Raw genomic sequence first — 113,685 nt, forward strand, 5'->3', positions numbered from 1 at the left:
GCCCCGAGTGCGGGCTTCGAGACTCCTCGAAGCCCGCGCTTTCAAGTGCGCGCCCTCATCCACCCGGCGGTGAGCGTGAAACCGCCCGTCGAGGCGGCGAGGAAGGTGAGGACGAACACCAGGGCATCGGCTGCCGGGACAGGTCGTCGGGGATCGCGAGGACGACGACGCCCGCGAGCAGGAAACCGCCCACGGTGACGACGCCGGCGGCGCCTACGGTCGCATACCCCTGCGGAGGACGACGACCAGCCGCTCGATGACGTCCGGTCGCGCGGCGCCGAGGTCGATCAGGACGACACCGGTGTCCTTGACCAGGCGCCAGTCGATCCCGAGGGACGGGAGTTTGACGTCGGCGGCGTGCAGGACGGCCTGGAGGTCGTCGAGGACGTCGGCCGCGTGGCGACGGTCCTCGGCCGTGATCCTGTCGATCATGCTGCTCATCGGGCATCTCGCTCTTCGGTGCTCGTGATCCAACGCGGTTCGGTCTCCCACTCGATGCCGCCGCCGAGGGGTCGGAGGAACGCGCTCCCGTGCTGCCACCCCATGAAGGCGGCCCAGCGGCCGGAGCGGACGTCGAAGACCCGCTCGCCGACGGCGGAGGGACGGTAGGGCGCGGACGGCGGCGCCACCCGGCGAGCGGGCGGCGCCGCCGGGGCGACGAATCCGCTGATTCGCGCTTCGGGGACGGAATCCCCGCACTGGGGGCACCGGCAGGGCGGGAAGTTCCGCCGGAGGATGAGGCTTTCACCGGTCTGACTATTAGTCATATCCACGGAATAACTCCTTTCTTGTTGCCGATTCGCCCCCCATGGTTGCTAATGGTGCCCGGGAGAAGAAGGGGTTCACTTTGACAGCCGGAATTGTGGAATGGCGTGATCACCTTGACGCAGCAGCAGATTGAGCGGACTCCCACCCCCAACGAGGCCATCGGCGAGCAGCTGCGCCGATTCCGCAAGGCGAGGGGCCTCACCCAGATCGAACTCGGGAAGCTGATCAACTACAGCGACTCGCTCATCTCCCTGATCGAGACGGGAGCGCGCCCCGCCCCGCTCAAGCTCCTCCGACGGGCCGACAAGGTGCTCGATACCTGCGGAGCGCTTGAACTCCTGTACTGGAGCACGAAGAGCAGCACACTGATCGGCGGGTTCGTCGCCTACATCGAGCACGAGACCAAGGCCACGGCCTTCAAGATCTACGAGCTGAACGTGATTCCCGGACTGCTCCAGACCCGGGGCTACGCCTCCGCGCTCATCAATGCCTCGGTCCGACGCGGTGACATCCCCGAGGAAAAGGCGATCGAACGCCTGAATGTTCGCATGGCGCGGCAAGCAGTGCTGTACAAAGATCCCGCTCCCTCGATCCACGTCGTGATGGAGGAGAGCTGTCTGAGGCCCGTTGGCGGCCCGTTCGTCATGGCCGAACAGCTCCGTCGACTTGAGAGTATCGCCAGTCTTCCGCACGTGATGATGCAGATCGCGCCGTCCAGCCTCGGCGAATGCCTGCCCGTCAGTCGGCCGTTCACGCTCCTGACCTCCCTGGACGGGGCCTGGATGGCCTACCTCGAAACCCTCCAACGGGGCTATGTCGAGCGAGATGACAAGGACAAGATCCGTTCCCTGGCGAGGGCTTACGATGGGCTCCAGGCCCATGCCCTCTCAAGTACGGACTCTCTGGCCCTCATCCGCACGCGTCTCAAGGAGTTCCAAGCCATGTTCCCCATCGCGACGGTCAAGCCCGCATCCTGGATGAAGTCCTCGTACAGCGACGGCGGCGGTCAGTGCATCGAGGTTTCACCGGGCCTGCCGGGGATCCTCCCCGTCCGCGACAGCAAGGACCCCGATGGCCCGCAGCTCGCCTTCGGCACGGCCGCCTGGCAGTCCTTCATCGCCGGTATCAAGTCCGGCGAGTTCGGCTCCGTCTGACGTCCGTCATCTCGTAGGGGAACGCCGTGCGGCCAGTTGCTGATCCTGCTCCGCTGGAGTTCGCGTTACTCGGCGCGCTGCGGGTGCGGCGCGCCGGTACGGCCGTCGAGCTCGGGGCGCCACGGCAGCGGGCCGTGCTGGTCTCCCTCCTCCTCCGGCCGAACACGGTCGTGACGACCGATCAACTGACGGACGGCTTATGGGGCGACGAGCCGCCCGGCTCGCCCGTCGTCGCCCTCCGCTCGTACGTTTCACAGTTGCGCAAGCTGCTGGATCCGACCGTCCTGGTGTCCCAGTCCGGCGGCTACCGGCTCGTGATCGAACCGGGCCGCATCGACCTGTGGCGGGTCAGGCAACTCCACGAACTGGCGGGGAAGAACCCCCGGCAGGCCCGGGAACACCTCGCCGAAGCCCTCGCCCTCTGGCGCGGCGAACCACTCGCCGACCTGCCCGGCCCCCTGATGGACCGCGAGCGGCAGCGGCTCTCTGAGCTGCGCCTCGCGCTCCAGGAGGAACTCCTCTCCCTCTCCGACTCCGCCGACCGGCTAACGGAGTTGGAGGCCATGGCCGCCGAACACCCCTTTCGTGAACGCCTCCAGGCCCTGCTCATCCGCACCCTGCACCGCAGCGGCCGCACGGCCGAAGCGCGGACCGTGTACGACGCGCTGCACTCCCGGCTGGTCGAGCAGCTCGGGATCGAACCCGGGCCCGAGATCACCGCCCTCCGTCACGAGCTAGATCTCCGTCACGAGCCGGATCCCGACCAACTACCCGAAGATCCGGCGCACTTCACCGGTCGGCAGGAGCACGTCGCCGACATCGCCCGTGCCCTCACCGACCACAACACCCCAGGCCTGCGGCTGGTCACCGTCACCGGCATGGCCGGCGTCGGCAAGACCGCCCTCGCGGTGCGCGCCGCGCACGCCCTGCGGCCCGACTTCCCCGACGGCCGCCTCCACGCCGACCTCCGGGGCGCCGACCTCGTCCCCGCCAGCGCCTCCGACCTCCTCGCGGACTTCCTGATGACCCTGGGCGTCCGCCCGTCCGCCGTGCCCAAGGACCTCGCGGGCAGGTCCGCGCTCTTCCGGACCGCCAGCACCGGCAAGCGGCTGCTCATCCTCCTCGACAACGCCCGGGACGACGCCCAGATCCAGCCCCTGCTGCCCGGCTCCTCCGACTGCGCGGTGATCGTCACCAGCCGCACCGCGCTGCCCAGCATCCCGTCCCTCCGGCGGATCGCGCTGGACGTGCTCAGCGGGCAGGAGGCGCTCGACCTGCTGGACTCCGTCATCGGCCCGGCCCGCCGATCCGCCCAACGCGCCCAGGCCGAACTGCTGGTCGAGGCCTGCGGCCGGCTCCCGCTGGCCGTACGGATCGCCGCGGCCCGGCTCGCGGCCTCCCCCGACCAGCCGATCGCCGAGCTCGTCCGGCTGCTGGCCGACGACCGCGAGGGCATCGCCGCGATCGAGCAGGTCTTCCAGCTCAGCTACCGGCTCCTCCCGCCGTCACTGGCAACGGCGTTCCGGGTCCTCTCCTGGGTGGAGCCGGACCTCGGCCTGGCCTCGGCCTCGGCCGTCCTGGGCCTACCGGAGCACCAGGCGGAGCGCCTCGCCGAAGCGCTGGTGGACCAGGCGCTGCTGGAGTCGACGGGCGCCGGACGCTACCGCTTCCACGACCTGGTACGGGCCTTCGCCCGCCGAACGTCCCTGCGTCTCGACGCAACCGAACGCACGGCCGCGCACCGGAGCCTGCTGGCCCTGCTCCTGACCCGCGCCCGGACGGCCTTCGCCCTCGCCGTCCCCGGCGACCCGGTCGCCGACGTCTTCGGTGAAGGTGAGCCGGTGACCCGCCCGGGCTTCGCCGACCTGGCGGACGCCCGCCGCTGGGCCCGGGCCGAGACCCCCGGCGCCGTGGCGCTCACCGCCGCCACCGCCACCCTCACCCCGGACGCCGCCACCCTGCGCTCCGCCGTCGACCTGCTGATCGCCCTGAGCCCGCTCGGCCTCGGCGCCTTCGCCGGCCGGGCGGAGGAGGCGGCCCGCCTCCTCATCACGGCTGCGGTCACCTGCGGCGACCGCGCCGCCGAGGGCCGCGCCCGGTTCCTGCTGGGAACCGTCCTGCTGGCCCGGGCCCGGCTGGACGAGGCCGCCGACCAGGCCCGGCAGGCTGCCCGCGCCTGCCAGGAGGCGGACGACCCGGCCGTGCACCGTCAGGCCCTCAACGACCTCGGCCTGATCGCCCAGGCCCAGGCCCGACACCAGGAGGCGATCACCGCCTTCGACCAGGCCGCGGCCCTCGCCCGCCGACTCGGACACCGTTCGGGCGAGCTGGCGAGCACCGCGAACGCGGCGCTGTCCCGGATCCGCAGCGGCCACGCCGAAGAGGCCGCGGAGACTTGTCGGCGGCTGCTGGCCGGCCCCGGCACCACCGACGCCGCGATGACGGCCTATGTGCACTACGTCCTCGGCCTCGCCCATCAGGAGCTGGGCCAACTCGACGCCGCCGCCGCACAGTTGCGCCGCTGCGTCGACCGTGCCCGCCCCGCCGGGGACCTGGACCGGGAGTCGGCGGCCCGTAGTCGGCTGGCCGACGTGCTGCGGCTGCTCGGGCGGGTCGAGGAGGCCGTCGACGAGGCGGACCACGCCCTGCGGCTGGCAACGCGAGGTGGGCGACAGCGCGAACGCGTCCTCGCCCACCTGGTGTTGGCCCATGCGATGGCCGCCCGCGGCGACCAGTCCGGCGCCCGCGATCACGCGGCGCAGGCACACCTGCTGCTCAGCGGCCTGGGCGCCCCGGAATCCGCCGACGCCCGGTCGCTGCTGTCGGCGCTGGCCACCGCCGACGGGCCGGCCGCTTCGGACGGGCCGGTCACCGCCGACGGGCCGGTGACTTCGGACGGGCCGGTCACCTCGGGCGGATGACCAGCCCCGTCCCGTTCCACGCCACCTTGTTCGCCAGGCACTGGACGTCCGCCGACCCCCCGCAGGCCGACGAGCCGTCCCGTGCCTCGTCCCGTACCGGATTCCCCGCCGTCACGGCGAAGAGGCCGGCCGCCGCCGCGAGGGCGGCCACGCCGCCGACCACCGTACGGGTCGCCACTGTCGGAAACACTTCTCACGCTCCTTGCTCACGTGCCAACAAAGTGTCCGCACGCTCGCAGCAGCCGGTAGACAGCCGATCAACGCCCCCGCCCCGCCTGCGGACCGGCGAACCCGGCCACGGCTCAGTGGCCCTCCTCGACCGGGAACGGCCCGGTGGCCCAGTGCAGTCGGGCCGGGCCGCCGCTCGGCCGGTCGTGGTGGAGGTGGCGGCGGCCCTCGCCGAGCGGGCCGAGGTCGAGCGGGGCGAGGGTGCCGACGGCCAGTGCGGTGGCCTCCCGGCCGGTCAGCGGCACGATCGTCAGGTAGGAGGCGTCGTCGCCGCCCGACCAGTCGGTGAACTCGGTGCGGATCCAGCCGAAGCGCTGGGCACAGGCCAGGCAGCGGCGGACGGAGACGGCGAAGTGCGGGTCGGCCACCACCGCCGCCTCGTACGCGAAGCCCTCGCGCTGGCGCGCCCACACCGCCTGCGCGTCCTCGCCGTAGCATTCGGCGCAGCCGAACGCCCAGGACGCCCCCGACGCCGTCACGCGGCCTCCAGCAGTACGGCGGGCAGTTCGCCGTCCAGCACGGCCGCGCGCGGCAGGGCCAGTCCGAAGCGGCGGCCGAGCAGTTCCAGGCAGCTGCGGTGGACGTCCCGGCCGCTGCGCTCCGGGTCGGGCAGTCCCGCGGCGGCCAGGTCGGCGGTCACCGCGGCGGCCGTCGCCGGGTCGCCGTCGACGCCGTCGTGGCCCCAGCTGGCGTCGAGGTGGAGGTTGAAGGAGCAGAGCGGCTGACCGTCCCGCGAGGAGTCGAACTGCGGCGGCACCGGCTTGCCGTTCTCCTCCTCGTACTCGACGTGGTACACCTCGGCGCCACCGCGGGAGACGGATGCCGGGAGGGACAGCTCGCCCTGCCAGTAGCCGTACGCGACGGCGAATGCGAGGTCGCCGGACTGTCCGTACCGCAGCGCGACGTCTTCGGTGCCGCTCATCAGGTCGAGTTCGTGCTCCTCGATCAGGTCCTCGGCGGTGGACGGCCCGAGCGGCCGCGCGGTGCGCCGGGGAAAGGTTTCGGCGGCGATCCGGGCCACGAGTTCCGCGGGCTCCAGACCACGGGCCAGGACCACGCTGTAGCCGCCGAAGGCGATCGACTCCGGCTCCGCGAGCCAGCTGAGGGTGTCCGTCATGCCGATCATCCTGCCGCATGGGGAACCGCCCGTCGCGGCCCGGTCCAGACCAGTTCGCGTCAGGGCCCGTCCTCAGCCCCTTCTCTTCGGGCCCCGTTCGATATACGGTACACAACGCTTGTTACGTACCAGGCAGGTCGACGCGACGAGGCGTCGCACCCAGGCCCCCGACTGGAGAGTCCGCCGTGACCGAGTCCGCCCAGCCCATCGAGCCCGCCCAGCCCACCGAGCCCATCAAGTACCGCAAGAACGGCCTGACACGCGGGGTGACCGAGGAACTCGCCGAGAGCATGAAGCACGGCTGGGCCGACACCGAGCGCCACGGCCTGGAGCCGATCGCACAGGCCGCCCACACCGAGCGCCGCCGGGCCGCGCTGTCCGCCGCCTTCCCGGGCGAGCTGCTGGTGGTGCCGTCCGGCAACCCCAAGGTGCGGGCCAATGACACCGACTACCCGTTCCGCCCGTCCTCCGACTACGTCTACCTGACCGGTGACCAGTCCCAGGACGCCGTCCTGGTGCTGGAGCCCGCCGGGGACACCGGCCACCACGCGGCGCTCTACCTGCGCAACCGCTCCGACATCGAGAGCGGCGAGTTCTGGCTGGACGGCCACGGCGAGCTGTGGGACGGCCGCCGCAACAGCCTGACCGAGAGTGAGAAGCTGTTCGGCCTGCCCTGCCGGGACGTCCGCACCGTGCGCACCGACCTGGCCGCGGCCACCGCTCCGGTGCGGGTGCTGCGCGGGCACGACGCCGGGGTGGAAGCCGCCCTCGACGGCCGGGCGGGCGCCGGACAGAACACCGGTCGGGACGCCGAGTTCGAGGTCTTCCTGTCCGGACTGCGCCTGGTCAAGGACGAGTTCGAGATCGCCGAGCTGCGCCTCGCCTGCCAGGCGACCGCCCGCGGCTTCGAGGACGTGGTGCGCGTGCTCGGCACGGACGCCCCGACGCCCGAGCGGCTGATCGAGGGCACCTTCTTCGTCCGGGCCCGGCTGGAGGGCAACGACGTCGGCTACAGCACCATCGCCGCCGCCGGGCCGCACGCCACCACCCTGCACTGGGTGCGCAACAACGGCCAGGCCCGCCCCGGCGACCTGCTGCTGCTCGACGCCGGCGTGGAGACCAACGAGCTGTACACCGCGGACGTGACCCGCACCCTGCCGGTCTCCGGCCGCTTCACCGACGTCCAGCGGAAGGTCTACGACGCCGTCCACGCCGCCCAGGAGGCCGGCATCGCGACCGTCCGGCCCGGCGCGGACTTCCGCGACTTCCACCACGCCGCCCAGCGCGAACTCGCCGAACACCTCACCGCCTGGGGCCTGTTCGGCGACCTCACCGCCGACAAGGTGTACGAGCTGGGCCTGCACCGCCGCTTCACCCTGGCCGGGACGGGCCACATGCTCGGCATCGACGTCCACGACTGCGCCCACTCGCGCACCGAGGAGCACGTCGACGGGACGCTGCTGCCGGGCATGGTGCTCACCGTCGAGCCGGGGCTGTACTTCCAGCAGAACGACCTGACGGTGCCGGAGGAGTACCGGGGCATCGGGGTGCGGATCGAGGACGACATCCTGGTCACCGAGGACGGCAACGAGAACCTCTCCGCCGACCTCCCGCGCGGCTCCGCGGAGGTCGAGGCCTGGCTGGCCCGCCTGCGCGGCTGAGCGCGGCCCGTGCGGCACCCGGTGACCCCCGGGTGCCGCACCCCCGAGCGACGTGGCCATCCGCCCCACGGCGCCACCACGTCCGCCGCCGGGCAGCGGGGTGACCTCGGTGGGCTTGACGGCGAGGTAGTCGAACAGCCGCTCCTCGTCCGGATCGAGCCAGAGGAACATCGCCGGATCAGCACCTCGTCCCCCGGCTCGAGCGCGGGCGTTGAACGGCCCGCTCAGCCCCAGTTGCCGACCAGCGGCTGGTCCCCGGGGTTGCCGAAGACGCTGCCGTAGACGGTCAGCGTGCCCTCCCTGGCGGAGCCGTAGAAGGCCCGGTCGGCCCGCCGGTAGACGCCGACGGTGTCGATGCCGGTGCCGTCCCAGTCGCCCTTGATCGGGATGTCACCCGGGTTGCCGTAGCGGAAGGTGTGGTCCGCCTGGCCGCCCGGGGTGTTGGTGTCGCGCAGGTAGAAGGTCTGGGTCGCCGGGTCGTACGCCCCGATGGTGGTGCGCCCGCTGCCGCTCCAGTCGCCGACCAGCGGGGTCCAGCCCGGGTTGCCGTACGTCAGCGCGTAGGTGGGGTTGGCGTTGTCGTCGCTGAGGTAGAACGTCTGGTCGCCCGGCCGGTAGACGCCGATGGTGGTACGGCCGTGGCCGCTCCAGTCGCCGACCACCGGGATGTCGCCCGGAACGCCGAACACGTACGAGGTGGTGGTGCCGTCGGCGCCCGGCAGGACGAAGGTCGCCGTGGCCGGGTGGTAGACGCCGACGGTGTCGGTGCCGGGGCCGTTCCAGTGGCCGGCCAGCGGGACGTCGTCGGGGCCGGTGAACAGCGGCGAGCTGCCGGAGGTGCCGATCACCACGTCGTTGTGGCTGTTCTCGGTGACGCTGTGATCGCCGGGCCGGTAGACGCCGACCCCGGCCCGGGCGGGCTGCGGAGTGGCGTTGACGACCGCCGTGCCGATGGCCTGCTGGCGCTGGGTGGTGAGCGGCATGGTGCTCCCCTGCTGGGCGTTGAGCCAGCGGAAGTTCTGTAGGTAGACGACCCTCGGGTGCTGCGCGGCGATGGCGCGGTAGTCGGTGTTGTTGCCGGCGATGACCGCGTCGGTGGCCGACTCGCAGCCGTTGACCCCCGGGATGATCGACTCCGGGAACAGCACCAGGTGCTGGTCGGGCGAGGCCAGCGCGCCCTGGAGGGTGGCCAGGTTCTGTTCGACAACGGCGCGGCCCGGGCAGTAGTTGTCGAAGCCGACCAGGTCGACGCCGCTCGGTACGGGCGCGGTCAGGCGGTAGGCGTCCGTGGTGTAGGCGAGCATCTTGCCGGGGAAGGCGCCGTGCACCTGGTTGACCTGGGTCTGCACCTGGCCGGCGTCGAAGCCCTGGTAGTACGGCTCGTCGAGGGTGTAGATCGCGGAGAGCTTGTCCAGGTTCCCGCCGATCCGGGTGACCAGCCCGGCCAGCGCCGCCGGGGCGTCCGGGTTGGGCTTGTTCTTGCCCGGCCGGGTCGGGTCCGGCACCGCGACCTGCTTGCTGACGTCGATGACGCAGGAGGCGGGGCGGCAGTAGTCCAGGAACCCGGCGTAGCGCGGGTCGGTGAGGTCCTGGAGGACGAAGTTGTTCATGTTCGTCCAGGCCGCCACATCGGCGCTGTGGTCGACGCTGTTGTTGGTCGGGTCCGGGTCCATGATGTCGAAATAGCCGTAGTAGTCGAGCCCGCCGAGCATGCTGACCCGCAGGTCGTCGGCCGTGGTGACGGTGCCGGGGGTGGCGCGCTGGGCGCCGAGGTGCACGTAGCCGTCGCGCGGCAGGGCGGCGGGCGTCGCACCGGTGAAGACCGTACTGCCGTTGACCGTCACGGTGGCCTGCCGGGCGGTGCCGCCCGTGAGGGTGAGCGAGACGTCGTAGCTGCCGCCCCCGGGCGCGACGGCGGCGGTGAGCAACGGCAGCGGCTGCCCGGCCTGGTAGAGCTTCAGCGAGCCGTCGGCCTGGACCTTGAGGCCGAGCGCGACGTCCTCGGCGTCCACCGCGCCGGTCGCGCCGGAGGCGTTGCTGACCAGCAGGGTGGCCGCGTCCGTACCGGCGGTGCGGCCGACGGCCGGGGTGAGCCGGGCGTGCACCGTGTACGAGCCGGACAGGTCGGCGGTGGCGGGCTTGGTCAGCCGCACGGCTGCGGTGCCCTGCGGGAAGGACAGCACGTTCGGCGCGGCCGGGCTGTTGACCTGCACCGAGCCCTCCGGGGGCGTCGCCGCCAGGCCCCTGCTGCCGGACACCGCCGAGTAGTCGGCCGACACCAGCGTGGGCTGGCGGGCGCTCAGGTCGTCATTCAGACCGTTGTCGGTACCCGCCGGGGCACCGTCGAAGGTGTCGACGAAGGGCTTGGCACCCGCCGTCGCGGCGGCGTCGATCCGGCTCACGTTGACGCCCGTGCCGTTGCCGTCACCGAAGGTCGTCTGCTCGCCCGGAGCGGAGAGGTAGGCCCCGAGGTAGAGGAACGCGCTGCTCGGCCAACGGTTGACCGACGCCGGGCCCTTCACGGTGAAGGCCGTGCCGTTGACGGTCAGGGTGACGGCCTTGTCGGCGCCGGTCGACACCTTCAGCGCGACCGCGTACCGGTCGGCCGGCGCCACCGACCCCTGCCAGAACGGGGTTTCGCCGCCCCCGCCGTGGAAGAGGGACAACTTCCCGCCCGAGGTGACGGTCAGCCCCAGGTCGACATCCCCGTTGGTCACGTACCCGGTCGCGCGGTGGCTGCGGCTGAGCACCACCGAGGCCCAGTCGTTGCCGGTGCTCTCCCCCACCGCCGGGTCGACCACGGTGGAGACGGTGTACGTGCCGTCGGTGTCGGCGATCACGGGCGCGCCGAGCATGACGGCCGAGACGCCCTGGGTGAACACCAGCCGGTTGGGCTGGTCGGCCGTGCTGACCTGCGCGGCCGCGGAGTCCGGGGGTGCCTGGGTGTCCCAACGGCCGGACGTCCTGGTCCAGGACACCGTCCGGGCGCTGCCCTGCTGGCGGGCGTCCAGGCCGACGTTGAGGCCGTGCAGCGGAACGGTGTTCAGCGACGGACTCTGCCGGAAGGAGTCCGCGAACGGGCCGGCGGCGGTCAGGTTCACGGGCGTCGGGGCGGACGGGGCCGACGGCGACGGCGCGTCGGCCGCCGCGGCCGGCCCGGCGACGAGGCCGGCCGGAACGGCGGTGAGGGCGATCAGGGCGGCGGACAGCAGTCCGCGGCCCAGGCGGTGGGCGAGCATCACGGGATCAGCTCCGGATCGGAACGCAGGGACGGCACGGTTGTCTCCCCTTCAGGGCGTGGGCGGGCCTTCGGGGCGTGGGCGGGCCTTCGGGGCGTGGACGGGCCGGTCAGCACCGGAGCGTGACGGTGTATCCGTCGAGCCCGATCCCCGACGCGGCCAGCGCGTCGGCCACGAGCTGTCGCGCCCTCGCCCGCGCGGTCTCGGTCGTGGCGGCACGGAGGTAGCAGACGATCCCGATCGCCGTGGAGTCGGCCCGCACCCGGAGGTGTTCCAGGGCGGTCTCGGGTCTCGCGTGGGCCCACAGGATGTCCTCCAGGGCGTGGGCCACGTCCTCCGTGGGTGGGCGCGGTCCCGTCGGCACCAGGGTGAGATGGACGGGGACCACCGGATCAGTCCCAGCCGATGCCGTCCGGGGTCTGCGGGCCGACGGCGACGGACAGCAGGAACGCCCCGGTTCCGGACAGGGTGACGGCGGTGAACGCGAGGGTGATCAGTCGGACGGCCTTGGACATGGCTTCCCCCCGGAAGACGGATGACGGATGACAGGTGCCGGGTGGCGGCTGACAGGTGCCGGGTGGCGGTCGGAGCCGGCTGCTCCGCACCGGCCGGGGCTCGGTGCCCGCGCCGCCCTCCCGGTGATCACCATCCTGCTGACCGGCGGCCGGGGGTGGAAGTTCCGGCCGCCGTCCCGAGCGGTCAGGCGGGCAGCGGCTTGACCCAGCGGCTCCACTGGGGTTGCGGGTGGTAGCCGGCCGCCTGCCAGGTGCGGTGGCCGAGGGCGTTGTCGTCCAGCACCATCGCGTCGACCCGCCGGCCGCCGAGGGCGGCGAAGCGCTCCTCGGCGGCGGCCAGCAGGGCGGCGCCGATGCCGCGGCGGCGGTGCTCGGGGTCGACGGCGAGGCGGTAGAGGTGACACCGCCAGCCGTCCCAGCCGGCGATCACGGTGCCGAGCGGGGTGCCCGGGTCCTCGGCCGCGGCGGCCACGAGGAGGCAGTCCCGGTCCCGGGCGAGCAGTGCGGCGACGCCTGCCGCGTCGTCGGTGATGCTGGTGCCCTTGGCGGCCCGGGCCCAGAGGGCGAGCAGGGCGGGGATCTCCTCCGGTACGGCGGTGCGCACCACGATCTGTTCGGTCATGTCGGCCTGTCTATCGGGTTGTCCGGCGGCGCCGCCGGGAATTCCGCGCTGCGGACGGTCAGCCGAGCCGCCACACCGTGGTGGTCTTGACCGAGGTGTCCTCCAGGTCCGCCACCACCGGCACCTGGTACGCGGCCACCGCGGTGAACCGCTCCCGGGGCAGGTAGGCACGGCCCGGGTCGCCGACGATCACGGTGGCGCCGCGGGCGGCGGCTCGTTCCAGGAAGGGCAGGAAGCGGGCGGCCATGGCGCGTTCGTAGAAGACGTCGCCGGCCAGCACCACCTCGGCGGGCGCGCCGTCGCCGTCCACCAGGTCGACCAGTGCACCGGCCACCCGTACGCCGTTGGCCTCGGCGTTGAGTCCGATCGCGGCGACGGCGTAGGCGTCGATCTCGGCGGCCCGGACGTCCTTCGCACCGCGCAGCGCGGCCGCCACCCCGACCAGTCCGGATCCGGCCGCGATGTCCAGCACCGCCCGCCCGTCGACCAGTTCGGGGTGGTCCAGCACGTAGCGGGCGACCGCGACCCCGCCGGCCCAAGCGAACGCCCAGAACGGCGGCGGCAGTCCGGCCAGTCCGCGGTCGCGCTCGGTCGTCTCCCACAGGGCGATGGCGTCCTGCGCCATCCGGAGGCGGATCTCGGGCACGAAGGGCACGGGCGTCAGTTCGGTCTCCCGCAGGATGAACGCCTGATCGGTGCCTGGTCGATGAACTCGCAGCTCACTCGGCATGCCCGCAGCATAGGGCAGGCGTCAGGACCACCGGGCGCCGCTCACGCCCGGCCGCCCGCCGGGTGCCGCTCACGCCCGGCCGGCCGCCCGCTGGGTGCGCCGGGCCAGCGAGTCGATCACGACGGCGGCCAGCAGCACCGCGCCGGTGATCATGAACTGGATGGCGTTGCTCAGACCCTGGATGTTCATCCCGGACTGGATCGAGCCGATCACCAGCGCACCCAGCAGCGCCGACCAGGTCTTGCCGCGCCCGCCGAACAGGCTGGTGCCGCCGATGACGGCCGCCGCGATGGCGTTCATCAGCAGGTTGCCGCCGCCGGAGGTCTGGCTCGCGGACTGGATCTGGGCGGCCAGGAAGAGACCGCCGATCCCGGCCATGGTGGAGCAGATGGCGAAGACGCTGATCCGGATCCAGGAGATGTTGATGCCGGCCCGGCGGGCGCCCTCGATGTTGCCGCCGAGCGCGAACACCTGCCGCCCGTAGGAGGTGCGGCGCAGCACGAAGTCCAGCACCACGATGAAGATCAGGAAGATCAGCAGGGCCAGCGGCAGCCCCTTGTACTGGTTGAGCGTGTAGGCGGCGAGGAAGGCGATGACCGCCAGCAGCACGGTGCGCAGTGCGATGTCGGCGACCGGCCGGGACGGCACGCCCGCGACCTGCCGTCGGCGGGCGTCGACCAGCGAGGCGAGCAGGAACAGCGCCACTCCGACGAACGCCGCGCCGTACGCGGCGATCTGCTGGCCGTAGATGGTGCTGTAGAGCCGGGAGACGATGTCCGTGCCGGAGAGGTTGACGGTGCCGCTGGCGCCGAGCACCTGGAGCATCAGGCCGTTCCAGCCGAGGTTGCCGGCCAGGGTGACGACGAAGGCCGGGACGCCGACCTTGGCGAAGAAGATGCCCTGGATGGCGCCGACGATCGTGCCGCCGACGATCGCGGAGATCAGGGCGACCCACTGGTTGACGCCGTTGCTGACGTTCAGGACGGCGTAGATCGCCGCGCACAGGCCGCTGACCGAGCCGACCGAGAGGTCGATCTCGCCGAGCAGCAGCACGAAGACCACGCCGATCGCGATCATGCCGGTGCCGACGATCTGCTGGGACAGGTTGGAGAGGTTCTGGGCGGACAGGAAGCTGCTGTTGAGGCTGCCGAACACCGCCCAGATCACGATCAGGGCCAGCACGACGGGCAGCGAGCCCAGTTCGCCGCTGCTCAACCGGCGGCGGAACTCGCCCAGGTAGCCCTTGATGCCCTCCTGGCGGACGATCAGCCGGGGGTCGACCGCGGGGGTGGCCTCCGGGGCGACCGGGACGGGCGCGTTGACGCCGCCGGTGGGCATGCTCTCCTCGGGCAGCGGGGTGCGGTGGCGTTCGGGTTCGCCGCCGGGGAAGTCCCCGGGATTGTGGTCGCTCACTGGGAACCCTCCTGGCCGCGGGCCCTGCGGCGGGTCACGGCGTTGTCCGTGGCGCCGGTGATGGCCGAGATGATCTCTTCCTGGTTGGTGTAGCGCTTGTCGAAGACGCCGTTGTTGCGGCCGAGGCGCAGCACCGCGACGGTGTCCGCGACGGCCATCACGTCCGCCATGTTGTGGCTGATCAGGATCACGCCGTGGTCCTGATCGCGCAGCCGCTCGACCAGGTCGAGGACCTGGGCGGTCTGCTCGACGCCGAGGGCGGCGGTCGGTTCGTCCAGCATCACGACCTTGGGCGAGCCGATCAGCGCGCGGGCGATCGCGACGACCTGGCGCTGGCCGCCGGAGAGCGAGGCGACCGGGATCCGCACGCTGGGGATGCGGATGGAGAGGGTGTCCAGCAACGTCCGGGAACGCTTCTCCATGGCGACCTCGTCGAGGATGCCGAAGCGCCGGATCTCGCGGCCGAGGAAGAGGTTGCCGACCACGTCGAGGTTGTCACACAGCGCGAGGTCCTGGTAGACCGTGGCGATGCCCAACTGCTGGGCGTCCTGCGGCCGGTGGATGCTCACCGGCCGGCCCTGCCACTCGATGGCGCCGTCGTCGGGCTGGTGCACCCCGGCGATCGACTTGACCAGGGTGGACTTGCCGGCGCCGTTGTCGCCGACCAGGGCCAGCACCTCGCCGGTGTGCACCTCCAGTTCGATGTCGGTGAGCGCCTGGACGGCGCCGAACCGTTTGGAGACCCCGCGCAGGGCCAGTACGGTCTCACCTGGCACAGTGACCAACTCCCTTGCCCCGCCTCCGGCGTGGAAGCGGGGCCGTTCGACTTCGGGGGGGGTGCCGCGGGCTACTGGAGGCCGGCGGCCTTGCAGGCGTCGGCGTAGTCCGGCGTGCAGATCTGGGCGACGGTGTAGAGGCCGTCCTGGACCACGGTGGTCTTGATGTTGTTCTTGTCGACGACGACCGGGGTGATCAGGTTGGCCGGCATCTTGTTGCCGCTGCCGTTGGTGACCGTGGTCGGCGCCAGGGTGGAGTCCAGGGACTTGCCCGCGGCCAGCGCGACGGCCATCTGCCCGGCGATGTCGGTCTCCGGCTTGAACGGCTTGTAGATCGTCATGGTCTGGGTGCCGGCCACGATCCGCTGGATGCCGTCGAGCTGGGCGTCCTGGCCGGTGAGCGGGACGCTCAGGCCGGCCGCCTTGAGGGCGGTCGCGACGCCCGCGGCCATGCCGTCGTTGGCCGAGTAGGCGCCGACCACATTGGCCCCGCCGATCGCGGTGATAGCGGCGGCGGCCTCCTGGTTGGCGGTGTTCGGGTCCCACTGGGGGGTGTCGTACTCCTTGCCGATCTTCAGCTTGCCGTCGATCGCGCTGTGCGCACCGGCCTTGAAGTCGGCCGCGTTGGGGTCGGTGGGCGAGCCGTTGATCATGAAGATCTCGCCCGAGCCCGACTTGCCTCCGACCGCCGCCACCAGGGCCTGGCCCTGGAGTTCGCCGACCTTGTGGTTGTCGAAGGACACGTACGCGTCGGCCGGGCCCTGGGCGAGCCGGTCGTAGGCGAGCACCTTGACGCCCGCGTCGTGAGCCTTCTGGACGGAGGACTGGATCGACTTGGCGTCCACCGCGTCCAGGATCAGCACCTTGTCGCCCTTGGTGAGGGCGGTGTCCACCTGGGTCTGCTGGAGGGTCGCGTCCTGGTTGGCGTTGTAGTAGTCGATCTGCGCCTCGGGCGCCAGCTGCTTGATCTTCTGCTCGATCAGCGGGCGGTCGAACTGCTCGTAGCGGGTGGTCTTGCTCTCGGGCAGCAGCAGGCCGATCCGCACCGCCCCCACCGCCACTGTGCCGCTCGCCCCGGCGCCCCCGGCGGCGGAGCCCGACGAACCGCCGCCCGACGAGGACTGCTTGGCGCTGCCGCAGGACGCGGCGCCCAGGCCGAGGGAGACCACTGCGGTCACCGCGAGGATGCGACGAAGCCCGATGCTCATGAAGATGCCTCTCCGGTCGACTCCACCCCCTCGTCCTCCGAGTCTGGGAAGCATCGGCCGCCACCACGATCCCTGCTGCGCCGAACGGGTCCCGGGGCCGCTCGGGCCTCGGCCGCTCGGACATCGGCCGCTCGGCCGTCAGCCGTTCGGGCATCGGCCGCCGCGGGGCCGCTCAGGCGTCCGTCGCCGGGTCGGCCGCAAGGGGGACCGCGGCGGTGAGCCGGGCGCCGGCCGCGGTGGGGGTGACGGTGAGGGTGCCGTGGTGGTGGCGGGCGATGTCGCGGGCGATCGACAGGCCCAGGCCGGTGCCGCCGTGGTCGCGGGAGCGGGCGTCGTCCAGCCGGGTGAAGCGTTCGAAGACGCGCTCCCGGTCGGCGGGCGGGATGCCGGGGCCGTCGTCCTCGACGTCCAGCAGGGCCAGGCCGCTCGCCGGGTCGGTGGACAGCCGGACGTGCACGGTGCCGGCCGCGTGCCGCTCGGCGTTGTCCAGCAGGTTGGTGAGCAACCGGCCGAGCCAGAGCGGGATGCCCTCGACGGTGACATCCGGGGCGAGGTCGGTGGTGCGGCGGTGCGGGCCGCACGGGCGGGTCAGCACGGTGGTGGCGACCAGGCCGGTGAGGTCGATCCGCTGACGAGGGCGCTCGTCGGCGCCGCCGGCGTCGAGGCGGGCGAGCAGCAGCAGGTCGGTGGCGAGGTTCTGCAGCCGGTCGGTGTCGGCCAGGGCGCCGTGCACCAGTTCGGCGCGGACGGCCTGGTCGGGGTGGGTGTCGGCGACCTCCAGCTGGGTGCGCAGCACCGCGAGCGGGCTGCGCAGTTCGTGCGAGGCGTCGGCGATGAACTGCCGCTGCCGGCGGCCGGAGGCCTCCAGCCGGTCGAGCATCGCGTTCATGGTGGCGGCGAGCCGGGCGATCTCGTCGGCGGTGCCGGGTTCGGGGACGCGCCGGTGCAGGTCCTGGCCGGTGATGGCGTCGACCTCGGCGCGGATCGCCTCCACCGGCCGCAGCGCCTGCCCGGTGACCTTCCAGGTGACCACCACGCCGGTGAGCAGCAGCAGCGGGCAGGCGACGGCCAGCCCGGCCTGGGTGATGTCCATCGCCTCGTCGGCGGCGCGCAGCGAGGCGCCCGCGTAGACGGTGACCGGCCCGCCGGGGGTGTCGGCGACGACGACGGTGAGCCGCTGGCGGTGGTGGTCGTAGAGCGGGTCGACCTGGTCGGTGGTGAGCGAGCCGGTGCGCGGTTCGGTGGCGAGGGCGGCGCGGCCGACCAGGTTGGGGCTGGCCGCCAGCACGGTGCCCCGGGCGTCGACGACCTGGAGGAAGTCGGTGCCGTGCCCGGTGTGCAGGACGGCCGGCAGCCGCCCCTGGAGGGCGAGTTGGGCGACCGAGTCGGCCTGCTGGCGGGTGGCGGAGGCGGCCGAGGCGACCAGGTCGGCGTGGACCGCGGCGAGCAGTCCGGCCCCGGCCAGGATGAGCGCGGCGGCCAGCACGGTTCCGGCCGCCGCGGTGGCCCGGGCGCGCACCGTACGGGGCACGAACCGGCGCGCCCAGTGCGGGAGTCGGCGCATCTCAGCCGCCGTCCGGGTCGAGCCGGTAGCCGGCGCCGCGCATGGTCTGCAGGGCGGAGCGGCCGAAGGGGGCGTCGATCTTGCGGCGCAGGGCGTGGACGTGCACCTCGACGATGCTCGGGTCGGCGTCGTGGCCGGCGTCCCAGACGTGGTCGAGGATCTCGCGCTTGGAGACGACCGTCCCGGCGCGGGCGGCCAGGTGCTCCAGGATCGCGAACTCGCGGGCGGTCAGGTGGGTGGGGGTGCCGGCCCGGGTGCAGGTACGGGCGTTGGCGTCCAGCACGAGGTCGCCGAGGGTGTGCAGCCGGGGGCGCTGCTGGTCGACCCGCCGGTGCAGGGCGCGCAGCCGGGCGAGCAGGACGACGAAGGAGAACGGCTTGGAGAGGTAGTCGTCGGCGCCGGTGTCCAGGGCCTCGGCCTCGTCCCACTCGCCGTCCTTGGCGGTGAGCATCAGGATGCCGGCCCGGCAGCCGCCCGCGCGCAGCCGGGCGCAGACCCGGTAGCCGTTGAGGCCGGGCAGCATGATGTCGAGGACGATCACGTCGTAGGGGTGGCGCTCGGCGAGGGCGAGTCCCTCGGGGCCGTTGTGGGCGGCGTCGACGGTGTGGCCGTCGGCCTCCAGTCCGCGCCGCAGCGCGGTGGCCATCCGCTGTTCGTCCTCCACGACGAGTATGTGCATCCGCTCAGGGTGCCAGGTGATCGTGAGCGATCTTGTGCGGGCTCGGATCGCCGGTCGGACTTAAGCGGGGGTTCAGGTACGGTCCGCCATGATCGCCGGGCGCGGAGCGCAGCGCAGCCCCCAGGCAAGGAGTACGCCCGATGACCGATCCCCTGTCTCCCGGCACCCCGCCGACCGGCGAGGAGCCGGAACTCCCCGAGGTGCCGCCGCTGACGGCCCGGCGCCGTCGCGCGGCCCGGCTTCGGGCCTGGGCGGACGGGCGGGAGCGCCGGCTGGCGGCCGGGGTGGTGACGGTGGCGCTGCTCGGTGCGGGCGGGCTGGCGGTCGCCGCGGCGGCCCATGAGGGGCACGGGGAGGGCGGGCGCGGGCACCGCGAGGCGGCGGCCCGGTCCGAGGACGGCCACGGGTACGGGCACGCGGACGGGTCCCGGCGCGCGGACGGGCCGGGGCGCGGGCAGGGGCGCGGGCACGACCGTCAGCACGGGCAGGGGCCGGGCCAGGGGCACGGTGTGCCCCCGGCCGCGCTGCCCTCGCTGGGCGCATCCGCCGCCCTGGAGAAGGCCCAGGCCGCCGTCCCCGGCGGCCGCGCCGAGTCGCTGCGCCGGGTCACCGAGCAGGGCGGTGGCGCCGCCTGGGCCGTGACGGTCGTCGGCCGGGACGGCGTGCGCCACCTGGTGACGGTGGACGGCACCAGCGGCGAGCTGACGTCCAACACCACCGACCCGGCCCGCGCGTCAGCCGGCGCCTCGGCCGGCTCCGACACCTCCGACGGCTCCGAGGGCTGACATGGCGCACGCGACGACGACCCGCCCCGCCCCCGGCCGCACCGCCCGCCCCGGCGCCAGCAAGGTCCCGTCCGTGGACGGCTGGTTCTGGCTGGTGAAGGTGCTGACCACCGGCATGGGCGAGACCCTCTCCGACTTCCTCGCCAAGACCTTCGACCCGGTCCTGGCGGTGGCCGCCGCCGGGCTGCTGCTCATCGTGACCCTCCTGGTCCAGCTGCGGACCCGCCGCTGCGTGACCGGGCCGTACTGGGCCGTGGTGGTCATGGTCAGCGTGTTCGGCACGATGGTCGCCGACGTGGCGCACGTCGCCCTGGGCGTCCCGTACGCGCTGTCGGCGGGCTCGCTGGCGGTGGCGCTGGCCGCGCTGTTCCTGCTCTGGCACCGGGTGGAGGGCTCGCTGGCGATCGACCGGGTGACCGGGCTGCGCCGGGAGCTGTTCTACTGGGCGGCCGTGCTGCTGACCTTCGCGCTGGGCACGGCGCTGGGCGACCTGACGGCGGCCACCCTGCACCTGGGCTACCTGGTGGCCGGGCTGGGCTTCGCGGTGCTGATCTCGATCCCGGCGGTTGCCTCGCGGGCCCGCTGGGTGGGCCCGGTGGCCGGGTTCTGGTGGGCGTACGTGCTGACCCGCCCGCTGGGCGCCTCGTTCGCGGACTGGCTGGGCGTCGGCGCCGACCGCGGCGGCATCGGACTGGGCACCGGCCCGGTCAGCCTGGCGCTCGCGGTGCTGATGGGGGTGGCACTGGCGCTGTCCGCGCGGGCGCACCGCCGGACGGCTGGACTCACCACCCACTGAGCGTCTACATTTCTGTAGACGTCGGAGGCGCACGGCATCACCCCCCGGACAGCCGTGCGCCTCCGCCGTCCCTCGACGCGGTTGCCTCAGCGCGGCCGAGGGCCCGACGCGGTCGCCTCAGCGCGGCCGCTCGTCCACCACCCGCTTGATCTTTCCGACCGAGCGCTCCAGCGTGTACGGGTCCACCACCTCGACCGCGACCGTCACGCCCACCCCGTCCTTCACCGCCCGGACGATCTCCGTCCGGGCCGCCTCACGCAGTTCGGCGGACGCCTCCGGGCGGGCCTCCACCCGGACGGCCAGCCGGTCCAGCCGCCCCTCCCGGGTCAGCCGCAGCTGGAAGTGCGGGGCGACGCCCGGGGTGCGCAGCAGGATCTCCTCGATCTGGGTCGGGAAGAGGTTCACCCCGCGCAGGATGATCATGTCGTCGCTGCGCCCGGTCACCTTCTCCATCCGCCGGAAGCCCGGCCGCGCGGTGCCCGGCAGCAGCCGGCTGAGGTCGCGGGTGCGGTAGCGGATGACCGGCAGCGCCTCCTTGGTGAGCGAGGTGAAGACCAGTTCGCCGCCCTCCCCCTCGGGCAGCACCTCATCCGTGAACGGGTCCACCACCTCCGGGTAGAAGTGGTCCTCCCAGATGTGCAGCCCGTCCTTGGTCTCCACGCACTCCTGGGCGATGCCGGGGCCGACCACCTCGGAGAGGCCGTAGATGTCGACGGCGTGCAGGTCGAGCCGCTCCTCGATCTCGCGCCGCATCTCCTCCGTCCAGGGCTCCGCACCGAAGATGCCGATCCGCAGCGAGCTGGCGCGCGGATCCAGGCCCTGCCTCTCGAACTCGTCCAGCAGGGTCAGCAGGTAGGACGGGGTGACCATGATGATCTCGGGACGGAAGTCCTGGATCAGCTGCACCTGGCGGGCGGTCATCCCGCCGGATGCCGGGATGACGGTGCAGCCGGCCCGCTCGGCGCCGTAGTGGGCGCCCAGGCCGCCGGTGAACAGCCCGTAGCCGTAGGCGATGTGCACCTTGTGGCCGGGCCGGCCGCCGGCCGCGCGGATCGAGCGGGCGACCACGTCGGCCCACATGGACAGGTCGTTCTCGGTGTAGCCGACCACGGTCGGACGCCCGGTGGTGCCGCTGGAGGCGTGGATCCGGCGGACCCGCTCCATCGGGACGGCGAACATGCCGAAGGGGTAGCCCTCGCGCAGGTCGGCCTTGGTGGTGAAGGGGAAGCGGGCGAGGTCCGCCAGGGTGCGGCAGTCCTCCGGGTGCACCCCGGCGGCGTCGAACTTGCGACGGTAGAGCTCGACGTGGTCGTAGGCGTGCCGCAGGGTGGCCCGCAGCCGGTCGAGCTGGTGGGCCCGCAGTTCGTCGACGCCCATCCGCTCGCCGGCGTCCAGCAGGGCGGGTGGAATCGGCTCGCCCAGGCGTCGGTCCGGGTCGGGTGCGCTGCCGGTCATCGTCGCTCCTCCGCAGGTCGGCCGGGGCTCGTGGCCCAACCGATCGTTCGGTCAGGGCAAGCCCAGGCCAAGTAATCCAGCACCCGAACCACCTGTCAAGGGATCGCGCAGCGGTTCCGGAATGTGCAGTTCCGGCGTGTTCGTGCCGGGATCGGGCCCACCGCTTGGCTGGCCGATATGAAAATCATTACGGAATTATTACCCGTCGGCCCCGCTCACCGGCCCGGACCCATGGTTCAGTGGTGCGGCTTCTCCCCCGCACCCCGGAGTGATCACCTTGGCCCCGACCCCTGCGCTGGTCAGCGCGCTGCGCGAGTTCGGCGACCGGCCCGCCGTCGTCGCCGACGGACGCGCGATCAGCGGCATCGGCCTGCTGCTCGGCGTCTCCCCGCCGGGCGGCCTGCCCCGGGCCCTCGCCGAGCGCGTCGCCGAACACGCCGCCCTGCCGCCCTCCACCGCCCGCGCCGCCGAGGAACGGCTCCGGCACTGGGCCGGCGTCCTCGGCCCGCCGCCCATCCGGCACACCGTGCTGCACCCCGCCACCGACCTCGCCGTCGAACTCGCCCTCGCCACCCTGCTGGCCGGCGGCACCGTGCACTGCGCCGACCCCGACCAGCAGCCCGACGAGCAGCTCACCGCCCTCGCCGCCAACGGCACCACCCACCTCAGCCTGCCCTCCGCCCTGCTCTGGCGGCTCAGCCGGCAACCGGGCCTCGCCGACCACGACCTCGGCGCCCTCCGACTCGTCCTGCACGTCGGCCCCGAACCCCGGCAGGACGACGTCTACGCCGCCGTCGACGCCCTCGGCGCCGTCCTCGCCCACCTGCGCGCCCCCGACAGCCGGTCCGAAGCCGCCGACCGCCGGCTGCGCGCCGACACCGAGGCCGCCACCGCCGCCGCCTGGAAGCACAGCATCGGCATCACCGCCGCGCAGCTCACCGAGTTCGGCGCCCACCTCGACCGGGCCGTCCTCACCGCGCTGCTGCACACCCTCCAGCAGGCCGGAGTGCTCACCGACCCCGGACACGGCCGCTCCGAGGCCGAACTCCTCGCCACCGCCCTGGTCACCCCCGCCCAGCGCCCCCGGGTCGGCCACTGGCTCGACGCCCTCGCCCGGCACGGCCTGATCACCCGCCGGGACGGCGGCGCCCAGGGCCCGATCTACCACGGCGCCCCCGAACTCAGCTCCGCCGAGGTCCGGGAGGCGTGGCGGCCCGCCGTCGACAGCTGGACCGACGGCCTCGGCACCGCCGCCGTCCTCGACCGGGTCCGGCGCGGCGCCCTACGGCTGCCCAAGCTGCTCACCGGCGAAGAGGACCCCCGCCCGGCCGCCGCCCCGGTCCGCTGGTCCGCCGCCCGCGGCTACCTCGGCACCGCCCTCGGCACCCTCGTCCGCGCCACCGTCGAGACCCACCCGGGGCCGCAACCGCCGCGGATCCTCGAACTCGACCGCGACGGCACCGAGACGGCCGTCGCCCGCGCCCTCGCCGCCCGCCCCCGGCAGAACGCCGAACACCACCTCGCCCCCGACGGCGGACGCTACGACATCGTCGTCGCCACCGCCGTCGGCCGGCCCGAGGAGGAGGTCCCGGCGCTGGTCGACCAGCTCGCCCCCGGCGGCCGGCTGCTGCTGCTCGCCCCCGTCGCCGAACAGCTCGACCTGCTGATCACCGGCGCCCACCGGGGCTTCGCCGGCCACCCGGCCACGCAGTGGCGGGCCGCCCTCACCACCGCGGGTTGCCCGACGGTGCTCACCCTTCCTGCGGACGGGCACCCGATGGGGCTGCTCGGGCAGGGGCTGTTCGTCGCGCGGGTGGACTGACAGCGGGTGGACTGACGGCGCGTGGGCTGACGGCGCGTGGGCTGACGCGGGTGGCCTGACCACGGGTGGCCCGACGGCACCGGCGCTACGATCGGGCGCATGGCCGCTCCCGCTCCCGTGCGCTCGATCCGCTCCCGGGCCTCGCTCGGTTCCATCGCCTCCCTCGGCTCCATCGGCTCGCTGCTGTCCGTCGGCTCGGTCGGCTCCGTCCTCTCGATCGGCTCGGTCGGCAGCGTGCTGTCCATCGGTTCGGCCGGCTCGGTGGTCAGCGCGTTCTCGGCGTGCTCCTGGCTGAGCGTCGGCTCGCTGCTGTCGGTGCGCTCCCGCTGGGCCGTACGGGGGCTGCGCCCGGTGTGCGGGCCATCCGTGCCCGAGGGGTGAAGCCCCGGGTCACGTACCGCCACCCGATCCGTACCATTTCGATACCGAAGCCCGGATGAGCTGCGGGAATCCTCGCCGCCCGGCACGGTCCCCGGGTAGGCTCCCCACTGCTTCCCCCGGCCCTGGTGCAGGCGGCCCAGCGTCGCCCGTACCGCACGTCGGGGGCAGACCCCCGCGGGCCATTCGGTGGGCTCCGCGCACTCGACACCGCGCGCCAGGGCAGTCGCGCGAACGGCGAAGGGCATCGCATTGGCGGATCGGCTCACCGGAGGAGACTCCTCGCTGCTGCGGCGGATCAACGCCGCGGTCACGCTTCGGGCGCTGCGGACCGGCCACTCGGTGACCCTCACCCAACTCGTCGGCGAGACCGGGCTCTCCCGGCCGACCGTCGAGGGCGTGATCGAGGGCCTGGTCGAGACCGGCCTCGTCGCCGAGGTCGAGCAGCCCCGGGAGGACGGCCAGCCGGGCACCGGCCGCCGCGGCCGCCCGGCCCGCTGGTTCCGCTTCCGCGCCGAGGCCGGGCACATCCTCGGCATCGAGATCGGCGTCCACGACATCCGGGTCATCCTCGCCGACCTCACCGGTGAGGTGGTGGGCAGTCACTTCAAGCCGGTCGACGAGACCCTGGAGGCCGAGGACCGGCTCACCGCCGTCCGCACCGCCGTCGCCGAGGTCCTGCGCAAGGCGGGCATCTCCCGGGACAACCTGTGGGCCGTCGGCATCGGCACCCCCGGCATCGTCGACCGCGAGGGCACCATCCGGCTCGGCACCGCGATGCCCGGCTGGACCGGCCTCGACCTCGGCGCCCGGCTGCGCCGCTCCTTCCGCTGCCCCGTCCTGATCGAGAACGACGCCAACCTGGCCGCCATCGCCGAACACTGGCAGGGCGCGGCGGTCGGCGCCGACGACGTGGTCTTCGTGATGGCCGGCCTCAGCCCCGGTGCCGGCTCCCTGATCAACGGCAGACTGCACCGCGGCTACGGCGGCGCCGCCGGCGAGATCGGCGCCCTGCACCTGCTCGGCCAGGAGGTCACCCCCGAGCGGCTGCTCTCCACCACCGGCAAGCCGCTCAACCCGCTGGACGAGGCCGCCGTCGCCCGGGTCCTGCGGTTGGCCCGGGAGGGCGACGAGGTCGCCAAGGTCGCCATGGACCGCTTCCTCACCCGGCTCGTCCAGGGCGTCGCCGCCCTGGTCCTGGCCATCGACCCCCAGCTGGTGGTCATCGGCGGCTGGGCGGCCGGCCTGGACGGCGTGCTGGAACCGCTGCGCGAACGCCTCGCCCAGTTCACCCTCCGCGCCCCCGAGGTGGCACTGGCCGCCCTCGGCTCCGAGGTCGTCTCGATGGGGGCCCTGCGGGTCGCCCTGGACCACGTCGAGGACCAGCTCTTCGCGGTCGACCCGCCCCGGGTGTGAGGCGTACCGCCCGGCCGTCGACGACAGTGGCCCGGACGCTGGTCGGGCGTCCGGGCCACTGCCCGAGGGTGGGTGCGAAACGGTTCAGGAGGCGGTGCGGACCTCGGTGGTGGCGCCGACCGGGGTGACCTCGACCAGGCCGGTCTCGCCGAAGGTCAGCTTGCAGGTGTCCGCGCGGTAGGTGGAGACGGCGAGCGCCACCAGACGGCCGCCGGCGGCGTACTGGGTGGTCATGACCAACACCGGGGTGCCCGGGGGGCGCTCCAGCAGCACGGCCTCGTCGGCCTCGGCGACGCCCAGCTCGACGGCCCGGGACTCACCGTCGACCTCCAGGCGCTCCAGCTGGCGCAGCACCGAACGGGCGCGGTCGCCCTCGGCACGGAAGCCGGGCAGGTGCGGCAGGGCGGAGGCCGGGACGTGCAGCGACTCGCTGGCCATCGCGCGGCCCTCGACCAGCCGGACCCGGCGGACGGTGTGCACGGTGGCGCCCTCGGCGATGCCGAGGCCCTTCGCCAGCTGCGCGGACGCGGGGGCGGTGGTGCAGTCGACCGTGCGCCAGGACTGGCTGCGGCCGGCGCCGGGCCAGCCCTCCTCCTGCCGGTTCACGGGGACGCCGACCCGCGGGGCGGCGATCAGGGTGCCGATTCCCCGGCGACGGACCAGTCGGCCCTCCAGCTCCAGCTGGTCCAGGGCCTGCCGCAGCGTCGCCCGGGCCACCCCGAAGCGGGCGGACAGCTCGCGCTCGTTGGGCAGGACCTGGCCGGTGGAGAACTCCGTGTCGATGGCCCGCAGCAGCACCGTGCGCAGGTGCCAGTACTTCGGTTCCGGCACCGCCGAAAGCTGTCCTGTCGTCCCCACCGTGTCCTCCACCTGGTCTTGTCCGCCCTACGACAAGGAGGGCGGATCCCGGGCCCGCTGCCCGCTGTTGCGGCAGGTGGGAGAGCCGGCCTTTATCCGTCCTTCTTTATTAAAGGTCCTTGCAGTAAGCGACCCTAGGTGTTCCGTCCGGAGATGGTCAAGACCAATGACAGGGCTCGGTGCGACCGCCGCGAACATTCATGCCACGTTCACGACAGCCCTTCGGGACGGCCCTCGGCCGCGCGTCACGCTGCGGCGCGGGCTCGGCCAATGGGTAGGCTGCCCGGGTGATCGTGGTGACGAGTGTGAATGTGAACGGAATCCGGGCCGCCGCCAAGAAGGGCTTCGTGGAGTGGCTGGCCGGCACCGAGGCGGACGTGATCTGCCTCCAGGAGGTGCGCTCCGAACCCGGGCAGCTGCCCGTCGAACTGCGCGACCTGGACGGCTGGCACGCGCTCTGGGCCCCGTCGGTCGCCAAGGGCCGGGCCGGCGTCGCCATCCTGTCCCGCCGGGAGCCGCAGCGCAGCACGATCGGATTCGGCTCCGAGGAATTCGACAATTCGGGCAGGTACCTGGAAATCGACCTGCCGGGCCTCACCGTCGCCAGCCTCTACCTGCCCTCCGGCGAAGTCGGCACCGAGCGCCAGGACGAGAAGGAACGCTTCATGGCGGAATTCCTCGTCCACCTCACCGCCCTGCGCGCCCGCGCCGCCGCCGACGGCCGCGAGGTCGTGGTCTGCGGCGACTGGAACATCGCCCACCGCCCCGAGGACCTCAAGAACTGGAAGGCCAACCAGAAGTCCGCCGGCTTCCTCCCCGAGGAACGCGCCTGGCTCTCCCGCGTCTACGACGAGGCCGGCTACGTCGACGTCGTCCGCGCCCTCCACCCCGACCGCACCGGCCCCTACTCCTGGTGGTCCTACCGCGGCCGCGCCTTCGACAACGACTCCGGCTGGAGGATCGACCTCATCGTGTCCACCAAGAACCTCGCCGATAGGGCCATCGAGGCCTACGTCGAGCGGGCGGCCACCCACGCCGAACGCTGGTCCGACCACGCACCCGTCACCGCAGTGTTCGACCTGAACAACTGACGTGCAGGAACCGCTAGTTCAACAGAACTACGAGACCCGGCCCCGGACGGCCACCGGGTTCGAAGAACCGCAACCCGGCACTCCGCCACGACGTCGGCAAGACCGTTAAACGCGAATCCACGCTCCAGGCCCACCTCGCCGCGCGAGGTTGAAGATCAAGCTGAGGCCCGCGGCACGGGCCGGCCCGGACCTCCTCACCACTCGACCAGCGCGAATCCCGCCGACATGCCGCCGCCGAAGCCGGCCAGGAGGATCAGGTCGCCGGGGGCGAAGGCGCCGGCGCGGGCGGCCGCGTCCAGGGTGATCGGGATGGAGGCGGCTCCCGTGTTGGCGTAGTGCGTCAGGGTGCGGTGCATGGTCGCGCGAGGCAGTGCCAGGTCGGCGAAGACGCTGTCCAGCATGGTGCCGTTGGCCTGGTGCGGTACGAAGTGGTCGATGTCGTCGGGCGCGACACCGCATTCGTGCAGGAATCCCTTGACCAGCTGCGGCAGGTGGTCACCGACGAAGCTCCGCACGCCCCGCCCGTCCATCGCGAAGTACTGGAGCCCTGCGTCGAGGACCGTATGGTCCACCGGCATGCGGCTGCCGCCGGCGGGCACCTCGATGAGCCCCGACAGTTCGCCGAACGAGTGCAGTGAGAGGTGCCGGACACGTGGCCCGTGGTCGACCGGCGCCCCCAGGACCACGGCTCCGGCGCCGTCCCCGAACAGGATCACGGTCCTGCGGTCGGCCCGGTTCAGGATGCGGGAGTACAGGTCCGCACCGATGACCAGCGCCTGGCCGCCGGTGCGGGCGAGTACGCCCTCGGCCGCGGAGAGCGCGAACACCGTGCCGGAGCAGACCGCGTTGACGTCGAACGCGGCCGCGCCGCTCGCGCCGAGCCGCTGCTGGACGTAGGCGGCGGTGGGCGGTTGCGGCCGGTCGGGTGTGGACGTGGCGACCACGATCACGGACAGCTCCTCGGCGGAGATGCCGGCCGACCGCAACGCGGCACGCCCCGCGGCGGTGGCCAGGTCCGAGGTGGCCTGGCCGTCGGCAGCCCATCGCCGTTCCCTGATGCCGGTCCTGTCGGTGATCCACGCGTCGTCGACCCCCGCCGCCGCCGCGGCCTCGTCATTGGACACGATTCGCTCCGGCACATAGGCACCCGTACCGAGAATCCTGACGTCGGTCATACGGCTGCCCTCCCCTCAAATGGATGGAGAACGGTGTGTGTAGAACTGGCCTGCGCCCGTGGCGGGCGCGTGCGGGAGCAGCCGCGGAGGCTGCCCCCGCACGCATGGGACCGCAGGTGTTCGGGATCGCAGGTGTTCTAGCGCGCCTGGTAGATGCGCTTGTGACCGCTGACGCCGGCCAGCCGGAAGGGCCCGGTGGTCTGCTGCGGGGTGGGGTGGTCTCCTCCGTCGGCCGGGAAGGACCACTCGTGCAGCTCGCGGTAGCGGGCGTGGTCGACCGGCTTGCGCCTGGCTATCGCCGCCAGGTTCGCTGCGGTCCGCAGGTGTTCGCGGTAGCCGGGGACGGCCTTGCCCGCGAAGAACTCGGCGACGCTGCCGGAACCGTAGCTGAGGAAGCCGACGGGCCGGTCGGTCAGGTCGTCCGCCTGGTCGAGCAGCGCGGCGAGAGCGAGGTACACCGAGGCGGTGTAGCTGTTGCCGATGGAGGTGTTGTAGGCCACGGTCTGCCCGATGGCGTGCTCGATGTCGGCCTGGTCGGCGCTGTGGCCCGCGTGGTTGAGCAGGTGGCGGTGTGCCTTGTAGGCCATCTTCGTGAACGGCTGGTGGTAGCAGAACGCGGCGAACTCGTCGAGTGTGCGCCCGCCCTGCTCGCCGTAGTCCTTCCAGCTGCCTGCGACCGCCTGCAGGTACGCTTCGACGGATTCCTGCCCGTCGACGAGGGCGGTGGTGCGGTAGTTCGGCCGCCAGAAGTCCATCACGTCGGCGGTGAACAGGCCCGAGGCGTTCTCGATGCAGACCAGGGCGGGGTCGGCGCTGACCAGCATCGCCACCGCGGCGGCACCCTGGGTCGCCTCGCCGGGGCTGTCCAGTTCGTACTTGGAGACGTCGCTCGCGATCACCAGGACCTGCTGGTCGGGGTCGCGTCGTACGAGCCCGATGGCGAATTGCAGGGCGGCCGTGGCTCCGTAGCAGGCCTGCTTCAGTTCGACGACGCGGCAGGCCGATTGCAGGCCGAGCAGTGAATGCACGTAGATGCCGGCGGACTTCGCCTGGTCGATCGAGGATTCCGTCGCGAAGACCACCGTCCGGATCCGTTCGGAACCGTGCCGGGCGATGATCGGGGCCGCGGCGGCGGCCCCCAGGGTCACGATGTCCTCGTCCGCGGCGCACACGCTCATCGACCGCTGGCCGATGCCTATGTGGTACTTGCCGATCTCCGTGCCGTTGTACTCGGCGAGTGCCGCGTGCGACAGGACGTACTCGGTCGTCGCGAAGGACAGATCGTGGATTCCGAAGGAAGCGGCGTTGGACATGTTCAGGCACCGACCTTTGCTGTCTTGTTGTCGCGCTCCAGTTCGACGTGCGCACGCATGAGTTCACCCGGGTTGGTCTGCGCCGCGAGCAGCGAGAGCTCGCCGCAGAGGACCGTCGCCGCCGCGATGACGGCGAGCCGGCGCGCGTTCTCGCCGGTGGCGCGGTCCACGCGGCAGCCGAGGCGGGTCAGGTTCGTCTCCACGAACTCCAGGCCCTTGCCGTTGCCCACGGTGCCGACGATCAGGTTGGGCAGATTGCAGGAGAAGTAGAGGTCGCCGTCGCGGTCCTCGGCCAGGGTGACGCCCTGGGAGCCCTCGACGATGTTGGCCGCGTCCTGGCCGGTGGCCAGGTAGAAGCCGAGCAGCATGTTGGCGTAGTGGGCGTTGGCCGAGCGGATGCCGCCGGCCAGCAGGGTCCCGAGCAGGTTCTTGCGGATGTTCAGCTGGACGATCCTGGCGGCAGTGGTGTGCAGGACGCCTTCCACCACGTCGCGCGGGACGAGCAGTTCCGTGACCACGTTCTTCCCGCGGCCGAGGATGCCGTTGATCGCGGTCGCCTTCTTGTCCGTGCAGTAGTTCCCGGAGATCGATCCGTAGGAGATTCCCGGAATGGTCCGCAGCAGGTGCGTCAGCAGATTGTCGGAGGCGAGCGTGGCCATGTTGTGGCCGGAGGCGTCGCCGGTGCTGAACTCGAACCGGATGAACAGCAGGTTGCCCGCGATCTCGTGCCGGACGGTGAGCAGCTCGGCGAACCGGCTACAGCTGCGGACCACGGCGCGCAGTTCCTCGATCTGCGCCTCGATGGCGCGGGCGGCCGTGTACGCGGTCTGGGCGTCGGTCGCCTCGACGAGCACCGAGCGGGTCATGCGCTCGTCGACGAGGGTGGCGACGATGCCCTGCTCGGTGAGCATGGACACCTTCGCGCCGCGGCCCACGGAGGGCCACAGCGGTGTCTCGTAGGTGGCGAGGGGAACGTGGGTCTCGGTGTTGGCGACGTTCCCGGAGACTCGAAGGGGTCCGACCCACTTCATGGGGACCCTGGCAATGGCGTGTGTGTCGGTCACTGTGCTTTTCCCGTCGTGTCGTGAAGGGTGTCGGCCGATCGGGAACGCCGGGCGAGTCGCCCCGTGTCGATGCCCCGGTCGGCGCAGAAGGAACGGAGGGTGCCGTGGATGATCAGGTCGTTGCTCGCGAGGTCGGCGGGAGTGCGCGCGCCGAGCATGGTCTGGAGGGCCGCGAGCTGGTCCAGCCAGTTCGTGAGCTGCTCGATCAGCGCCTCGGGACCGCCGTCGAGCAGGGTGCGCAGGAACACTCCGGAGGCCCCGACGCCGGAGGCGCCCAGGGCCAGGGCGCGGGCGACGTCGAGGGGATGGCGGACGCCGCCGGAGGCGAGCACGGGAAGACCGGCGCTCTGAGCGTCCAGGAGACAGGCGGCGGTGGACTGGCCCCAGTCGTGGAGGAACGCGTAGTCGCCGAGCGGTCGCCGGCCGTTCTCGATCCGGGCGAAGTCGGTGCCGCCCCGGCCGCCGACGTCCGCCGCGCGGACCCCCAGTTGTCGCAGCAGCAGGACGGTTTCCCGGCTCAGGCCGTTGCCGACCTCCTTGACGATCACGGGTACGTCAACGGCCGCCGCGATCTTCTCGATCTGCGGGACCCAGGACCCGAAGGACCGGTCGCCTTCCGGCATGGCCGTTTCCTGCGCCGTGTTGACGTGGATCTGCAGGGCGTCGGCCTCCAGCAGATCGAGGGCACGCCGGGTGTCGTCGACCGATGCCGTCGCGTTGACATTTGCCATGACGAAACCGTGGGGGTTCTCCTGACGCAGGACGCGGAAGGTGTCGGCGCACGTCGGGTCCTTCAAGTAGGCGTGCACCGAGCCCGACGCGATGGGGACCCCGGTCTCGCGGGCCGCTATCGCCAGACCCCGGTTGATGACGCCGGTCTTGGCGGTCCCGCCGGTCATCGCGTTGATGTAGAGCGGCACCTGCCAGGAGATCCCGGCGAAGGCCGTGTCCAGGGACACCTGCGGCCGGTCGATGCCGGCCAGGGCGTGGTGGACGAAGGACACCTCGTCGAACTGGTTGATCCCGCTTCGGGTGTCCTGCTGCTCGATGGCGAGCCGGACGTGGTCGTCCTTGCGCTGAGCGCTCATTTCTCGCTCCCTTCCGGGGCGGGCCGGACGGGCAGGGGCAGCACCCCGGCCGCGGCCCACCGCTGCCGTACATGTGAGATGTCGTGCATGGCCTCGGCATCGAGCAGCGCGATGCCGCAGTCGCCGCCGCCCGCGCCCGACGGCTTGGCGGCACCGCCGACGGTTTCGGCGACCGTGCACAGGGCCGTCAGCTCGGGCGTGAAGATGCCGAGCCCGACTTCGTCGTCGAGGCGGGCCAACTCCCGCCGGGCACGGCGGATCTGGTACAGCAGGCTTTGGTCGTCGCCGGCCTCGAGAGCGGTGATCGAGGCGCGTACGAAGTCGGTGGAGGTTTCCACGAACGCGCGGTGCGACGCGGTGCCGCGCCAGATCCGGCGGTGCAGACCGGACACGAGCGAGGCGGTGGAGGCCGGGTTGCCGGTCCAGCCGACTTCGAGGGCGAGGCCGCGCGGGGCCGGAAGCCTCCGGACCGAGTGGCCCGGCCAGGGCGTGCGCAACGCCTCCTCGACGCCGTGCCGGCGGGTGAGGTCGAGCACGAAGGCCCGGTCGGGTGCCTGGTACGCGATCCAGCCGCCCCAGGTACTGGCGGCGAGGTCACCGCCGGAGCCCACGGGGTCGATCCCGACCGAGGAGATCACGGCCAGGCGGTACCGGGCGTCGGGTGAGAGGTCCAGTCCGCACAGGGACGTGATGGCGTCGATCGTGGCCACGGTCACCGCGCCGCTCGACCCCAGGCCGTACTTGCGGCCGTTGTCATGCAGCCGGCTGCCGATCGAGAGGTCCAGCCCGGGCATGGGCAGGCCGCGTTCGGCCAGCAGTCGTCCCACGGTCTCGACCGCTGCCGCCACGTGCGTCAGTGCGCCCCGCGCGCCGTGTCCGTCGGCTTCCCCGTTCTCCGTTCCGGGAGCGTGGAGCCGGCCGTCGAGCCATCGCCAGTTCACCGCCCGGGGGACGAGATCGGAGGAGATCACGATGTCGGCCGTTTCGGAGAGGGTCACCGTGGCGGTGATCTCCCGGTCCACGGCCACCACGATGGCCGGGGTACCGGGCTCCACCACCGCGTACTCGCCCGTGACGAACAGCTTGCCGGGCGCACTGCGGACGACCGTTCGCCCGGAGGTCATCGTCCGCCCGCGTCCACCAGGCGGGCGCCCTGTCCGGGCCCGGCGATGTGCACGGTGCCGCCCGCGGCAGCGTCGCGCACGGCCTCGGCGACCCGGTCGGCGTCCGTACGACGGCAGAACACCTTGACGTTCGGTCCGGCGTCCATGGTCGCGTAGGCCGGTACGCCGTCGCGCCGCAGCCCCAGCACGCTGTCGAGGACGGTGAGCGAGGCGGGCGCGAGGTAGCGCACCGCAGGGCGCGCGCCCAGCATGGTCGCGTGCATGCCGAGAGAGTTGCGCTCAGCGATCTCACCCACCGCGTCGAGGTCGCCGCGCAGGAGCGCCGCCCTCATCTCGGTCAAGTCGTCCCGGCTCGACGCGGCCCAGGGCTCGAACAGGGGCGAGGTCTCGACGGTGCGGCGCATCGCCGCGCGGCTGGGCACCTCCTTGGGGCCGGCGTTGACCACCGCGATGACCAGTGCGGGGTCGAGGTCGCCCGTGCGTACCGGCTCGGCGTAGGAGCTGAGGTCCGCCTCCGCGGACGGCGCCGTGGGGTTGCCGGCGTTCCAGACGGCGAAGCCGCCGAAGATCGACCGCGAGGCCGAGCCGGAACCGCGGCGGGCCAGGCGGGAAAGACCGGTGCCGTCGAGGTCCAGTCCGTACGCGGCGGCGGCGGCGACGGCGAGCGCGGCGAAGCCGCTGGCGGAGGACGCCAGGCCCGCCCCGGTGGGTACGGTGTTGCGGGTGTCGACGACGGCCCGGTGCGTGAGCCCGGCCCGCCGGCGCACCAGGTCGAGGAACCCGGCGATGCGCCGCCGCTCCTCGCCCGCCGCGGGTACGCCGTTGAAGGTCACTTCGTCGTCCGAAGCCTCGGCGTCGAGGTGGACCCGGGTGGTCGTGGGGAAGATGTCAAGAGTCATCGACAGACTGCTGGTCCACGGCAGGAAGAGGCGCTCGTCGCGCTTCCCCCAGTACTTGACCAGCGCGATGTTCGGGTGCGCGACGGCGGTGGCCCCGTTCGCGCCCTGCCGGTCCTGCGGGCGGCGCACGGTGTTCTGTTGCTCAGACATGCGTGACGAGCCTCCTCAGTGGGACGATCCACGTCTGCACGGCCCCCGCTTCGTGCAGCCGCCGGGTGACCTCTCTCGCCTGCTCGGGCTGGGTCAGAGCGAGGACGCAGCCGCCCAGTCCACCCCCGGTGATCTTGGCGCCGAGGCTTCCCGCGGCGAGCGCGGCACTCACCATCCCCTCGATCCGGTCAGTGCTCAGCCCGGCCTCGCGGAGCATTCCGTGGTACTCCGTCAGCAGGAGGCCGAGCTCCTCCGGCCGGCCGGCGGCGAGGGTGGTCACGGCTTCGCTGGTCAGTTCCGACGCCCGGCGGACGAACCGCTCCTGTGCTCCGGCGTGGAGTCGGAACCTCTCCCGCAGCTTGTCGACCGCTTCCTTGGTGCTGCCGACGGTGCCGCTGTCCGCGATGACGAAGAGCGCGTCGCAGCCCACCAGCAGCGTGCGGGCCTCGCCCGCGTGGAACAGCAACGGCGCGCTCGCGCCGACGGTGATGGCGTCGACGCCGCTGGCCTTGCCGTGCACCACGTTCTCGGCGGTCTGCACCAGGTCGAACACCATCCGCTGCGAGACCTCACGGCCGCAGAGGTCGGCAAGGGCGAGGACGACGGCACGGGCGCAGGCCGCGCTGGAGCCGAGCCCCCTGCCGAGCGGGATCGAACCGTCGATGATCACATCGAGCTGCCGGCCGTCGTCGATGCCCGTGGATGCCCTGAAGTCGGTGGTCAGCCGACGCAGCCCCTCGGATGTCTGCGTTCCGACCTCCTTCCAGGCGGATCCGGTCATCGTGAAGGACACACCTGCCGGTTCTTCACCGCGGGTGGAGAACCCGGCGCTGGCGGTGATCGACAGCTGCGGAACGGGCAGGGCGAGCGCCGGGGCTCCGTAGACGACCGCGTGCTCCCCCAGCAAAACGGCCTTGGCATGGGCGTGGCCGGTGCCGATCGAGCGAGCACGGCGGCTGTCCGCTGTCCGTGCCGCCGAGGCCGGTGGAGTCGACGTGCTCAGCTCCCCTTGTCGAAATTCCATTGAGATCGCGTCATCCAGATTTCTAGGAAGGAATGAAGTAAGCCCGTTCGACCGCGCGCCGCGTCATGCCCGGGCCACCCCCGGACCACCGTGGCCGGCGGTCGCGGCCGCCGGCGCGAGCGATGTCATCGCGCAGGGCGGGCCAGGGCGTCGAGCCGCACCCGACGGTGCGTGCTCGCGGAACCGCGTCCCTGGCGGGTGCCGGGCCGGTTCTCCCCCGGTCGCCCCCGGCAGCGGGTTCCGGACGGGGTGGGCTCGCGAGGCGAGCGACGCGTCTGGCGGCGCCGGGATGGTGGCGACCCGCGCCGACGTGGTGCTCAGGTGGTCCGGAGCGTCGTGGTGGTGACGAAGATTTCGAGGGTCTTCCTGACCTCGTCCGGGAACGGGGACTCGTCCAGGACCCGCCGGGCACGCCGCACACGATCGGTGATCATCTGCTCCACCTTGTCGGCGGCGCCCGTGGTCCGCAGGATCCCGCGGACCGTCTCGGCACCTGCCTCGTCCAGGTCCGGGTCGCCGACCAGGGACCTCAGCACCCGCGCCTGCTCGGTGCCGGCGGCGTGGAGGGCGTGCGCCATCAGAGCGGTCGCCTTGCCCTCCCGCAGGTCGTCCAGGACCGACTTGCCGGTCTTGGACGGGTCGCCGAAGACGCCGAGGAGGTCGTCGCGCAATTGGAAGGCCTCGCCGATCGGAAGGGCGTAGGCGGTGAAGACGTCCAGCAGGGCCTGGTCCGCTCCGGCAAGGACCGCGCCGATGTGCAGCGGCCGCTCCACGGTGTACTTCGCCGTCTTGTAGCGGATCACGGCCAGCGACCGTTCGACGTCCTCGTTGGGCTTCCCGGTGGCCAGCAGGTCCAGGTACTGACCGATCATCACCTCGGTGCGCATGGCGTCCAGCAGCGGTCGGACGGCGACCAATCGCTCGTGGTCGATGCCGCTGGAGTGCAGCAGCTCGTCCGACCACACCATGACCAGGTCGCCGAGCAGGATCGCGCTATTGGTGCCGAACCGCTCGGCGGTCGTGGCGTCCGCACCCGTCTCCAGCGTCCGGTGGAGGGTCGGACGGCCACGCCGGGTGTCGGAGGCGTCCATCACGTCGTCGTGGATGAGGGTGAAGGCGTGGAAGAGTTCGAGCGAGGCCGCCGCGCCGATGACGGGCCCCACGTCGCCGTACCCGCCCGCCGCGTGCCAGCCCACCATGCACAAGAGCGGCCGGATGCGCTTGCCGCCGGCGGTCAGGAAGACACGCAGGTGCTCGATGAGCGAGACCAGGTGGGGTTGCCTGTCGCAGTTGGCGTCGAGGAAGGCGTTCAATCGCTCGTCGATCAGACCGCGCAGATGAACCGAGTCCAGGGCGTCGGCTCCCAGCTCGCGAAGGCTGGTGGTGGAGTTCATGTCGTTACTCCTGTTCGTCAAGACCACGTGGCCGCGTCCGCGAGGACGTGGCATGGGCGGGAAAGCGCCGAGAGGCATCACTTTCCGGCCGGGCGAAGGGGGGTCCCGGCGGTCGCCGGGCCGCACCGCAGGTGCGGGTCGCCGAGGGAGGGGCGAGCGGTGGGCGTTCGGGCCGCGCCGGATGGCATGCCCTCCGTACATGCGGGTTCACATGGTGGATGGCATGCCGGGCAGGGGTGGGCACGGTGCGGCGCCCGCCGGGCCCCTGTCGGTGGAACGGAACGGGTTCAGCTCGCGGCGGACTGCGGCTCGCGTGCCGGCTGCCGACGGGTCGGCACCACCGTGAGCTGGTCGGGACGCAGGCTCATCCGCACGAGGGCGCGCGTGGGGCGGGTGCCCGGGGCGCGGTCCAGCTTCCAGTACTGGGCCACGGTGGCCACGATGACCTGGGCCTCGGTGAGGGCGAACGCGTCACCGATGCACTTGCGGTTCCCGGCGCCGAAGGGCAGGTAGGCGCCCTTGCGCGGAGTGGTCGACATGGTGAGCCACCGGTCCGGCTCGAAGCCGTCGGGGGCGTCGAAGTAGCGGGCGTCCCGGTTCAGCAGGAAGGGGCTGTACGACAGCTCGGTGCCGGCCGGCACGGGCAGCCCGCCGAGCGTGGTGTCGACAGCGGCACGACGGCTGAGCAGCCAGGCCGGCGGGTAGAGGCGCAGACCCTCGGCGACGACGTTGCGGGTGTACGGCAGCTTCTTCAAGTCCTCGGCCGTCACCGGGCGGCCGGCCAGCACCTCGTCGAGCTCCGTGTGCAACGTGGCGGCGACCTGCGGGTTCTCGTGCAGCAGGTGGAAGATCCACGACATCAGGACGGCGGTGGTCTCCGCGCCTCCGAGGAGCAGGGTGATGGACTGGTCGTGCAGCTCCTGGTCGGTGAAGCGGTGCCCCTCCTCGTCGACCTCCGTCATCATCGTGCGCAACAGACCGCCGCCGTCGCCCGAGCGGCGGTAGCGGTCGATGGTCTCGTTCACCACCTGGTGCAGCTGCGCCTCCGCCCGCTTGTAGCGCTGGTTGCCGGGAGTGGGCAGGAAGGACAGCGCCGGCAGCGGGTTGAGCATGCGGAAGAACATGCCGTCGATCACGGTGTTCAGGGCCGTCGGGAGACCGTGGTGACCGCCCCGGCGTACCTCGCCCTCACCGGGCTCGGAGAAGAGGCAGCTCAGTGCCACGTCGGCGCTGAGGTTGCCCATCTGCATCAGGAGGTCGACGTTCTTGCCTTCCGGCCATTCATGAGCCGACGCGGCTGCCTGCTTCTGCATGATGCCGACGTACTCGGCGATGCGCGCAGGGTGGAAGGACGGCTGGATCAGGCGTCGCTGCTTGCGATGGACGAGGCCGTCGACCGTGACCAGCCCGTCTCCGAGGACCGTGCGCACGCGGTCCATCACGGGACCGCCCTTGACGAAGTCCTTGACCTTGTCGGTCAGCATCTCGTGGACCAGATCAGGGTGGCACGCGATGTACATGGGGGTCGGCCCCACCATGATCTTCACGAGATCGCCCTGTTCGGGCAGTGATCGGAGGAAGGTGAGCGGGTCGCTGCGCAGCTGATTCGCGTGCCCGAGCACGGGCAGGGCATTCGGTGCGCTGCCCTTCGTGTAGCTGCGGGTTTCCTGGCCTGTCACGGAACAAACCTCCATGCGGTTAGTGGCGAACTTGTGGACCTGTCGGACTTTGCGTCGCCGCTGTCACTTCTCCAACTGGTCCCACCACCAGGCGATCTGTGGAATCGGCAGGGGCGCAGGGTTGGCGTCAGCCGGCTCGTCGGCCCAGACCAGGCCGTAGCCACCGAAGTCCTGTTCTTCGCCGGTCTCCGGGTCGACGGGCGCGCAGTAACGGGTGGTGAAGTCCGCCCAGATGATGTGCCCGCGAATCCAGTAGCCGATCTCGTGGACGTATCGCCGCAGTTCCGGGCGGGCGGTCGCGGAGACCTGGTCACGCAGATTCAGATAAAGGGACATGATTCGGTCGCGCAGCGCGCGGACCTCGGCGACCGCTTCCGCGGGCGTGCATTGCCGGTCGCGCACCATGATGCTGATGGCGTTCTGGTCGAACAAGCCCTGGAGATTCTCCCGGTGAACGGAGATCAGGTCGTTGTCGAGACCGACGATGACGGATACGGCTTCGGAGGCGGCGCGCACCCGGGGATCGAGGCGTTCGGCCGCGGTCAGTTCGTAGCCGCCGCCGATCGGAGTGAGTGCGGTCAGCCAGGGGCCGGCCACATCGTTGCCACGCATGATCAGGTAGTCGCCCAGTTCGGGGAGTTCACCGAGGCTCTGGTTCGCACATTTCCACAGCACGCCGTCGAAGTAGCTGCAGAAACCCTGGCGCAGGTGCTCGAGCTGGCCCGGGGTCGACACGGTGGAGATGTGGTTCCAGAAGTCCTGGAAGGAGGAGAGGTACGCGTCTCCGGGCGGCACGACGGACTTGGGCGAGGCGAGGATGTGCTTGAGACGGCTGACGTGGACCGTCAGCGGTGCGGGCTGGTCCAGCCCCGGGATCACGTCGAGGTCGTCGTCCCAGGCCCCGCCCCAGTACATGACATAGGTGATGATCTCGGCGCACCGGTCGAGGACGTACGGCATGCAGTGTGCGGTGTACGAACCCGCATTCATGCGCGGCAGCCAGTCACCCTCCTTGCGGAACCCTTGCCGGAACATCCAGGCGACGGCGCCGGCATCTATTTCCTCCGGCTTGTCGTACACGGCGTCGGGCAAAGGGCAGAAAAAAGGTGGAACGCCAAGTGTGCGGCGCACGGTTGTCATGCCAAAAATCCCTTCGGGCAGGACTGAGCGGCAGGAATGTCACAGTAATTCTGGAGTGGCCCTCGGAATCAACCCGGAGCATTGGACGGCCTTGGGCGGGAGACCTTCATGGTCTTCTCCTTCTTTCGGACCGAACATGTTGAGGGAAAGCGGCGCAGGGCCACCGCTCAGGCGAGGATGTTCATCTGCGAGGACATCAGCCGGTACTGGCCGGAGGCGTAGTCGCAGGAGATGTAGGCCGTCCAGTAGTCGCCGCTGACCGCCGGCACGCTGGTCGGGTACGAGGGCCGTGGTTGTAGGCCATTGCCAGGTCTCGTAGCTGTCGATGCCGACGGCGTTCGGGTCCCGCTTGTAGAGGCCGATCCAGTCGTACTTGCCGACGTTGTTCGGCGGGGTCCAGTTGATCTGGATGCAGCCGCCGTTCTTCTCGGCCCAGGTCGTGGGCGAGTCGGCGTCCAGGATCGAGCTTTGCGCGCTCTGGACACCGGCGGGAACCGCCGCCGAGGCGGTGGCCGTGCCCGCGAGGGGCAGCGCGACGGCCGTCACCAGGGCCGCGACGGCCGCGGCGCGGACGCGGAGGGGAATACGGGACATGCGAGTCCTCCTGGGTCGTCCGCCAGCGGCCCCGTCCGGAAGCCACCGAGTCCGTGACCGGACCTGATATACGGTCGGGGATACTGGTAGACAAACGACCAACGACCTCGTCGGCACACAGTCAAAGCCCTGGTCAACACGGCCGCGGCACCCCGGGCAGCACCTGAGCCCGGCATCCCGGCAGACAATCGATGGACAACGGGCCGGCAACAAGGCGCGGCCGTCAGCGACGGCGGCGGGGAGCCCGCTCGGTGACCCGCTCCCCCAGCACGGCCCGACGGACGCGGCGGGGCGGAATCGGTGTGAATCCGCGGCACGAAGAGCCCGCCAGGCGAGCACGAAGGGGCAGGGCCGCTCATGCTGGTGGGCATGTCTCATCACCTCAGCGGTCCCAACATCCGCTCCCCCCGGACGACGCCCGCCTCGGCATGACGGACCTGTTCGCCTTCACCGTGCCCGGCGACCGGACCGTGCCGATCCTGAACGTCGACCCGACCGCCCCCGCAGCCCTGGGAGGACTGCGGGTGCCGTACTCGGCTTCCGCCATCAGTCGCTCAAGGGCGGCCCGACCAAGCAGCCCCCGGGGCGGCGTCCGGCCCCCGAGGGGCGCGGCACGGCCCCGGGGGCTGCTTGCGATTCAAGGATGGAGGGACTTCGTCGAGCAGGTGTCACATGGCGACGGCCTTCACCGCGTCGGGGGACTTCTCCCGAGCACCGGGACGGTACAGCGCGAAGGTCACGACGAGCCCGACGGCTGCGAGGCCGGCCGCCCACCAGTACGCGGTGGAGTAGCCGTGCAACGCCGCCCCGGCGATCACCTCGGGCGTGGCCTGCCGGCTGCTGAGATAGCTGCCCGCGGCGGTCGCCGCGAGCGTGTTGAGAACAGCGATCCCCAACGAACCACCGATCTGCTGCGAGGTGTTGACCGCCGCGGAGGCCACCCCGGCATCATCCTCGTGAACCCGGTAGGTGGCCAGGTCGATCGCCGGCGCGTAGACCAGGCCGAGACCGAGGCCCAGGACGAGCAGCGGCGGCAGAATGCCTCCCGTGTAGGTGCTGTCCAGATCCAGGCGGGTGAACCAGACCATGCCCACGCCCAGTAGCGCCATCCCGAGGGGAATCACGATCTTCGGCCCCACCCGGGGCATCAGGACCCCCACGGCCAGGGCGGAGGCAACGACCAGTGCGGCGGGGATGGGCAGGAAGGCGAGCCCCGCCTCGACCGGGGTGTACTTGAGCGTCTGCTGCATGTAGTAGGCGAGGAACAACGCGACCGCGTACATGCCTCCGGTGGCGACCAGAATGGCGATCTGGGAGGCGCCTCGATCCCTGTCGAGGAGGATGCGCAGGGGCAGCAGCGGCCCGGCCGTCGTCGACTGCCAGTACGCGAAGAGGGCGATCAGGGCGAGGCCTCCGACCAGCAGACCCCAGCTGGCGGGAGAACTCCACCCGCGCGACTCGGCGTTGGAGAACCCGTAGACCAGGCCGAAGAGCCCCAGGGTGACGAGTACCGCACCGGGGACGTCGAGCTTGGGGCGCTGCTCCGCCCGCGACTGACGCTCGATCAGCAGCAGACCGCCCAGGAGCGCCACCGCCGCGAACGCCAGGTTGATGTAGAGGGTCCAACGCCAGTTGAGGTACTCGGTCAGCAGGCCGCCGAGCAGGTTGCCGAGCGCGCCGCCGGCGCCCGCGATGGCACCGAAGATCGCGAAGGCCCGGCCCCGCTCCTTGACGTCGGTGAAGATGGTCGTCAGCAGGGAGAGGGCCGCCGGGGCCAGCAGGGCACCCGAGATGCCCTGGATCGCCCTGGCCAGCACCAGGAGTTCGAAGCTGCCGGCGGCTCCGCCGAGCGCCGAGGCGGCGGCGAACCCGATGACACCCGCGAGAAAGGCCTGCTTGCGGCCGAAGAGATCGGCGACACGCCCGCCGATCAGCAGCAGGCTGCCGAAGGTGAGTGCGTAGGCGGTGACGACCCACTGCCTGTCGTTGTCGGAGAAGCCCAGGTCGGCCTGGGCGGACGGCAGCGCGATGTTCACGATGGTGGCGTCCAGCATGATCATCAACTGGGCCAGGCCGATCACGGCCAGCGCCCACCAGCGCAGCGAGGACCGCGGGGACGGGGGTCCTGATTCGGGCGGGATGCCGGTGAACTCAGTGGTGGATGCCGACATGGCGGTGCCACTCCGTTCGAAATGGATTGACTAACTGGATGGTTAATATTCTGAGGCAAGGCTGCCCGAGATCTGACGGTCCGTCAACACGGCGTCGGCCGAAGAGCGATGGCCGGATGCGGCGGAGGTCCGCGAGGGTCACTCCGCGAGTCGGATCCGGATGCCCACCGCGCGGTACCCGGACCCCTTCAGTCGGCTGCCCAGCAAGCCGACCCGCGCGACGAGGCCGTACTTGCGCTTCATCAGGTCGAGGTAGTGGACGGTGTCCCGGTCGGCGGGCAACTCGGCGACACCGGGCACGGATTGCCCCTTCGGGACTCCCCGCCAGTTGCAGGGAGCGACGGTCACCCGGCCGCTGTTGCGGATCCGTTTGACCTTGCCGGCGTCGGCCGCGCTCCACACGGCCAGGCAGTCCCCGTCCCCCATCACCCACACCGGAGTGGGCACGGCCCGCCCGTCCCGGCGGAACGTCGTGAGAAGTACGTACCTGGATGCCGCCAGTCGTTCAACCGAACTGCCCGGCAAGGATGCTGAGGCGGATGGTGAGGTGGTCACCGCGATAGCATAACTGGTTAGTTAATTAACTGTCGCCGCGAACCGACGTGGCGCCCGTCCCCGAGACGAGGAGTGCTGCGTGCTGAACTTCGCCTTGGCCGTGCTCGCCGGATTCGCCCTGGGCACCCCGGCCGTACCCTTCGGCCTCTCCTCCCTCCCCCCGCCCGTCGCGCTCGTCGCCGTACTCCTCGGCGCGGCCGGATGCCTGCTGTCCGCCGTCTTCGCGGCCGGGTGGCTGCGTACCCGCTGGCTGCTCCGGCGCTCGAAGCGGCGGCCCGTCACCGCCGGGCCGCCGCCCGAGAACCGCCGCAACCGCCGGAACCGCCTTGACGGCCCCACCGGCCGACGGGCCCGGCGCCTGGTGAACCGGTACGGCGTGATCGGCTTCGGCATCATCGGGCCTGCGCTCTTCGGAACGTGGGGATCGGCCACGCTTGGCACGGCGCTGGGCCTGCCCCGGTGGCGGCTGATCGGCTGGCTGATGGCCGGAATCACCCTGTGGTGCACCGTCATGCTGCTCGCCTCCGAGGCAGTGAGCCTTTTCAGCGTTGATGCTCAAGGGTGAGGACGGCCTTTGCTGCTGCCGTGAGCCAGTTCGGACTGCAGCGAGCATGGTGGAAGATCCTCCAGCGCTTGAGCGTTGCAACGCCGCGTTCGACGGGGTAGCGAAGCCGCGCGTGAGCCCTGTTCACCGATCTCTGGCCGGCGGTGAGCTCGCCGCGAGGTGGGCGCCTGGTCGCCATGGCGAAGGTTCCGCCCGCGCCGGTGTACGCCATGTCGGCCAAGGCCGGGATGCGGAGTCGGATGCAGGTCTTCACGATGAGGTGGGTGCGCGCGGCGGTCAGGTCGTGGGTGCGGCCGGGCAGGGCGCGGGAGACCCACACCAGCTTGCCTTCCGGATCGGTGACGACCTGGAGGTTCACGCCGTGGCGGCGGTGCTTGCCGGAGTAGTCGGCGCGGCCGTCCCCGACGCGGTCGCACTCCGCGAGGGTGCCGTCGACCAGCACGTACTCCGGGTCGGCGTCGCGCAGGGCCCGGGTCAGACCGGGTGCCTTCCGGGCGAGCAGGTCGGTGACCTGGCGGACGTACGCGTGGGCGGTGCCGACGCTGATCCGGAAGCCGGCGGCGATCTGGGCGAGGGTGTCGTGCTTGCGCAGGTACACGAGCGCGACCAGCGCCCGCTGGGAGGGCCGGAGCTTGCACCGTCGGTCACCCTCCCGGGTGACGATCAGCATGGTCACCCACTCAACGAGGGCATGCGGCAGGTCCAGTGCGGCAGGATAGGTGACCAACGAGGCTCCCTGGCTGGTTGCTTGAGACGTGAGACATCTCGCTCAACCGTCCGGGGGCCTCGTTCGTTGTGGCCTCACGCTTACCGCTCGACCGTCACCCGATCGGTGCCCGCCCTGAAAAGGCTCAGTGATCGACGCATTCGGACTGCGGTGACGACACACGCTGCACACCGGTCCCTGATCGCGAGGAGCACGTCGCCGCGGCCCCCGGCCTGCCTCGTCGTGGGTCCGCGCATCGCGCCGACCGTCGGCCCGGTCATCGCCGGGCGGTGGCAACTCACCGTTCCGGCGGAGCACTTCTCCCCCTCACCGGTTCACCCGGAGCAAGACCACCGACGGACTCCCGAACGAATCGCCTCATGTCTCAAACGATTCCACCGTGGTTCCAGCGGCGAACGCGCTCACCTGGCGAGGGCACCGGGTCCTACGCCCCGGCAAGATCCAGTAGGCGCTGTTAGCATGACCCCCATGTCCCGAGCCGAGGCCACGAAGGCGCGCATTCTTCACGCAGCGACCCAGGAGTTCGCGGCGTACGGGATCGCGGGAGCCCGCGTCGACCGGATCGCCAAGGTCGCCTCGGCGAACAAGAATCTCATCTACGTCTACTTCTGCAACAAGGACGGGCTCTTCGACGCCGTCTTCGACGCACACCTCGGGCGCGGCCTCGACATGGTGCCCTTCACACCTGACGACCTGCCGGGCTACGCCGGGCGGCTGTTCGACTTCTACCAGAAGCACCCCGAGGTGCTCCGCCTGGCGACCTGGCACCGACTGGAACGCGGCACTGCCGTGGAACGGGACCCTGCCGTCGCCAAGCAGACCCACGACGACAAGATCGCCTCCTTGGAAGCGGCTCGGAAGGGCGGAGTGGGCACACCGGGCTTCGCCCCGGCCACACTTCTCACCCTCGTCCTGGCCATCGCCTCGGCCTGGAGCCCGACGAATGCCGCGAGCATGCCGGCGACGACTGTCCTGACGTCGGACCCGGAGGACTGCCGGAACGCGATCATGGAGGCCGTGCGGCGCCTCCTGTGAGGGTCGCCGTGCGGACGGCGAGGGCGAAGCCGCCCTCGGCGACTCCTCCGTCGTTCACGGCTTCGCCGAGGCTGCCTGAGCGGGGCCCGGCGTCAGGCCTTCGTGTCCGGGTGCGAACGGTACCGGTCGGCCGCCGTCGGAGTCCTCGACGGCGGCCGGTGCGGGATCCCGCGGGTGGTTGGGGCGGGGAGTCAGCCGGCCCGGTTCAGGGCGGTGGTGGCCGTCGTGCGGTGGTCGAGGTGGCTGGTGACGTCGACGACGCCGTCCACGCCACGGCACAGGCGCTCGACCACCGCCGCCTGGCCGCCGTCGCCGAGCGCGCCGGTGAGGGTCACGCGGCCGTCCTGCACCCGGACGGTCACGGTGTCCGGGTCGATGCCCAGGACGCGGCGCAGGACCTCGGCCCGGATCTCCTCGCGGATCGCTGCGTCGTGGCGTAGGAACACGCGGAGCAGGTCGCTGCGGCTGACGATGCCCACCAGGCGGCCTGCCTCGTCGACGACGGGCAGGCGCTTGACGCGCTCGCTCTGCATCAGGCGGGCCGCTTCGACGACCGTCCACTCCGGGCGCGCGCACACGGCCGGGGCGGTCATGAGGCCCACGGCGGTGCTCGCCCGGCTGCGGGCGCGCTCGCGGGGCGGCAGGTCCGGGGTGAGCAGCAGCCCGGCGGGGTCCTCCTGGGCCGCTTCGTTGAGCAGCAGGTCGGCTTCGGAGACCAGGCCGAGCGGCCGGTCCTCGTGGTCCAGGACGGGCACGGCGGTGATGTCGTGCTCGGCGAGCAGCCGGACGATCTCCTTGAAACCGGTGTCGGGCCGTACGTGCACGACGGCCGGGGTCATCAGTTCTCCCACGATCCGGTGTCGCATGGTCGGTTCGCTCCTTTCCGATCGGCGGCACGGCCGCGCGTCGGGTGCTGGGTGTACGGGTCAGTCGTTCCGGTGGCGGACCACGACGACGGGGCAGGACGCGTGCTGGACGCAGTGCTGGCCGACCGAGCCGAGCAGGGCTCCGGCGAAGCCTCCGTGGCCCCGGCTGCCGACGACCAGGAGGGCGGCGCCGCGGGCCGCGTCCAGCAGGCACGCCGCGGCGCCGCCCTCCTGCACCCGGGTCCTGATCTCGACCGGGGCGTCGGAGGCGGTCGCCTCCGTGACGCTGTCGTCGAGGATCTTCCGCGCGATGCCCGGGAGATCCTCGTAGGCCTCGATCGGCACCGTCCAGCCGGTGGCCACCGGGTGCTGCCACGCGATCAGGGCCTCCACCACGGCACCCTGTATGCGGGCCTGGCCGACGGCCCATCGGAGTGCGTCGACTGATGCCGGCGATCCGTCGACACCGACCACGATCCGCTGCTCCGGTCCGGTCTGCTCGCCCATGTGTCCTCTCCTTCGTGTTCTCGTTGGTCTCAACCATCGGCACTGCTGGCGGAGTTGCGAAGGACCGAACGGGTCCCGGAGGCCGGGACCTTCAGCCCGGCCCTGGCCCGGCACAGGGAACGTGAGTTCTCTGCCGAGCGCGATGCCGTGCGGTGCGGTCGTGGGCCTGCCGGTCCCGCCCGGACCGTGTGAGCGGCCGAGGCCGGGATCCACGCCATGCCCCTCAGCGCCCCTTGCACGGGGGGACGACGATCAGCGGGCACTCCGCGTGCTCGACGAGGGCATGGCTCACCGACCCGAGGATCAGGCCCCGGAAGCCGCCGAGGCCACGCGAGCCGACGACGAGACACAGGGCCCGAGCAGGAAGACGGGCGCGGGCACGGCGGGGGTCGGTCCGCGACTGTTCCATGGGTCTCCTCCTCGGGCCCTGCGGTCGGTGTCCGCCCGGTCAACCGTTCCTTCGCGCACGCTGTTCGGCAGGATCCACGTCGCCCCGCGGCAGGGCCCGAAGGTCCCGGTCCGCCGGTCCCGCGAACCCGGGATGCCACCGGGACCGTCGTTCCGCCACCGGTGACCAACGGCCCAACGACCCGCCGGCCGGCCCGGGAGCAAGCTGTCGTCCGCACCCCCGATCGATGGACTCGATCGCCCGGCACCAACCGCCGGGATCGCTGCTCATCCAGCCCGATGGCAGTTCAGTGCACGACAGTCGAGGAGACCTCCGATGCCCAAGGCCCACCTGGTCGGAGGCGGCATCGCCGCCCTGTCCGCAGCAACGTTCCTCATCCGGGACGCGGGTTTCGCCGGCCGCGACATCCACCTCTACGAGGGCCAGGACGAGGTCGGCGGCAGCCTGGACGCGGGCGGTACGCCCGAGACGGGGTACACGATGCGCGGCGGCCGGATGTTCGAGGCCCAGTTCCGCTGCACGTACGACCTGCTATCCGGCATTCCGTCGCTGGACGACCCGTCGAAGTCGGCCACCCAGGACATCCTCGACTCGCACGACGAGTCCCCCTGGGACGACACCGCCCGGCTGGTGCGGGCGGGCGGCGAGATCTGCGACGGACACGCCATGGGCTTCTCCGAACGTCACCGGCTCGAACTGGTCAAGTGCCTGGCCACGCCCGAGCGGATGCTGGACGGCAAGCGCATCACGGACTGCTTCGACGCGGGGTTCTTCACCACCGACTTCTGGTACATGTGGTGCACCACCTTCGCGTTCGAACCCTGGCACAGCGCCATCGAGTTCCGGCGCTACCTCAAGCGCTTCGTCCACCTCTTCCCGGAGTTCCAGACGATGTCCGGGATCTACCGGACCCGCTACAACCAGTACGACTCGATCGTCCGCCCGCTCACCGCCTGGCTCCTGGAGCAGGGAGTCCACCTCCACACCGGCCGCCGGGTCGCAGACCTGGCCTTCCGGCGCGGACCGGGAACGAGTGTCGAGCGCATCCACTTCACCGGCGCGCACGCCGACATCCCGGTCGCCGGGGACGACCTCGTGTTCGTCACCAACGGATCGATGACCGCCGACTCCGTCCTCGGCTCCCACACCGCCCCGCCGGCGAGCCCGAACACCTCCCTCAGCCCCGACTCCTTCCTGCTGTGGCACCGGATCGCCCGTGGCCGCGACGACTTCGGCAACCCCGCTGTCTTCGACCACCACCCGGACGAATCCACCTGGGAGTCCTTCACCGTCACCGCCAAGGACCCCGCCTTCCTCGACTGGATGGAGAAGTTCACCGGCCGCCCGACGGGCCGCGGCGGCCTGCTCACCCTCACCGACTCCCCGTGGCTGCTCACCGTCGTCGTCAACCGCCAGCCGGTCTACCAGCAGCAGCCCGAGGACGTATCCGTGTGGTGGGGCTACGGCCTCTTCCCCGACAGGCCCGGCACCTTCGTCAAGAAGCCGATGCGGGAGTGCAGTGGCGCGGAGATCCTCCAGGAGGTCCTCCAGCACCTGGCCGTGGCCCCCGACACCGCCGAGAAGATCGCCGAGGCCTCGACCGCCATCCCCTGTCTGATGCCCTACATCACCAGCCAGTTCCTCGCGCGCAGCCACGGCGACCGGCCGCGGGTGGTCCCGAAGGGATCCACCAACCTCGCCTTCATCGGCCAGTACGCCGAGGTCCCCGACGACGTCGTCTTCACCGTCGAGTACTCCGTACGCACCGCCTGGGCCGCCGTGGCCGAACTCCTCGGCCTCAAGCGGCAGCCTCCGGCCGTCCACAAGGGCCACCACGACCCGCACGTCATGGCCCAGGCCCTGCACACCATGCACCGCAAGTAGCCCTCGACAAGACGTTCGGCCTCGGCTACGCCACCGGAGAGGCCGGCTCCTGGCTCAACGGCGGCTCCCCGACGAAGGGCTTCCTCAGCCACGTCTCGGCCGGTCCGCTCCAGTCCACCTTCCACGCCTGGGCCGGGCAGGCCTGGGCCGACTGGCTGTTCATGCTCGGCCTGCTCGGCATCGGCGTCGCGTTCGTCGGCGGCGTCGGGATGCGCGCCGCCGCCGGTGGCGGCACCCTGCTCCTGGCCCTGATGTGGGCCGCCGAGTGGCCACCCGCCCGCCATCTCGCCAACGGCACCGCCAGCGGCTCCAGCAACCCCGTCGTCGACTACCACGTCGTCTACGCGCTGCTGCTCCTCGCGCTGGCCGCCGTCGGCGCCGGCGACATCTGGGGGCTGGGACGCCGCTGGGCTGCCCTCCCGATCGTCCGCAAGCACGCCTGGCTCCGCTGAGACCCCACCGCCGTCCCGGAAGCACGCACGCCGAGGCCCCGCTGCCGGAGCCGGCGGCACCGACCCCTCCACGGGGGAAGGTGCCGTCGGCTCTCGGTTTTCCGGTTCAGCGCGCCCCTGATCCCCGACACCACACCGGCAGACATCGCTGCCGGCTGGGGCAGCCAGACCAAGGCCGGCACCCCCTGTCGGGCCGCGGCGCCCACCCGCCACGGCACTTCGACTCCAAACACGCGAGAGCGAGGCTTCCCGTCAGGGAGCCTCGCTCTCGTGCGATGCGTCCGCGTCCGGCCAGGGCCGTCAGACGGTGTGCAGGCCGTGGGCCTCGAACACGGCACGCGCCTTCGCCGTCTGACCGCCGGTGGGCACTGGGGTGTCCGCCAGCGTGCACTCCAGGCCCAGCGCACGCCACTTCGCCATGCCGAGCTTGTGGAACGGGAGGACATCGACCCTGGTGACGTTGCCCAGCGAGGCGGCGAAGGCGGCGACCCCCTCGACGTTCTCGACGGGGTCCGTCAGGCCGGGGACCAGGACGAAGCGGACCCAGACCTCCTTGCCGAGATCCGCCAGGCGGCGGGCGAAGTCCACGGTGGGGGCCAGCTCCCGCCCGGTCAGGTGCCGGTAGAGCGCGCGGTCCCACGACTTGACGTCGAGCAGGACGAGGTCGGTGTCGGCGAGCAGCGCGTCGGTGGCGCGGGTGCCCAGGAAGCCGGAGGTGTCCAGCGCGGTGTGCAGCCCGAGGTCGTGCTTGAAGCGGTGCAGCAACTCGCCGGTGAAAACGGGCTGAAGCAGCGGCTCGCCACCGCTGACGGTGGCGCCGCCGCCGGAGGCGCGGATGAACTCGACGCACTTGGCCGCCTCGCTGACGATCTCGCCCGCGCGGATGCGTCGCCCGTCCCGCAGGTGCCAGGTGTCGGGGTTGTGGCAGTACAGGCAGCGCAGCGGGCACCCGGCCAGGAAGGCGACGAAGCGGGTGCCGGGGCCGTCGACGCCGGTGGACAGGTCCCAGGAGTGGAACATTCCGCCGGCCGGGCGCCTGGTGGCGACGGCGGCCGGTGTCGCGGCTGGCGCGGATCGACTCGGCAGGTGGACGGGCAGGATGGGATCGGGCATGGGAATCTCCCGGTGAAGCGCGGTGCCGGCGCCCTTGGTCGGGGAGGCGCCGGCACCGCGAGCGGGGGGTGAGGGCTACAAGGCGTCGTGGAAGGTGCGGCCGATCACGTCGAGTTGCTGCTCGCGGGTGAGGCGGACGAAGTTGACCGCGTAGCCGCTGACCCGGATGGTGAGCTGCGGGTACTTCTCGGGGCGGTCCATGGCGTCCAGCAGGGTGTCCCGGTCGAGGACGTTGACGTTCATGTGGAAGCCGCGGCAGGTGGTGTAGCCGTCCAGGACGCCGACCAGGTTGCGCACCCGTTCCTCGGGGGTGCGGCCGAGCGCGTCCGGGGTGACGGTGTTGGTGAGCGAGATGCCGTCCTCGGCGTGGTCGTACGGCAGTTTCGCGACGGACAGCGCGCTCGCGACGTAGCCGTGGGCGTCGCGCCCGTTCATCGGGTTGGCGCCAGGGGAGAACGGCTCGCCGGCCCGCCGTCCGTCCGGGGTGTTGCCGGTCTTCTTGCCGTAGACGACGTTGGAGGTGATGGTCAGGACGGACTGGGTGTGCTCGGCGCCCCGATAGGTGGGGTGCTTGCGCACCTTCGCCATGAAGTCCTCGACCAGCCGGACCGCGATCTCGTCCGCCCGGTCGTCGTTGTTGCCGTACGCCGGGTAGTCGCCGTCGACCAGGTAGTCGGTGACCAGGCCGGTCTCGTCCCGCACCGGCCTGACCTCGGCGTACCTGATCGCGGACAGCGAGTCGGCGGCCACCGCGAGTCCGGCGATGCCGCAGGCCATGGTGCGCCGGACGTCCCGGTCGTGCAGGGCCATCTCGATCCGCTCGTAGGCGTACCTGTCATGCATGTAGTGGATGACGTTCAGGGCGTGGACGTACGTCCCGGCGAGCCACTCCAGCTGCTCGTCGAAGCGAGCCAGCACCTCGCCGTAGTCGAGGACGGCCCCGCCGACCGGTGTGGTGGCCGGGCCGACCTGGGCGCCGGAGAGTTCGTCCCGGCCGCCGTTGATCGCGTAGAGGAGGGTCTTGGCGAGGTTGACCCGCGCGCCGAAGAACTGCATCTGCCGGCCGACCTCCATCGCGGACACGCAGCAGGCGATCGCGGTGTCGTCGCCGAAGCGCGGGCGCATCAGCTCGTCCGACTCGTACTGCAGCGAGGAGGTGTCGATCGACACCCGGACGCAGAACTCCTTGAATCCCTGCGGGAGCCGGGGCGACCAGAAGACGGTCAGGTTCGGCTCGGGGGCCGGGCCCAGGTTGTAGAGGGTCTGCAGGTAGCGGAAGGACGTCCGGGTGACCAGCGTCCGCCCGTTCGCGCCCATGCCGCCGATCGACTCGGTCACCCAGGTCGGGTCCCCGGAGAACAGCTCGTCGTACTCGGGGGTGCGCAGGAAGCGGACGATCCGCAGCTTGATGATGAAGTCGTCCACCAGTTCCTGGGCCTGGCGTTCCGTCAGCAATCCACCGGCCAGGTCGCGCTGGAGGTATATGTCGAGGAAGGTGGAGGTGCGGCCGAGCGACATCGCCGCGCCGTTCTGCTCCTTGACCGCCGCCAGGTAGGCGAAGTAGAGCCACTGGATCGCCTCGCGGGCGGTCGCCGCCGGGTCAGAGATGTCGTAGCCGTAGCCGTCGGCCATCTGTTTCAGCTCGCCCAACGCCCGGATCTGCTCGGCGAGTTCCTCGCGCTCGCGGATGGTCTCCTCGATCCGCGTCGGGTCGGTGGGTGGCGCGTCCAGTTCGGCCTTCTCGGCGAGCTTGGCCTCGATCAGCCGGTCCACGCCGTAGAGGGCGACGCGGCGGTAGTCGCCGATGATCCGGCCTCGCCCGTAGGCGTCCGGCAGTCCGGTGATGACGCCTGCCTTGCGGGCGGCGAGGATCTCGGGGGTGTAGGCGTCGAAGACGCCGTCGTTGTGGGTCTTGCGGTACTCGGTGAAGACTTTCTCCAGCTGCGGGTCGACCGGGTAGCCGTAGGTCCGCAGCGCGCCGGCGACCATCCGCCAGCCGCCGCTCGGCATGATCGCGCGCTTGAGCGGTGCGTCGGTCTGCAGGCCGACGATCAACTCCCGCTCCCGGTCGATGTATCCGGGCGCGTGCGCGGTGATGCTCGACGGGACGTCGTACGCGATGTCGAGGACCCCCTTGGCGCGCTCCTCGGGGAAGCGGGCGGTGATCTGCCGCCACATCTCGGCGGTCCGCTCGGTGGGCCCGGCCAGGAAGGCGGCGTCGCCCTCGTACGGGGTGTAGTTGTGCTGGATGAAGTCGCGGACGTCGATGGCGTCCCGCCAGAGTCCGCCCTTGAAGCCGTCCCAGGCGCTCGTGGTGCGTTCCTGCTGCGAGGTGGTCATGTCGGTGTCCTCTCTCAGGCCTGGTCGCCGTAGTAGGCTCGACGCATCAGCTGCTGCAGGTCGGCGGTCATCGGCATGCGGGGGTTGGCGGGGGCGCACTGGTCCTCGTAGGCGTTCATCGCCTGCTGGGGCAGGGCGGCGAGGAAGGCCGCCTCGTCCACGCCCGCCGCCTTGAAGGAGCGCGGGATGCCGACCTTGTCGCGCAGTTCCTCGACCGCCGCCGCGAGGGACTCGACGCCCTGCTCCGGGGTCGCGGCCGGCAGGCCGAGCATCCGGGCGATGACCTGATAGCGCTCCGGGGCGGTGTAGCTCTGGTACTTGGGCCAGCCGGTGACCTTCGCCGGGGCGGAGCCGTTCCAGCGGACCACGTGCGGCAGCAGCAGGGCATTGGTGCGGCCGTGGGCGATGTGGAAGGTGGCGCCGAGGGTGTGAGCCATGGCGTGGACCGCGCCCAGGAAGGCGGAGCCGAAGGCCATGCCGGCGATCGTCCCGGCGTTGTGCATCTTCTCCCGTGCCACCGGGTCGTCCGGGCCGCTCAGCACGGCCCGTTCCAGGTTCTCGAAGATGAGCCGGACGCCCTGGAGCGCCAGGCCGTCGGTGAAGTCGTTGGCGTAGACGGACACGTAGGTCTCGATGCAGTGGGTGAGGGCGTCGAAGCCGGTGTCCGCGGTGACGTCCTTGGGCAGGCCGGTCGTCAGGGCCGGGTCGACGATGGCCACGCTCGGGGTGAGCGCGTAGTCGGCGAGCGGGTACTTCTGGCCGGTGGCGGTGTCGGTGATCACCGCGAAGGGGGTGACCTCGCTGCCGGTGCCGGAGGTGGTCGGGATGCACACCAGCTTCGCCTTCTCGCCCAGGTCCGGGAAGGTGAAGGCGCGCTTGCGGATGTCGAAGAACTTCTCCTTCAGGTCCGCGAACTCCACCTCCGGGTGCTCGTACATCAGCCACATCACCTTGGCCGCGTCCATCGGCGAGCCGCCGCCGAGCGCGATGATGGTGTCCGGCTCGAACTCCCGCATCAGCGCGGCGCCCTTGCGCACGGTGTCGATGCTCGGATTCGGCTCGACGGAGTCGATGACCCGCACCTCGACCGGCTCGCGGCGGCGGCCGAGCACGCCCCGGATCCGCTCCAGGTGGCCGATCTCCACCATGGTCCGGTCCGTGACGACGACGATCCGGTGCGCGTTCGGCATGCTCGCCAGGTACTTGACCGAGTTGCGCTCGAAGTAGATCTTCGGCGGGACCTTGAACCACTGCATGTTGGTGTTGCGCCGCCCGATCCGCTTGATGTTGACGAGGTTCAGCGCCGAGACGTTCCCGGACACCGAGTTGTGCCCGTAGCTGCCGCAGCCCAGGGTCAGCGAGGGCGTGAAGGCGTTGTAGACGTCACCGATGCCGCCCTGCGAGCTGGGCGCGTTCCAGATGATCCGGCAGGCCTTGACCGCATGCCCGAACTCCTCGGCGAACGCCGCGTCCTCGGTGTGTACCGCGGCCGAGTGCCCGAGGCCGTCGAACTCCACCATCGCGGCGGCAAGTTCGACACCCTCGCGGCGCGAGCGGGCGGTGAGGACGGCGAGCACCGGGCAGAGCTTCTCCCGGGTCAGCGGCTCGGCCGGCCCGACCCGCTCGCAATCGGCCAGGATCACCGAGGTGTCGGCCGGCACCTCGAAGCCCGCCTCCTCGGCCACCTGCGCGGCCGAACGGCCCACCGCCGCCGAGTTCAGCCGGCCGCCGGCGCAGCCGGTACCGTCGCCGGTACCGAACAGGTACCGCTCCAGCAACGCCTTCTCCTCGACGCTCGCGTGGTGCGCCTTCAGCTTCCGGAACTCGGCGAGCGCGGCGTCGCGGATCTCCGCGTCCAGGACGACGGCCTGTTCGGAGGCGCAGATCATGCCGTTGTCGAAGGACTTCGACAGCACGATGTCGTTCACCGCCTGCTTCAGGTCCGCGCTCCGCTCCACGTACGCAGGGACGTTGCCCGCGCCGACGCCCAGAGCCGGCTTGCCGCAGGAGTACGCGGCCCGCACCATCGCGTTGCCGCCGGTGGCCAGGATCGTGGCGACGTCCGGATGGTTCATCAGGGCGCCGGTGGCGTCCATCGAGGGCTCGGCGATCCACTGGACGCAGTGCTCCGGCGCGCCGGCCGCCACCGCCGCGTCCCGGACGATCCGGGCGGCCTCGGCGGAGCAGCGCTGGGCCGAGGGGTGGAAGGCGAAGACGATCGGATTGCGGGTCTTCAGGGCCAGCAGGCACTTGAAGATCACGGTCGAGGTCGGGTTGGTCACCGGGGTGATGCCCGCGACCACGCCGACCGGCTCGGCGATCTCCACGATGCCGTCGATCTCGTCCCGGTGCACCACCCCGACCGTCCTGGTCCGGGCCATCACGTGGGTGACGTTCTCACAGGCGAAGACGTTCTTGACCGCCTTGTCCTCGAAGACCCCGCGCCCGGTCTCCTCCACCGCCAGCACCGCGAGGCCGGTGTGCCGCTCCAGTGCGGCCAGCGAGGCCTTCTTGACGATGTGATCGACCTGCTCCTGGGTGAACGGCGCGTACGCGGCCAGCGCGTCGAGCGCGTTGCGCACCAGACGGTCGACAGCGATGTCCGCGGGCGGCACCGTGACTTGGGCCTGGAACGGGACGGAGGGGGCTTTCGCCTCGGTCTGGGTCTGGCGGGGCATGGGCTGGACCACCTTTCGGTTTCCGGGGAAGCTGGCGCCCGCAGATGTCCGGTCGGGCTGTCCACCGACAGCCTCCCCCGGCCGATGCGGGCCGGGCCCCGGCCATTGGGGGTAGTCCTGCGGGCCGAAGGTCCTCTCGTTCGCCCGCGCCCGCGCGGTCCCCCGTGGACACGCCGACGGCCGTGGTGCGGACCGCTGTCGGTCCGCACCACGGCCGTGCGCGGGGCCGGCCTCAGTCGTGCGGCACGATCGCGACCGGGCTGTGCGCGTGGTGGAGCACGGCGTGGGCGACGGAGCCCAGCCAGGGCGCGGCCGGGTGGAGCCTGGGCCGGCGGCGTCCCACCACCGTCAGGCAGGCGCTCCGGGAGGCCTCCACCAGCGCCCGTCCGGCCGGCCAGGCGGTGAGCTCGGCCTGGACCCGGACCTCCGGGTGCTTCTCCCGCCAGGGGGCCAGGGCGTCCTGGAGCCGCATCAGCTCCGCGGCTTCCAGCGCCTCCCTGATCTCCCGCTGGTCCACCACGGCCTCGGTCGAGTACGGCCCCGCGGGCACCTTCCGGCTCTCCAGCACGCGCAGCGTCGCGCCCCGTGCCGCGGCCTGTTCGAAGGCGAAGGCGATGACGTCCGGGCAGGCCTGGTCGCTGTCCAGCCCGACCACCACGTCGCCCGATCCGCCGCCCTGGCCGTCGGCCCCAGCGCGGAGCAGCACGACGGGGCAGTTCGCGTGGCCCGCCACCCGCAGCGAGACGGAGCCGACCAGCAGCCCGGCGAACCCTCCCAGGCCGCGCGAGCCGAGCACCAGCAGGCCGTTGCGGCCCCCGGCGGCGGCGAGCGCGTAGGCCGGGTTCCCGGGCATGTGCTCGCAGGTCAGCTCCAGCCCGGGCAGCACGCTCGCGATGTGGTCCCGGGTGGCGAGCACCGACGGCGGCAGCGGCTCGCCGCCGCGGTCGGCCTCCCCGGGCGCGGTCGAGCTCGCGCCCCCGGCGTGGAGCAGCCGCAGCGGCCGGCCGCTGCGGTGCGCCTCCTGGGCAGCCCACTCGGCGGCGGCTGTACTCGTTCCCGATCCGTCGACTCCGACCACTACGGCGTACGGCATGATGACGGCCCTCCCTCGTTCGACGGTCCCGGCGCGGATGCCGGCGACCCCGGTGCGCGATCCACGATCGCGGTCGCCGCAGGCCGGTCCCAGGGGCCGAGCAGCCCCCGGGTGTGGCCCGAAGGTCCCGCTCACGCCTCCGGGACGATGGCGACCGGGCAGAGCGCGTGGTGCAGGACGGCGTGGCCGACCGGGCCGAGCGCGCCGACCAGGACTGCGGGCCGCCTGCCCAGCACCAGCAGCCGGGCCTTGGCCGACGCCTCCACCAGCGCCAGGCCCGCTCCCGTGCACGCGGTGTCCGCGACGACCTCGACCTCCGGATGGGCTGCCCGCCACGGTTCGAGGGCACGGGCGAGGAGATCGTCCTCGTCGTCCGGCACCCCAGCGGCCGAGGCGTGGACGACGTGCAGCGGCAGCCCGTGGCGGCGTGCGGCGGCGAAGGCGAACTCCAGGGCCGCCTCCGCGGGCCGGCGGGCATCCAGCCCGACCACGACCTGCTCGCGCGCTTCCGGACCCGGGGGGTCCACCGGCAGCACCACGGTCGGGCAGCCGGCCCGGGCGACCAGATGCAGGGCGGTGGACCCGATGCGCAGTCCGGGGAAGCCGCCGGCACCGCGGGCGGCGACAACGAGCAGTTCGGCGTCCTCCCCCGCGGCCACCAGCGCCGCGGTGGCGAGGTCGTGGACCTCCTCGATGCGGGTCTCCAGCTGCGGGTAGCGCACCGCCAGGACGTGGCGGACCTCGTGCAGCAGGGCGCCCGGGTCCGGCCGCCGTCCTGCCGACCAGCTGGGGAGCAGATGGGGCATCAGGGGCAGGGCGTGCAGGACGCGCAGCGGGCAGCCGCGCAGCAGCGCCTCGCGGGCGGCCCAGTCGGCGGCGGTCAGGCTGGTTTCGGAGCCGTCGATTCCGACGGTGACGGGTAGCTCCATGTGCTGTTCTCCTGACGGTCGGCCCCCCGGTTTCGGTCAGCCCTGCCAGGTCCAGTCGGTGACCTCGGGCAGGTCGGTGCCGTGCTCGCAGATCCAGTCGTGGTGGCGGGCACGTCGGTCGGCCATCTCCTGGCGCAGGGTGGCGGCGCGCACGGCCAGGCCGGGGACGCGGTCGATGACGTCCATGACGAGGCGGTAGCGGTCCAGGTCGTTGCGGACCACCATGTCGAACGGCGTGGTGGTGGTGCCGGACTCCTTGTAGCCGCGCACGTGCAGCTGTGGGTGGACGGCCCGGCGGTAGGCGAGGCGGTGGATCAGCCACGGGTAGCCGTGGTAGGCGAAGATCACCGGCCGGTCGCGGGTGAACAGGGCGTCGAACTCGGCGTCGGGCATCCCGTGCGGGTGTTCCTCCGCGGGCGTCAGCCGGGCCAGGTCGACCACGTTCACCACCCGGACGTGGAGGTCGGGCAGGTGCCGGCGGAGCAGGTCGGCAGCCGCGAGGACCTCCTGGGTGGGCACGTCACCGGCGCAGGCCAGGACGACGTCGGGCTCCCGGGTGCCGTCCTCGGTGCCGGCCCATTCCCAGATCCCGGCGCCACGGGCGCAGTGGGCGCGGGCCTCGTCAAGCGTGAGCCAGTCGAAGCAGGGCTGCTTGCCGGCGACCACGACGTTGACGTAGTCGCGGCTGCGCAGCACGTGGTCGGCGGTGGCGAGCAGGGTGTTGGCGTCCGGCGGGAAGTAGACCCGCACGGCTTCGGGGCTCTTGTTGAGGACGTGGTCGACGAAGCCGGGGTCCTGGTGGGAGAAGCCGTTGTGGTCCTGGCGCCAGACGTGGGAGGTGAGCAGGTAGTTGAGCGAGGCGATCGGTGCGCGCCAGGGCAGGGCGCGGGTGGTGCGCAGCCACTTGATGTGCTGGTTCACCATGGAGTCGACGATGTGGACGAAGGCCTCGTAGCAGGAGAAGAGGCCGTGTCGGCCGGTCAGGAGGTAGCCCTCCAGCCAGCCCTGGCAGGTGTGTTCGGAGAGGATCTCCATCACCCGGCCGTCGTGGGCGAGGTGTTCGTCGACGGGCAGGGTGTCGGCCTGCCAGGCCTTGCCGGTGGCGGCGTAGACGGCCTGGAGGCGGTTGGAGGCGGTCTCGTCCGGACCCACCAGGCGGAAGTCCCGGCGCTCGGCGGTGGCGGCCGTCAGGTCGGCGAGCAGGTCGCCCAGGACCCGGGTCGGCTCGTGCAGTGTCGCACCGGGCTTGTCCACGGGTACGGCGTAGCGCTCGAGTGACGGCATCGGCAGGTCGCGCAGCAGCAGGCCGCCGTTGGCGTGCGGATTCGCGCCGAGGCGGCGGGGGCCTTCGGGGATCCGGTCAAGGACCTGCGCCGATGGACGGCCGTGTTCGTCGAAGAGTTCCTCCGGCCGGTAGGAGCGCAGCCAGTCCTCCAGCTGCCGCAGGTGCGCGGGGTTGTCGCGGACCCGGTCGAGCGGCACCTGGTGGGCGCGCCAGGTGCCCTCGACCGGCAGGCCGTCCACCTCGGCCGGTCCGGTCCAGCCCTTGGGCGTGCGCAGCACGATGAGCGGCCACTGCGGTCGGCGGGTGCTGCCGCCGGCGCGGGCCTCGTGCTGGATGGCGGCGATCCGGTCGAGGGCGGTGTCCATGGCCTCGGCCATGGCCCGGTGGACCGTCAGCGGGTCGTGGCCGCCGATGTACAGCGGGAGGTGGCCGTAGCCGCGGAGCAGGGCGTCGAGCTCCGCCTCGGGCAGGCGGGCGAGCACGGTCGGATTGGCGATCTTGTAGCCGTTGAGGTGCAGGATCGGCAGCACCGCGCCGTCGTGGACGGGGTCGAGGAACTTGTTGCCGTGCCAGGAGGCCGCCAACGGGCCGGTCTCGGCCTCACCGTCGCCGATCACACAGGCGACCAGCAGGCCGGGATTGTCGAAGGCTGCGCCGTAGGCGTGCGAGAGCGCGTAGCCGAGCTCACCGCCCTCATGGATCGAACCCGGCGTCTCGGGAGCGACGTGGCTGGGCACGCCGCCGGGGAAGGAGAACTGGCGGAACAACCGGGCCATGCCGGCCCCGTCGCGGGTGACGTCGGGATAGGTGTCGGTGTAGCTGCCGTCGAGCCAGGAGTTCGCGAGGACGGCGGGCCCGCCGTGCCCGGGGCCCCAGACGCAGACGGCGTCGAGGTCCCGTGCGCTGATCACCCGGTTGAGGTGGGTGTGCACCAGGTTGAGGCCGGGCGACGTGCCCCAGTGCCCCAGCAACCGGGGTTTGATGTGCTCCGGGCGCAGCGGCTCGCGCAGCAACGGGTTCGCCATCAGGTAGATCTGCCCCACCGCAAGGTAGTTGGCGGCCCGCCAGTGGGCGTCGAGCGCCCGGATCTCCTCCTCGGAGGGTCCACCGGGAGCCGTACTCGGGTTGACGGACATGACTGTGCACTCCTCGGAGTCTGTCGGCTTCACCGACCGCCGACGGTCGGCCGACCTTCATCCTTCCCCCCTCGGCCGAGGTCCGCGCAGGGCCGAACAGGCCCCGTTCCATGGGATACCGGGGGCCGGTGGTCCCTGCTGTCCACGACTTCACCCGGACGACCCCGCACCGCGCTCCGCCCCGGGACGTACGGCCCCGAAGCGGGGACCGCCGGCCCTGCGTCCGGGTGCGCCGCCTGCCACAGGCTGACGGCACCTGCACAACCCGTGCAGGCGCGCCGCACGGCGCACGGACACGTGGACGAGTGGGACAGATCATGATCGACAGCGGGCGCGGGACGAAGGCCTACCTGGTCGGCGGCGGCATAGCGGCTCTGGCCGCCGCGGCCTTCCTGATCCGCGACGGCGAGTTCCCCGGCGAGAACATCCACGTCCTGGAGCAGCTCCCGCTGGCCGGCGGCTCGCTCGACGGCCGCGGATCCCCGGAACGGGCGTACGTGACCCGGGGCGGGCGGATGCTGGAGGACGAGGCGTACACCTGCCTGTGGAACCTCCTGGAGACGATCCCGACCCTCGACGACGAGAACGTCTCGGTGCGGGATGAGATCGTCCGGTTCAACCGGGACTGGCCCACCCGTGCCAGGGCCCGGCTGATCGACCGGGACCACCGAGTCCTCGACGCCGCGCGCCTCGGTCTCGACGCCCGGGACCGGCTGGAGCTGGCCCGGTTGCTCGTCCTGCCGGAGTCGGTGATCGGCGACCGCCGGATCGACCAGTTCTTCTCCGAGCACTTCTTCGCCACGAACTTCTGGGCGATGTGGCGCACCACCTTCGCCTTCCAGAACTGGCACAGCGCGATCGAGCTCAAGCGCTACTTCCTGCGCTTCCTCCAGGAGTTCCCGCGCATCCACACCCTGGCGGGCGTGCGCCGCACCCGCCTCAACCAGTACGACTCCATTGTCCGGCCGCTCACCCGGTGGCTGCAGGAGCGCGGTGTGCGCTTCGAGCACGGCGTCACCGTCACCGACGTCGACTTCACCGAGCAGGACGGTATCCGCCGCGCGAAGCGCCTCCACCTGCTCCGCGACGGCCACCGGGAGAGCGTCGAACTCGCCGAGCTCGACCTGGCGTTCATCACGCTCGGCTCGATGACAGCCGACGCTGCCTACGGCGACGACGACACCGTGCCGGAGCTGATCCGGGACAAGCGGGACGGCAACTGGACGCTGTGGGAGACCCTCTCCCGCCAGGCGCCGGACTTCGGGCAGCCGGCGGTCTTCAACGGCAACGTCGGCGAAGCCGCCTGGGAGTCCTTCACGTTGACCATGCGAAGCCCCGCGCTGCTCAGGCGGATCGAGGAGTTCAGCGGCAACGCCCCGGGCACCGGCGCGCTGATGACCTTCAGGGACTCGCCCTGGCTGATGTCGATCGTCGTGCCCCGTCCGCCGCACTTCGACGGGCAGCCCGAGGACGTCCTCACCCTCTGGGGCTACGGCCTGTTCATCGACACCCCGGGCGAGCACACCGGCACGACGATGGCCGAGTCCACCGGACGGGAGATCCTCACCGAACTCCTCGGCCAGCTCGGCTTCGACGACATCGCCGACGAGGTCCGCGCCACCACCACCGTCACCACGGTGATGATGCCCTACATCACCAGCCAGTTCGCCCGCCGCTCGGTCCACGACCGGCCCCGGGTGATCCCGCACGGCGCGCGGAACTTCGCCTTCCTCGGCCAGTACGTCGAGATCCCCGAGGACGTCGTCTTCACCGTCGAGTACTCGGTGCGCGGCGCCATGCACGCCGTGTACCGACTGCTCGGCCTCGACAAGCCGATTCCGGCCGTCCACCACGCCCTCTCCGATCCGAAGACGGCGTTCCGGGCGCTGGAGACCGCCTTCGGCTGAGCGCGCGACAGCCTCCGCCGACCGGCCGAAGGGCGCACCCGAGATGTCTCGGGTGCGCCCTTCGGCCATTCGGGACAACCTCGCGTCCAGAGCAGCACCCAACGCCACGGCCCGCCACCGTGGCTTCGGTGGCGGGCCGTGCGCGCGGATGTCCAGGGCCGCTCCAGGGCGGCCGGAGGACGGCCCCGACCGCTCCCCCGGTCGCATTACCGGTCCCGGCTGGCCCCCGGCTCGCGCTGGCTATTGCGCGGGTGTGATGAGGCCGTAGTGGCCGTCGTAGCGGTGGTACAGGATGTTGCCACGACCGGTCTCGCCGTTCGTGAAGAAGACGAACGGCAGGCCGCTCAGGTCGAGGCGCGAGACGGCGTCGGCGACGGTCAGTTCGGGCACGGCCCTGGTGCTCACCGCGATGCCCGGCTCGGCTTCGGGTGCCGCTCCGGCCGAGACGATCCGGTACGCTCCGGTCGCCCCGTCGTGGCGGACGACGCTGTCGCAGCCCGTCGCCGCGTCGGTGTACAGGTGGAAGTCGTAGTCCATCGCTTCCAGTTCGAACACCGCCGCCCAGGTAGTCTGGCGCGCGAGGCTGTAGCTCTTGTGCCGCACGATGCGGCGCTCCTCAGCATCCAGCACCCGGCGCTGCGGCCTGTGCTCGCGCCCGCTGGCCGCGGGCGGCTCAGCGTGGTGGCGGTGGTGCCGCTGGTGGGTCCGGACCCGAGCGATCCTGGCGTTCAGCCGGTCCTGGAGGAGGTCGACGGCTTCCTGCATGGTGGCGGCGGCGACGTGGGCCCGGACGGGCCGGCCGTTGAGGTCGAGCGTGGCCTGGGCGGTCGACGGCTTGGCCACGGCGTGGTTGGGCTCCTGGGTGAGCTTCACCCGGACCGCGAGGACCGGCTCGTCGAGGCGTTCGAGCACCGCGAGCAGCTTGGTCCTGGCGTAGTCGGGTGCACCCAGGGAGACTTCACCGCGGGTCGCCACCAGGACCTCGGCGGCGGGTCGGATCTGCAGACGGGTCATCACGGTTTCCTTTCCGGGTGGTTGTCAGACTGCCGCACGCTGACCGGCCGGGCCGAGGGTCGAAGGTCCCGCCGGCAACGCCTTGGGTCCCTCCCCTGCGGCGCCCGGCAGCGCGCGGACGGTGGTGCCGGTGGTGCCGAGGACCGTGCCCAGTGCGTTGTCGAGGGGGCCGATGGCCGCGAGACCTCCGGTCCGCTCCGCGAAGGCGGCGGCGGCCTCGGCCTTGGGCCGCATCGACCCTTCCGGCAGGTCCAGTTCGCGCAGCCGGTCGGGTGTGACGCTGACCAGCGGGCCGGGGCGGGTGGAGCCGAAGCGGGTGAAGACGTGGGTGACGTCGGTGAGGATCAGCAGCGCGTCGGCGTCGAGCTGTTCGGCGAGCAGCGCCGCGGCCAGGTCCTTGTCGACGACCGCCTCGACGCCGTGGACGAGGCCGGTGTCCGGGTCCCGCGTGACCGGGACACCGCCGCCCCCGGCGGCGATCACCACCGAGCCCGTGGCCAGGAGCGCCCGGATGGCCGGGAGTTCGACGATCGCCGTGGGACGGGGTGAGGGAACGACCCGGCGCAGGTGCTCACCGTCCCGCCCGATGGTCCAGCCCCGCTCGGTCTCCATCGTCCTGGCCTGGTGGTCGGTGAGTTGCCCGCCGATGAACTTGCCCGGCCGCTGGAAGGCGGGATCGTGGGGGTCGACCTCGGTGTGGGTCACCAGTGCGGTGACGGCGCGGCGCGGCAGCCGGCCCATGAGCTCGCGGGCGAGCAGGGTGCCGATCATGCCCTGGGTCTGGGCTCCGAGGACGTCCAGCGGGTACGGCGCGGTGAGCGCCGGGTCGGCCTCGCTCTCCTGGGCGAGCAGGCCGATCTGTGGCCCGTTGCCGTGAGTGATCACCAACTCGTGCCCGGCGGTGACGAGTTCGGCGAGCGAGCGGGCGGCGTCGTGGACGTGGTGCTGCTGGACGGCGGCGTCGGGGTGCTCGCCTCGCTGGAGCAGGGCGTTCCCGCCGAGTGCGGCGACGATGCGCATGGTCACTTCCTCCCGAGGGTGGCGACGAGGATCGCCTTGATGGTGTGCATGCGGTTCTCGGCCTGGTCGAAGACCAGCGAGGCCGGCGACTCGAAGACCTCGTCGGTGACTTCGAGGCCGTCGAGCCCGTGCTCGTCGGCGAGTTCGGCGCCGAGGTCGGTGCGGCGGTCGTGCAGGGCGGGCAGGCAGTGCAGGAAGGCGGTGTCCGGGTTGCCGGTCGCCGCCATCGTCTTCGCGTTGACCTGGTACGGCAGCAACCGGGCGATGCGCTCGGGCCACTGGGCGTGGTCCTCGCCCATCGACACCCACACGTCGGTGTAGAGGTAGTCCGCCCCGCGCACGGCCTCCTCGACCTCGTCGGTGAGAGTGACCCGAGCGCCGCTGTCCTGGGCGAGCCGCCGGCACACGGAGACGAGCAGCGGGTCCGGCCACAGCTCGCGCGGTGCCGCGATCCGCACGTCCATGCCCAGCAGACTCCCCATCGTGAGCAGGGAGTTGGCGGTGTTGTTGCGCGCGTCGCCGAGGTAGCAGAAGGAGATCTCCTCCAGCGGCTTTCCGCTGTGCTCGCGCATGGTGAAGACGTCGCACAGGCTCTGGGTGGGGTGGCAGGCGCCGGTCAGGCCGTTGTACACGGGCACACCGGCGTGGGCCGCGAGCTCGGTGACGGCGTCCTGCTCGAAGCCCCGGTACTCGATGCCGTCGTACATCCGGCCGAGCACGCGGGCGGTGTCGGCGATGCTCTCCTTGTGGCCGATGTGCGAGCCGTCCGGGCCCAGGTAGGTGGTCATGGCGCCCTGGTCGGCCGCGGCGACCTCGAAGGCGCAGCGGGTCCGGGTGGAGTTCTTCTCGAAGATCAGGGCGATCCTGCGGCCGGTCAGCCGAGGCGTCTCGGTGCCGGCGCGTCGGGCGGCCTTCAGCTCGGCGGCGAGGTCGAGGAGGTGGTGGATCTCGGCGGCGGTGAAGTCGAGTTCGCGCAGGTAGTGGCGGCCGCGCAGGTCGATGGTCATGGCTGTTCGCTCCTCGGGTTGGCCGGGTGAGGTGGGTCAGTTGGCGGGGTCGCGCTGGATCGGGCAGCTCATGCAGCGCGGGCCGCCACGGCCGCGGCCGAGTTCGGAGCCCGCGATGGTGACGATCTCGACGCCCCGCTTGCGCAGGTGGGTGTTGGTGGTGGTGTTGCGCTCGTAGCCGACGACGACGCCGGGGGCGAGGGCGAGGAAGTTGCTGCCGTCGTCCCACTGTTCGCGTTCGGCGGCGCGGGCGTCCTGGTCGGCGGACAGGAAGCGGATCTTGTCCAGGTCGAGGGCCTCGGCGAGCGAGGCGGCGAGGTCGGTGTCGGTCCGCACGTCGAAGCCGGCCGGGCGTTCGGGGGCGGGGGTGAGGGTCCAGGAGCGCAACTCGCGGTCCAGGCCCGGGTAGAGCGTGAAGGTGTCCCGGTCGATCATCGTCATGACGGTGTCCAGGTGCATGAACGCCCGGCTCTGCGGCAGTTGCACGGCGATCAGCCGGTGCGCGGTGTTGGTGAGGAACAGTTGTCGGGCGAGGGTTTCGACGGCCGCGGCGGTGGTGCGCTCGCCCATTCCGACCATGACGACGCCCGGGGCGATCACGTGGACGTCTCCGCCCTCGATGCTGAGCCCCGGCGCGGTGGTGGTGCCGTCAAGCAGCGGGGGCGCGGTCTCGGCGAACAGCGGGTGGAAGCGGTAGATCGCGGCGGTGTGCAGGGTCTCCCGCCGCCGGGCCGGCTTCGCCATCGGATTGAGGCTGTACCGAGCGCCGATCCAACAGGAGTTGTCGCGCGGGAAGAGGTGGTTGGGCAGCGGCGGAAGGGCGAAGTCCTGCTCGCCGACGGTGTTCCACACCAGGCTGTGCGGCTTGCGCAGCGGCAGGTCGTCCTTGAGGACACCACCGATCAAGTACTCGGCCAGCGTTCGGCCGTCGAGTTCCTCGCACAGCTCGCGCACCGGCTCGACCAGGGCAGGGCCGACATTGGCCGGGGTGACCACCTGCCCCAGCAGCCAGGACCGGGCCGGCGGCAGGTCGAGGGTCTCGGCGAGCAGGTCGGCGTAGTGGTGCACGCGAACGCCGTGGTCGCGCAGCACCTGGGCGAAGGCGTCGTGCTCCTCGCGGGCGCGCTTGGCCCACAGGATGTCGTCGAACAGCAGGTCGTCGACGTTGCGCGGGGTCAGCCGGGACAGCTCCAGGCCCGGACGGTGCAGGATCACCTGACGCAGGCGGCCCGCTTCGGAATCGACACGCAGGGTGGACATTGTTGGTGCTCCTCGGAGTTCAGTGCAGGTGGCGCGCGGTCAGTGCGCGCCGGAGAACGGTCGGCAGGCCGACGGGCCGTGCGGTACGGGCCGCCTTCAACGGCGGCTCGTCGTGGTGGGCCGGCTCGGTGGCGGTGGTCGGGGCGGCGGTGCCGGTGAGGGCTCCCGCCGCGGGCCGGGCGTGCGGTCGCTTCAGCCAGATGTAGACCGGGATGCCGAGCAGGACCGTGAACAGGCCGTAGTAGACGGTCTGGTAGCCGCTGCCCTGGATCGACCAGTAGGAGAACGCCAGCGCCAGGGCGGTGACGGTGACGTCCCGCGCAAAGCGGCGCCGATCCACCTCCTCCCGACCGTGCAGCACCAGCCAGTACAGCTGCGCGGCGGCCGAGACCAGATACGGGATGACAGCGGTGAGCACGCTCAGCAGCACGATCTCGGTGAACACCTGCGTGAACCGCGTGTAGCTGATCACGGTGAGCACCGACGCGAGGACCGTCGCCGAGACGATGCCGAAGGCCGGCACCTCACCACGGCCCCGGGTGCCGGCGAACGCGGACGGGAACAGCCCGTCGCGTGCGGCGGCCATCGGCATCTCCGCGCAGATCATGGTCCAGCCGTTCAGTGCCCCGAGCCCGGAGATGATCGCCGCGACGGCGACCAGGTTCCCGGCCCAGGCGCCGCCCGCGATGTTGTTCATCGCGTCCGTGAACGGCGCAGTGGAGGAGCCGAGTTGGCCGTGCGGGACAGTGCCGAAGACGGCCAGGGTGCCGAGCAGGTAGATCGCCGCGCAGGCCAGGGTGCCGTAGACGGTCGCCCGGGGCACGTTGCGCTTCGGTTCCCGCACCCGCCCGGCCGCCACCGAGGCGGTCTCCAGGCCGATGTAGCTGAACAGCGCGATCGCCCCGGCCGCCGACACGGCACCCAGCGCCGAACCGCCACTGGCGTTGAAGGCCCCGAAGTTGCCGGACTTCACGAACAACAGGCCGGCCGTGGCCATGAACGCCAGCGGCAGGAACTTCAGCACCGTGGTGACCACCTGGAACGCCCCGATGCTGCGCACACCGGCCAGGTTCACGATCGCCGGCAGCCACAGGCCCACCAGGGCTATCGCGACCGAAGCCCCGGTGTGGTGGCCCTTGTTGACGAACACCTCGACGTAGCCGACCCAGGCCACCACGATGGCCGCGTTCCCGGCCCAGGCCGTGATCCAGTACGACCAGGCGGTCAGGAACCCGGCGAACTCGCCGAACGCCTCCCGGGCGTAGACGTACGGCCCGCCACTGCCGGGCACTCGCTCCGACAGCCGCCCGAAGGTCACCGCCAGCGCCAGCGCCCCGACGGTCACCAGCACGAACGCCACCAGCGCGATCGGCCCGTACGGCGCGAGCGCCGACGGCAGCGCGAACACGCCGGTACCGATGATGCTGCCCACCACCAGCGCCGTCGCCGCGGGCAGCCCGAAGGAGGTATTACGCCCTTGTGGGCCGTCCCCCGACGTGCTCACCGGTGGTCTTCCGCTGTCGTGTACGGACATCAAGGGCTCCTTTGCCAGTTGCTTGACCGCGCTGACGGGCCCGGTCTCCGCCGTGGCCCGCTGAGAAGATCCTCGAATCCGCGAGCGGCCGGCCCCATGGGCCAACGGTCCCGCTTCCCGCACCGGCGGTCCCTGTCTTCCCTGTCCGATGGTCCCGACTGCACCGGACCGCCCACCGGCGCATGGCGCGCGACGCATTGCCGGATCCGCCCCCTCGGGACCACCGGCCCACCGGCGGGTTCCGTCCGGCCCTGGGGTCCCGCGAGGCCCCGCGGGAGATTGGTGCTCGCCGGGCCACGGTCCGGCCCGGCCCTCAACCCGACCCCGAAGGAGCATCCGTGACGACGCGACACGTCCTGGCCGGCCTCGACGGCTCACCGCAGAGCGAAACCGCCGCCATGTGGGCGGCAGCGGAGGCCCAGCGCCTCGGAGCGCCCCTGCGCCTCCTGCACGTCTGGCCCTGGCTGAACGGCGAGAACGCGGACCGGGCCGAGCCCGGCGACCTCAGGCCCGCCGCGCTCGACGCCCTCGCCCGCGTCGCCGACCGACTCCGCCTCGCCCACCCGGAACTGCCGGTAGAGACCGCCGTCAGGCCCGACGACCCGGTCGACGGACTGGTCGCCGAAGCACGGGGACAAAAAATGCTGGTGCTCGGCTCCCGGGGCCTCGGGGGATTCGCCGGCCTGCTCGTCGGATCGGTCTCCCTCGCGGTCGCCGCCCGCGCGACGGTCCCGACGGTCCTCGTCCGCGAGGCAGGACCCCTCCCTCGCGCGAGCACCGCCGCCGTCGGCTCCGTCGTGGTCGGCATCGACTCCGGTGAACCGGACGAAGCAGTCCTCGAATTCGCCTTCGCGGAGGCGGAGCGCCGCGGCGCCGGGCTGCGCGCCGTCCACGGCTGGGACCCGGCCCCGGCCTGGGCCTTCGGAGGCATGATGCCGCCTCCGGTGGACATCCCTGGCCAGGAGGGTACGAAGGCGGCCCTGCTGTCACAGCACCTCACCCGTCAGTTGGCGAACCATCCGGGCGTGGCCGTCGTCGAGGACGTCCGGCTCGGCGGCGGAGCGAAGGCCGTCCTGGACGCCTCCGCCGGTGCCGAGTTGGTCGTCATCGGTCGACGCGAGCGCCGTCACCGCATCGGCATGCTGCTCGGACCCGTCGCACACGCCGTACTCCACCACTCCACCGCCCCGGTGGCGGTCGTCCCCCACCCCTGAAGACCGGCCCGTGCCGGTTGCCACCATCTGCCAGACCGTCCACGAAGGAGCACCGGAAATGAACACCGCGCCCGAGCTAGCCGGCCCGGTGCCGCTCTTCCGCCACCACCTGCGGCAGGCTCTCGGGAAGGGCCGGAATCCGTTGGGTCGCACGATCGACCGCTCACGCAGCCGGGCCCTGGTCCTGGCCGTGCTCGGCATCGGCCTTGCCGTGCTCGGCGGCGCGGGCGCGGCGGCGGCCGACTTCGCCGTTGTCCGGCACCAGGCCTCGGTGACGGCCGACCGCCTGCACCAGGTCCAGGCGGTCGTGCTGACTCCGGCGCAGCGGGAGGCCGACACCGGCGCCGGCAGGCGGCGGTACGAGGCGGACGCCGTCTGGGTCTACCCCACCGGGCACCGCACCACGGGCAGCGTCCCGGTGCCGGGCGGCACGGCCCCCGGTTCGACCATCGGCATATGGGTCGACGACGCCGGCCGTTCCGTGGCGTCCCCGCTCGGATCGGCCGCCATCGCCGCCAAGGCGGCCTGCCTCGGACTGTTCCTCCTCGGCGTCCTCGGCGTCCTCGTCGTCACTGGACTCGGCATCCGTCTGGACGTCCTGGACCGCCGAGCCGACCGGGCGTGGCAACACTCCTGGGCCCAGCTGGAACCCGTGTGGAGCGGCCGCGCCTCACGCGACAACCGGGCGGGCTGACCGCACCCGCCATTCGGAAGGAGACGACCCCGATGTCCGCACAGCCCGTCAGCCGCCGCGATGCCGACGATCCCGCCCACCGGATTCTCCTCGCCGCCGCATGCGCCGCCCCGTCCATCCACAACACGCCGGACGGTCCTCGACGACCAGCGGAGCGGCGAAATCGCGGACGACGGACGACGGACGACTACAGGGCCGGCCCTCTCGTCGGCCGGCTGCCAGAGGTCGTGTTCCCCGGGGGCTGTCGGTGGTGGCCGTTGCTCTCGGCCAGTGATCTGCCCAGGTGGCACCTCACGGAGCCGTCGGCCAGGTCTCCGAACGGCGGCGGCGCCGGCGCCGCAGGTACCACGCCCCGCAGACCGCGGCGGAGAGCGCGATCAGCGCGATCGCGAGTACCGGATACTGGCTGCCCGCCAGCCGGACATCGGCGGCGACCAGGACCACCACCGCCCCGATCGGCACCACCAGCGAAAGCAGCACGCTGAGGATGCCACCCACAAGCGCCGGCTGGACCTCGGCGGTGCTTCTGGACGCCCCGGGGGAACCGTCTCCCGAGTAGTACGCGGAGGCGCGGTCACCGAGTTCCTGCGTCGCGCGGTGGTAGGAGTAGCCGAGGTAGGGCAGCCAGATCAAGGGGGCGACGAGACCGACGAGCAGGACCGCCACGACCAGCACCCACCGCCGGACATGCACGGCCACCGAAACCGGCCGCTCGTCGGGCGTGGCCACGCCGAGCAGGTACGCCATCCGCTTCACCACGCTCCACAGCGCGGCAATGCGGCCGGGAGGGACGGGACGGGCCGCTGCCGCTGCCTCCAGCGCGGCGGCGGCCCGCTCCTCGTCCGGGTACACACCCTGGATCACCAGCAGCTCGGCCGCGCGGGCCGGGGCGGTGGGCTCCCGTCCGGCCACCGCGCCCAGCTCCAGCATCATCCGGCTCTGGGTCAGCAGCGCCGTGCAGAACGCGAACGGGGCGAGCACGATCAATGGGCCTCCCACGAAAGCGCCCTCGCTCTGACTGACCCGCCGACCCCGTGTGATCACCATGGCACGCAGCTCGGCGTCACCGGCCTCGGGGTGCTGCTCACGGGCGCGGGCGACCGAGGCAGCGGCGCGACGGCCTAGGTGGTGGACAGCGAAGTTGGCGAGCAGTTCTGGCAGGTGGGCGGGGTCGGCCGCGGCCGCGCGCAGCACGAAGCGGGTCAGGGCGGACTCCGGCGCGTCGGCAGGGGGTTCCTCTACGGTGGCCACCCTCTTATCGTGGCCCTCGGGCTGGAACGAGGCCCGTTGACTGCGGCCACGGTCCGCACCGCCACCCGGTCGGGGCACGGAGTTCCGGGCACGGCCCTGACGATCACTACGGGCGATCCCGGAATTTCATCAGAGCCACTCCCCGTGGCCGCTGCCGCCCCTCCTCCGACGGCTTGTCCGGCTACCGGCCGGTCCTGATCCCGGCCCGGTCACGAGGCGAGCGCAGCGCGACCTCTCGCGAGCAGGTTCTCCACCACCGGTCCGCACGCCTGGTCGAGAGAGTGGAGGCCCGGGACGCGTGGGCGCTCTCCGAAGCCCACGTTCGGCGGGATCACGGTGGGTAACGTACGGGAAGGACCGAGTGAGACCATGACGGCCGGTCCCAGCCGCAGCGACAGCCCCAGCGCCTTCGCGGACCGTGACCGGGCCGCTGGGGCAACGGTCCTTCTCCCGTTCGATCTCTGCGGCCAGGAACCTGCACGCTCTGCCGCCGGACATGTCCAGGGACCAGCGGGACGTGGCGCACCGGTCCCCGGATCGTCAGGAGTACCGGGTGCCGATTTCCCTCCGCTGCCGACTCGTGGCTCTCGGCTTCGGGCCCGGCCCCACACCGTCCGCCCTGGTGGCCCGGCCGTTGCCGGCCGGGCCGGGACGACACCGGCCGCGGTCAGGCGTGGGCCGGTGGCGGTCCGCCCGGGGCCGTCGTCGGTGGTGTCCGGTCGCCGCCCGGCCCGGTGTCGAGGAACTCCCGGATGGCGAAGGCCAGCGCCACGAAGAAGGTGATCCACAGGACCACGGCCCAGGTCGGGTAGGACCAGGTCGCCAGGATCAGGGCGGCGACGAGCAGGATCACCACGCCGATCCAGCGCTTGAAGCGGTGCACGAACGGGCCGACGGGGCCGAGCTTCATGCCGAGCGAGTACAGCGCGTCGCGCAGGGAGGTGATGATGCGCCGACAGGCGGTGCGGACGGCGACGGCGGGCTTGGAGGGGCCGATCAGGAAGGCACCGACGGCGGTGACCACGGCCACCGCGCCGACCGCACGGATCGTGGCGCGCATGAAGCGGATGAGGGTGTCGTAGAGCGTGCCCGCGGCCGCCTGGTTCGCGCCCGGCGGCAGGTGGTCGAGGTAGATCGCGCGGAAGACCGTGAGCACGATGCCGAGCAGCAGCATGGCCAGCGCCACCCCGACGGCGGCGCCGACGAGCGCGCGGCGCCGGTTGACCGCCAGGAAGACGCCGCCCGCGGCGATCAGCACGCTGACGACCGGCAGCCAGGCGCCCATGATCTCCAGCAGCCGGAAGTACGTCTTGACCTTGCCGACGTCCTGCGACTGGAAGACCACGAAGTTGGTGTGGACGTCCGGGATCTTCGCGGCCGGGCCCAGACCGGCGTCGACCAGTTCGGTCTTCACCTTCGCGACGATCGGCGCGATGTCGATGGCGACCTGGTTGTTCTCGAGAGTGACGGCGCCACCGCCCTTGCCGGTGAGGGCCTTGTCGAGGGCGGTGTGGACGGCCCGGTTGGCATCGACCCAGATGGTGGCGAACTGGTCGCTGGTGACGACCTTGTTGACGACCGTGCTCACCAGCTGGGTGAGTCCGCTCTTGATCGGCCCGCTCAGGTTGCCGATCAGACTCGCGGCGTTCGGTGGCACGCCCTGTTCGGCCGCCGCGTCCGAGAGCTGTTTGACCAGCGCGTCGACGTCGATCTGCTCGAGGACGACCTGGGTGACGCGGTTGGTCACGGCCTGCTGGATGTCGGGTTCGGTGGCGAGCGGAGCCATGGTCTGGACATAGCGGTCGGTGTTGCCGACGAAGCCGGATGTCCACACCGCCACCACGGACAGCAAGGACAGCAAGGAGGCGATCACGATCAGCATCGTGGCCCCGGAGGTCCGCCAACGGTGGTGCTCCCGCTTCTTCGGCGCTGCTTCCAGCGCGGCGATGCGGGCGTGCAGCCGGGCGATCTCGGTCTCTTCTGAGCCGGTGCCGGCGGGCGGGGAGGGTGTCGCAGGGCTGCCGGCCGGCGGCGACACCGGGGGCTGCTCGTGCGGTCCCTCCCGGCCCGCACCGCCATTGCTCCCACCGCCGCCTTCGCGGCCTTCAGGATCGGGTTCTGATGGGGTCGACGCCATCGCTTCCTCCTCGAGTGGGTGGCCGTCGACCACCGCACGTGCTTACAGGAGAAGCGAGGTGTCGTGCACGCACCACCGGGATTCGGCCTACGGGTGAATCGTGGGCACCCGTCCCGTCCCCCGGGAACGGCCGGCTGACTCACCGGTCGAGGACGAGGGCGACGCGCGACGAACCCGGGCAGCCGGCGCGGCGCCAGGTCGGGTCGGCGCAGGGCCGGTGGGTCCGGCCCTGCCGTCACCCCCGCTCTAGGTTCGCACCTCCTCCCGGTGCGTCCCTGCCGTCAGTGCCCAGATGACGGCGACGTCGACGGCGATCAGGACGATGGCCCAGAAGGGGTAGTAGGGCAGCCACAGGAAGTTCGCGATCATGTTCAGGCCTGCGGCGATCACGCCGAGTATCCGTGCCCACATCGCGCCGCCGAGGAGCGCGAAGCCCGCCAGCAGAATCACGATGCCCAGGATGAGGTGCAGCCAGCCCCATCCGGTGGTGTCGAACTTGTAGACGTAGTTGCCGGTGATGACGTAGCGCTCGTCGTTGACGATGGCACCGATCCCCTCGAAGAGCGCCATCGTGCCACCGAAGATCATCATGCAGGCGGCGAAGAGCGTCCAACCCGTTGCGAACCGCTTCCGACTGACTTGAGTACCAGCCTGTGCTCTGCTGACGTTGCCGGCCATGCTCGGGCTCCTTCGGAGAAAGATGTCGCCCGTTTCCGTGCGACCCGGTCGGAGGCCTCTCCCACCAAACTGCCACGACCGCGAGACGGCTGCTACTTCGCCGCTCGCCGGCCATGGTCGCAGGGCCTTCCACTCGGGCGGCTCACTCTCCGCGCGCGCGGTCCGGCACCTGCCTACCGTCGGACGGGGCGGCCGAAGGACGCCCCGTCCGGGCGGAAGCCCAGATCGAGCAGAGCGACACCTGGAGATGTCATGCCCACCACATCGGAAACTCCCGTTCTCGACACCCTCATGGCCATGACCGCCGATTCGATCGAGCGCTGCGGCCTGGCCCCCGACATGCTGATCCCCATCCGGATCGCGGCCCTGGCCGCCATGGACGCACCGGCCGTCTCATACCTCGCACACCTCGAACCGGCACTGCGCGAGCACATGACCGCCAGTCAACTGCAGGACGTACTGGTCGCGATCGCGCCGATCGTCGGCACGGCCCGGGTGATGTCGGCGGCGACCCACATCACGGAGGCGCTCGGGATCGCCATCGCGGTGGCCGACGCGGGCATCGAGAGCCAGAGCGACAGGTAGGACGCCGCCTGCGGCGGGTGGGGGTGGCAGGAGGTTGGCGGCGCGCAGGAGAGCGAGGATCCGGCGGAGCCGCGGACGGACGCCGACGAGCTGGAACTCGGCCTGACGCGTGGGGGCGGCCCGGCGGGCGCTCCGATCGGGCTCCAGCGGGCGCATGTCATCCGGAATGCGCTCCCTGCGGCGCCGTTTCTGCGCCCTGGGCCGGCACCGGGCGGAGTCCGAGCTGGCCACGTGGGCGACCACGGCGATCGGCCGCCCGCCGAGCCGGTGGACGCGCCGCCGCCGCGCAGTCGGCCCGGGAGCCGGAGCACCGGGGCGCCACGGGTGAACACCCGCCCGGGTGTCCGCGCGGGCGAGCGAAGGAGTTCGGTCACGAACCGTGGGAGTCCGGCCAGTTCGGGCCGAGGCCGGAGGCGCAGGTGTGACACGCCGGGGGCGCCGGGCACCCTGCGGCCGGACCGACTCGCAGGCACGACGCCAGGAGTGAGAGATGTTCAGCACCGTCCGCGCCGCCCGGATCACCGCCTCCGCTGCCGCCACCGCCCTCGCCGTGAGCCTGGGCGTGGTGGCCGCGCCCGCCGCCTCGGCGGCCGACAGCTGCTGGCCCGGGGAGAGCAACCGGTGGTACTGCCACAACGTGCCCGGCGCCGCGGTCTACGGCACCGTCGGCGACAACCACCTCTACCCGGACCCGGACACCGTCGTCGGCTACCTGAACACCGACCCCAGCTGGTTCTACTGCAAGGAGGACAACCAGGCCTGGGTCGGCGGCCCGCACCCGACCCGGTGGCTGATGACCGTCGCGGACAACGGGCGGCTCGGCTTCGTGAAGGACACCGACATCTCCAGCGAGACGGATCCCGTCCCGGACTGCTGAGCGCTCCCGCCGCCGGCTCAGCCCAGCAGTTGGTCCACCAGGTGGGCCACCGCGTGCTCGTCGTTGCTCGGCAGCAGCCGGTCGGCGGCGCTCCGGACGGCCTCGGGGGCGTTGGCCGGGGCGGCGCCGAGGCCCGCGAGCCGGATCATCCCGCAGTCGTTCAGGCCGTCGCCGACGGCGGCGGTCTGGGCGAGGTCCAGGCCGAGGTCGGCTGCGATCCAGGCCAGCACCCCGTGCTTGCCGGTGCCGCGCGGACCGAGCTCCAGGAAGTGCGGTCCGGAGGCGGTGACTTCGGCGTCGATGCCCACCAACTCCTGTACCGTACGCACGAGTTCGACGCCGAACGGGGCGAACGGGCAGGCCAGCAGCTTCACCACCGGCCGCGCCGACTCCACGCCGCCGCGCCACTCGACCCCGTTCCAGTGCCGGGCCAGTTCCTCCGGGAAGCCCGGCTGGACGACCGTCCCGTCCAGCAGGTCGAAGGCCAGCGCCCAGTCCGGCCGCGCCTCCCCGAGGGCGGCCGCGAGCCGGTGCGGCACCGCCGGGTCGAAGACCAGCTGCCGGCTCGGCCGGTGTTCGCCCGGCCGGAACACCAACGCCCCGTTGCCGTGCGCCCAGTAGGCCGAGGGCGGGATGCCCGCCCGGATCGCGGCCGGCACGTCGCGCGGGGGGCGGGCGGTGATCACCGCGACGGTGAGGCCGGCCGCGACCGCCCGGTCGAGCGCGTCCGACACCGCGCCGGGGAGCGCGCCGGCGGAGTCCAGCAGGGTGCCGTCGAGGTCGCAGGCGAGCAGGCGGTAGCCGTCGGCCATGGTCAGCCCTCCGGGGTTTCCGGGACGAAGGTCAGGGTGAGCCGGGCCAGGCCCGCGCCGGTCACCACGGCCGCCACCTCGGCGGTGCCCGCGTGCCGGCGGGCCGTCGGCTCCTTGCCGAACGGCACCCAGAGCCACTGGGTGTCGACGACCGAGCGACCGAGGACGTCATCGCCCTCCACCCGGGGGATCCGGTCGGAGAGCCGGGCCGGGATGTCGTGGACGTCGACCGAGGTGACCGCTCCGGACGCGCCGAACCCGACCCACACCACCGTCCGGAAGGACATCAGGGCCGCGTCCGGCCCGTCCGCGTCGGGCAGCAGGTCGGCGGAGAACCGCCGTCGCCCCTCGTCCCATTCGGGCTCGGCCGTGCAGGGTCCGGCCGTGCAGGGTCCGGCCGTGCCGGTATGCGGTTCCACGGTTCCACTCCTGTCGGTCGCAGTTCTTGCACCTTCAGACGTGCGGTCAGACGTACTGGAGGCGATCGAGCCCGACGACAGGTGGGGTGTCCAGCCTGCCGGGTCGGAGTTCGATCTCCCCGAGGACGGTGTCGCGCGGCGTGGACGCCGCCCAGGACACCACTTCGGCGACGGACTCCACGCTCATCTTGTACGCGGAGTGGTCGTCGTCGAAGTTCCGGATCGCTCCGGGGCTGAGCAGGGTGGTGCGCACCCCGTGCCGGCGCTCCTCCATCAGCAGCACCTCGGCCACCTGCTTGAGCGCGGCCTTGGTCGCGCAGTAGGCGACCCCGCCCTCGAACGGCCGGGAGCCCGCGTGCGAGCCCATCAGCACGATGTGCCCCTGGCTGCGGCGCAGCAGCGGCAGCGCGGCCTGGACGAGCCGCAGCGGCGCGGTGAGGTTGACCGCGACGGCCTCGTCCCAGTCCTGCGCGGTGACGTCCGCGACGGCGCCGAAGCCGCGGGCGACGGCGTTGACGACCAGCAGGTCCAGCCGCGGGGCGTCGGCCAGCACCCGCTCGGCGGCCAGGGCGACGGCGGCCGGGTCGGCGAAGTCGACGGTGACGGCGTCCTCGTGGTCGTCGCAGGGGGTGCGGTTGAGGCAGCGGACGTGGTACCCGTCGGCGATCAGCCGGCTGCGGACGGCCCGTCCGGTGCCCCGGTTGCTGCCGGTCACCAGGGCGACCGGCGGCCCCGAGGCCTCACCCACCGGAGACCATCTTGATCAGTTCGGCCCAGCGGGCGAGGATGTCCTCCCGGCCGGCGCCCTGCCGGAACATGTCCTTGTCGTAGGGCATGCCGTCGACGGTCTTGAGGCGCATGCAGTCCGGCGAGATCTCGGAGTTGACGACCAGTCCGTGCTCGTCGTCGGACGCGATGACGAGGCAGAAGTCCCAGAGGTCGAGCGGCGCGAGCAGGTCGCGCAGGGCCGCGTTGCAGTCGAGCGCGAGCTGTCGGTGGTGTTCCACGTCGACGCCGAGCAGCCGGAGGTAGTCCTCGCCGATCGGCTGGTCCTCCGGGTCGGTCCGGTAGTCGAACTTGACGACCGGGTGGTCCAGGACCTGCCCCTCCTCGAAGAGGCCGGGGTACTTGCGGATGGTCGAACCGGTCGCCCGGTTCTTGACGATGACCTCGAACGGCGGGGCCGGCCGGTAGTCGGCGAGGTAACTGGTCGGCCCCACCCGCTCGCGGAAGACGGTGTGGACACCGCGTTCGGCGAGCCGCGCCGAAACGAATTCGAAGAAGTCGAGACGCAACTCAGCTGTTCCGTCGATGAGTTCGTCGCGATCGAAGGTGAAACTCCGGAGCGAGGGAATCATCTCGATCAGGCAGAGGCCCTCGTCGACATGCCAGAGTTTCTTACTCCGCCCCTGGATGTCCGGAGTGCGGGAAGTCACGGAAACCGCGTCTAAGGAGGCCACAGGTCACTCTCAGGAGGTCGGGCACACAACGGTGCCTAGGACTTAAATGATCAGCGGTGCGGCAAGTCTGGCACGGGTGTGACCGGAAAGAAAGGGCCTCCGGTAGGTTTAGAGGAGGCCATGTCATGATCGGGGGGGCTTGGCTCAGAAGTGTTCCAGCAACTCCGCGAAGGTGCGCAGCACGAGCGTCGCCTCCTCGGGCCGGAACTCGTCGTGTTCCAGCACCCAGGTGTGCTCGTGCGGAATGTAGACGGCCTTCAGACCGGCCCGGAGCGCGGGCAGGATGTCGGACTTCGGCGAGTTCCCGATCATCCAGGTGCGCCCGGCCTCCAGGCCCAGATCGGCGGTGAGCTGCCGGTACGTGTCCACGTTCTTCTCGGGCACGATGTGGATGCTGCGGAAGTGGTGGGCGATCCGGGAGGCGTCCACCTTCCGCTGCTGCTCCTCCAGGTTCCCCTTGGTGAGCAGCAGGAGTTCGTGCTCCCCGGAGAGGGTGAGGAGGGTTTCCGCGACGCCCTCGATCAGCTCGACCCGGCGATTGGTCAGAGGGGTGAGGAGTTCCTCCACCCGGTCGTTCTCGGCGTCCGTCGGGATTCGCCCGTTGAGGGACTCCAGGCAGTCCCGCAGGCTCTGCCGGAACATCTCCGCGCCGTACCCGAGGGTGACGGCGTTCTTCGCCTCGATCTCGTCCAGCAACGCCCTGGTACGGGTGCGATCCTCGGGCGCGGAGGCCCAGTTCAGAAAGCCGTCGATGACGCGCTCGAAGAGAACGTTGTTCTCCCACAGCGTGTCGTCGGCGTCGAAGACGAGCGTCTGGCCCTTGAGCATCACTGATCCACCTCGAAGTACGTACCGATGACTTGTGCCGACGACCGCTCCGGAGACCGCCCCGGGACCGTGCCGGGGACTGCGCCGGGGAGCCGGTCCCGCGGTTCGGACGTGAGCCGACCGGGCGGACTCCGAACGGGTCCGGAAGCAGTCGTGCAGAATGGTCATCATGCCAGAGCAGCACCGGATTCGCGGGCGTCGAGCCACCGAGATCGCCGCCGACGTCGAGCAGGCGGTCGCCGCCGGACGCCTCGCCCCGGGCAGCCCCCTGCCCCCGCTCCGCCGACTCGCCACCGAGTTGGGCGTGAACCCCAACACCGCCGCGGCGGCCTACCGGCTGCTGCGCGACCGCGGCGTCATCGAGACCGGCGGCCGACGCGGCACCCGGGTGCTGCCCCGACCCACCCACACCCCGCGCGACCAGCGACAGTTCGAAGTGCCGGACGGGGTACGGGACCTGACGGACGGCAACCCCAACGCCGCGCTGCTCCCGCCGCTCGCCGACGCCCTGGCCTTCGCGGCCGACGAGCAGCTGCGCGACCCGGTGCTGTACGGCCGCCCGGCGATGGACCCCGGCCTGCTGGCCATCGCCCGGCGGGAGTTCACCGCCGACGGCCTGCCCGCCGGGTCCACCGCCGTCGCCTCGGGCGCGCTGGACGCGATCGAGCGGGTGCTGCAGACCCGGCTGCGCCCGGGCGACCTGGTCGCGGTCGAGGACCCGGGCTGGGGCAGCCTGCACGACCTGCTCCCGGCCCTCGGCCTGCGGATGACCGGGGTCGGGGTGGACGACGACGGCCCCCGCCCGCAGGACGTCGCGGAGGCGCTGGCGGCCGGCGCCGCCGCCCTGGTGATCACCTCGCGCGCCCAGAACCCCACCGGCGCGACGGTCGGCGCCGCCCGGGCAGCCGAGCTGCGCGCGGTGCTGGCCGACCACCCCGACGTACTGCTGATCGAGGACGACTTCGGGCACGCCATCGCCGACACCCCCTACCACCCGGTGTGCGCGGCGGACGGGCGCCCGATCACGCGGCACTGGACGGTGGTCCGCTCGGTCACCAAACTCCTCGGCCCCGACATGCGGTTGGCCGTGCTGACCGGCGACGCCGACACCGTGGACCGGCTGCGCGGCCGCCAGCGGCTGGGCACCGGCTGGGTCAGTCACGTGCTCCAGCGGGCCGCCGCCCGGCTGCTGACGGACGCCTCGGTGGACCGCGCCCGGGTGGCCGCCCACTACACCGAGCGGCGCGGCGCACTGATCCGCGCGCTGGCCGCGGAGGGCGTGCCGGCGCTGGGGCGCAGCGGCTTCAACGTCTGGATCCCGGTGCGGGACGAGACCTCGGCCGTGGTGGCACTGCTCCAGAGGGGCTGGGCGGTGGCCCCGGGGGCGACCTTCCGGCTGCGCTCGGGCCCCGGACTGCGGCTGACCGTCTCGGGCCTCGCCCTGACGGAGATCCCGGCGCTGGCGGCGGACCTCGCCGCCGCGTTCCGGGTCGATCCGGAGCGCGGGCGGCTGACCTGACGGGGCGCCGGGAGACCCGTAGGCGTTCTTGACAGGGTGGATCGGTGCGAACGATCCTGACGGGCGGATCCGGAGAGAAGTCGGCCGTTCCGCCTCTCCACCGATCCGTTCCCACCGGCCCCGCCCGACCGGACGCCCGGCAGCACCCGCCGGCCGCGCTCGGGCAGGCCGCTCCACGCCCACCCAGCACGGACCGAGGAGTCCGAAGGCCGTGACGTCGATATTCGAGCGCCTGCACGACCACACCCTCGCCGACCTGGGCGCGCTCGACGCGCCCTACGACACCGGCCACCTCTCCCGGACCGCCGTGCTGGCGGGCCGGATCGCCGAGGAGTCGGGGCTCGCCGCGGGCACCGCCCACTGCGCCGCCTACCTGTACCACCGCTTCCGGCTGCCCGGTGCGCGGGACGCCCCGGGCGACGCCCGGGACACCGCCCTGGACTTCCTGACCCGCTCGGGGGTGCCCGGAAAGCTGCACCCGGAGCTGCTCACGGTGGTCGGGCCGGGCGCCCGGCCCGCCGAAAGCCCGTACGGCGCGGCCGTGCTGGACGCCGAGCGGATCGACGCGATGGGCGCCGCCGGGCTCCAGCGGGCGCTGACCGGGGAGGGCCCGCCCTGGCACCCGGACGACCCGGACCCGGCCGCGGGCCGCCCCCGGCCGGCCCCGCCGGAGCTGTACGAGACGCTGCTCCGGGCCGAGCGCGAGCTGCTGACCGCGCCGGCCCGCCGACTGGCCGCCGACCGGATGGACCTGGTGCACCGGCTGGCCGCCGACTACCGGACGGAGGCCGGGCTGGGCTTCCCGGCGGGCGGGCCCGGCCCCGGCCCGGCGGCCGTGCCCCGGGTGGACTGGGACCCGAAGTCGGGCTTCCTGCAGGCCGTGTTCGACGCTCCGGCGACCGGCCCGCTGGTGCGGATCGGCTACCGCGGCGAGGTCTGGCTGACCTTCGACGAGCGCGACCGGCTGCTCGGCGTCGACCTGCGCGACGCCCCTCCCGCCCTGCTCGCCCTGTTCCCGCCCGGACACCAGCACCGCTACTTCTGGCACAGCACGGCCCGCGGCGACGGAGTGGCGTGCTGGGCGGACCGCCCCACCGGGCACGCCTGGGTCACCGCCGCGCCGGGCCTGGCGCACCACCGCGCGACCGCCGTCACGGACATCGAGGTGGGGGTACGTACGGACCGTCCGGCGGTGCTCCGTCTTCATGTCCCGGCCAATCCCTGAATCGATGGGTACACGCGCGTAGATCCCCCTAAGGTGGTGCTCATGAGCTTCCTCGTCTTACTCCGGTCCCCCTCCGTCACCCGTCTGCTGCTGGGCAGTTGGGTGGGGAGGCTGCCCTCCGCGATGGCCGCGCTGACCATCCCGCTGGCGCTGCGCGAGGCCGGGGCGGGGTACGGCTTCGTCGGCGCCGCGGCCGGCTCCTACGCCATCTCGGCGGCGGTCGGCTCACCGCTGCTGGGCCGGCTGGTCGACCGCTGGGGGCAGACCCGCGTCCTGGTGCCGACCGCGCTGCTCGCCGCGGCGGGCTTCCTCGCCATCGCGCTGGCGCCGCACCAGCCCGCCGCCGTGCTGGTCGGCGCCGTACTCGCGGGCTCCATGACGCCCCCGCTGGAGCCCTGCCTGCGGGTGCTCTGGCCGGCGATCGCCCCCGCCGAGAAGCTGGAGTCGGCCTACGCGCTGGACTCCAGCGCCCAGGAACTCGTCTTCGTGGCGGGCCCCCTGGTGGTCACCGGCAGCGTCGCGATCTGGTCGCCGACGGCCGCGCTGTACGTCCAGGCGCTGCTGGGGCTGTTCGGGGTCGCGGTGGTGGCCAGCGCCCGGCCGTCCCGGGAGTGGCGGGCCGAGGCGCGCTCGACCGACTGGCTCGGCCCGCTGCGCAGCGGCCGGCTGGTCACCCTGCTCAGCGCGCTGACCGGGGTGGGCTTCGCGATCGGCACCCTGAACGTGCTGGTGGTCTCGTACGCGGAGCGCTGGGACGTGCCCGGTGGCGCGCCCTCGCTGCTCGCCCTGAACGCCTTCGGCTCGCTGGCCGGTGTGCTGGTCTACGGCTCGCGCCGCTGGCCGGGCACGCTCGCCAACCGCGGGGTGCTGTTCGCCGCCGGCCTGGTGGTCGGGTACGGGCTGCTGGTGCTGGTGCCGCCGCCGGGCTACATGGTGGTGCTGATGCTGCTCACCGGCGCGTTCCTGGCCCCGATGCTGACCGTCACCTTCGTGCTGGTGGGCGAGTTGGCGCCGCCGGGCACCACCACCGAGGCCTTCGCCTGGCTGGTGACGCTGTTCGCGGCCGGCACCTCGCTGGGTTCGGCGGCCGTCGGCAACGTGCTGGCGCACACCAACGAGCACTGGGCGGCGCTGTGCGGCACCGCGGGCGCCCTGGTCACCCTGACCATCCTGGCGCTCGGCCGCAAGGGCTTCGCCACCGCCCCGGCCGCCGCCCCGGCCCCGGCCGCCGCGGAGGCCGCCCAGCACTGAGACCGACCGGCACTGACCCACGGCGACGACGAACGACGGTGGGCCTCCGGGATTCCGGAGGCCCACCGTCGTTCGTCGGCCGGACAGGGCCTGGCGCCTCAGCGCGTCGGGACGGCCATCCCGAGGTGGTCGCGCAGGGTGCGTCCGCCGTACTCCTTGCGGAACAGCCCGCGCCGCTGGAGCACCGGCACCACCAACTCGGTGAACGCCGTGACGGCCCCCGGGACGTACGCCGGGTAGATGTTGAAACCGTCGGCGGCGCCCTCCTCGAACCACTCCTGGATCATGTCGGCCACCTCCTCCGGGTTGCCCACCACGGTGTACGAGAGCTGGGCGGGGGTGGCGTGGACGAGGTCCCCGTAGGTGATCCGGTCCGGCCCGTCGACGGTGCGCCTGGTCAGCCGGGTGATCTCGGCGAGCCGCCGGGCGCCCTCCTCGGAGACCGCCGCCAGGGTGCTCGCCGGGACGGCCGCGGCCAGGTCGTTGCCGCGCACGTCCACCCCGAACACCTCGGAGGCGGAGGTGAGGTTGCGCCGGTGGCCCTCGCCGATGCCGCCCGCGCGCACGATGTCGCCGATCTCCTGCTCCGGGTCGAGCACCAGCAGCGCGTTGAGCCGGTCGTGCAGGGCGACCGCCTCCTCGGTGGTGGGCGCGACGATCGGGGTCAGGCCGGGCAGCACCGCGACGTGGTCGGCGCGGCCGTACCGGGCCGCCCGGGCCTTGATGTCGGCGTAGTACTCCCGGCGCTTGGCCAGCGTCGGCTGCGGGCCGGCGAACACGATGTCCGCGTCGCGGGCGCCGAGTTCGCGGGAGCGGTCCGAGGTGCCGGCGTTGAACACCACCACGTGGCCCTGCGGCGGGCGGGCGACGTCCAGCGGGCCGTCCACCGCGAAGAACTCGCCGCGGTGGTCGATCCGACGGGCCCCGGTGCCGTCCGGCTCCGGGGCGGAGTCCCACAGCTCGCGGACCACCCGGAGGGTCTCCTCGGCCCAGTCGTAGCGCCGGGAGGTGTCCCAGTGGGCGTCCCGGCCGAAGTTGTGGGCCGCCGCCGGGTCCGCGCCGGTGACCAGGTTCCAGGCCGCGCGGCCGTCGCTGAGGTGGTCCAGCGAGGCCAGCAGCCTGGCGATGGCGTACGGGTCGGAGTAGGTCGGGTTGGCGGTGACCACCACGCCGATGTGGCTGGTGGCGGCGGCGATCGCCATGGCTGTGCTGTACGGCTCCAGCCGGGAGATCTGCGCCGGGTTGCTGTGCTGCAGACCCGGGTCGCTGGCCAGCCGGTCGCCCAGGAAGACGAAGTCGAACTTGGCCCGCTCGGCTTCCCGGCTGACCTCCTGGATGAGGCCGATGTCGTACGCGGCGTCGGCGGCCGCGTCGGGGTGGCGCCACCCGGCGGCGTGGGTGCCGGTCGCCCAGAACATCAGCCCGAGGTGCAGTTCTCGCTCGGACACGTCGTCAGCTCCTCTCCGCGCCGGCGGCGGTGAGCCGGGCGACGATCCGGTTGGCGGGCCGGGCCAGCCCCAGCTGCTCGCGCAGGGTGCCCGCCCCGGACGCGCCCGAGTAGCGCCCGGCGGCCCGCAGTTCGGGCAGCACCAGGTCGGTGAACGCCGCCACGCTGCCGGACTGCGGGAGCCGCAGCAGGAAGCCGTCCAGCGGCGTGCCGTCGGCCCAGGCGGCGAGTTGCCCGGCCACCTGCGCCGGGTCGCCGACCAGCACCGCGTGCCCGTCGTCCGACAGCGGGGCGCCCGCGGCCGCGTGCAGTTCGCGGGCCCGCTGCGCCGTCTCCGCGACGAAGGGGGTGACGGTGGCCAGCTGCGGCCGGTCCGCGGCCGCCGCCCGGTCGGGCGCCCCGGCGACCAGCACGTCCGCCTCGGCGGCGAGCAGCGGCTCGCCGGCCGGGGCCAGCACCACCGGGTGGCCCTGCGGCGGGCGGACCAGGTTGAGCGGCCCGCGCACCCGCAGCACCGGGCCCACGTGGTCCAGCACGTGGACGCGGTCCGGGTCGATGAACCGCCCGGTGTCCTTCTCGTGCACGAACGCGCCGTCCTCCCAGGTGTCCCAGAGGTCGCGCAGCAGCGGCGGGAACTCCGCGGTCCGGGCCTCCCGGCCGTCCGCCGGGTCGACGCCGTCCCGGCGGTGGTTGGCGTCCGCCTCCGGGTCGGGGCCGGTCACCACCCGCCAGCCGGCCCGGCCGCCGCTGATGTGGTCCAGCGAGGCGACCATCCGGGCCAGGTTGTACGGCTCGCAGTAGGCCGGCGCGGCGTCCATCACCAGGCCGATCCGCCGGGTGCACACCGCGAGCATCGAGGCGGTGACGACCGCGGCGGGCGGGGCGGCCCGGCCGGGCCGGGCGGCCGGTCGGTCGCCGAGCAGCAGGGCGTGCACCCCGGCCTCCTCGGCCCGCCCGGCCGCCGCGACGATCCCGGCGGCGGGCCCGGCGAGCAGCTCCTCGGGCAGCTGGTAGACCAGCGCCAGTCCGGTCACGACCGGCCCCCGCTCGCCCCGAACAGCTCCGCCACCGAGGCGTCGTACGCGCTGCTGATCCGGAACGCCTTGCCGGCCAGCGCCAGTCGGCGCTCCACGGGGACGGCGGACGGGCTGCCGCCGCCCTGCTCCAGCAGCTTCAGCACCTCGTCGTAGTCGTCCGGGTCGCTGAGCGGGATGACGTGCTCGAAGTTCTTCGCCGCCCCGCGCAGCATCGCGGGCCCGCCGACGTCGACCTTCTCCCGGAAGCCGGCCGGCTCCAGGCCCGGCTGCGGCTCGGGCAGCAGGTAGTAGTTGTTGCAGACCAGGTCGATCCGGGGGATGCCGTACTCCGCCATCTCGCGCAGGTCGGACTCGGTCTCCCGGGCCAGGATGCCGCCCATCACGGAGACGGTCAGGGTCTTGACCCGGCCGCCCAGCAGGGTCGGGACGCCGGCCAGGTCGGCGATGTTCTCGACCTGGTGGCCCGCGTCGCGCAGCAGCCGGTACGTCCCCTCCGTGGCCGCGACCCTCCAGCCGAGCCGGAGCAGTCCGGCGGCCAGCGGCTCGATGTTCCGCTTGTCGCTCACCGCGAGTACGGCCAGCATGTCAGCGATCCTCCTTGAGTGGTCTTGGGTGGTCTCGGGTGGTCTCGGGTGGTCTCGGGTGATTCTGAGCGGTCGGCTACTTGATCTCGATCAGCGCGTCCCGGTGGGAGCCCACCGACACGTGGCGCACCGGCACCCCGAGCAGTTCCTCGATCGCCTCGACGTACTGCCGGGCACCCGCCGGGAGTTGCTCGTAGCTGCGGACGCCGGAGATGTCGTCGTCCCAGCCGGGCAGGGTCTCGTACACCGGGGTGCTGGCGTCGAGTTCGGCCGGCCGGGGGCTGAACTCCCGTACCGTGCGGCCGTCCCGCTCGTACGCCACGCACAGGTCCAGCTCGCCGGTGCCGCTGAGCTGGTCCAGGTTGGTGATCGCGACCTCGTCGGCGCCCTGGACGCGCACGCCGTAGCGGGTCGCCACCGCGTCGAAGGCACCGAGCCGGCGCGGCCGGTTGGTGGTGGAGCCGTACTCGCCCCACTGGCGGCGCAGCCGGTCGGCGCGCTCCTCGTCGAACTCGGTGACGAACGGCCCGGCGCCGACGCACGAGGAGAAGGCCTTGGTCACGCCGACGGTGCGGTCCACCCGCGCCCACGGGACGCCGATGCCCACCGGCGCGTGGCCGGCCAGGCAGGTGGACGAGGTGGTGTACGGGTAGATGCCGTAGTACAGGTCCTTCAGGGCGCCGAGCTGGCCCTCGGCGATGACGGAGGCGCCGTCGTCCAGGGCCTTGCCGAGCAGCTCGGTGGCGTCGACGACGTGCGGCTCCAGCCGCTCGGCGACCTCCAGGGCCCAGCGGGTGACCTCCTCCAGGCGCAGCGGCGCTCCGCCGTAGATCCGCACCAGCCGCTCGTTCGCCCAGTCCAGTACGGCGGCCAGCCGGGCGGGCAGGTTCTCCCGGTCGTAGAGCTCCCGCACCAGCAGGGTCTTCTTCATCACCCGGTCGCCGTAGGCCGGGGAGATGCCGCGCCGGGTGGAGCCGTACCGGCCGTCCGAGAGCCGCTCCTCCTCGGCACCGTCGAGGTCGCGGTGGAACGGGAAGCAGATCGAGGCGGCGTCCGCGACCAGCAGCCGGTCGGCCGTCACGCCCTGGTCCCGGATCGCCTCGAACTCGCCGAGGAAGCCCTCGACGTCGACGGTCATGCCGGGGCCCAGCACGCCGGTCACGGTGGGGTGCAGCACGCTGCTGGGCAGGCTGTGCAGCTTGAACTTCCCCTGGTCCGTGTGGATCGTGTGACCGGCGTTGCTGCCGCCGTGGTAGCGAACCGTGTAGTCGGCCTCGGCGGAGAGGTTGTCGACCATTCTTCCCTTGCCCTCGTCACCCCAGTTGAGGCCCACGATTGCCTTCAGCACGACGAAACTCCCTCAGCTCGACGTCGGTACGGTGGTCAGGCCAGCAGGGCGCGGCGCCGCTCGGCCGCCTGGCCCCAGACGTCCGGGTTGAGGACGGCCGGCGGCTGCTTGCCCTCCAGCGCGCTCAGCAGCTGGGTGGCGGCGGAGAGGGCCAGGGCCCGCTTGGTCTCCACGGTGAAGTCGGCGATGTGCGCGCTGAGCACCAGGTTCTCGATGTCCAGCAGCTCGCTGTCGGCGGCCAGCGGCTCGTCCTCGTAGACGTCCAGGGCCGCGCCGCCGAGGTGGCCGCTGCGCAGCGCCCGGGCCAGCGCCGCGCCGTCGACGACCCGGCCGCGAGAGGTGTTCATGAAGTACGCGCCGGGCTTCATCTGCGCGAAGGTCTTGTCGTTGAACATCTGCTCGGTCTCGTCGTTGAGCTCCGGGTGGCAGGTGACGAAGTCGGCGCGGGAGAGCAGCTCCTCCAGCGTCTCGACCTTCTCGGCGCCGACCTCGGCCATCTTCTCGGCGGAGACGTAGGGGTCGTAGGCGAGCACCCGCATCAGGAAGCCGCCGTGGGCGCGGCGGGCCATCCAGCCGCCGACGTTGCCCAGGCCGACGATGCCGAGCACCTTGCCGGTCAGCTCGACCCGGTGGGCGGTCAGCCGGGCGTCCCAGGCCTTCTCGATGCCGTCCCGGCTGATCGCGGTGAGGCCGCGGGTGACCATCAGCAGCAGGCCGAGGGCGTGCTCGGAGACCGGCTTGCCGCCGAGACCGGGGTTGTTGGCGACGACGACGCCGGCCGCGGTCGCCGCGTCCAGGTCGATGTTGTCCACGCCGCGGCCGCTGGAGAGGACGGCGACCAGGTTCGGGGCGGCGGCGATCAGCTCGGCGTCGATCCGGGCGGGGTAGCGGGCCACGATGCCGTGCGCCCCGGCGACGGCGGCGAGGACCGCCGGCCGGTCCTGGTCGTCCACCCGGCGGACGTCGGCGTGCTGCTCCAGCAGCTCCTCGGCTTCGGGGGCGTACATCGAGCCGATCAGGACCACGGTGGGTCGCATGGCGGGTCTCCTCAGGCAGGGGGTGGAAGGGTGGTGGGGCCGCGTCACGCGGCCATGGCGGCGGCGAGCAGGTGCTCCAGCGGCTTGAGTTCGCCGCCGCGGCTGGCAGCCAGGAACCGCCGGGTCAGCTCGGTGCGCTCGGTGGGCGCGGGGGTGAAGCGGGAGCGGTCGGCGGCCAGCCGGTCGCAGGCCCGGCCGTACAGCTTGCGGCTGTAGGCCTCGCTGATGCCGAGTGCGGCCGCGATCTCCCGGTGGCTGTAGTCGAAGGCGCGGCGCAGCAGCAGCACGGCGCGTTCGGCCGGGCCGAGGCGTTCCAGCAGCCAGGTCATCCGGCCGCCCAACGCGTCCTCGTCGCCGACCAGTTCGTGCGGTTCGCCGCTGCTCGGCAGGGCCTCCTCGGGCACCAGGGCGCCGACGTAGGAGACCTTCCGGGCGTGCGCGGACTTCAGGTGGTCGGCGCACAGCCGGGTGACCACGGTGGCGAGGAACGCGGCGTGGTTCTCCACGTTCCGCGCGGCGGACCAGCGCAGCCACGCCTCGGAGACGATGTCCTCGGCCTCGGCGACGGATCCGAGCCGCCGGTAGGCGAGCGCCATCAGCCGGGGGCGCTGGCTCTCGAACCGCTCGTCGTGCTGCTCGTCGGGTGCTTGTTCTCGCTCTTGGACGGGGCGGGACAAAGGTGCTGCCTCCCAGGGCTGTTCCGGTGCGGGGCCGCGGTCGCGGACGTGGCCGCGGCCCCGCACCGGACGCAGGCTCGTGTCAGCGGCCCTCGGCCAGGACCTGGCCCAGGCTCTTGGCGAACGCCGCGGAGTACTCGGCGATCTCCCCCTCGCCCATCGGGGTGGAGATGCAGCCGAGGCCGCTGTCACCGAGGTGGATGCCGTTCTCCAGCAGCTTCCAGTACAGGGCCTTCATCGCGGTGGCCGCGCTGTCGTACCCGGCGGGGGCGCTGTTGGCGACCACCCGGAACAGCGAGCCGAGGCCGTTGACCTCCCAGTCCAGGCCGGCCTCGGTGAGGGCGGCGCGCATCCCGGCCCGGGCCTGCTCGCCGAGCAGGCCGATCCGCTCGTGCGCGTCCGGGGTGAGCAGGCGCAGCGCGGCGATGCCGGAGCTCATGCTGACCGGGTTGGCGTTGTACGAGCCCGAGTGCGGCAGGGCCGGCTTGCCCTTGCTCGGGTCGAAGACGCTCATGAAGCGGCGGCGGCCGGCCACCGCGCCGATCGGCATGCCGGCGGCGATGACCTTGCCCATGACGGTGATGTCGGCCTCGGCGCCGAGCAGCTGCATCGCACCGTGGTAGCCGACCCGGTAGGAGCCGACCTCGTCGGAGATCAGCACCGCGCCGCTGGCGTCACAGAACTCGCGCAGCGCGTCCAGCCACTCCTTGCTGGCGGGCAGCAGGCCGATCCGCCACGGCACCGGGTCGATCAGCACGCAGGCCAGCTCGTCGGCGTGCTTGCGCAGCACCTCCAGCGAGCCCTCCGGGTCGTTGAACGGGATGACCACGGTGTTGCCGACCACGCCCTGGGGGTTGCCGGTGACGGCGTGGCTGATCAGGTTGCCCGAGCCGTCGTTGTTGACCGCGACGGCGTCGTAGGCGCCGTGGTACGCGCCGGCGATCTTGGCGATCTTCGGGCGCTGGGTGAAGGCGCGGGCGGCCTGGACGGCCATCATCACGGCCTCGGTGCCGGAGCTGGTGAAGCGGACGTGCTCGAAGGTCTCGTTGCGGGCCGACAGGGCCTCGGCGTACTCGACCTCCACCGGGGTGGGCATGCCGAAGCTGGTGCCGTGGCCGACCGCCGCCGCGATGGCCTCGACCATCTCGGGGTGGGCGTGGCCGTGGATCAGCGTGGTGCTGTTGTTCAGGAAGTCGATCCGCTCGACACCGTCGACGTCGGTGACCCGGGCGCCGCTGCCGGAACGGACGTAGACGGGGTAGGGCGAGCTGTAGACGGCGGTGCGGCTGTTGCCACCGGGCATGACCTCGACGGCGCGGGCGTACAGGGCGGCGGACTTCTCGGTGTTCACGGGCAACCCTTCGGGACGGGCCTGGACGGCCTTCGGAATCGGGCAGGGCAGAGGCAGGACATGGAACGGGGCAGGGGTGCGCTCGGCGCGGGATGCGGCGGACCGCCGACCGGCGCGCCGGGTCTGGTCTGGTCTGGTCTGGAACGGGGGGTCAGGTGCGGCGGGGCCGGGTCAGTGCGCGGGGCCGGTCGGCGCGTCCGCGGAGAAGTACGGCCCGGTCAGGGCGACGGCGCTGCCGGGCGCGACCCACCGCACGGGGGCGTCCCCGGCAGCCGGGGCGCTCTCCCCCAGCTGCCGCGCGAGGCGGGCGGCCAGCTCCGGCAGCAGCGGCTCGGCCGCCACCGCCAGGGCCCGGACGGCGCTCAGCTCCAGGGCCATGCAGGTCCGCGCGGTGGCCGAGACCGGCTGCACCAGCAGGACGTCCTCGCAGACCTCGGTGAACCGGCGGGCCTCGGCCACGAACTCGCGCAGCTCGCGCGCGGCGGTGCGGGCGGAGAACCTTTCCGGCTCCAGGGCGTTCGCCAGCCGGGCGGCGAAGGCGCGGATCCGGCCGTAGAACTGCTCGGCCTCGCCGTTCCAGCTGCCAGCCTCCGGCGCCACGCCGTCGAAGTGCTTGCGCAGCCGGGCGTCGACCGAGGCCAGCCAGCCCTCCCACTCGCCGAGCAGCTCGGTGCGGACGAACTCCCGGTAGTCCGCGACGACGAAGTCCCGGCGCCGGATGTCCGGGCTGGTGGCGGCCAGGTAGAGCCGCAGCTGGTCGCTGGTCTCCGGGCGGAAGGCGTCCCGGCCCCAGATCGCGTGCTTGCGCCCGGTCGAGAACTTCTGCCCGTCGAGCAGGTAGAACTCGTTGCACACCATGGTGTCGGCGAGCGCCAGCTTGTCGGTGAAGGCCCCCAGGACGGCGGGGAAGACCACCGCGCGCAGGAAGGCGTTGTCGAAGCCGAAGAACAGCACCGTGCGCGGCGCCTCGGCCTCGGCGTACTCCTCCCAGCCGGCCAGGCCCTGCCCGACCGCCAGGTCGTCCACCGCGGTGAGGAAGCGCGCGGCCAGTTCGAAGGCCGAGTACATCCGCTGGCCGTCGGTGGCACCGGACGGGTCGGCGGGCAGCAGGATGCCGTCCGCGGCGACGGTGCTCACCGGCAGGTCGGGCAGCGGGGCGGCCAGCACCCGGTCCACGTAGGACCGCAGCCGGGCGCTCATCGAGACCGACCGCAGGTAGCCGGTCAGCCGGGCCCGCAGCGGCTCCAACGGCATGTAGTAGCGGGTGAGTTCGCGCTGCTCGGCCGGCGTCCCGCAGGCGCGGCAGCTCGGGTCCAGCAGCTCGTCGTCGGCGAACGGCAGCGCGCAGGCCTCGCACTCGATGCCCGCGGTGTCCCGCGAGCCGCAGTGCGGACAGGCCCCCGCGACGAACGCCTCGAACAGGTACGTCCCGCACGGGGCACAGTAGTTGGCCTGGACGGTCTTGGCCACCACCGTCCCGTCGGCGCGCAGCCGCTCGAACACCTCCAGGGCCACCTGGGGGTAGCGCGGGGAGGACGGCCGGACGAAGACGTCCCACTCGACCCGGGCGGCGGCCAGCGCCTCCTGGATCGCGTCGGTGTTGCGCTCGGCCAGCTGGTAGAACGTCAGCCCCTGCTCCTGGGCGGCGGCCGCGACCTGGCTCTGGTGGCCGACGGTGCCCAGCAGCAGCCGGACCGGGGTGCCCCGCGCGACCAGGCCGCGGCGCAGCAGGTCGGCGTTGAGGAACGGGCCGGCCAGGTGCCCCAGGTGGAGTTCCCCGTTGGGCGTCGGGAAGGAGGGCAGCAGCAGGACGGGGCGGCCGGCCTGCGCGGTGCGGGCGGCGCGCCGGTCGTGCTCGGCGTCGAACGCGGCCAGGTCCTCCCACCAGAAGGTGAGGAAGGACAGCGGCCGGTCCTCGGCCGGGTTGTGCAGGGTGTGCACGCCCAGCGGCGGGATGCGCAGCGCGTCGCCCGCCGTCACCGGCACGGTCTCGCCGTCCGCGGTGACCTCGCCGCTGCCGTCGAGGATCACCCAGACCTCGATGTCGTGGTGGTTGTGCGGGGCGGTGGTCTCGCCGGGCCGCAGGGTCACCCTGCGGACGTTGACGGGGAGTTCGGGGTTCTGGGCCCAGGCCGGCTGGACGCTGCGGACGAAGTCCGGCAGCCCCATCTCGTTGACGGTGCGTGGAACGGTCACGATGTCCATCGTGTGGTGGGGGTGGACTCGCCCCCGGCTCCTCTCCCGGAGTCGTTGGTGCTCTGTCGGTGCGTGCCGGTACGGACCGGCGGCGGCTCAGTGCCCGGCGTGCAGGGCGAGTTCGACGGGCGCGTCGCCCGCCTCCTGCGGACCGGCGGAGGCCCAGTCCAGGGCCGTACTGACCGATCCGGTGTCGTAGCGCCGGCGGCCGAGCAGGCTGTTGGTGATCATCGCGCTGCGCCAGGCGAGCAGGCTGAGGTTGGGGTCCGCGACCCCGTACTCCCGCCGCGCGGCGTTCTGGACGAAGATGCGGTTCTCCGCCGGGCCGTCCCACTGGAGGCTGAAGTCCGGCCCCACCACCGGCAGGCCGTCGCTGATCGCGAGCCGGTCCTTGAGGCCGAGCAGCAGGTCGGGCATGGCGTGCTCGTAACCGGTGGCGCAGATGACGATGTCCACCGCCTCCCGCACCGACTTCCCGCCGCGGGCCGGACGCCAGTCGATGACCAGCCCGTCGTCGGTCTCCTCCAGGTCCTCCAGGGTGTGGTCGAGCAGGATCCGGCAGCTGCGCCCGCGGCCCTCCAGGAGGTCCAGGTCGTAGAGCCGGCGGTAGAGGTCCTCCAGCAGCGGGATGGAGATGCCGTCGCTGGTGAGGCGCAGCCGCTGGACGATCTCCTCGCGCTCCTGCTCCGGCAGGCCGTAGAAGTGGTGGCTGTAGTCCGGCAGGTAGAGCTCGTCGACGAACGGGCTGTCGTCCAGCGGGAGCAGGTTGGTCCGCCGGGTGCCCCAGAGGATCTGCTCGGGGCGGCGGTCCTCGCCGGCCAGCAGGTAGTTGACCACCTCGGCGCCGCTCTGCCCGCCGCCGACCACGGCGACCCGCTTGCCGGCGAAATCGCGCGGCCGGCGGAGCAGTTGGTCGGTGTGGAAGACCTTCTCCGGGTCGTGGCCGCGCAGGCTGTGCGGCAGTCGCGGCGACAGGCCGGTGCCCACCACCAGGTTGCGGGCCTGGAGCAGGCCGTCGCTGGTGTGGACGACGAAGGCGCCGCCGTCCCACTCGACGTTCTCGGCCCGCACGCCGAAGCGCAGGTTGTCCAGGCCGGCCACCGCCCACTGGCAGTACTGCTCGAACTCCCGGCGCGGCACCTTGGACCGACCGGTCACCAGCAGCCGGTAGAGCCGCTTGGTGTCCACCTGGAAGGCCAGGAAGGAGAACGGATTGGTCGGGTCGACCGGAGTGACCAGGTCCTTCAGGAAGTGGACCTGCATCTCGGCGCCCGGCAGCATCAGGCCGGGGTGCCACTCGAATCGTTCCTTGTGGTCGACGAAGAGGGTCGACAGGCCCGGTTCCCCCGACGTCAGTGCCGCGAGACTCAGATTCGAGGGACCTATGCCGACACCCACCAGATCGAAAGTCTCCGGCATCTCACTCATGCTGTCTCTCCCGTAGTCACTAGGGTGCTGGGTCAGCCGATCTCGTGCGCCGGCAGCCAGGTCACTCCCCGGGCGGTGAGCGACCGCATCAGTCCGTCGAACTGCTCGGCGGACAGGGTGCGGTGCGGTTTGTGCCAGCCCGGGCCGGTGATCGACCGGTCGGCGAGCAGGTCGGTCGCCCCGGCCAGCGCGAACCCGGTGGTGCGGGCCATCGCGGAGAGGCCGGTTGCCTCGTCCGCGGAGTCCAGGAGGGTGCTGCGCAGGCTGGCCGGCGCACCGGCCAGCCTGCCGTGCGCGGTCACTTCCAGGACCACCAGGTCCCGGTCGCCGGCCCGGGCGCGCACCTGCGGGGCCAGTACCCGTTCGACCACTCGCTTGGGCGGCACCTCGACGCCGTCGACGTCCACCGATTCCTCGGCCAGCAGCCCGAGCCGGGCCAGGTCCGAGACGGCCTGGGCGAAGCCGGGCCAGCGCAGGGTCTTCTGGGTGCAGTCGGCCCCTTGCAGCAGCGGGTGCTCGCCGAGCCAGGGGGCCATGCCGTCGTGGTAGGCCTCCAGTCGGCCGACCCCGTCGACCTCCCGCGTCTCGACCCCGGAGAACCGGGCGTGCCGCACCCGCCGGCCACCGCTCAGGGCGAGTGCCTCGCGCTGGGCGATCGGCAGGTGGTGGTCGTTCTCGCCGCCGAAGAAGGCGGTGTAGCCGAGCGGTTCGCGGGGCTGCTCGGGCACGCCGCCGCAGCAGATCTCCAGCGACTCGACCTGGTCCAGGCGCTGGGCCACGTGCACCGCGAGCAGCTCGGTCAGGCCCGGTTCGAGCCCGAGCGGCAGCAGCACGGTGGCGCCGGCCGCCCGGAACCAGGCGTCCAGACCGGGGAGTTCCTCGGTCGGCGGCCGGGTGATGCTGGCCACCGGCACCCTCGGGTCGGTGCGCACCACGGTGCGGATCACCGCCCGGGTCGCCGCCCACGGCAGTGCCGTGGCGACGGCGTCCCGCCCGGCGAGCGCGTCGGCCGGGTCGGTCTCGACCCGGACCGTACGGTCGCCGAACCCGGCCAGCCAGCGGGCCAGTTCCTCGGCCCGCTCGCGGTCCCGGTCGACCAGCGTCAGCTCGGTGGTGTCCGGGCCGGTCGCCAGCGCGTACGCGGCGGCCCGGCCCATCTGCCCGCAACCCACCAGCGCCGCCCTCACGAGCGCCGTCCCCGCGCCAGGGGGGTCACGGCGCCTACTCGCCGTCGGCCGCGGTCACCCGGGCCACCGTCTCGGCGGGCACCCGGTCCAGCAGCGCCTCCAGGCCGGCCCGGTCGACGTGCCGGGCGATCACCGCGGCGACCCGCTGCTGGCCGAAGTTCTCCGGCGGCAGGGCGACTTCGGTGCCGGCCGGGACCTCGTAGAAGACGTGGTCGAAGCCCGCCTGCTCGCAGAGCCCCTGGAGGCCGCCGACCTCCTCGAAGCGGCCGGCCCGCTCGGCGAGCACGAACCGCAGGCCCGCGTTCATCCGCCGGTCGTGCTCCAGCCGCAGCGGGTCCCCGGTGGCGACCCGGATGACGTTCTCGAAGTAGTCGACACCGGTGGCCAGCGGCACCAGGTGCGAGCCGATGTAGTCACCGGCCGGGCGGGCGGCGATCTCGATGAACCGCAGGCCCCGCTCGCCCCACTTGGCCTCCAGGTGGAAGGCGCAGTGGTCGAAGCCCAGGCCGGCCACGATGTCCTTGGTGGTCGCGGTGATCTCCGCCCAGGCGTCGGCGGGCAGCGCGCTGGGGACCTGGTGCGACAGCTCCAGGTGGTAGGGGACGCTGGTCACCTTGTCGGTGATGGTGACGACGTGCACCTCGCCGTCCGAGACGAAGCCCTCGACGCTCAGCTCGTCGCCCTCCAGGTACTCCTCGACGATGAACTCCGCGCCGAACTGGCGGAACACCGGGTCGAAGTCCGGCCGGGCGATGCCGGCCAGCCGCGCCATGGCCGGTTCGAGGTCGGCCGGTTCGCGCAGCTCGAAGATGCCCTTGGAGCCGGAGGCCCCGGTGGGCTTGACGACGGCCGGCAGCCCGACCTCGTCCAGGGCGGTGCGCAGTTCGTCCAGGCCGGTGACCCGGGCGAAGCGCGGGAGCACGCCGCCGAGGTGGCGCAGCGCCTCCTTCATCGCGTACTTGTTGCGGGCCCGCAGCGCGGCGGTCTCGGACATGCCGCGCAGGCCGAGGTCGGCCGCGATCGCCGAGACCAGCTGGACGTCGACCTCGGTGAAGTTGGCGACGCCGGCCAGGTCGTAGCTCTTGGCGAGCTCCCGGGCGGCCGCCAGGGAGGCCTCCCGGTCGTAGGTGTCGACCTGGCGGAATTCATCCACGAGCGGCTTCGCGAATTCCGGGACGGAACGGCCGAGAAGCACCACACCATATCCGAGACGACGGGCCGCGAGAAGGGATTCGAGCCCCTCCCGCTGAATCCTCCGCAGGTTCACGAAAAGAACATGGCGCTTCGCCACAGGACCCTCCACTTTGCCTTGCCGGATGAGAAAGCCGAGCAGATCCAACGATGACCCGAGAGGCCTTGGGTTGCCTCTCCGGCCTGACCGGTGGTCAAACCTGTTCGGTTACCCGGAATGTGCGGGGGCTTCCGCACGGTAACCGATCGCAGAAAGTTCCGCGCACGACTTCGCGGGCCGCGTCGGAGTGGCACGCGACCGTTTGCGGAGAAGCACACGGAGGATTGGGCGGGAATCCCGAGTCGGCGGCATGGGTATCGCCGCGCTGCCCCGGCCCGGACCGGGTTTCAGGATTCTCAGTTAACACGGGCACCGTCGACAACGCCGCCCCCGGGTTCACCACCAGCATGATTTGCCCTCAGAGACATGTCAACAGGTCTCTTCCGGTCAGCACCGTCTCCCCGACGATCATCGGCCACTTCTCCGGCCGCACCCGTGGACACCTGCTGTTCCACCGTCAAGGGCCATCTGTTGCACGCGAGTTAGCGACATCTCCGATCCCGGGTGGAACACCCGTCGGTTTCGGCCGCCGGACGCCTGCCGCCCTGGTCCGGCCCGCCCCACGCACCCGCTTGGCCGAAATCCTTCCTTCCGGTAGAAACTTGTCCGGACCTCGGGCGGGACCGGTCCGCCTCTGGCAGGATGATCAGTCCGACCGGGGCGGCCCCGGGTGGACTCCCGCGCCGGCCGTCCGTCTCTTACACGTCACCGAACCCGCCTGCGGCGCAAGCGACTTCCGCCCTGCCCGCACGCACCCGCCGGCCCTGTCCGTGCCTTCCCGCCCCCCGGTCCCCGTTCCCGACCCGGCCCCCATGACTGCCGAGGAGAACGCATGGCAGACCGCGCCCGAAGCGCGCCGTACGGCACCTGGCCCTCCCCTGTGACCCCCGCCGACGTGGTACGCAGCGGGGTCCTCGTCGAGTGGGTCGGCTTCCTGGGAGCCGACCCCTGCTGGACGGAGGTGCTCCCGGAGGACGGCGGCCGCAACGCCCTGATGCGGCGCGGCCCGGACGGCGCCGCCGTCCAGGTGCTCCCGCCCGGCTGGGACGTGCGCAGCGGCGTCATCGAGTACGGCGGCCGGCCGTGGACGGCTGTGTCCGACCGGGCCGACGACGGGGTGGTCTTCAGCCACCGCGGCGACCAGCGGCTCTACCGGTGGTCCCCCGGCCGGGAGCCCGTCCCGCTGAGCCCCGAACCGCCGGACGGCACCCAACTGCGCTACTGCGACTTCGCGGTGCGCGGCTCCGAGGTGTGGTCACTGCGCGAGACCGTCCTGGACGAGGCCGGCACCGAGGTCCGACGCCACCTGGTGGCCCTGCCGCTGGACGGCGGCGCGGCCGAGGACCCGAAGGCCGTCCGCGAACTGGCCGCCACGCACGCCTTTCTGACCGGACCACGGCTCTCGCCCGACGGCGGCCGGGTCTGCTGGCTGGGCTGGGACCACCCGAACATGCCCTGGGACGGCAGTGAGCTGATGGCCGCCGGCATCCGCCCGGACGGCACGCTCGACGAGCCGGTCCGGCTGCTGGGCGGCGCCCGCGAGGCCGTGGTGCAGGCCGACTGGGCGGCCGACGGCTCGGGGCGGCTGTACGCGGTCTCCGACCCGGCGGGCTGGTGGAACGTCCACGAGCTCGGACCGGCCCTGCACCCGGACGGCGCGGTACGCGCGCTCCACCCGGCCGAGGAGGAGTTCGGCGAGGCCCCGTGGCGGATCGGCCTGCGCTGGCTGCTGCCGCTGCGCGACGGCACCCTAGCCACCGTCCACGGCACCGGCCGGCGCCGGCTCGGCCTGCTCGCCCCCGACGGTGGGCTGACCGACCTCGACCTCCCGTACACCGAGTGGTCCTCGGTGGCCACCGACGGCCGGCGGATCGCCGCCGTGGTGGCCGGTCCGGAGCACCGCCGCACCGTGGTGCTGGTCGACCCGGCCCGGGGCACCGCCGAGGTGGTCCGGGCACCGCTGCGGGCCCACGAGGAGTACGCCTCCCGCCCGGTGGTGCGGACCTTCCAGGGCCCGGACTCCCCCGTGCACGCCTACGTACACCCGCCGTACCACCCGGAGTACCGGGGGCCGGCCGGCGAGCTGCCGCCGTACCTGGTGTTCGTCCACGGCGGGCCCAACAGCCGCAGCCAGCCGGTGCGCAACCAGGAGTTCAGCTACTTCACCAGCCGGGGCATCGGCGTGGTGGACGTCCAGTACGGCGGCTCCAGCGGCTTCGGCCGGGCCTACCGGGAGCGGCTGCGCGGCCGCTGGGGGCAGGTGGACGTCCAGGACTGCGCGACGGCGGTGCGCGCCCTGGTCGCCGAGGGCCTGGCGGACCCGGCCCGGATCGCCATCCGCGGCGCCAGCGCCGGCGGCTGGACGGCGATCCTGTCGGCGCTCGCCGAGCCGGAGCTGTACCGGGCGGCCGGCCTCTACTTCCCGGTGCTGGACCCGGTCACCTGGCGCACCGGCGGCACCCATGACTTCGAGTCCCGGTACACGGACGCCCTGATCGGCCCGTGGCCGCAGCAGCGCGCCGCGTACGAGGAGCGCTCGCCGGTCCGGCTGGCCGAGGGCCTGAACGTCCCGGTGGTGCTGTTCCAGGGCGAGCTGGACGGCATCTGCCCGCCCGCCCAGGCGGAGCGGCTGGTGGACCGGCTGGTCCGGGCCGGCCTCCCGCACACCTACCTGCTGTTCCCCGGGGAGCGCCACGGGTTCCGCCGCCGGGACACCGTGGTGCGCTGCCTGGAGGCCGAACTCGACCTCTACGGGCGGACGCTGGGCTTCGACCCGGCGTGACCGGGTGTGCACGCGGCTGAGCCCGCGGATCCCGTCCGGGGTCCGCGGGCTCAGTCGCCTCAGTGCGTCAGAGGGTGTCGAGCAGCCGGCCGGCCCGGTCGAGGGTCTCGCGGAAGTTCTCCTCGGTGGTCCGCTCGCGCGCCTCGGCCACCGTGAGCCACTCCAGCGGCGACTCCGGGTTCTCCGGCCGGGCGTCCTCCGGCCTGCCGGTGGCCAGCAGGAACCGCAGGTCGGCGTGCTCGTGCGCGGGCTCGCGGGGCGAGGCCGGCACCGGCACCACGGTGAGGTGCACCAGGGCGGCGTCCGGCCACGGCACCAGGTCGGTCAGGTGGGTCTCCTCCAGTCCCTCCCGCAGCGCGATCTCCAGCGGGAGCGTCTCGCCCGGGTCGCCGTGCCCGCCGACCTGCAGCCAGGCCTGCTGGCGGACGTGCCAGCGCAGCAGCACCCGCTTGGTCTCCGGGTGGACGATCAGGGCGGAGGCCGTGAAGTGCAGCGGGGTCGCGCGGTCCCAGGCGTCGGGCTTGCCGACCAGGCCCAGCAGCCGCTCGTGGTCCGCCGTCTCGGCCGCGCCCTGGGGCCGGTAGCCGCCCAGCAGCTCGGCCAGGCCGGGGGTCTGCGTCCCGCTCGTCATCCTCAGCACTCCTCGTTCCGTCGGGCCGTTCCACCCGGCCGTTCCGCCGGGCCGTCTCATCCGGCCGTTCCGTCGATCTCACGTCATCGTCCGCGCACTGCAGGGCCGTTGGACCCGTTCGCGTCCCGCGTGGGGCGAACGGGCCCACCCTACCCGGTGATCACGGCGGGACGCTCGGTGAGCACCGCGGGACGGCTCGCCCGGGGGGTGTTGCGGCTGGCCAGGAAGCGCACCTCGCCCGCCGTCACCACCGCGGAGATGCCGGGCATGTCGCCGATCGCCAGGGCCTCCAGGGCGGTGTCCGCGGCCGAGCCGCGCGGCGCGTCCAGGAGCACGAGGTCCGCCTCGTCACCCGCCCGCAGCCGTCCGGCGGGCAGGCCCCAGACGTCGGCGACGTTTCCGGTGGCGAGCGCCCAGACCCGGGCCGGCTCCACCGGTCCCAGCGCGGACAGCTCCACCACCGTCTTCAGCACCGCCAGCGGGATCACCCCGAAGCCCGAGGGGGTGTCCGAGCCCAGCACGATCCGCTCCAGCGCACCCTCCTCCACGGCCCGCCGGACGATCCGCAGGCCGGCCCGGAGGTTCCCGGCCTGGACGATCTGCAGCGCCATCCGGCTCTCGGCCAGCAGCCGGTCCACGGCGGCGTCGGGCAGCGCGGTGGGGCCGCCGTTGGCGTGTCCGCAGACGTCCGGATCGAGCGCCAGCAGGTCGTCCGCGCCGAGCGAAGCGGAGCCGGCGGCGCTGGCGCCCCCGGCGTGGCACATCACCTTCAGGCCGTGCGCCTTCGCCCAGCGGATCTGCTCGACGCCGTCCACGGCCTTCTCGTAGGCGCCGAAACCGAACTTCGCCAGCCACACCCCACAGCTCGCCAGCTCCGCGAAGTCGGCCTCGTCCAGGGTGGGTTCGAGCAGCACGTTGCCGGCGTGCACCCGCATCCCGCCGGGGCGGAAGTTGTCGTAGGAGGCCCGGGCGGCGACCGCGAGCGCCTTGACCCCGGCCCGGTCGCGCGGGCGGCCGGGGACGTGCACCTCCCCGGCCGAGATGGTCCGGGTGATGCCACCGTGGACGTACCCCTCCAGGTAGTCCACGGCCTTCTGGCGGGGCGAGTAGTCGCCGAAGGCGACGTGCCCGTGCGAGTCGATCAGGCCGGGCGCCACCGTGGCGCCGGCCGCGTCCAGGACCCGGTCGGCGGCGGCCAGGCCGTCCGCCAGATCGGCGGCCCGGCCCACCGCCGTGATGCGGCCGTCCACGCACAGGACGGTGTCCGCGCCGTCGACCAGCGGAGCGGTGAGATCACCGGAGACCACACACCCGGCCCCCGTGACTGCCAACGTGCCCACGTCGTCTTCCTCTCGTCGTCCCGTCTCACACCGCTGCGAAGCGCTCGGGCCGGAACGCCACCGCCAGTTCGGACGGCTCGCCCAGCACCTCCCGCGCGACGATCTCCCCGAGCACCGGCGCCAGGGTGAGCCCGCTGTGGGTCACCACCACGTACAGCGAAGGGGCCCCGGGCACCCAGCCCAGCACGCTCATGCCGTCCGCCGGCATCGGGCGGACCCCGACGAAGGCGTCCTCCACCGTGATGTCCGCCCCGGCGGTGCCGGGCAGCACCTCGGCGAGGCGCCCGAGCACCTTCTCCGCGGCGGCCGGGCCCTGGCTCTCGTCGGTCAGTTCCTCGTCCACGTCGTGGCAGTGCAGCACCAGCCGCCCGCCGCTGTGCGGACGGATGCTCAGGTGCGGCGCGTGCAGCACCCGCTCCACCCGGACGGGCACCGGGGAGGTCCGCACCAGCAGCCCGCGCACGGTGACCCCGGAGTCGTCCCCCGGCTCCACCAGCGGCACGTCCGCGCCGGCGTGGCCGAGCAGCTCCCGGGTGCCGCGTCCGGCGCAGCCGACCACGGCGTCCGCCTCGATCTGCTGCCCGGAGGCCAGCCGGACGCCGCGCACCCGGTCGGTGCCGAGCAGCCCGGTGACGGCGTCCCCGATCCGCAGCCGGACGCCCAGGCTCCGGGCCCGCTCCTGGACGGCCGAGACCAGCCGGTCGCTGACCACGTGGGCGTCGTCCGGGTAGTACCACAGCGGCCCGTGCAGACCGTCGAGCGCCAGGCCCGGCTGGAGTTCGCGCCGGACCCGCTCGGCGTCCAGCTCCTCGACCGGGTAGCCCTTGGCCCGGTAGCCGTCGGCGATGCCGGCCAGCCGCCGGGCCCCCTCCGCGCCGTCGGCCCAGTGCAGGTTGCCGCGCCGGAAGAACCAGGGCTCGCCGCCGGTGGCGGCGGCCAGCCGCTCGTGGGCGCGCAGGGCCTCGGCCGAGAGCCGGTAGTAGGGGTCGAACCCGTTGTCCACCGCGTTGACCCAGCCGAAGCCGTGGGCGGAGAGCCCCTCGGCGGGCTCCCGGGCGTCCACCAGGACGACCTCGGCACCCTGTTCGGCCAGCCGCAGCGCGACGCAGCTGCCGATCGATCCGGCTCCGACGACGACGATCCTGGTCATCGCTGCTCCTCCTTGCCGAGCGCCGTCCCGCACAGGTAGCCGCCGACCAGGGCCGGCCCGAGGGTGCCGCCGGAGCCCGGATAGCCCGGGCCCATCACCGGCGAGGTGACGTTCCCGCAGGCGTACAGGCCGGGGACGGGCGTGTCGTCGTGCCGCAGCACCCGGCCGCGCTCGTCGGTGACCAGGCCGCCCTTGGTGCCGAGCATGCCCGGCTCGACCCGGACGGCGTGGAACGGCGGCTCCACCAGCGGCGCCAGGCAGGGGTTGGGCTCGTGCAGCGGGTCGCCGTAGTAGCGGTCGTGGCTGGTCCCGCCGCGGCCGAAGGCGGTGTCGACGCCCCGGACGGCGTCCGGGTTGAACACGGCCAGGGTCTCGGTCAGGCCCTGCTCGTCCACCCCGATCAGCCGGGCGAGTTCGGCGGGGGTGTCGGCGCTGGTGTACCAGCCGGGCACCGGGCCGCCCGGCTGCACGCCGGCGATCGGGTAGGTGCGGCGGAACGCCTCGTCGAAGACCAGCCAGGCGGGCAGGTTGGGGCGCTCGTGCCGGGTGGGGTCGAAGGCCAGGAAGGCCTTGGTGACGTCGTTGTAGTTGACGGCCTCGTTGACGAAGCGCCGGCCGTGCCGGTTGACCAGGATCGACCCGGGCAGGCAGCGCTCGCCGACCAGGTGCCGGGACATCGGCACCCCGTCGTACTCCTCGCCCTGGCCGGACACCGCGGGCACCCACCAGGCCTGGGACATGCTGTCGAGCGCCGCCCCGAGGACGGTCGCCATCAGCAGGCCGTCGCCGTGGTTCCACGGCGGGCTGACCGGGCGCGTACCGGCCAGCCCGAGGTGGGCCCGCTTGAGCCGCTCGTTCCACTCGAAGCCGCCGGTGGCCAGCACCACACCGGCCCGTGCCCGGTACTCGACCGGGCCGTCCGCGCCCTCGGCCCGGACGCCGACCACCCGGCCGTCCTCGACCAGCAGTTCGGCGGCCCGCACCCCGGTCTCGAAGGCCACCCCGCGGTCGTCGCAGGCCGCCACCAGGCCGGCCACCAGCGCGGCGCCCACCGTGACGACGCCCTCGGCCTTGCGGCGGGCGACCAGCTCGTGGTCGTAGCGGCCGGGGATCTGCCAACGGTGCCGCTCGTCGTAGGTGACGGCGTCGAAGTGGCTGCCCTTCCTGATCCGCTCCAGCAGGCCGGGGCGGTCGGCGGTCGGGAACGGCACGTTGTCGAGGGTGCGGCCGACGTCCCGGGCGCCGGGCCAGTCCGAGTGGTAGTCGGGCCGGTCGATCGGGAACAGCCGGACGGGCGTCTCGGCGTGCAGGTAGTCGACCACCTGCGGCGCCGCCTCGACGTACTGCTCCAGCCGCCACCGCTCGACCTCGCCCTCGGTGACGAGTTCCAGGTAGCGCAGCGCGTCCTCGGCGGAGTCGGGCATGCCGTGCTCGCGCATCACGGAGCTGTCGGGCACCCAGATCATGCCGCCGGACACGGCGGTGGTGCCGCCCAGCGCGGGGGTGCGTTCGAGGACCAGCACCCGGTGCCCGGCGTCGGCGGCGCGGCAGGCCGCCAGCAGTCCGGCGCCGCCGGAGCCGATCACCAGGGAGTCGGTTTCAACCTGTCGCACGGCAGTCCAATCCTCAGGGGTCGAGCGGGCTCGGGACGGGGGGTGGTCAGAGCAGCGGGGCGGGCCGGTAGCCGGACGCCTCGGGGTGGCGGGCGGCGAGTTCCTCGATCCGCGCCACCACGGCCGCGACCTGGTCGGTGGCGGCGCCGGTGAAGCCGATCCGGTCGGCCAGCAGGGCGTCCAACTGCGCGCGGTCCAGCGGCAGTCGGTCGTCCGCGGCGAGCCGGGCCAGCATGTGGTTGTCACCGCCCTCGGAGCGCATGTCCAGGGCTGCGCCGACGGCGTGCTCCTTGATGACCTCGTGCGCGGTCTCCCGGCCGACGCCCGCGCGCACCGCCGCCATCAGGATCTTGGTGGTGCCCAGGAACGGCAGGTAGCGCTCCAGCTCGGCGCCGACCATCGACGGGAAGACGCCGAACTCGTCCAGCACGGTCAGCAGCGTCTCCAGCATGCCGTCGAAGGCGAAGAAGGCGTCCGGCAGCGCGACCCGGCGCACCACCGAGCACGACACGTCGCCCTCGTTCCACTGGTCGCCGGACAGCTCGGCGGCCATCGAGGCGAACCCGCGCAGCACGATCATCAGGCCGTTGATCCGCTCGCAGGAGCGGGAGTTCATCTTGTGCGGCATCGCCGAGGAGCCGACCTGGCCCTCCGCGAAGCCCTCGGTCACCAGCTCGTCGCCGGCCATCAGCCGGATCGACTTGGCCAGCGAGGACGGGCCGGCCGCCAGCTGCACCAGCAGGCTCAGCACCTCGTAGTCGAGCGAGCGCGGGTAGACCTGCCCGACGCTGGTGAGGCGGTGGGCGAACCCGAGGTGGCCGGCCACCCGGTCCTCCAGCTCGGTGAGCTTCCCGGTGTCGCCGCCGAGCAGGTCCAGCATGTCCTGGGCCGTCCCCATCGGGCCCTTGATGCCGCGCATCGGGTAACGCTCGACCAGCTCCTCCAGCCGCACCAGGCCGGCCAGCACCTCGTCCGCCACGGTCGCGAAGCGCTTGCCCAGCGTGGTGGCCTGGGCGGCCACGTTGTGCGAGCGGCCGGCCATCACCAGCTCGGCGTGCTCGGCGGCCAGCGCCCCCAGCCTGGTCAGCAGCGCGACGCAGCGGCCGCGCACCAGCAGCAGGCTCTCCCGGATCTGCAGCTGCTCGACGTTCTCGGTGAGGTCCCGGGAGGTCATCCCCTTGTGGATGTGCTCGTGCCCGGCCAGGGCGTTGAACTCCTCGATCCGGGCCTTCACATCGTGCCGGGTGACCCTCTCGCGCGCCTCGATGGAGGCGTGGTCGATCCGGTCCAGGACCTTCTCGTAGTCGGCCACCACGCCGTCCGGGACGGCTATGCCGAGGTCGCGCTGGGCGCTCAGCACGGCCAGCCACAGTCGGCGCTCCAGCACGATCTTGTGCTCGGCCGACCAGAGTTCGACCAGCTGGGGCGAGGCGTAGCGGGCGGCCAGGACGTCGGGGATGTCGGTCTTCATTGCCCTGCTTTCGGGTGGGGTGTCGTCCGCGCGGTCTTCCGCACGGCGTCTTCCGGGGCTTCCGGTGCGGTGTGGCTCCGGGTCTTCCGGGGCCTCCGGTGCGGTGTGGCTCCGGGTCAGGAGACCTCGGTGGTGGTCAGGCCCTGGTTGTTGGCCCGGGTGAACCAGAAGTCCCGGATCAGGCCGCGGTTCTTCAGCTCCCAGGCCCACCGCTCGGCGTCCTGCGGGCGCCGGGTGAAGGCGAAGCAGGCCGGGCCGGTGACGCTGAGCGCGATCGCGTCCACCGACGGGGCCGCCCGGCCGGCCTCCAGCACGCTCTGCACCGCCTCGCCCTGGAAGGCGATCTGCGCCTGCTTGAAGTGGCCGGTGAAGGTGATCTCGTTGACCGCCGCGCAGAACGCGTCGAAGTCCTGCTCCAGGACGGCCGGGGCGAGCCCCATGAAGACCAGGTGGGAGGTGCGCCAGGACTCCTCGGCCGGGATCGGCGTGACCGAGTGGAACCAGTCCAGCTCCTCCTGGCCGCCCAGGTGGCGGCCGTGCGTGAGCAGCACCAGGATCGGCCAGTCCGGGAAGTCCAGCCGGACCACCGGCTTCGGCGGCGCCACCTGCTGGGCGAAGCGGCTCGGCCGCAGGTACTTCTGCGGCTGCTCGGCGAAGTCCGGCGGGTTGACGTGGCCGCCGTCGACCAGGAAGCCGCCGTACGCGGACAGCCCGGTGCTGGCGCCCGAGGTCCGGCCGCGGCCGAGGACGCGGGCCAGGTCCCGCTGGTCCGGCTCCAGCCCGCACAGCCGGCCGTAGGCGTGGCCGACGGCCAGCAGCGTGCTGGTCTTGGAGCCGAAACCGCTGTGCTGGGGCAGCGCTTCGAGGACGTCGACCCGGGCGGCCGGGCCGTCCCACAGCTTGCGCAGGGTCTCCACGGCGGCGGTCAGTTCGCGCGCCGTCTCCTCGGCGGTGCCGGTCACCGCGACGATCCCGTCCGCGGCCTCCCGCACCTCGGCGGTCAGGCCGGGCCGGTCGACGGCCATCGCGGCGATGCCGTTGCGGCGCTGCGAGCTGCCGTCGAGGCTGATCAGGGTGAAGCTCAGCCGGGCCGGAGCGGACACCCGGACAGCACCGCTTCGGTCGGGTCGGTCAAGTGCCATGGTGGGACCTCCGGTTGATCGTCGATCACGGTCACGGGCGCGCCGGTCCGCACGCGGAACACGGGGTCCGGGGGGTCGCTGGATTCGGGGAACTGGCCGGTCGTCGGCGTGTCACGCCGAGCACCGGTCCGGGGCAACCGGAAGCGGCTGCGGGGCCCGCGGCGATGCAATCTTGGACCGATTCCGGACGCACCGTCAATCACCGTATTCCGTCGGACCGCTCCTCACCTGGGGTGTCACATCCGCGATCGCCGATTCGTCTCAGGAGTGGAAGCCGATCATCGCGATCGCAGGTCGCGACCACCGAAACGGAGGCCACCAGTGGCTACGCGGAAGGTCAACGAATCCCTGACCCGGGTCGGACCGGGCACGCCCATGGGCCGGATGCTCCGCGAGTACTGGCTTCCGGTGATGCGCAGCGAGCGGCTGGCCGAGCCTGGCGGCGCGCCCGTCCCGGTCGAGCTGCTCGGCGAGAAGTACGTGCTGTTCCGCGGCGCGGACGGCCGGGTCGGCTGCTTCGACGAGGCCTGCCCGCACCGCGGCGCCTCGCTGGCGCTGGCCCGGAACGAGGACTGCGCGCTGCGCTGCGTCTACCACGGCTGGAAGTTCGACGTCTCCGGCAAGGTGCTGGACACCCCGTCGGAGCCCGAGGACGGCGGCCGGTTCGCCTCCCGGGTGTCGCTCAAGCACCACCCGGTGGTGGAGGCCGGCGGCGTCATCTGGGTGTGGCTCGGCGGCACCGGCCGGGAGCCCAATCCCTTCCCGGCGTTCCCCTTCACCAAGCTCCCGGCCGAGCAGGTCTTCGCCACCGTCGCGCTGGTGGACTGCAACTGGTTCCAGGGCGTCGAGGCGGACATCGACTCGGCGCACGTCTCCCTGCTGCACGAGACCGAGGCCCGCAACGGCCCGCTGCGCGACCTGCTGGACGACACCGCCCCGCGCGACGAGATCGACGAGCAGCCGTACGGGCTGCGCTACGCCGCGATCCGCTCGCTGTCCTCCGGTGACTCACTGGTGCGGATCAAGCCGTTCGCCATGCCCTGGTACACCGTGGTGCCCGAACTGCCCACCGGTGACCGGCTCTGGCACGCCTGGGTGCCCGTCAACGACCACCAGACCATCATGTGGTACCTCTGGTGGAACGACGACAAGCCCGTCGACCCGACGTACTTCGCCGAGCAGTTCGGCCTCGACCTCGACCGGCTGAACCCCGACAACATCCGCGAGGGCTACACCCGCGAGAACCTCTGGGGCCAGGACCGCGCCGCGATGGCCGACGGCCGCAGCTTCTCCGGCATCCGCGGCCTGGTGCTCCAGGACGTCGCCGTGCAGGAGAGCATGGGCCCGATCGTCGACCGGACCATCGAGAACCCGGGCAAGAGCGACCGCGGCATCGTCCGCGCCCGCCGCTACATGCTGGACGCCCTCGACACCCACGCCAACGGCGGGACCCCGCCCGGACTCGGGGCCGACGCCGACTACGGCAAGGCGACCTCCGCCAACATGGTCGTCCCGGAGGGCACCGACTGGCGCGGCCTGGTCTCCTGAGCCCGGCCCGTCCGACCCGCCCGACCCGCCCAGTCACTTCGCCGCCACGCCACTCGGAGGAGGATCTGCCATGGCCCACGTGCTGTCCATCTCGGGAAGTCCGTCCGCGACGTCCCGCACCACCGCCCTGCTGCGCCACCTCGGCACCCGTCTCACCGCCCACGGCCACCGGGTGACACCGCTGGAGGTCCGGTCACTGCCGGCCGAGGCGCTGCTCGGCGCCGACCCCCGGCACCCCGCCATCGCGGCGGTGGCCGGACTCGTCGAGTCGGCCGACGGGATCGTGGTCGGCACGCCCGTCTACAAGGCCGCCTACTCCGGTCTGCTGAAGTCCCTGCTCGACCTGCTGCCGCAGTACGCCCTCGCCGGGAAGGTGGTGCTGCCGCTGGCCACCGGCGGCAGCACCGCGCACGTCCTGGCGATCGACTACGCGCTGCGCCCGGTTCTCACCTCGATGGGCCCCGCGCAGGTCACCCCCGGCTGGTTCACCCTCGACCGCGAGATCACCGTGCGGGAGGACGGCACGGTGGCGGTCGCCGAGCCGACCGCCGACGCCCTGGCCCAGGTCACCGACCAGTTCTCCGTCGCCCTCGGCGGCCGCGCCGCGCTGTCCGCGGCCTCCGCCTGAGCCCGCCCCTATCTGTTGGAGTCCCTGTGAAGCGCTGGTCCACCAAGGACTTGGAAATCCTCCGCCCGCCGGCCGACGGCCGCCCCGGTGACGGCATCCTCACCTTCACCGACCGCTACTCGGTGTACGACTTCGGCGTGATGCCGGACGAGATCCCCGGCAAGGGCATCGCCTCCGCCACCATGGCCGTGCATTCCTTCGGGCTGCTGGAGGCGGCCGGCATCGCGACCCACTTCGTGGAGCAGGTCGACGAGCGCTCGCTGCGCATCCGGCTCCTGGACATCGACCTCGCGGGCCGCAACGCCGCCACCGGCCCGGCCGGGATGATCCCGCTCCAGGTGGTCTACCGCAACGCGCTGCCGCGCGAGTCGTCCGTGCACCGCCGCACCGCCGCCGGCACCCTGGACCGGGCCCTGGTGCCCCCGTACGGCGCCGACGGCGCACCCTGGCTGGCCGCCCCGATGGTGGAGTTCACCACCAAGTTCGAGGAGACCGACCGCTTCGTCACCGCCGAGGAGGCGGCCCTGGTCGGCCGGGTCACCCCCGGCGACCTGGCCGGGATCGCCGAGCTGACCCGCACCGTCGCCGGGGTGCTGACCACCCACGCGGACGCGGTCGGACTGCGGCTCGCGGACGGCAAGGCCGAGTACGGCTTCGACGAGCACCGCCGTCCGCTGCTGATCGACCACGTCGGCACCCCGGACGAGAACCGCTTCTACTTCCACGGGACCCCGGTCTGCAAGGAGCTGCTGCGGCTGCTCCACCCCGGACTGCGCGACCAGGTCCAGGCGGCCGTGCGCAACGGCACGCCGCGCTCCCAGTGGCCGCGTCCCGAGCGGCTGAGCGCCCGGCTGGTGACCGCCACCGCCGAGGTCTACCAGGCGCTCACCGCGCTGTGGCTCGGCGGGCGCCCGGACACCCCGAAGCCCGAGCAGCGGCTCACCGCGGCCGTCGAGGAGTTCCACGCCGCGCTGCCCGTACCGCAGTTGCTGGAACGGGTCGGGCTGGTCGGGGCTTCGAACAACTAAGCTGTAGAACATGGGGGTTGGGGACGTGATCGAGCCGGGCGAGGTGACCGCCGCGCTCCGCCGCGCCGGGGTCGGGGCCGACGGCTCCACCCGGCGCAGGGCGGAGTACTCCAGTGACGCCTCGCTCTACCGGATCGTCCCGGCCGCCGTCGCGTTCCCGCGCGACGCCGGGGAGGTGATGGCGGCGCTGGAGGTCTGCCGCTCGCTCGGTGTTCCGCTGACGGCCCGGGGCGCCGGCACGTCGATCGCCGGGAACGCGGTCGGCCCCGGCGTCGTCCTGGACTTCTCCCGCCACCTGAACCGGGTGCACTCGATCGACCCGGAGACCCGAACGGCGGTGGTGGACCCGGGAGTCGTCCTGGACGACCTGCAACGGGCCGCCGCCGCCCACGGGCTGCGCTTCGGCCCCGACCCGTCCACCCACAGCCGCTGCACCATCGGCGGGATGATCGGCAACAACGCCTGCGGCTCCCGCGCGCTCGGCTACGGGCGCACCGCCGACAACGTGGCCGAACTGGACGTGGTCACCGGCACCGGCGAACGCCTCACCGCCCGCAAGGGCGCGGACCCGGCCGGCTCGCCGACCCTCACCGCGCTCTCCGGCGTGGTGCGGGAGCGGCTGGCCGTCATCCGCACCGAACTCGGCCGGTTCGGGCGGCAGGTGTCCGGCTACTCCCTCGAACACCTGCTGCCGGAAAGGGGTTTCGACCTCCCGGCCGCCCTCACCGGCTCCGAGGGCACCCTCGGCGTCCTGCTCGGGGCCCGGGTACGGCTCACCGCCGTCCCGGCCGCCACCGCGCTGGCGGTGCTGGGCTACCCCGACATGGCGGACGCCGCCGACGACGTCCCCCGGTTGCTGCCCTGCGCACCGGTCGCCGTCGAGGGCCTGGACCGGCGCATCGTCGACATCGTCCGCGGACTGCGCGGCGCCGCCGCCCTGCCCCGACTGCCGCGCGGCGGCGGCTGGTTGCTGGTCGAGGTGCCCGGCGACACGGCGGCCGAGGCCCGGGCCGGCGCGGCCCGGGTGATCGCCGCCGCCAGGGCCCTGGACTCCCGGCTGATCACCGACCCGGCGGAGGCCGCGGCGCTCTGGCGGATCCGCGAGGACGGCGCCGGCCTGGTCGCCCGCACCGGCCGCGCCCACCCCGGCTGGGAGGACGCCGCCGTCCCGCCCGACCGACTCGGCGCCTACCTCCGGGAGTTCGAGGCACTGCTGACCGAGCACGGCCTCACCGGCATCCCGTACGGGCACTTCGGCGACGGCTGCGTCCACGTCCGGCTCGACTTCCCGCTCGAACGGCCGGGCGGCCCGGCCGTGTTCCGCTCCTTCCTGGAGCAGGCCGCGCAACTGGTCGGCCGGCACGGCGGTTCGATGTCCGGCGAGCACGGCGACGGCCGCGCCCGCGGCGAACTCCTCCCACACATGTACTCCCCCGCCGCGCTGGAGGCCTTCGGCGCGGTCAAGACCGTCTTCGACCCCGACGGCCTGCTCAACCCCGGCATCCTGGTGCACCCGGCCCCACTCGACGCCGACCTGCGGATCCCCGCCGCCGCCCCGCTGCGCACCGGCCTCGCCCTCGCCCACCACCGCGACGGCGGCGACTTCACCCGGGCCGTCCACCGCTGCACCGGCGTCGGCAAGTGCCGCGCCCCCAGCCCCGCCCCGGACTCCGTGATGTGCCCCAGCTACCTGGCCACCCGGGACGAGAAGGACTCCACCCGGGGCCGCGCCCGGGTGCTCCAGGAGATGGTCAACGGCACCCTGGTGCAGGGCTGGCAGGCCCCCGAACTCGCCGAGGCCCTGGACCTCTGCCTGGCCTGCAAGGGCTGCTCCTCCGACTGCCCCAGCGGCGTCGACATGGCCGCCTACAAGGCCGAGTACCTCCACCAGCGCTACCGGGGCCGGCTGCGCCCCGCCTCCCACTACTCGCTCGGCCTGCTCCCGTACTGGGCCCGGCTCGCCGCCCTCGCCCCGGGGCTCACCAACCGCGCCCTGGCCGGGCCGCTCGGCCGGCTGGGCCGGCGGGCCGCCGGGGTGGACCCGCGCCGGGGCCTCCCGCGCTTCGCCCCCCGGACCTTCCGCCAGTGGTTCGCCGCCCGCCCCCGGCCGGCCGGCAGCGGCGAGCCGGTGCTGCTCTGGGTCGACACCTTCACCAACCACTTCGCCCCGCAGGTCGGCCAGGCGGCCGTACGGGTCCTCGAAGGGGCCGGCTACCGGGTGCGGATCCCGGAGCGGCAGCTCTGCTGCGGCCTCACCACCATCAGCACCGGACAGCTGGACCTCGCCCGCCGCACCCTCGGCCGCAGCGTCGCCGCCCTCGCCCCGCACGCCGAGGCCGGCGTCCCGGTCGTCGGGCTGGAGCCGTCCTGCACCGCCGTCTTCCGCGGCGACGCCGCCGAACTCCTGGGCGCCACCCCGGCCGTGACCGCCGTCGCCCGGGCCACCCGCACCCTGGCCGAACTGCTCACCGACACTCCCGGATGGACGCCCCCGCCGCTCACCGGCACCCAGGTCCTCGCCCAGCCGCACTGCCACCACCGCGCCGTCCTCGGCTGGGCCGCCGACCGCGAGCTGCTCACCCGGGCCGGCGCCACCGTCCGGGCGGTGGACGGCTGTTGCGGGCTGGCCGGGAACTTCGGCGCCGAACGGGGCCACTACGAGACCAGCGTGCAGGTCGCCGAAACCTCGCTACTGCCCGCCGTACGCGCCGCCGGAGCGGACACCGACCTGCTCGCCGACGGCTTCTCCTGCCGCACCCAGCTCGACCAGCTCGCCCACCGCGAGAGCCTCCACCTCGCCGAACTACTGGACCGCCGATGACCACCAAGCGCCCCCTGCTGATAGGCACCGTCACCCTCGACTACCTCCACGAGGGGCCGGTCGGCCGCGCCCTGCCGCCCGCGGCCCTGCGCTGGGGCGGCGTCATCCACAACGTCGCCTGCGCGATGGCCGCCCGCGGCAGCGACCCGCTGTTCCTCACCGCCGACTACACCGGCGACCTCGCCCCCGCCGTGGCCGCGCACCTCGCCGCCCACGGTGTCGACCGGATCGCCCTGCCCGTCCCGACCCCACTGCCGCTCTTCGAGGCCCAGCTGGTGGACGGCTCGGTCGTCGACAAGCACTTCGTCGGGCAAGAGGCGCTCGACCTGCTCACCCCCGAACTGCTCGGCTCCCGGCCCGAGTTGTTCGACCAGGCGTCGGTCATCGTGTCCGGCACCGACGGCCACCCCGCCACCCTGGCCTGGCTGGCCGCCGCCGCCCGCGAGCGCGGCGTCCCGTTCTGGCTGCTCTCCGCCGACCCGACCGAGGTCCACAAGCTGGTCCCCGAGGGCGAACAGGCCGCCTTCGTCTCGCTCAACGCCCGCGAGCTCTCGCTCTGGGCCGGCACCGAGCTGCCCGGACTCCCCGAGCCGTCCGGCCTGCCCGGGCTGGCCGAGCACGGGGCGATCGCCGCCGCCCGCAAGCTCGTCACCGCCGACGGCCATGCTCTCGTCACCCTGGGCGCCCAGGGCTCCGTGCTCGTCCCCGGGGACGGCGGCGACCTGCTCCACCAGCCCGCCCCCACCATCAACGGGCAGCCGCTCACCGTCGGCGCCGGCGACATCCTGTTCGCCTGCCTGCTCGCCGCCCGGCTCGCACCGGCGCCCTGGGCCGAAGCCCTCCGGGAGGCCGCCGCCCTCACCACGGCGTACCTCACCACGTCGACGTACGCCGCGCTGCGACCCTGAGGACGGCGGACGGCTCAGAACGCGTCGTCGGGGATCTCCACGGCGGTGCGGTCCAGGCTCTCCAGGAGCCGGAACTGCGCGTGCGTCCTGGGCAGTTCATGGCGGAAGAAGAACCGGCAGGCGTGTCTCTTGCCCTCGTAGAAGGGGCCGCTGCCGCCCTCGGCGGCGAGCAGCTGCTCCAACCACAGCCAGGCGACCACGGTGTGGCCGACCGCCTCCAGGTAGACGGTGGCATTGGCCAGGGCGGTCTCCGGGTCGCCCGTCGCCCAGAGCCGTTCGGTGACCTCGACGACGCGCCGGACGGCCGCGTCCAGCCGCGCCGCGTACTCACCGGCCTCCCCGCCGAGGGCCTCGGCCCTGGCGACCGTCGCCCCGACCGTCCCGGCCAGCAGGCGCAGCCCCGCCCCGCCGTCCATCACCACCTTGCGGCCGAGCAGGTCCAGCCCGTGGATGCCGTGGGTGCCCTCGTGGATCGGGTTGAGCCGGTTGTCCCGGTAGAACTGCTCCACGGCGTACTCGCGGGTGTAGCCGTAGCCGCCGTGCACCTGGATGGCGAGGCTGTTGGCCTCCAGGCACCACTGGGAGGGCCAGCTCTTGACCACCGGCGTGAGGACGTCCAGCAGCAGCTTGGCCCGGGCCCGGTCCTCCGGCGTCGCGCCGGTGCGCTCCTCGTCCAGCAGCCGGCCGGCGTACAGCACCAGCGCCAACGCTCCCTCGGCGTAGCACTTCTGGGCCAGCAGCATCCGGCGAACGTCGGCGTGGG

Annotated in this window: 97 protein-coding genes (1 of these 97 only partly in view); 27 read left to right on the forward strand and 70 right to left on the reverse strand. The window is 72.5% G+C overall.

Annotation, left to right across the window (positions count from 1 at the left end):
* Positions 1–213: 213 nt before the first annotated feature.
* Complete coding sequence (locus ACZ7BZ_RS11390; RefSeq protein WP_470358158.1) at positions 214–441, reverse strand: hypothetical protein; 228 nt, start codon at positions 439–441, stop codon at positions 214–216.
* A gap of 431 nt (positions 442–872) precedes the next feature.
* Here ACZ7BZ_RS11390 and ACZ7BZ_RS11395 point away from each other — a divergent pair, with 431 nt between their 5' ends.
* Both ACZ7BZ_RS11395 and ACZ7BZ_RS11400 read left to right on the forward strand, forming a co-directional pair.
* Positions 873–1,922, forward strand: a complete 1,050-nt coding sequence (locus ACZ7BZ_RS11395) for a Scr1 family TA system antitoxin-like transcriptional regulator (protein ID WP_470358159.1) — start codon at positions 873–875, stop codon at positions 1,920–1,922.
* 26 nt (positions 1,923–1,948) lie between these two features.
* Positions 1,949–4,843 carry an AfsR/SARP family transcriptional regulator gene (locus ACZ7BZ_RS11400; protein WP_470358160.1) on the forward strand — a complete coding sequence of 965 codons (2,895 nt, stop codon included), beginning with the start codon at positions 1,949–1,951 and terminating at the stop codon, positions 4,841–4,843.
* On the opposite strand, the gene ACZ7BZ_RS11405 is transcribed toward ACZ7BZ_RS11400, so the two are convergent.
* The 3 genes from ACZ7BZ_RS11405 to ACZ7BZ_RS11415 all read right to left on the reverse strand — a co-directional run bounded on the left by ACZ7BZ_RS11405 (position 4,827) and on the right by ACZ7BZ_RS11415 (position 6,188).
* Positions 4,827–5,033, reverse strand: a complete 207-nt coding sequence (locus ACZ7BZ_RS11405; protein ID WP_470358161.1) for a hypothetical protein — start codon at positions 5,031–5,033, stop codon at positions 4,827–4,829. The genes ACZ7BZ_RS11400 and ACZ7BZ_RS11405 overlap by 17 nt on opposite strands.
* A 112-nt stretch (positions 5,034–5,145) precedes the next feature.
* Entirely contained in the window at positions 5,146–5,550 is a 405-nt protein-coding gene (locus ACZ7BZ_RS11410) for a hypothetical protein (RefSeq protein ID WP_380459689.1), read from the reverse strand.
* Positions 5,547–6,188, reverse strand: a complete 642-nt coding sequence (locus tag ACZ7BZ_RS11415; protein WP_470358162.1) for a hypothetical protein — start codon at positions 6,186–6,188, stop codon at positions 5,547–5,549. Before ACZ7BZ_RS11415 ends, ACZ7BZ_RS11410 begins: the two co-directional genes overlap by 4 nt.
* A gap of 185 nt (positions 6,189–6,373) precedes the next feature.
* On the opposite strand from ACZ7BZ_RS11415, the gene ACZ7BZ_RS11420 reads away from it, so the two are divergent.
* Positions 6,374–7,849, forward strand: a complete 1,476-nt coding sequence (locus tag ACZ7BZ_RS11420) for an aminopeptidase P family protein (protein ID WP_470358163.1) — start codon at positions 6,374–6,376, stop codon at positions 7,847–7,849.
* A 224-nt stretch (positions 7,850–8,073) separates the two neighbouring features.
* Here ACZ7BZ_RS11420 and ACZ7BZ_RS11425 read toward each other — a convergent pair whose 3' ends face one another.
* The 10 genes from ACZ7BZ_RS11425 to ACZ7BZ_RS11470 all read right to left on the reverse strand — a co-directional run bounded on the left by ACZ7BZ_RS11425 (position 8,074) and on the right by ACZ7BZ_RS11470 (position 18,595).
* Entirely contained in the window at positions 8,074–11,091 is a 3,018-nt protein-coding gene (locus ACZ7BZ_RS11425; RefSeq protein WP_470358164.1) for a hypothetical protein, read from the reverse strand.
* A 106-nt stretch (positions 11,092–11,197) separates the two neighbouring features.
* A complete protein-coding gene (locus ACZ7BZ_RS11430) occupies positions 11,198–11,419 on the reverse strand; it encodes a hypothetical protein (protein WP_470358165.1) in 222 nt (73 codons plus the stop codon).
* Between the two features lie 61 nt (positions 11,420–11,480).
* Positions 11,481–11,603: a hypothetical protein gene (locus ACZ7BZ_RS11435; RefSeq protein WP_470358166.1), complete on the reverse strand. Its 123-nt coding sequence runs from the start codon at positions 11,601–11,603 to the stop codon at positions 11,481–11,483.
* Positions 11,604–11,787: 184 nt separating this feature from the next.
* On the reverse strand, positions 11,788–12,225 hold the full coding sequence (locus tag ACZ7BZ_RS11440; protein ID WP_470358167.1) for a GNAT family N-acetyltransferase: 438 nt from the start codon (positions 12,223–12,225) through the stop codon (positions 11,788–11,790).
* Positions 12,226–12,283: 58 nt separating this feature from the next.
* Positions 12,284–12,955: a class I SAM-dependent methyltransferase gene (locus ACZ7BZ_RS11445; protein ID WP_470358169.1), complete on the reverse strand. Its 672-nt coding sequence runs from the start codon at positions 12,953–12,955 to the stop codon at positions 12,284–12,286.
* Between the two features lie 69 nt (positions 12,956–13,024).
* Positions 13,025–14,293, reverse strand: coding sequence for a sugar ABC transporter permease (locus tag ACZ7BZ_RS11450; RefSeq protein ID WP_470358274.1), 1,269 nt, complete (start codon positions 14,291–14,293; stop codon positions 13,025–13,027).
* Positions 14,294–14,364: 71 nt separating this feature from the next.
* Complete coding sequence (locus ACZ7BZ_RS11455; RefSeq protein ID WP_470358170.1) at positions 14,365–15,144, reverse strand: ATP-binding cassette domain-containing protein; 780 nt, start codon at positions 15,142–15,144, stop codon at positions 14,365–14,367.
* Positions 15,145–15,215: 71 nt separating this feature from the next.
* Positions 15,216–16,352 (reverse strand): sugar ABC transporter substrate-binding protein, encoded by a 1,137-nt coding sequence (locus ACZ7BZ_RS11460; protein ID WP_470358171.1) that lies wholly within the window; start codon positions 16,350–16,352, stop codon positions 15,216–15,218.
* 172 nt (positions 16,353–16,524) lie between these two features.
* Entirely contained in the window at positions 16,525–17,916 is a 1,392-nt protein-coding gene (locus ACZ7BZ_RS11465) for a sensor histidine kinase (RefSeq protein ID WP_470358172.1), read from the reverse strand.
* A gap of 1 nt (position 17,917) precedes the next feature.
* Complete coding sequence (locus ACZ7BZ_RS11470; RefSeq protein ID WP_380454516.1) at positions 17,918–18,595, reverse strand: response regulator transcription factor; 678 nt, start codon at positions 18,593–18,595, stop codon at positions 17,918–17,920.
* Between the two features lie 140 nt (positions 18,596–18,735).
* Between ACZ7BZ_RS11470 and ACZ7BZ_RS11475 the strand changes: the two genes are divergently transcribed.
* Both ACZ7BZ_RS11475 and ACZ7BZ_RS11480 read left to right on the forward strand, forming a co-directional pair.
* On the forward strand, positions 18,736–19,380 hold the full coding sequence (locus tag ACZ7BZ_RS11475) for a PepSY domain-containing protein (protein ID WP_470358173.1): 645 nt from the start codon (positions 18,736–18,738) through the stop codon (positions 19,378–19,380).
* A gap of 1 nt (position 19,381) precedes the next feature.
* Complete coding sequence (locus tag ACZ7BZ_RS11480; protein ID WP_470358174.1) at positions 19,382–20,176, forward strand: COG4705 family protein; 795 nt, start codon at positions 19,382–19,384, stop codon at positions 20,174–20,176.
* A 117-nt stretch (positions 20,177–20,293) separates the two neighbouring features.
* Here ACZ7BZ_RS11480 and paaK read toward each other — a convergent pair whose 3' ends face one another.
* Positions 20,294–21,631 (reverse strand): phenylacetate--CoA ligase PaaK, encoded by a 1,338-nt coding sequence (paaK, locus tag ACZ7BZ_RS11485; protein ID WP_470358175.1) that lies wholly within the window; start codon positions 21,629–21,631, stop codon positions 20,294–20,296.
* A 277-nt stretch (positions 21,632–21,908) separates the two neighbouring features.
* Between paaK and ACZ7BZ_RS11490 the strand changes: the two genes are divergently transcribed.
* The 3 genes from ACZ7BZ_RS11490 (at position 21,909) to ACZ7BZ_RS11500 (ending at position 25,247) form a co-directional block, all read left to right on the forward strand.
* Complete coding sequence (locus ACZ7BZ_RS11490) at positions 21,909–23,453, forward strand: hypothetical protein (protein WP_470358176.1); 1,545 nt, start codon at positions 21,909–21,911, stop codon at positions 23,451–23,453.
* A gap of 99 nt (positions 23,454–23,552) precedes the next feature.
* The gene (locus ACZ7BZ_RS11495; protein WP_380454505.1) at positions 23,553–23,834 is read left to right on the forward strand and encodes a hypothetical protein; all 282 of its coding nucleotides are present in this window, start codon (positions 23,553–23,555) and stop codon (positions 23,832–23,834) included.
* Between the two features lie 249 nt (positions 23,835–24,083).
* Positions 24,084–25,247, forward strand: coding sequence for an ROK family protein (locus tag ACZ7BZ_RS11500; RefSeq protein ID WP_470358177.1), 1,164 nt, complete (start codon positions 24,084–24,086; stop codon positions 25,245–25,247).
* Between the two features lie 84 nt (positions 25,248–25,331).
* Here ACZ7BZ_RS11500 and ACZ7BZ_RS11505 read toward each other — a convergent pair whose 3' ends face one another.
* Positions 25,332–26,105 carry a GntR family transcriptional regulator gene (locus ACZ7BZ_RS11505; RefSeq protein ID WP_380454501.1) on the reverse strand — a complete coding sequence of 258 codons (774 nt, stop codon included), beginning with the start codon at positions 26,103–26,105 and terminating at the stop codon, positions 25,332–25,334.
* A gap of 296 nt (positions 26,106–26,401) precedes the next feature.
* Here ACZ7BZ_RS11505 and ACZ7BZ_RS11510 point away from each other — a divergent pair, with 296 nt between their 5' ends.
* Complete coding sequence (locus ACZ7BZ_RS11510; RefSeq protein WP_470358275.1) at positions 26,402–27,196, forward strand: exodeoxyribonuclease III; 795 nt, start codon at positions 26,402–26,404, stop codon at positions 27,194–27,196.
* Positions 27,197–27,390: 194 nt separating this feature from the next.
* Here the strand turns inward: ACZ7BZ_RS11510 and ACZ7BZ_RS11515 are convergent, their stop codons facing one another.
* From ACZ7BZ_RS11515 to ACZ7BZ_RS11575, 13 genes are all read right to left on the reverse strand, one after another.
* Complete coding sequence (locus ACZ7BZ_RS11515; RefSeq protein WP_470358178.1) at positions 27,391–28,371, reverse strand: 3-oxoacyl-ACP synthase III family protein; 981 nt, start codon at positions 28,369–28,371, stop codon at positions 27,391–27,393.
* 137 nt (positions 28,372–28,508) lie between these two features.
* A complete protein-coding gene (locus ACZ7BZ_RS11520; RefSeq protein ID WP_470358179.1) occupies positions 28,509–29,684 on the reverse strand; it encodes a hydroxymethylglutaryl-CoA synthase in 1,176 nt (391 codons plus the stop codon).
* Between the two features lie 2 nt (positions 29,685–29,686).
* Positions 29,687–30,715, reverse strand: coding sequence for a hydroxymethylglutaryl-CoA reductase (locus ACZ7BZ_RS11525; RefSeq protein WP_470358180.1), 1,029 nt, complete (start codon positions 30,713–30,715; stop codon positions 29,687–29,689).
* 29 nt (positions 30,716–30,744) lie between these two features.
* Positions 30,745–31,836 carry a type 2 isopentenyl-diphosphate Delta-isomerase gene (gene fni, locus ACZ7BZ_RS11530; protein ID WP_470358181.1) on the reverse strand — a complete coding sequence of 364 codons (1,092 nt, stop codon included), beginning with the start codon at positions 31,834–31,836 and terminating at the stop codon, positions 30,745–30,747.
* Positions 31,833–32,960 carry a phosphomevalonate kinase gene (locus ACZ7BZ_RS11535; protein ID WP_470358182.1) on the reverse strand — a complete coding sequence of 376 codons (1,128 nt, stop codon included), beginning with the start codon at positions 32,958–32,960 and terminating at the stop codon, positions 31,833–31,835. Before ACZ7BZ_RS11535 ends, fni begins: the two co-directional genes overlap by 4 nt.
* Positions 32,957–34,009 (reverse strand): diphosphomevalonate decarboxylase, encoded by a 1,053-nt coding sequence (mvaD, locus tag ACZ7BZ_RS11540; RefSeq protein ID WP_470358183.1) that lies wholly within the window; start codon positions 34,007–34,009, stop codon positions 32,957–32,959. Before mvaD ends, ACZ7BZ_RS11535 begins: the two co-directional genes overlap by 4 nt.
* On the reverse strand, positions 34,002–35,033 hold the full coding sequence (gene mvk / locus ACZ7BZ_RS11545) for a mevalonate kinase (RefSeq protein ID WP_470358184.1): 1,032 nt from the start codon (positions 35,031–35,033) through the stop codon (positions 34,002–34,004). Before mvk ends, mvaD begins: the two co-directional genes overlap by 8 nt.
* 317 nt (positions 35,034–35,350) lie before the next feature.
* Positions 35,351–36,427, reverse strand: coding sequence for a polyprenyl synthetase family protein (locus tag ACZ7BZ_RS11550; RefSeq protein ID WP_470358185.1), 1,077 nt, complete (start codon positions 36,425–36,427; stop codon positions 35,351–35,353).
* A gap of 287 nt (positions 36,428–36,714) precedes the next feature.
* Positions 36,715–38,106, reverse strand: a complete 1,392-nt coding sequence (locus ACZ7BZ_RS11555) for a cytochrome P450 (protein WP_470358186.1) — start codon at positions 38,104–38,106, stop codon at positions 36,715–36,717.
* Between the two features lie 63 nt (positions 38,107–38,169).
* Complete coding sequence (locus ACZ7BZ_RS11560; RefSeq protein WP_470358187.1) at positions 38,170–39,246, reverse strand: terpene synthase family protein; 1,077 nt, start codon at positions 39,244–39,246, stop codon at positions 38,170–38,172.
* Between the two features lie 39 nt (positions 39,247–39,285).
* Positions 39,286–39,840 carry a hypothetical protein gene (locus tag ACZ7BZ_RS11565; protein ID WP_470358188.1) on the reverse strand — a complete coding sequence of 185 codons (555 nt, stop codon included), beginning with the start codon at positions 39,838–39,840 and terminating at the stop codon, positions 39,286–39,288.
* A 668-nt stretch (positions 39,841–40,508) separates the two neighbouring features.
* Positions 40,509–42,011 carry an MFS transporter gene (locus ACZ7BZ_RS11570; RefSeq protein WP_470358189.1) on the reverse strand — a complete coding sequence of 501 codons (1,503 nt, stop codon included), beginning with the start codon at positions 42,009–42,011 and terminating at the stop codon, positions 40,509–40,511.
* 138 nt (positions 42,012–42,149) lie between these two features.
* Complete coding sequence (locus ACZ7BZ_RS11575) at positions 42,150–42,566, reverse strand: PPOX class F420-dependent oxidoreductase (protein WP_470358190.1); 417 nt, start codon at positions 42,564–42,566, stop codon at positions 42,150–42,152.
* Between the two features lie 79 nt (positions 42,567–42,645).
* Here ACZ7BZ_RS11575 and ACZ7BZ_RS11580 point away from each other — a divergent pair, with 79 nt between their 5' ends.
* Positions 42,646–43,131, forward strand: coding sequence for a hypothetical protein (locus ACZ7BZ_RS11580; RefSeq protein ID WP_470358191.1), 486 nt, complete (start codon positions 42,646–42,648; stop codon positions 43,129–43,131).
* On the opposite strand, the gene ACZ7BZ_RS11585 is transcribed toward ACZ7BZ_RS11580, so the two are convergent.
* On the reverse strand, positions 43,109–43,858 hold the full coding sequence (locus ACZ7BZ_RS11585) for a transposase family protein (RefSeq protein ID WP_470358192.1): 750 nt from the start codon (positions 43,856–43,858) through the stop codon (positions 43,109–43,111). The genes ACZ7BZ_RS11580 and ACZ7BZ_RS11585 overlap by 23 nt on opposite strands.
* A gap of 468 nt (positions 43,859–44,326) precedes the next feature.
* Here ACZ7BZ_RS11585 and ACZ7BZ_RS11590 point away from each other — a divergent pair, with 468 nt between their 5' ends.
* A complete protein-coding gene (locus ACZ7BZ_RS11590; protein WP_470358193.1) occupies positions 44,327–44,893 on the forward strand; it encodes a TetR/AcrR family transcriptional regulator in 567 nt (188 codons plus the stop codon).
* Between the two features lie 191 nt (positions 44,894–45,084).
* Here the strand turns inward: ACZ7BZ_RS11590 and ACZ7BZ_RS11595 are convergent, their stop codons facing one another.
* The 3 genes from ACZ7BZ_RS11595 to ACZ7BZ_RS11605 form a co-directional block, all read right to left on the reverse strand.
* A complete protein-coding gene (locus ACZ7BZ_RS11595) occupies positions 45,085–45,759 on the reverse strand; it encodes a CBS domain-containing protein (protein ID WP_470358194.1) in 675 nt (224 codons plus the stop codon).
* Positions 45,760–45,819: 60 nt separating this feature from the next.
* Positions 45,820–46,266, reverse strand: coding sequence for a universal stress protein (locus ACZ7BZ_RS11600; protein WP_470358195.1), 447 nt, complete (start codon positions 46,264–46,266; stop codon positions 45,820–45,822).
* 223 nt (positions 46,267–46,489) lie between these two features.
* A complete protein-coding gene (locus ACZ7BZ_RS11605; protein WP_470358196.1) occupies positions 46,490–46,675 on the reverse strand; it encodes a universal stress protein in 186 nt (61 codons plus the stop codon).
* Positions 46,676–46,990: 315 nt separating this feature from the next.
* On the opposite strand from ACZ7BZ_RS11605, the gene ACZ7BZ_RS11610 reads away from it, so the two are divergent.
* Together ACZ7BZ_RS11610 and ACZ7BZ_RS11615 are read left to right on the forward strand one after the other, a co-directional pair.
* Positions 46,991–48,559 (forward strand): oleate hydratase, encoded by a 1,569-nt coding sequence (locus ACZ7BZ_RS11610; protein WP_470358197.1) that lies wholly within the window; start codon positions 46,991–46,993, stop codon positions 48,557–48,559.
* Positions 48,445–49,011, forward strand: a complete 567-nt coding sequence (locus tag ACZ7BZ_RS11615) for a hypothetical protein (protein WP_470358276.1) — start codon at positions 48,445–48,447, stop codon at positions 49,009–49,011. Before ACZ7BZ_RS11610 ends, ACZ7BZ_RS11615 begins: the two co-directional genes overlap by 115 nt.
* 300 nt (positions 49,012–49,311) lie before the next feature.
* Here ACZ7BZ_RS11615 and pflA read toward each other — a convergent pair whose 3' ends face one another.
* From pflA to ACZ7BZ_RS11645, 6 genes are all read right to left on the reverse strand, one after another.
* On the reverse strand, positions 49,312–50,124 hold the full coding sequence (gene pflA, locus ACZ7BZ_RS11620; protein ID WP_470358198.1) for a pyruvate formate-lyase-activating protein: 813 nt from the start codon (positions 50,122–50,124) through the stop codon (positions 49,312–49,314).
* A 75-nt stretch (positions 50,125–50,199) separates the two neighbouring features.
* Complete coding sequence (gene pflB, locus ACZ7BZ_RS11625; RefSeq protein ID WP_470358199.1) at positions 50,200–52,464, reverse strand: formate C-acetyltransferase; 2,265 nt, start codon at positions 52,462–52,464, stop codon at positions 50,200–50,202.
* A 14-nt stretch (positions 52,465–52,478) separates the two neighbouring features.
* Positions 52,479–55,142, reverse strand: a complete 2,664-nt coding sequence (gene adhE, locus ACZ7BZ_RS11630; protein ID WP_470358200.1) for a bifunctional acetaldehyde-CoA/alcohol dehydrogenase — start codon at positions 55,140–55,142, stop codon at positions 52,479–52,481.
* Positions 55,143–55,374: 232 nt separating this feature from the next.
* A complete protein-coding gene (locus ACZ7BZ_RS11635) occupies positions 55,375–56,235 on the reverse strand; it encodes a universal stress protein (protein WP_470358201.1) in 861 nt (286 codons plus the stop codon).
* A gap of 131 nt (positions 56,236–56,366) precedes the next feature.
* Positions 56,367–57,164 (reverse strand): universal stress protein, encoded by a 798-nt coding sequence (locus tag ACZ7BZ_RS11640; RefSeq protein WP_470358202.1) that lies wholly within the window; start codon positions 57,162–57,164, stop codon positions 56,367–56,369.
* Positions 57,165–57,200: 36 nt separating this feature from the next.
* The gene (locus tag ACZ7BZ_RS11645) at positions 57,201–59,585 is read right to left on the reverse strand and encodes a phosphoketolase family protein (RefSeq protein WP_470358203.1); all 2,385 of its coding nucleotides are present in this window, start codon (positions 59,583–59,585) and stop codon (positions 57,201–57,203) included.
* A gap of 317 nt (positions 59,586–59,902) precedes the next feature.
* On the opposite strand from ACZ7BZ_RS11645, the gene ACZ7BZ_RS11650 reads away from it, so the two are divergent.
* Entirely contained in the window at positions 59,903–61,492 is a 1,590-nt protein-coding gene (locus ACZ7BZ_RS11650) for an oleate hydratase (RefSeq protein ID WP_470358204.1), read from the forward strand.
* Positions 61,493–61,732: 240 nt separating this feature from the next.
* Here ACZ7BZ_RS11650 and ACZ7BZ_RS11655 read toward each other — a convergent pair whose 3' ends face one another.
* From ACZ7BZ_RS11655 to ACZ7BZ_RS11675, 5 genes are read right to left on the reverse strand one after another with little or no spacing between them, the layout of a single operon-like run.
* Entirely contained in the window at positions 61,733–62,506 is a 774-nt protein-coding gene (locus ACZ7BZ_RS11655) for a ribosome hibernation promotion factor (protein WP_470358205.1), read from the reverse strand.
* Between the two features lie 24 nt (positions 62,507–62,530).
* A complete protein-coding gene (locus ACZ7BZ_RS11660) occupies positions 62,531–63,526 on the reverse strand; it encodes a carbamate kinase (protein ID WP_470358206.1) in 996 nt (331 codons plus the stop codon).
* 2 nt (positions 63,527–63,528) lie between these two features.
* Complete coding sequence (gene argF / locus ACZ7BZ_RS11665) at positions 63,529–64,533, reverse strand: ornithine carbamoyltransferase (RefSeq protein WP_470358207.1); 1,005 nt, start codon at positions 64,531–64,533, stop codon at positions 63,529–63,531.
* Positions 64,534–64,569: 36 nt separating this feature from the next.
* Positions 64,570–65,793, reverse strand: a complete 1,224-nt coding sequence (locus tag ACZ7BZ_RS11670) for an arginine deiminase (protein ID WP_470358208.1) — start codon at positions 65,791–65,793, stop codon at positions 64,570–64,572.
* Between the two features lie 19 nt (positions 65,794–65,812).
* Complete coding sequence (locus tag ACZ7BZ_RS11675; RefSeq protein ID WP_470358277.1) at positions 65,813–67,228, reverse strand: amino acid permease; 1,416 nt, start codon at positions 67,226–67,228, stop codon at positions 65,813–65,815.
* Positions 67,229–67,665: 437 nt separating this feature from the next.
* Between ACZ7BZ_RS11675 and ACZ7BZ_RS11680 the strand changes: the two genes are divergently transcribed.
* Positions 67,666–68,541, forward strand: coding sequence for a universal stress protein (locus ACZ7BZ_RS11680; RefSeq protein WP_470358209.1), 876 nt, complete (start codon positions 67,666–67,668; stop codon positions 68,539–68,541).
* Positions 68,542–68,599: 58 nt separating this feature from the next.
* Positions 68,600–69,235 carry an Rv1733c family protein gene (locus ACZ7BZ_RS11685; RefSeq protein WP_470358210.1) on the forward strand — a complete coding sequence of 212 codons (636 nt, stop codon included), beginning with the start codon at positions 68,600–68,602 and terminating at the stop codon, positions 69,233–69,235.
* 291 nt (positions 69,236–69,526) lie between these two features.
* Here ACZ7BZ_RS11685 and ACZ7BZ_RS11690 read toward each other — a convergent pair whose 3' ends face one another.
* The 3 genes from ACZ7BZ_RS11690 to ACZ7BZ_RS11700 form a co-directional block, all read right to left on the reverse strand.
* A complete protein-coding gene (locus ACZ7BZ_RS11690; protein WP_470358211.1) occupies positions 69,527–70,486 on the reverse strand; it encodes a hypothetical protein in 960 nt (319 codons plus the stop codon).
* Positions 70,487–71,153: 667 nt separating this feature from the next.
* Positions 71,154–72,524: a hypothetical protein gene (locus tag ACZ7BZ_RS11695; protein ID WP_470358212.1), complete on the reverse strand. Its 1,371-nt coding sequence runs from the start codon at positions 72,522–72,524 to the stop codon at positions 71,154–71,156.
* A 345-nt stretch (positions 72,525–72,869) separates the two neighbouring features.
* On the reverse strand, positions 72,870–73,301 hold the full coding sequence (locus ACZ7BZ_RS11700; protein ID WP_470358213.1) for a DUF7144 family membrane protein: 432 nt from the start codon (positions 73,299–73,301) through the stop codon (positions 72,870–72,872).
* Between the two features lie 252 nt (positions 73,302–73,553).
* On the opposite strand from ACZ7BZ_RS11700, the gene ACZ7BZ_RS11705 reads away from it, so the two are divergent.
* Together ACZ7BZ_RS11705 and ACZ7BZ_RS11710 are read left to right on the forward strand one after the other, a co-directional pair.
* Positions 73,554–73,886 (forward strand): carboxymuconolactone decarboxylase, encoded by a 333-nt coding sequence (locus ACZ7BZ_RS11705; protein WP_380454459.1) that lies wholly within the window; start codon positions 73,554–73,556, stop codon positions 73,884–73,886.
* A gap of 490 nt (positions 73,887–74,376) precedes the next feature.
* Positions 74,377–74,763, forward strand: a complete 387-nt coding sequence (locus ACZ7BZ_RS11710) for a hypothetical protein (RefSeq protein WP_470358214.1) — start codon at positions 74,377–74,379, stop codon at positions 74,761–74,763.
* Positions 74,764–74,780: 17 nt separating this feature from the next.
* On the opposite strand, the gene ACZ7BZ_RS11715 is transcribed toward ACZ7BZ_RS11710, so the two are convergent.
* The 5 genes from ACZ7BZ_RS11715 to ACZ7BZ_RS11735 all read right to left on the reverse strand — a co-directional run bounded on the left by ACZ7BZ_RS11715 (position 74,781) and on the right by ACZ7BZ_RS11735 (position 78,282).
* Positions 74,781–75,575 (reverse strand): HAD hydrolase family protein, encoded by a 795-nt coding sequence (locus ACZ7BZ_RS11715; protein WP_470358215.1) that lies wholly within the window; start codon positions 75,573–75,575, stop codon positions 74,781–74,783.
* Positions 75,576–75,577: 2 nt separating this feature from the next.
* Positions 75,578–75,994, reverse strand: coding sequence for a hypothetical protein (locus tag ACZ7BZ_RS11720; RefSeq protein ID WP_470358216.1), 417 nt, complete (start codon positions 75,992–75,994; stop codon positions 75,578–75,580).
* A 46-nt stretch (positions 75,995–76,040) separates the two neighbouring features.
* Positions 76,041–76,742, reverse strand: a complete 702-nt coding sequence (locus ACZ7BZ_RS11725; RefSeq protein ID WP_470358217.1) for an SDR family oxidoreductase — start codon at positions 76,740–76,742, stop codon at positions 76,041–76,043.
* Positions 76,735–77,430 carry a phosphoribosylaminoimidazolesuccinocarboxamide synthase gene (locus ACZ7BZ_RS11730; RefSeq protein WP_465740224.1) on the reverse strand — a complete coding sequence of 232 codons (696 nt, stop codon included), beginning with the start codon at positions 77,428–77,430 and terminating at the stop codon, positions 76,735–76,737. The genes ACZ7BZ_RS11725 and ACZ7BZ_RS11730 overlap by 8 nt, the downstream gene beginning before the upstream one ends.
* A gap of 168 nt (positions 77,431–77,598) precedes the next feature.
* Entirely contained in the window at positions 77,599–78,282 is a 684-nt protein-coding gene (locus tag ACZ7BZ_RS11735; protein ID WP_470358218.1) for an HAD family hydrolase, read from the reverse strand.
* A 169-nt stretch (positions 78,283–78,451) separates the two neighbouring features.
* On the opposite strand from ACZ7BZ_RS11735, the gene ACZ7BZ_RS11740 reads away from it, so the two are divergent.
* The 3 genes from ACZ7BZ_RS11740 to ACZ7BZ_RS11750 all read left to right on the forward strand — a co-directional run bounded on the left by ACZ7BZ_RS11740 (position 78,452) and on the right by ACZ7BZ_RS11750 (position 82,277).
* Positions 78,452–79,801 carry an aminotransferase class I/II-fold pyridoxal phosphate-dependent enzyme gene (locus ACZ7BZ_RS11740; protein ID WP_470358219.1) on the forward strand — a complete coding sequence of 450 codons (1,350 nt, stop codon included), beginning with the start codon at positions 78,452–78,454 and terminating at the stop codon, positions 79,799–79,801.
* A gap of 211 nt (positions 79,802–80,012) precedes the next feature.
* Complete coding sequence (locus ACZ7BZ_RS11745) at positions 80,013–81,026, forward strand: HD domain-containing protein (protein WP_470358220.1); 1,014 nt, start codon at positions 80,013–80,015, stop codon at positions 81,024–81,026.
* 42 nt (positions 81,027–81,068) lie between these two features.
* Positions 81,069–82,277, forward strand: coding sequence for an MFS transporter (locus tag ACZ7BZ_RS11750; protein ID WP_380454441.1), 1,209 nt, complete (start codon positions 81,069–81,071; stop codon positions 82,275–82,277).
* Positions 82,278–82,375: 98 nt separating this feature from the next.
* On the opposite strand, the gene ACZ7BZ_RS11755 is transcribed toward ACZ7BZ_RS11750, so the two are convergent.
* The 11 genes from ACZ7BZ_RS11755 to ACZ7BZ_RS11805 all read right to left on the reverse strand — a co-directional run bounded on the left by ACZ7BZ_RS11755 (position 82,376) and on the right by ACZ7BZ_RS11805 (position 95,872).
* Positions 82,376–83,725, reverse strand: a complete 1,350-nt coding sequence (locus ACZ7BZ_RS11755) for an NtaA/DmoA family FMN-dependent monooxygenase (RefSeq protein ID WP_380462719.1) — start codon at positions 83,723–83,725, stop codon at positions 82,376–82,378.
* A 4-nt stretch (positions 83,726–83,729) separates the two neighbouring features.
* The gene (locus tag ACZ7BZ_RS11760; protein ID WP_470358221.1) at positions 83,730–84,758 is read right to left on the reverse strand and encodes an LLM class flavin-dependent oxidoreductase; all 1,029 of its coding nucleotides are present in this window, start codon (positions 84,756–84,758) and stop codon (positions 83,730–83,732) included.
* The gene (locus ACZ7BZ_RS11765) at positions 84,755–85,345 is read right to left on the reverse strand and encodes a hypothetical protein (RefSeq protein WP_380462722.1); all 591 of its coding nucleotides are present in this window, start codon (positions 85,343–85,345) and stop codon (positions 84,755–84,757) included. Before ACZ7BZ_RS11765 ends, ACZ7BZ_RS11760 begins: the two co-directional genes overlap by 4 nt.
* Before the next feature lie 76 nt (positions 85,346–85,421).
* Positions 85,422–86,693, reverse strand: a complete 1,272-nt coding sequence (locus ACZ7BZ_RS11770) for an adenylosuccinate synthase (RefSeq protein ID WP_380462724.1) — start codon at positions 86,691–86,693, stop codon at positions 85,422–85,424.
* Positions 86,694–86,728: 35 nt separating this feature from the next.
* Complete coding sequence (locus tag ACZ7BZ_RS11775) at positions 86,729–87,730, reverse strand: NAD(P)-dependent oxidoreductase (RefSeq protein ID WP_380462726.1); 1,002 nt, start codon at positions 87,728–87,730, stop codon at positions 86,729–86,731.
* 44 nt (positions 87,731–87,774) lie between these two features.
* Complete coding sequence (locus tag ACZ7BZ_RS11780) at positions 87,775–88,407, reverse strand: sigma-70 family RNA polymerase sigma factor (protein ID WP_380462728.1); 633 nt, start codon at positions 88,405–88,407, stop codon at positions 87,775–87,777.
* An 82-nt stretch (positions 88,408–88,489) separates the two neighbouring features.
* Positions 88,490–89,758 carry an aspartate aminotransferase family protein gene (locus ACZ7BZ_RS11785; RefSeq protein ID WP_380462730.1) on the reverse strand — a complete coding sequence of 423 codons (1,269 nt, stop codon included), beginning with the start codon at positions 89,756–89,758 and terminating at the stop codon, positions 88,490–88,492.
* 171 nt (positions 89,759–89,929) lie between these two features.
* On the reverse strand, positions 89,930–91,954 hold the full coding sequence (locus ACZ7BZ_RS11790) for a class I tRNA ligase family protein (RefSeq protein ID WP_470358222.1): 2,025 nt from the start codon (positions 91,952–91,954) through the stop codon (positions 89,930–89,932).
* Positions 91,955–92,050: 96 nt separating this feature from the next.
* Positions 92,051–93,382, reverse strand: coding sequence for a lysine N(6)-hydroxylase/L-ornithine N(5)-oxygenase family protein (locus ACZ7BZ_RS11795; RefSeq protein ID WP_470358223.1), 1,332 nt, complete (start codon positions 93,380–93,382; stop codon positions 92,051–92,053).
* 32 nt (positions 93,383–93,414) lie between these two features.
* A complete protein-coding gene (locus ACZ7BZ_RS11800) occupies positions 93,415–94,569 on the reverse strand; it encodes a saccharopine dehydrogenase family protein (RefSeq protein WP_380462736.1) in 1,155 nt (384 codons plus the stop codon).
* A 34-nt stretch (positions 94,570–94,603) separates the two neighbouring features.
* Positions 94,604–95,872 (reverse strand): ATP-grasp domain-containing protein, encoded by a 1,269-nt coding sequence (locus ACZ7BZ_RS11805; RefSeq protein WP_380462740.1) that lies wholly within the window; start codon positions 95,870–95,872, stop codon positions 94,604–94,606.
* Positions 95,873–96,692: 820 nt separating this feature from the next.
* On the opposite strand from ACZ7BZ_RS11805, the gene ACZ7BZ_RS11810 reads away from it, so the two are divergent.
* The gene (locus tag ACZ7BZ_RS11810; RefSeq protein WP_470358224.1) at positions 96,693–98,642 is read left to right on the forward strand and encodes an alpha/beta hydrolase family protein; all 1,950 of its coding nucleotides are present in this window, start codon (positions 96,693–96,695) and stop codon (positions 98,640–98,642) included.
* A 67-nt stretch (positions 98,643–98,709) separates the two neighbouring features.
* On the opposite strand, the gene ACZ7BZ_RS11815 is transcribed toward ACZ7BZ_RS11810, so the two are convergent.
* From ACZ7BZ_RS11815 to ACZ7BZ_RS11840, 6 genes are all read right to left on the reverse strand, one after another.
* The gene (locus ACZ7BZ_RS11815; RefSeq protein WP_380462795.1) at positions 98,710–99,273 is read right to left on the reverse strand and encodes an NUDIX hydrolase; all 564 of its coding nucleotides are present in this window, start codon (positions 99,271–99,273) and stop codon (positions 98,710–98,712) included.
* 149 nt (positions 99,274–99,422) lie between these two features.
* Entirely contained in the window at positions 99,423–100,613 is a 1,191-nt protein-coding gene (locus tag ACZ7BZ_RS11820; protein WP_470358225.1) for an amidohydrolase family protein, read from the reverse strand.
* Positions 100,614–100,638: 25 nt separating this feature from the next.
* Complete coding sequence (locus ACZ7BZ_RS11825) at positions 100,639–101,763, reverse strand: NAD(P)/FAD-dependent oxidoreductase (RefSeq protein ID WP_470358226.1); 1,125 nt, start codon at positions 101,761–101,763, stop codon at positions 100,639–100,641.
* The gene (locus tag ACZ7BZ_RS11830; RefSeq protein WP_470358227.1) at positions 101,760–103,376 is read right to left on the reverse strand and encodes an FAD-dependent oxidoreductase; all 1,617 of its coding nucleotides are present in this window, start codon (positions 103,374–103,376) and stop codon (positions 101,760–101,762) included. Before ACZ7BZ_RS11830 ends, ACZ7BZ_RS11825 begins: the two co-directional genes overlap by 4 nt.
* Positions 103,377–103,422: 46 nt before the next feature.
* Positions 103,423–104,847, reverse strand: a complete 1,425-nt coding sequence (purB, locus tag ACZ7BZ_RS11835; RefSeq protein WP_380462787.1) for an adenylosuccinate lyase — start codon at positions 104,845–104,847, stop codon at positions 103,423–103,425.
* A gap of 116 nt (positions 104,848–104,963) precedes the next feature.
* Positions 104,964–105,989, reverse strand: coding sequence for a beta-ribofuranosylaminobenzene 5'-phosphate synthase family protein (locus tag ACZ7BZ_RS11840; protein ID WP_470358228.1), 1,026 nt, complete (start codon positions 105,987–105,989; stop codon positions 104,964–104,966).
* 321 nt (positions 105,990–106,310) lie between these two features.
* On the opposite strand from ACZ7BZ_RS11840, the gene ACZ7BZ_RS11845 reads away from it, so the two are divergent.
* The 5 genes from ACZ7BZ_RS11845 to ACZ7BZ_RS11865 all read left to right on the forward strand — a co-directional run bounded on the left by ACZ7BZ_RS11845 (position 106,311) and on the right by ACZ7BZ_RS11865 (position 112,922).
* The gene (locus ACZ7BZ_RS11845; RefSeq protein WP_470358229.1) at positions 106,311–107,537 is read left to right on the forward strand and encodes a Rieske 2Fe-2S domain-containing protein; all 1,227 of its coding nucleotides are present in this window, start codon (positions 106,311–106,313) and stop codon (positions 107,535–107,537) included.
* Positions 107,538–107,607: 70 nt separating this feature from the next.
* Complete coding sequence (ssuE, locus tag ACZ7BZ_RS11850; protein WP_380462781.1) at positions 107,608–108,165, forward strand: NADPH-dependent FMN reductase; 558 nt, start codon at positions 107,608–107,610, stop codon at positions 108,163–108,165.
* Between the two features lie 26 nt (positions 108,166–108,191).
* A complete protein-coding gene (locus ACZ7BZ_RS11855; protein WP_380462779.1) occupies positions 108,192–109,193 on the forward strand; it encodes a phosphoribosylaminoimidazolesuccinocarboxamide synthase in 1,002 nt (333 codons plus the stop codon).
* Between the two features lie 10 nt (positions 109,194–109,203).
* A complete protein-coding gene (locus ACZ7BZ_RS11860) occupies positions 109,204–112,014 on the forward strand; it encodes an FAD-binding and (Fe-S)-binding domain-containing protein (protein ID WP_470358230.1) in 2,811 nt (936 codons plus the stop codon).
* The gene (locus ACZ7BZ_RS11865; protein WP_470358231.1) at positions 112,011–112,922 is read left to right on the forward strand and encodes a PfkB family carbohydrate kinase; all 912 of its coding nucleotides are present in this window, start codon (positions 112,011–112,013) and stop codon (positions 112,920–112,922) included. The genes ACZ7BZ_RS11860 and ACZ7BZ_RS11865 overlap by 4 nt, the downstream gene beginning before the upstream one ends.
* A 14-nt stretch (positions 112,923–112,936) precedes the next feature.
* Here the strand turns inward: ACZ7BZ_RS11865 and ACZ7BZ_RS11870 are convergent, their stop codons facing one another.
* Positions 112,937–113,685 carry the final stretch of an acyl-CoA dehydrogenase gene (locus tag ACZ7BZ_RS11870; protein WP_470358232.1) on the reverse strand. Its footprint extends 1,048 nt past the window's final position, so only the last 749 of its 1,797 coding nucleotides appear in the window; the start codon falls outside the window, past its right edge; it ends in the stop codon at positions 112,937–112,939.

The sequence above is a fragment of the Kitasatospora sp. NPDC036934 genome (assembly GCF_055608425.1).

Excerpts from the sequence above, each read along its gene's own strand:
- ACZ7BZ_RS11390 (WP_470358158.1), bottom strand. The coding sequence starts at position 441 with ATGAGCAGCATGATCGACAGGATCACGGCCGAGGACCGTCGCCACGCG.
- ACZ7BZ_RS11415 (WP_470358162.1), bottom strand. The coding sequence starts at position 6,188 with ATGACGGACACCCTCAGCTGGCTCGCGGAGCCGGAGTCGATCGCCTTC.
- ACZ7BZ_RS11435 (WP_470358166.1), bottom strand. The coding sequence starts at position 11,603 with ATGTCCAAGGCCGTCCGACTGATCACCCTCGCGTTCACCGCCGTCACC.
- ACZ7BZ_RS11440 (WP_470358167.1), bottom strand. The coding sequence starts at position 12,225 with ATGACCGAACAGATCGTGGTGCGCACCGCCGTACCGGAGGAGATCCCC.
- ACZ7BZ_RS11445 (WP_470358169.1), bottom strand. The coding sequence starts at position 12,955 with ATGCCGAGTGAGCTGCGAGTTCATCGACCAGGCACCGATCAGGCGTTC.
- ACZ7BZ_RS11450 (WP_470358274.1), bottom strand. The coding sequence starts at position 14,293 with ATGCCCACCGGCGGCGTCAACGCGCCCGTCCCGGTCGCCCCGGAGGCC.
- ACZ7BZ_RS11460 (WP_470358171.1), bottom strand. The coding sequence starts at position 16,352 with ATGAGCATCGGGCTTCGTCGCATCCTCGCGGTGACCGCAGTGGTCTCC.
- ACZ7BZ_RS11465 (WP_470358172.1), bottom strand. The coding sequence starts at position 17,916 with ATGCGCCGACTCCCGCACTGGGCGCGCCGGTTCGTGCCCCGTACGGTG.
- ACZ7BZ_RS11470 (WP_380454516.1), bottom strand. The coding sequence starts at position 18,595 with ATGCACATACTCGTCGTGGAGGACGAACAGCGGATGGCCACCGCGCTG.
- ACZ7BZ_RS11475 (WP_470358173.1), top strand. The coding sequence starts at position 18,736 with ATGACCGATCCCCTGTCTCCCGGCACCCCGCCGACCGGCGAGGAGCCG.
- ACZ7BZ_RS11480 (WP_470358174.1), top strand. The coding sequence starts at position 19,382 with ATGGCGCACGCGACGACGACCCGCCCCGCCCCCGGCCGCACCGCCCGC.
- paaK (WP_470358175.1), bottom strand. The coding sequence starts at position 21,631 with ATGACCGGCAGCGCACCCGACCCGGACCGACGCCTGGGCGAGCCGATT.
- ACZ7BZ_RS11495 (WP_380454505.1), top strand. The coding sequence starts at position 23,553 with ATGGCCGCTCCCGCTCCCGTGCGCTCGATCCGCTCCCGGGCCTCGCTC.
- ACZ7BZ_RS11515 (WP_470358178.1), bottom strand. The coding sequence starts at position 28,371 with ATGACCGACGTCAGGATTCTCGGTACGGGTGCCTATGTGCCGGAGCGA.
- ACZ7BZ_RS11520 (WP_470358179.1), bottom strand. The coding sequence starts at position 29,684 with ATGTCCAACGCCGCTTCCTTCGGAATCCACGATCTGTCCTTCGCGACG.
- ACZ7BZ_RS11525 (WP_470358180.1), bottom strand. The coding sequence starts at position 30,715 with ATGAAGTGGGTCGGACCCCTTCGAGTCTCCGGGAACGTCGCCAACACC.
- fni (WP_470358181.1), bottom strand. The coding sequence starts at position 31,836 with ATGAGCGCTCAGCGCAAGGACGACCACGTCCGGCTCGCCATCGAGCAG.
- ACZ7BZ_RS11535 (WP_470358182.1), bottom strand. The coding sequence starts at position 32,960 with ATGACCTCCGGGCGAACGGTCGTCCGCAGTGCGCCCGGCAAGCTGTTC.
- mvaD (WP_470358183.1), bottom strand. The coding sequence starts at position 34,009 with ATGTCTGAGCAACAGAACACCGTGCGCCGCCCGCAGGACCGGCAGGGC.
- mvk (WP_470358184.1), bottom strand. The coding sequence starts at position 35,033 with ATGGAATTTCGACAAGGGGAGCTGAGCACGTCGACTCCACCGGCCTCG.
- ACZ7BZ_RS11550 (WP_470358185.1), bottom strand. The coding sequence starts at position 36,427 with ATGAACTCCACCACCAGCCTTCGCGAGCTGGGAGCCGACGCCCTGGAC.
- ACZ7BZ_RS11560 (WP_470358187.1), bottom strand. The coding sequence starts at position 39,246 with ATGACAACCGTGCGCCGCACACTTGGCGTTCCACCTTTTTTCTGCCCT.
- ACZ7BZ_RS11565 (WP_470358188.1), bottom strand. The coding sequence starts at position 39,840 with ATGTCCCGTATTCCCCTCCGCGTCCGCGCCGCGGCCGTCGCGGCCCTG.
- ACZ7BZ_RS11570 (WP_470358189.1), bottom strand. The coding sequence starts at position 42,011 with ATGTCGGCATCCACCACTGAGTTCACCGGCATCCCGCCCGAATCAGGA.
- ACZ7BZ_RS11590 (WP_470358193.1), top strand. The coding sequence starts at position 44,327 with ATGTCCCGAGCCGAGGCCACGAAGGCGCGCATTCTTCACGCAGCGACC.
- ACZ7BZ_RS11595 (WP_470358194.1), bottom strand. The coding sequence starts at position 45,759 with ATGCGACACCGGATCGTGGGAGAACTGATGACCCCGGCCGTCGTGCAC.
- ACZ7BZ_RS11600 (WP_470358195.1), bottom strand. The coding sequence starts at position 46,266 with ATGGGCGAGCAGACCGGACCGGAGCAGCGGATCGTGGTCGGTGTCGAC.
- ACZ7BZ_RS11605 (WP_470358196.1), bottom strand. The coding sequence starts at position 46,675 with ATGGAACAGTCGCGGACCGACCCCCGCCGTGCCCGCGCCCGTCTTCCT.
- ACZ7BZ_RS11610 (WP_470358197.1), top strand. The coding sequence starts at position 46,991 with ATGCCCAAGGCCCACCTGGTCGGAGGCGGCATCGCCGCCCTGTCCGCA.
- pflA (WP_470358198.1), bottom strand. The coding sequence starts at position 50,124 with ATGCCCGATCCCATCCTGCCCGTCCACCTGCCGAGTCGATCCGCGCCA.
- pflB (WP_470358199.1), bottom strand. The coding sequence starts at position 52,464 with ATGACCACCTCGCAGCAGGAACGCACCACGAGCGCCTGGGACGGCTTC.
- adhE (WP_470358200.1), bottom strand. The coding sequence starts at position 55,142 with ATGCCCCGCCAGACCCAGACCGAGGCGAAAGCCCCCTCCGTCCCGTTC.
- ACZ7BZ_RS11635 (WP_470358201.1), bottom strand. The coding sequence starts at position 56,235 with ATGCCGTACGCCGTAGTGGTCGGAGTCGACGGATCGGGAACGAGTACA.
- ACZ7BZ_RS11640 (WP_470358202.1), bottom strand. The coding sequence starts at position 57,164 with ATGGAGCTACCCGTCACCGTCGGAATCGACGGCTCCGAAACCAGCCTG.
- ACZ7BZ_RS11645 (WP_470358203.1), bottom strand. The coding sequence starts at position 59,585 with ATGTCCGTCAACCCGAGTACGGCTCCCGGTGGACCCTCCGAGGAGGAG.
- ACZ7BZ_RS11650 (WP_470358204.1), top strand. The coding sequence starts at position 59,903 with ATGATCGACAGCGGGCGCGGGACGAAGGCCTACCTGGTCGGCGGCGGC.
- ACZ7BZ_RS11655 (WP_470358205.1), bottom strand. The coding sequence starts at position 62,506 with ATGACCCGTCTGCAGATCCGACCCGCCGCCGAGGTCCTGGTGGCGACC.
- ACZ7BZ_RS11660 (WP_470358206.1), bottom strand. The coding sequence starts at position 63,526 with ATGCGCATCGTCGCCGCACTCGGCGGGAACGCCCTGCTCCAGCGAGGC.
- argF (WP_470358207.1), bottom strand. The coding sequence starts at position 64,533 with ATGACCATCGACCTGCGCGGCCGCCACTACCTGCGCGAACTCGACTTC.
- ACZ7BZ_RS11670 (WP_470358208.1), bottom strand. The coding sequence starts at position 65,793 with ATGTCCACCCTGCGTGTCGATTCCGAAGCGGGCCGCCTGCGTCAGGTG.
- ACZ7BZ_RS11685 (WP_470358210.1), top strand. The coding sequence starts at position 68,600 with ATGAACACCGCGCCCGAGCTAGCCGGCCCGGTGCCGCTCTTCCGCCAC.
- ACZ7BZ_RS11700 (WP_470358213.1), bottom strand. The coding sequence starts at position 73,301 with ATGGCCGGCAACGTCAGCAGAGCACAGGCTGGTACTCAAGTCAGTCGG.
- ACZ7BZ_RS11705 (WP_380454459.1), top strand. The coding sequence starts at position 73,554 with ATGCCCACCACATCGGAAACTCCCGTTCTCGACACCCTCATGGCCATG.
- ACZ7BZ_RS11710 (WP_470358214.1), top strand. The coding sequence starts at position 74,377 with ATGTTCAGCACCGTCCGCGCCGCCCGGATCACCGCCTCCGCTGCCGCC.
- ACZ7BZ_RS11715 (WP_470358215.1), bottom strand. The coding sequence starts at position 75,575 with ATGGCCGACGGCTACCGCCTGCTCGCCTGCGACCTCGACGGCACCCTG.
- ACZ7BZ_RS11735 (WP_470358218.1), bottom strand. The coding sequence starts at position 78,282 with ATGCTCAAGGGCCAGACGCTCGTCTTCGACGCCGACGACACGCTGTGG.
- ACZ7BZ_RS11740 (WP_470358219.1), top strand. The coding sequence starts at position 78,452 with ATGCCAGAGCAGCACCGGATTCGCGGGCGTCGAGCCACCGAGATCGCC.
- ACZ7BZ_RS11750 (WP_380454441.1), top strand. The coding sequence starts at position 81,069 with ATGAGCTTCCTCGTCTTACTCCGGTCCCCCTCCGTCACCCGTCTGCTG.
- ACZ7BZ_RS11765 (WP_380462722.1), bottom strand. The coding sequence starts at position 85,345 with ATGCTGGCCGTACTCGCGGTGAGCGACAAGCGGAACATCGAGCCGCTG.
- ACZ7BZ_RS11775 (WP_380462726.1), bottom strand. The coding sequence starts at position 87,730 with ATGCGACCCACCGTGGTCCTGATCGGCTCGATGTACGCCCCCGAAGCC.
- ACZ7BZ_RS11795 (WP_470358223.1), bottom strand. The coding sequence starts at position 93,382 with ATGAGTGAGATGCCGGAGACTTTCGATCTGGTGGGTGTCGGCATAGGT.
- ACZ7BZ_RS11810 (WP_470358224.1), top strand. The coding sequence starts at position 96,693 with ATGGCAGACCGCGCCCGAAGCGCGCCGTACGGCACCTGGCCCTCCCCT.
- ACZ7BZ_RS11815 (WP_380462795.1), bottom strand. The coding sequence starts at position 99,273 with ATGACGAGCGGGACGCAGACCCCCGGCCTGGCCGAGCTGCTGGGCGGC.
- ACZ7BZ_RS11825 (WP_470358226.1), bottom strand. The coding sequence starts at position 101,763 with ATGACCAGGATCGTCGTCGTCGGAGCCGGATCGATCGGCAGCTGCGTC.
- purB (WP_380462787.1), bottom strand. The coding sequence starts at position 104,847 with ATGAAGACCGACATCCCCGACGTCCTGGCCGCCCGCTACGCCTCGCCC.
- ACZ7BZ_RS11840 (WP_470358228.1), bottom strand. The coding sequence starts at position 105,989 with ATGGCACTTGACCGACCCGACCGAAGCGGTGCTGTCCGGGTGTCCGCT.
- ssuE (WP_380462781.1), top strand. The coding sequence starts at position 107,608 with ATGGCCCACGTGCTGTCCATCTCGGGAAGTCCGTCCGCGACGTCCCGC.
- ACZ7BZ_RS11860 (WP_470358230.1), top strand. The coding sequence starts at position 109,204 with ATGGGGGTTGGGGACGTGATCGAGCCGGGCGAGGTGACCGCCGCGCTC.
- ACZ7BZ_RS11865 (WP_470358231.1), top strand. The coding sequence starts at position 112,011 with ATGACCACCAAGCGCCCCCTGCTGATAGGCACCGTCACCCTCGACTAC.